Here is a 115,343-nt window from a genome sequence, read left to right as displayed (position 1 = left end):
AGCTGGATTATAAAAATCAGGAGATGAGAAAGGCCATGATTGATGCCATGAAGTTTTGGGTAAAGGAAACCAATATAGATGGTTTCAGATGTGATTTGGCATCCTGGGTTGAAGTAGATTTCTGGGAACAGGCAAGACCGGAAGTAGAAACCATAAAGCCTCTTTTCTGGTTAGGTGAATTTGATGAACTCGAAAACCCTGAATACGGAAAAGTCTTTGATGCAAGCTATTCCTGGAAATGGATGCATGCTTCGAATGATTACTACAACCAAAACCAGCCTTTGCAGAATCTTAAAGATTTACTGGCAAAATATACAGCAATAGGAGACGGTTCGATGAGAGCCTGGTTTACATCTAACCATGATGAAAACTCATGGAATGGAACAGAATATGAAAAATATGGGGTTATTACCAAGCCAATGGCAGTTTTTTCAGCAACCTGGAATGGTGTTCCGTTGTTGTATTCAGGACAGGAGCTGCCTAATAACAAAAGGTTGGAGTTTTTTGAAAAAGACCCTATAAAATGGACTAATAATTATCAAAATGCAGATTTCTATAAAACTTTACTCAATTTAAAGTCTTCCAATCCTGCTTTAAGAGGTGGTGATCCTGCAGCTTCTACCCAGCTTCTGAATACGACAGCAAATGATAAAATTTTAGCTTATCTCAGAAAAAATGGGGAAAATGAAGTTTTAGTGGTATTAAATATGTCAAAGGAAGCCGTTGACTTTACTATTGAAGACGATCGTTTATCAGGTGTTTTTACCAATGTTTTTGAAGGGACAAAGCGTGATTTTAATCAAGGAAAGAATTTTCACTTCCAAACTTCAGATTACACGGTCTTTGAGAAATAACTTTTATGACAAAATCTTTTAATATACTTAATTCAAGGTGGTTCAGTATCCTTCAGAAAATTACATTGGGAGAAAAAATACAGTTGTTTTTATTCGGAGGTACTTCCAATTGGAAACATGATTATGAAAGCTTGAGAGCTCGTTACTATATATTGTCTAACGAGCTATTGTCCTTAAAAGAAAAAAATGAATAAAGAACAGATATTAAATACAATAAAAATAAAGGTAGAAGAGAAAGTTCATGCTTTCGAAAAACTTATCGCGGAAACCAGGGCATCAAATAATGATACCAAAAGTTCCATGGGAGATAAGTACGAAACGGGAAGAGAAATGCTTCAGCAGGAAATTAATAATCTTCAGAGACAGCTCAACGAAACATTGAATCAGCAGACTGTACTTCAGAAAATCACTTCAGAACCCTCTTTGAAAGTACAGAACGGCGCATTGGTGAAAACTGATAAAGGTTTGTTCTACGTTTCGGTTTCAGTAGGTGAGATTACTTTCAATGATCAAAAAATCATGACCGTTTCAGTAGAATCTCCATTAATAAAAGCGATGTCCGGAAAAACAAAAGGCGATCAATTTATGATCAATACTATGCAACAGACTATTGAGAAAATCTGGTAATAGAATGTTATTTATTTTATTGTAATTAAAATGGTTGAAATACTGTTTTTTATTTTAATTCTTGGAAAAAATTATTGGGTTTTATAAAATAGTTTTAGAGAAATTAACGTAACTGTTGTAAAATTAAGAAAACTTTATTGTTAAAATTTTAAGACGTGTATGGTTTCTTCGTAACTTGTTAGTAGTTATTTAAAGAAGTATATAAAATTTTATCAATATGGGAATTTTAGAAAATAAAGTAGCTATTGTTACAGGTGCCGGTTCAGGAATTGGATTGGCTATTGCAGAAACGTATGCGAAAGAAGGGGCAAAAGTGATTGTCTCAGACATTAATGAAGAACACGGAAAACAGGTAGTGGAAAAAATAAAATCATCAGGAGGGGAGGCTTCATTTGTAAAAGCAGATACTTCGAAACCTGAAGAAGTGGAAGCTCTGGTAAAATCAACAGTTGAGATATACGGAAAATTGGATATTGCCTGTAACAATGCGGGAATTGGTGGAGAACAGGAACTGACGGGAGATTATAATCTGGATAGTTGGAGAAAAGTATTAAGTGTAAACTTAGATGGTGTTTTTTACGGCTGTAAATATGAACTGGAACACATGGATAAAAACGGAGGCGGAGTGATTGTGAATATTGCATCCATTCACGGTATGGTTGCAGCACCGCTTTCGTCCGCTTATACCTCAGCAAAACATGCGGTTGTAGGACTTACAAAAAATATCGGAGCCGAATACGGGCAAAAAAATATCCGTTGTAATGCAGTCGGTCCTGCGTATATTGAAACACCGCTTCTGGAAAGTGCAAGCGGAGATATGAAAGAGGCACTGATTGCAAAACATCCGATGGGAAGACTGGGAAAACCTCAGGAAGTAGCAGAACTTGTACTGTTCTTAAGCTCTGACAAATCATCGTTTATGACCGGAGGATATTATCTTGTTGATGGAGGATATACTGCAGTGTAACCTTGAGCTTCTTGTTCTTAATAGTGTAAGATAAAGAACATTACAAAAATAATAGAAAGCATTCATGTTCATGAATGCTTTTTTATAGCTTATGATAACAAAAAATCATTAAGTTTTTTCTAAATTTGGACTCTATAAATCGCTTTCAAAATGCAAAATTATTTAGACCTTTTACAGCATATTTTAGATAACGGAATAGACAAAACCGACAGAACGGGAACGGGAACGAGAAGTGTTTTCGGATACCAGCTGAGATATGACCTGTCAAAAGGATTTCCTTTGGTAACCACCAAAAAAGTGCATTTGAAATCTATTATTTATGAATTGTTGTGGTTTCTGAAAGGTGATACCAATATCAAATATTTAAAAGATAACGGGGTTTCTATCTGGGATGAGTGGGCGGATGAAAATGGAGATTTGGGACCTGTTTATGGAGCTCAGTGGAGAAGCTGGCATGGAGCAGACGGAAAAGTTGTGGATCAGATTACTGAAGTGATCGATCAGATCAAAAAAAATCCCGATTCCAGAAGGCTGATTGTTTCCGCTTGGAATGTTGCTGAAATTCCCAATATGGCTTTGGCACCTTGTCATGCTTTGTTCCAGTTCTATGTGGCGGATGGAAAATTATCGCTTCAGCTGTATCAGAGAAGTGCAGATGTTTTCCTGGGAGTTCCTTTTAATATTGCAAGCTATGCATTGTTATTGATGATGGTAGCACAGGTTTGTGATCTTGAAGTTGGGGATTATGTTCACAGCTTTGGAGATGTTCACATTTATAACAATCATTTTGAACAAGTTCAGAAGCAGCTTTCCAGAGATCCAAGACCGCTTCCTACCATGAAATTAAACCCTGAAGTTAAAGATATTTTCGGCTTCGATTTTGAAGATTTTACCTTGGAGAATTATGATCCGCATCCGGGAATTAAAGCTCCTGTTGCGATTTAAGATTCAAAGAAATTAGATTTTTATATTCATTTAGTTTGTCATTCCGTAGGAATCCAGACTAATTTTTAAATATTGTAGCCGAGATTCCTACGGAATGACAAATTGAAATTATTTTAATAGATATAAAAGTGAAGTGTAAACTTCACTTTTTTTGTAACATCTACGGAAGTTTTTCAACTTATTCATTAAATCTCAGAATATGTTAAAAAAGTTATTTTTTCTATCGGCAATCAGTATTTCTGGTCTTGCATTTTCCCAAAACAATGTCAAAGAAAAGCTGGGGAATTATTTTGATTCTCTTTTTGTACATCATAAAGTAATGGGGAGTTTTGCATTTGCAGAAAATGACCGCCCGACTTTTGTGAAAGTAATCGGATTTGCCGATGTTGAAAAAAAGCAAAAGGCGAATGTAAACACACAATATCGAATCGGATCGATCAGTAAGACTTTCACGGCCGTTTTGATTATGAAAGCAGTTGAGGAAAAAAAGATTTCTTTAAATCAAAAACTTTCTGACTTCTATCCCGAAATTCCCAATGCGGATAAAATCACCATAGAAAATTTACTCCAGCACAGAACGGGAATCCACAACTTAACCAACGAGGCCGAATATTGGCAATACAATACAAAACCTCAGACAGAGACTAGCTTGGTTAATATTATTAAAAAATATAAAAGTGATTTTGAACCGGGTGCAAAACACGAATACAGCAATTCAAATTATATACTGTTGGGTTTTATCCTTGAAAAAGTGTACAAAAAATCTTATGCGGAATTAATTAAAGCTAAAATTACCAAACCTTTAAAGCTGACCTTAACTGAAGTTGGAGGAAAAATTGATACTTCGAAAGACCAGGCAAAATCTTATCAGTTTACCAACGGGAAATATGAAGTTTCGAATGAAACCGACATGAGTATTCCGATCGGAGCGGGAAATATTATCTCGACTCCAAGAGATCTTTTGAGTTTTATTCTTGGGTTAGAGCAAGGAAAATTAATTAAGAAGGAAAGCCTTGAAAAAATGAAAAACTTTGTGGATAATTACGGATATGGATTGGTAAAAGTTCCGTTTGGCAAATATTCGGGATTTGGGCACACCGGCGGAATTGATAATTTCAGATCGGCATTGTTTTATTTTCCGGATGTAAAAACAGCGGTAAGCTTTACAACGAACCAGGCAGATATGGACACTAACGAAATCTCCATCAAAATGATGGAAACTGCAACGGGAAAAGATTTTGAAATGCCTAGCTTTAAAACTCTGGAAATCCCGGAAAGCGAATTACAGAAGTTTGTAGGAAATTATTCTAGCCCGGATGTTCCTCTAAAAATTAATATCTTTATCAAGGACAAAAAACTAATGGCGCAGGCAACAGGGCAAGGTGCATTTCCTTTGGAGGCAACTTCAGAGACGAGCTTTAAATTCGACATGGCAGGAATTGTCATCGATTTTTACCCTGCGAAAAAACAGTTTGTAATCATTCAGAGAGGAACAAAAAATACGTTTACGAAAGAATAAAACAAAAGAAAATTATTCAACATTTAAATAAAAATAACTCTAAATAATACTAATGAAAAAAGCCATTTTATCGATTGCTCTTTTGAGTGGGATTTTCTTTCCCACAACTATAGCAGCGCAAACCGAAACTTCAGGCAGAGAAAAGGTGTACAGAGCTACCCATACAAAAGTAACGGAACTAAAGCATACCAAGCTAAAAGTAAACTTCGATTATCAGAAAGAACAGATGAATGGTGAAGAATGGCTGACTGCTGCTCCGTTTTTTTATTCTACCAACGAATTGACGCTTGATGCAAAAGGAATGTTGATTCATGAAGTCGCTTTGGATACAAATGGTAAGAAGTCTCCTTTAAAATATGATTATAAGGATGATATTCTGAAGATTACTTTAGATAAAACCTACCAGAAAAATCAGGATTACACGGTTTATATTAAATATACAGCACGTCCGAATGAAGTAAAGCAACAGGGAAGTGCGGCAATTAATGATGCCAAAGGATTGTATTTCATTAATGCTCAGGGAAAAGATCCGGATACGCCGACTCAGATCTGGACACAGGGAGAAACGGAATCTTCTTCCGCATGGTTTCCTACCATTGATAAATCCAACCAAAAAACAACTCAGGAAATTTATATGACGGTTCCTGATAAGTATGTAACCCTTTCCAATGGACTTTTAAAAGATTCTCAGAAAGAAGCAAATGGATTGAGGACAGATCATTGGGTAATGGATAAGAGACATTCTACTTATCTTTTTTTCATGGGAGTGGGTGAGTATGCGATTGTGAAGGACAAGTGGAGAAATATTGCGGTTGACTACTATATCGAAAAAGAATATGAACCTTATGCAAAACAGATCTACGGAAATACTCCGGAAATGATCGAGTTTTTCTCTAAAAAACTGGGATATGATTATCCGTGGGCAAAATATGCGCAGATTTCCGGAAGAGATTATGTGAGTGGAGCGATGGAAAATACTACGGCAACACTTCATGGAAGCGATATTTTACAAAAGCCGGGACAATTGATTGATGAAAATACCTGGGAAGATACAATTGCTCATGAGTTGTTCCATCATTGGTTTGGAGATTTGGTAACTGCGGAAAGCTGGAGTAACCTTACTGTAAACGAATCTTTTGCAAACTATTCGGAATACCTTTGGAACGAATACAAATACGGAAAAGATCAGGCGGATTATCACCAGATGAAAGATGCTAATCTGTATCTTACAACACCCGGAAATTTTGATAAAAACTTAGTCAGATTCAATTATGATTCCCGTGAAGATGTTTTTGATTTGGTAACTTATCAGAAAGGAGGGGTGATTCTTCATATGTTGAGAAATTATTTGGGAGATGATGCTTTCTTTGCAGGGTTGAATGATTACCTGAAAACATACGAATATCAGAATGCAGAGGCTCATCAGTTGAGATTATCTTTTGAAAAAGTTTCGGGGAAAGATTTGAATTGGTTCTTTAATCAATGGTACTTTGGAAGCGGAAATCCGAAAATTAAATATTCTTACACTTTCGAACCTGTTAAAAAACAAGTGGCAGTTGTTATTGAGCAGACTCAGGAATTACCATTCCAGTTTCCTTTGGCAATTGATGTTTATGATAATGGGAAGCCAAAAAGATATAATGTTTGGGTGAATGCAGAGGCAAAAAATACATTCAATTTTGATGTTTCTAAAAACGCAGACTTGGTTAACATTAATGCAGATGGCGTGTTATTGGCAGATATAACTGATGTTAAGACTCCTGAACAAAACTTAATGCAGTTCTTGGGTTCTAAAGAATTCCTGAGCAAATTCAATGCATTGAACGGAATTAAAGATCAGGTGGGGAAAAACCCTGCCGCAACAAAATTATTGACAGCTGCAGTTAAAGACCCTTTTTTCAGAACAAGAATGAGGGCCTTAAAATTAATGGATTTATCCAATCCTGAGCAGTTCAAAGCAATGGGAGCTGAAGTTGAGAAACTGGCTTCAAGTGATCCGAAAACATTGGTTCAGGCGTCAGCAATTTCTGCCCTGGCAAAAACAAAAGATAAAAAATACCTTCCGATTTTTGAGAAAGGAGTGAATGCGGTTTCGAATGCGGTAAAGGCAAGTTCTGTAAGCGCAATTATTGATGTTGATCCGTCAAGAGCTAATGCTTTAGCTGATAAAATCGATTTGGAAGGTGCTCCGGATAACTTATTGGAAAAATTGTTGCCAATTATTGTTAAGAATAAAGTGACTCCTCAAATGTCAAATATTGCTCAGGTGGCCGCTTTTTATCCGTTTGTCAAATTCCAGAACCCGGAACTGGGAAAATCTGCGGAAGAAGGATATAACTGGATCATGAGTTCCGATAATTTGAAAGCAACAGAAAGTATCATAAAGATGTTGGGACATGCAAAAGGACAATTAGGGGATAACCCACAGGCGAAAATGATGATAAGCCAGATGTTAAAAGATGGTTTAAGTAAAAAAATGGAGCTTTTGAAACAGAATCCACAAAGTGCTTCGAGCATTAATAAGCAGATTGATGTAATTAATAAAACGATTGAAGATTTTAAATAAATATTCAAGATAAGATATTGTTTTAAATTATGATAACCACTATTTTTATAGTGGTTTTTTAATTAATTTTAATTTTTTATTGATGATTTGTTATTGATTTAATATTAAATATTTATTAATTATGGTATTTATTTAATTGTTAATTTGTAGATTTGTTGTGAATTTAATACTTAATAACTGAAAATGAAAACAAGTCTATTTTTTAGATTGATGATGAATCGTCAATTTTTTTCTTTTTTATTGATGCTTTTTGCAATTGGTTTTAATGCGCAGGTTTCTACATTTCCTTGGACAGAAACTTTTGAAGACAGTTCGCCAACCAGAGCAAGCTGGACGCAAATATATGAAACGAATAATATGAGCTGGACTTATACTTCTGCGGCAACTACGGGAAGTATAGGAGTTACAGCCTTTGCAGGAACTAAATTTGCCAACTTTCCGGCAAATACGACTTCTGCTGACAAAACCAAACTGGTAAGCCCGCCCTTAAATTCTGCAGGTCTTACTTCTCCGAAAATCAGTTTCTATCTTATCAATCCGCAACAGAATGGCAATGCAAACTGGGTAAGAATTTATTATAGAATGTCCGCTACAGATCCTTGGTCAACATTGATGGGATTTCAGCCTCCTTTTGCTTCCTGGTATCTTTTTGCCAATATCGGGATGCCTCCCAATATTTATCAGGTTGCTATAGAATGTGAAAATGCTCAGGGATATTCTACATTAATAGATAATGTTACCATAAGTAATGATGTTTTAAGCAGCAAAGAAATTTCAAAGCTGTCGAATACACAGATTAAATATTTCCCGAATCCGGTAAAGGATATTCTTAACTTTAAAGGAGATGAAAGAATCCAGGAAATCAGTATTTATGATGAATCAGGGAAAAAGATTCAAACCAATAACATTGAAGGTAATGAGGGAAGTATCAATGTTTCTGCCTTAAGTAACGGAATGTATATTGTTTCAGGTAAAACTAAGAATGGAGAAATAAAAACATTTAAAATGATAAAAAAATAAAGAATAAGGTTGCATAAAAACTAAATTTTTTATTAGTCGGAGCATCTCTCCCCAGAGGTGCTTTTTAAATAATTTATCAGATTCAGAATTTTACTTAAAAAAACAGATGAAAATTTTATGACTTTACTGTTTTACTTAAAAATTTTAAATATTTAGCAAAAACTATGACTCATTAAACGTTTACATTTTTTAAATTCGTATAAAATTAAAATAATATGACTTTTGGAATTGAGGCAGCAAGCTATTATGTACCTTCCTTATATTTGGAAATTAAGGATTTAGCAGAAAAAAGAGGAATTGAACCTGCAAAACTGGAAAAAGGATTAGGATTGCATAAAATGGGTTTTCCTGATGTTCATGAAGATGCAGCAACTTTTGCAGCCGAAGCTTTGCTGAAACTGATTAAAGATTACAATATCAATCCAAAAGAAATATCACGAATTTATCTGGGAACAGAAAGTGCTCTGGATGCGGCAAAACCAACAGCTTCTTACGCCATGCAGATGGTTGAAAAAGTTTTAGAAGGAGAATTTGGAGAAAGATGTTTCAAAAACTGTGATGTGGTAGATATGACTTTTGCTTGTATCGGAGCAGTAGACGCGCTTCACAATTCTTTAGATTTCGTAAGAGCAAATCCTGACAAAAAAGCGGTGGTCATTGCGAGTGATTATGCAAAATATGAACTGGCTTCCTCCGGTGAATATACGCAGGGAGGAGGTGCTGTTGCTGTTTTGGTATCTTCTAAGCCTGAGTTAATAGAAATTGAAAACAATTGGGGAGTAGCTACAGAATCTGTTTTTGACTTTTTTAAACCGAGACGTCATTTCAAAAAAGAAGAATTGAACAATGCTCCTGAAAATTTTCCGGAGAAAATTGAAGTTTTTACGGATGAACCTGTTTTTGACGGACAATATTCCAACCAATGTTATCAGAACAGAATCAGAGAAGCTTATAATCATTATAAAGAGATTACCGGAAAAAATAAGCCTTATGAGACCTGGAAATATCTTATTTTCCATCTTCCTTATGCTTTTCACGGAAAAAGAGTTTTCACGGAGATTTACAGCTTAGAAAACGGATTGTCTTATGAAACTCCTGACGAGCAAAAATCGGTTGCAAAATCTGAAGGCTATATTCAGTTTATTAATGATAAAATTGAAAAATCCCAAAGAGCTTCTTCAGAAATCGGAAATATGTATACTGCTTCTATTTTTATGGCTTTACTTTCTGCTTTACAGACCTCATTTAATGAAAATGAAGAATTAAAAGGTCAGGAAATTGGATTCTTAGGTTATGGAAGCGGTTCAAAATCTAAAGTCTTTGCAGGAAAAGTTTCCGAAAACTGGAAAAATGTTGTGGCAAAATGGGATTTATTTGAAGGGTTAAAAAACAGAAAAGCAATCGATTTTGAAACGTATGAAAAACTTCACAGAAAGCAATTGGAAAATTCTGTGAACAACAACTATAAAGGTTTCGGATTACAATCTGTAGAATTGGAAAGCCCTGTTTTGAAAGGAGCAAGATATTACGATTATCAAGGATAATTAAAATTATAAAAAGGCCTCAATGTCAATTTGAGGTCTTTTTTTATTCTAAAAATAAAACCTTATCCTGGTAGTTTTTAGGGGTAACTCCTACCAGTTGCTTGAATACTCTTGTGAAATAATTGGTATCCGAAAAACCGGTCTGGTAAGCCGTTTCTTTAATACTGTTCTGACTCGCCAACAATTCTTTTGCCTTATTAATTCTTTCCTGTAAAATAAAATCATTCGGAGAAGTACCCAATTCATCTTTAAACATTTTAAAGAAATTTGATTTGCTTACATAGGCCAGTTTGGCAATACTTTCAATCGATAATTTCTGGTGAAGATTTTTTCTGATATAATCTACAGCAAAGCCGATTCTGGATTTATTCTTTGCAATATTCTTTTCCACCATACTTCTTGCCTGAGTCTGCATCAGACGGATTAAAAGCTCTTTTAAGGCGAAATCAGCCATAATATCTTTTTGGGAATTATCGTCCATCGCGATTCTCATGATATTATTGGTAGCCGAAGCTAAAGACTGATTGTTAAACAAAAAATATTCATCCAGCTCAATATTCCATCGGGAAGTTTCATCTACTTTAGGAAGATGGTAGTTTAAATGATTCAGAGAATTTTCAATGAATTCAGGGTTCAGGCTCAAAGAAATGCATTGTGACGGCGTTTCATCAGCTTCAGGGAAATCAATCACCATTGTTTCTCCCGGTGAAACAAGCACACTTTCTCCCGGATAATAGTCAAAGTAATTCGTTTTATTATCCAGTTTCATATGTTTTTTTCCACGGAGCATTGCGGTGAATGCAATCGTTTCAAAATGCAGTTTTATGTCAAATGCAGCCCTATGGGTTTCATAAATGCTGAATTCACAATTGTTTAGATTGAATTTTGTCTGATTTTCAACCAGGTGTAACAGCTGGCTTTCCCTTTTTAATTCGGGAGTTTCTAATAAAATCTTGTTATTGTTCATTTCTAAACATTTTTTATAACCTGTTTACTCAAATATAGAAAATAATCAACTTAAATAAATGTTAATGAAATAATAAAATTATCACTCTGCACGATTTTGATATTTTTTTGTACGATTTTGCTATATGAATGTTGCTGGTAAGTGTAATTTGGCTTTACAGAAAAATTAAAACTATATAAATATGAGCACTACAGCACAACTACAATCAGGTACTTTATTACAGTGGCCTGAATTTAAAAGCAGATATGATAACTATATTAACGGAAAATTTACAGCACCTGTAAACGGGCAGTATTTTGACGTAGTTTCTCCTGTTGATGGCAGAAATTTCACACAGGCGGCTCACTCTTCAAAAGAAGATTTGGAATTGGCTGTAAATGCTGCAGAAAAAGCATTTCAGACCTGGAAAGATACTTCTTCTACAGAAAGGAGTATTATTTTAAACAAAATTGCAGACAGAATCGAGCAGAATTTAGAGTACATCGCAACGGTTGAAACAATAGACAACGGAAAAGCAGTAAGAGAAACTTTAGCAGCAGATATTCCTTTGGCAATTGACCATTTCAGATATTTTGCTTCGGTAATCAGGGCTGAAGAAGGCTCTCATAATGAACTGGATAAAGATACGGTTTCTCTTATTGTACATGAACCTCTTGGCGTTATTGCTCAAATCATTCCATGGAATTTTCCAATTTTAATGGCGGTTTGGAAGCTGGCTCCCGCTTTGGCAGCAGGAAACTGTGTGGTGTTAAAACCTGCCGAAAGCACACCGATCTCCATTATGGTTTTGATGGAACTGATTGGCGATTTGCTTCCTCCGGGAGTTGTAAATATTGTGAACGGCTTCGGAGCAGAATTAGGAAGGGCTTTAGTGACAAATCCAAAAGTGGCAAAAGCAGCATTTACGGGTTCTACAGCTACAGGTCGTTTGGTAATGCAGTACGCAACAGAAAATATTATCCCTGTAACATTGGAGTTGGGAGGAAAATCTCCGAACGTTTTCTTCAATTCGGTAATGGATGCCGATGATGAATTTTTAGATAAAGCGATTGAAGGAGCGGTTCTTTTTGCTCTAAATCAGGGGGAAATCTGTACCTGCCCGTCAAGATTATTGGTTCAGGAAGATATTGCAGATGCTTTCATTGCAAAAGTGATTGAAAGAGTCAAAGCGATTAAAGTAGGTAACCCACTGGATAAAACCGTAATGATGGGAGCTCAGGCTTCTAAGATTCAAAAAGATAAGATCCTTTCTTACATTCAGTTAGGAAAAGAAGAAGGAGCAGAAGTGCTTGTTGGTGGAGATGTGAACAATGTTGGTGAAGGTTTGGAAAACGGATACTATATCCAGCCGACTATTTTTAAAGGAAACAACAGGATGAGAATTTTCCAGGAAGAAATTTTCGGACCAGTATTAGCTTTTACCACGTTTAAAGATGAAGAGGAAGCATTACAAATTGCAAACGATACTATTTATGGTCTTGGTGCTGGAGTTTGGACAAGAGACGCACACCAGCTATACAATATCCCGCGCCAGATTCAGGCAGGCAGAGTTTGGGTAAATCAATATCATTCTTATCCGGCAGGGGCGCCTTTCGGAGGCTATAAGCAGTCGGGAATCGGCCGTGAAAACCATAAAATGATGTTGGATCACTACCGTCAGACCAAAAACATGTTGATTTCATACAACAAAAATAAATTAGGTTTCTTTTAATTTTTAAATATTAGGGCGTGCCCGTTTTCCCCGTCTCGGCAACGGGGAAAAACGGTCGGGCTATCCAGGGCTTCACTTCGTTTCGGTGCTTCGCACTCTCGTTTGAAAAAACGAGACCCTTCCTATCCCTCACGCAAACAATAGTACTCCCTGAAATTCAGGTGAGCCGGAGATCTTATAAAAATTCATAAGATAAAACCCGTAGTGATCCTAGCTAAGTGAAATCGAAGATTCGACGTAGTCAAACGCCTTTGCGGGCTTAAAAATACGCAGCCTAATTGGCAAAAAGAGTCTTTGATCCCTTTGCGTTAAAAAATCATCAAATTAAAAGATGAAAAATTAAACTAAAAACTAATCAAAAAATCAAGATATGATTCCAAAAACAATGAAAGCTGCCGTTGTTCAAGGCTATGGACAACCCTTAAAAATAGAAGAAGTTCCGGTAAGAGAGCCCGGAAGATATGAAATTTTGGTAAAAGTAATTGCATGTGGAGTTTGCCATACAGACTTACACGCTGTTGACGGAGATTGGCCTGCAAAGCCTAAAATGCCATTAATTCCCGGACATGAAGGAGTTGGAATTGTGGTCGCTTGCGGACCGGAAGCTTATGTAAAGGAGGGTGATGCGGTAGGAGTTCCATGGCTGTATTCCGCTTGCGGATGTTGTGATTACTGCATTACGGGTTGGGAAACCCTTTGTGAAGCCCAAAAAAACGGAGGTTATAGTGTTGACGGAGGTTTTGCAGAGTATGTTATTGCAGACTCACGATATGTTGGCCATTTGAAATCAAATGTCAACTTCCTTGAAATAGCGCCAATTCTGTGTGCGGGAGTTACCGTTTATAAAGGATTGAAAGAAACCGAAACAAAACCCGGAGAGTGGGTGGCTATTTCAGGTATTGGAGGATTGGGGCACGTTGCGGTACAATATGCAAAAGCCATGGGGATGCACGTTGCGGCGATTGATGTTGCAGATGACAAATTAGATTTAGCGAAAAAATTGGGAGCAGACTTAGTGGTCAATGCAAAAAACACAGATCCTGGAGAATATCTTCATAAAGAAGTCGGCGGAATGCACGGCGCATTGATTACGGCGGTCTCTCCCATTGCTTTTAAACAGGGGATTGATGTTCTTAGAAGAAAAGGAACTATTGCTTTGAATGGTCTTCCTCCGGGCTCCTTTGAATTACCGATTTTTGAAACGGTGCTGAAGAGAATAACTGTAAGAGGTTCAATTGTAGGAACCAGAAAAGATCTTCAGGAAGCCCTGGACTTTGCCAATGAAGGATTGGTAAAGGCAACGGTAACTCCTGCAAAATTAGAAGATATCAATGATGTTTTTGATAAAATGAAAAAAGGGCAGATTGATGGCAGAATCGTTCTCGATATTGCAGGCTCAAATTAAATTGTGATGTGTGGGTTCGGCGAAATGAAATTTCACCGAACTTTTTTAACTTTACTGTAGTCAAATGGTAAAAAAAAGCAATAGCTAAATTGTACGAAATTAAACTGTCTAAGGATTATCAAGAAGAATAAATGTAACAATACGTCAACTCACGCAGAGTTTTCCAATATTATATTAGGAGAAGTTTTATTTTTGAAGTTCTAATTAAAAGCACGATGGGAGATTTAATTTCAAAAGATTTAATCTTGAATTGGTTGAAAGCTTGGTGTATATCACGCGATTTGCCTTTGCCAGTCGAGTATAAATCAGGGTTTAAGGTAGATGTTGGATATCCGGATCAAAAACAGCGTTATGTTTTTCCAGAACTTAATGATGATTTTTTTCAATTATCGAATGAAATTGATGATACTTGGATTTATCTTAAATTCTGTGGTTCTCCGGAAGACATAAAAAAATAAGATTCCGGCAAAGTGGGAAATCCAGCCTCAGGGTTACATGATGTATTGCTTTGAACCAATGAAAGCTGTTCATCTTGAGTTAAGTGACGATTATAATCTAAAAGTTCAGGTTTTAAATTCAGTATTTATCGCTCAAATTCTGACGAATAAAAATAAAATTGCCACGGAAGGTCGTCTTATACTTGTTGATGATTTGGCAATTTATGATAGAATTGTAACACACGAGGAATATAGGGGGAAAGGACTTGCTACCATTCTAATGAAAGAACTGGAAAATATTGCAATATCCAATGGTATTCGAAAGAATTTTTTAGTAGCTACCCAGCAAGGGAAGTTTCTTTATGAAAAATTAGGCTGGAAACTTTACACACTTTATACTTCGATTGTTATCGTACCTTAAATTAGGAATAATATCGATATTAACTGATCACAAAAGAAAAAAATTATGCAAACCAAAATATCACGCCTCTCAGCTACAGAAAAAGCCTTAGAAGTGATCTGGGAATTAGAAAAAAAATATGGCGATTTGATGTTTTATCAAGCAGGAGGCTGTTGCGAAGGAACACAACCTCAATGTTTCGAGAAAGGAGGATTCTTCCCAAGAATGAATGATGCCATGATCGGCACCATCAACGGCCATGAGTTCTGGATCGACCGAGATCTCTTCGAATACTGGAAATATTCGCATTTTACATTAGATGCTGTAGATGGTTTCGGACCGGGAGGGTTTTCTTTGGAAACACCCTTAGGAAAAACATTTAAAGTTAATTATAGACTTTTCACGCCTGAAGAATTGGGAAACTTGGAACCTGTAAAGCGGAGTGAATAAAAATCTGCTCAATCAGCAAAATCTGTGAGATAAATATAAACTTAAATAATATTTTTAGAAACTCACGCAGATTTGCAGATAACACAGATGTTTGCTTTAAAATTATTCATAAAACTAGCAAAATTACTGGTGTAATTTGTGTTTAACAAAAAAATCAAACCTTCACAAACCTACTCACAAACATGGAAGCTACTAATTGACCGACTGCATTCAGAACTGTAGCTAAAGGATCGACGAGTGTTCCGATAATCATCACTGCCGGAATGGCTTCCTGCGGTAATTTATACACGGAAATCATCAACATTTCTCCAATATATCCGCCATTCGGAATTCCACCGGCTACAATACTTACAAAAACCGTAATTCCTAACGCTAAAAGTAGATTCATCGGATCAAAAAAATCCCTTCCGATAATTAAAAAAGCCACATAAATCTTAATAATTGAAGACATTGACGAGCCATTCTTATGCAAGGTTGTTCCAATCGGAATCACAATATTCGAAATTTGGCTTGGAATTCCAATTTTTGAAGCGGCCTGTAAATTAGCAGGCATTGTTGCAAAGCTACTGCAGGTACTCAAAGCGGTTAAAGTCGGATAAATAGCATTGGTCCAAAAACTTTTCACTCCATTCTGCCCTTTTGCCATAAAAGCATAAAGTGAGAAAAAGACTAAGAAATAAACAACTGCTGCAATATAGTATAAACCTAAAGGTTTTGCGTAAAATCCAAAAAGCTGAGGTCCTAAAGTTGCCACCTGATAGGCAAAATAAGCTCCGAGACCAATTGGAGCGATTTTCATTATTAATAAAAGCAATTCTTTCATCACTTCGTACCCCGAAGCAATAAATGATCTGAAAACTGAACCCTTTTCTCCTGCTTTTCTGGCTGAAAAACCTATCATGAAAGCAAAAACTAAAAGCGCTAACATATTTTGTCTTGAAAAAAGCTGTGTGAATTCCCCAACCGTAAAGAACCCTACAATTCTATTTCCCCAGCTGTCGTTATTCGCTGCTTCTTCAACAATTTCGTTGCTTCCGGAAACTCCGGATACAGGAAATATATAAACTGCACAAATGGTAAAAACAGCGGCTGTTAAAATAAAGAACAGAAAGGTAAAAGCCATCGTTACCATGATCTTTCCGAATTTGGATTGCTGCTCCAATGATGCAATAGAATTGGAAACAGCAAAAAATACCAATGGAACCACACTCACAAAAAGAAGGTTCAGGAAAATATCACCTAAAGGTTTGATATAATAAACAACATCGGGAGCAACAATTCCGATAATGCTTCCAATAGTGATTCCTAGCAGTAAAAGGATGATTCCTGAATAGTTTTTCAACACTTCTTTCATAGGGTGCTTTTTAATCAAAGATAGGTTTATTTTTAACATTCAATAGTATTAATTTCAGTCATAAATTCCTTAAATTTGAGTAAAAACGTTCCTATGGCGTATATAGATTACTATAAAATTTTAGGTGTAGATAAGAATGCGACGCAAGATGACATTAAAAAAGCCTACAGAAAATTAGCGAGGAAGCTGCATCCAGACTTAAATCCTGATGACAAAGAAGCCGAGCGAAAATTCAAAGAACTGAATGAAGCCAATGAAGTGCTCAGCAATCCTGAAAATCGTAAAAAATACGATAAATATGGGGAGCACTGGAAGCATGGGGAAGAATACGAGAAAGCTCAGCAACAGCAAAGACAATATCAAAGTCAAAGTCAAAGCGGAAATTTCGGAGGTGGATTTTCCGGTGCTGATTTTGGAGAAGGGGAAGATTTTTCAGATTTTTTCCAGAGCATGTTTGGCGGAGCTGGAGGCGGTTTTGGGAGAAGTTCGAGAGGTAGTGCTTCAGGAAAATTTAAAGGACAGGATGTACATGCAGAGTTGAATTTAAGTTTAAAAGATGCAGCCACAACACATCAGCAGACTTTTGATATTAATGGTAAGAAAGTAAGAATTACAATTCCTGCCGGAGTATATGACGGCCAGCAAATTAAATTAAAAGGTCATGGAAATCCAGGCTTTAATGGAGGGCCTCATGGGGATTTATATATCACTTTTACTATTCCTGCCGATCCGAATTTTGAAAGAATAGGTGATGATCTGAAAACGAAAGTTTCGATAGATTTATATACTGCTGTTTTAGGTGGTGATGTAAAAGTAAATACATTGACAGGAAGTGTTAATTTAAAAGTAAAACCTGAAACCCAAAACGGAACGACAGTAAGGCTGAAAGGAAAAGGTTTTCCGGTATATAAAAAAGAAGGCGAGTTTGGTGATCTGTTTGTGACTTACGAAGTGAAACTGCCGACAAATCTCACCGAAAAACAAAAAGAACTTTTTGAACAACTTAAAAATTCCTAAGTCATGAGTGAAAGAATATCTCGAGAAGAACTCGTAAAAATATATAATATTGAAGTCACTTTTTTTGATGAACTGGTAGATTCGGGTTTGCTGCATATTCAGACCGAAAATGAAATCAGGTATCTGAGGTATGAAGATCTACCTTCTTTTGAAAGGTTTGCCAATTGGCATTACGATCTGGAGATCAACCTTCCGGGCTTGGAAGTTATTCATGATATGCTGAAAAAAATGGAAGATTTAAAACAGAAAAACCGGGAATTGATGAATAAGCTTTCTGCAATTAGCGATAAATATGAAGATGGATAAGGAATAATGAAGTAGGGTGAAGATGTTGGTAAATTGAAAATCCTATCTTTGTACACAGAAATTAATAAGTATGAGTGAAGAAAGAGTAGTTGTTTTAAAACCTAAAAGGCAGGATTTCGAGGAAATATACTTTAGCGGAAACCAGGGAAGTCTGTTTTTCTCATCAACAACAAGAGGAAAAACAATTACAACAATGGTTGTAGGGTTGATTTTAATGATTATGTTTTTCTTTAAAGATGATTTCACCAAAGAAAAATTCGGGATTTTATATTTTGTAAGCTTTCTGTTTTTGCTTTGTGCCATTTTTCTTTCAGTAAGCATTAATAAAGTTTCAAGATGGAAAAAACAGGTAAATGCCTATTTAAACAAACTTGAAAACTGCAACATATATGAAATTCGGTTCGATCAAAATTTCTTCACGGTAAATATTGATAATGAAAAAGAAACCAGTGAATGGAAAGATTTTGAATATTTCGATAGCAATAATGAATTTATTACAGTTGAAGGGAAGTACAGTTACATGTTTCCCAGAAAATCGATGAGCGAGAAAGATTACAGTATTTTAAAACAGGTTTTAAAGCAAAATATTAAAGAATAAAACAAAAAACTCAGAGCAAAATACTCTGAGTTTTATTTTTATCATGAAAAGCTGATTAATCCAACCAGCCCATTTCTTTCATCCAATCATCATTGTAGATCTTTCCAACATATCTTGAACCGTGATCATGTAGTAAAACAACAATCACATCATCTTTTGTAAACTGATCTTTCATCTGTACCAGAGAAGCAATCGCACTTCCTGCAGAATATCCGCAGAAAATTCCTTCTTCTTTAGCCAGTTTTCTGGCGTACACAGCGCCGTCTTTATCCGTAACTTTTTCAAAATGATCGATGACAGACATATCATAGTTCTCAGGAAGAATATCTTCACCGATCCCTTCAGTGATATAGGTGTAAGCATGTCCTAAATTTACTTCTCCTGTTTCATGAATTTCCTTTAAGATGGAACCGTATGTATCAACACCAATTACTTTAATCTCAGGATTCTTCTCTTTGAAAAATTTTCCGCAGCCTGTAATGGTACCTCCTGTTCCGGCTCCCACTACAAAGTGAGTCAGTTTCCCTTCCGTTTGTTCCCAAATTTCAGGAGCGGTAGATTCATAATGAGCTGCTCTGTTGGATAAATTATCATATTGATTCACGTACCATCCGTTTTCCGTTTCTTTTGCCAGTCGTTTCGACACAGAATAATAAGAACGCGGATCTGTAGGTTTTACGTCTGTCGGACAAACGATCACTTCAGCTCCAACAGCACGAAGAATATCACATTTTTCTTTTGATTGTTTAGAATTGGTCACAAAAATACATTTGTATCCTTTGATGATTGCAGCAAGAGCCAGTCCCATTCCTGTATTTCCTGAAGTTCCTTCAATGATGGTTCCTCCGGGTTTTAATCTTCCATCCTTTTCTGCGTCTTCAATCATTTTAAGAGCCATTCTGTCCTTTACAGAATTTCCGGGATTGAAAGTTTCTACTTTTGCTAAAACTAATGCAGGAAAGTCTTCCCCTAAAACTTTATTAAGCTTTACTAATGGGGTATTTCCTATAGTTTCAAGAATATTTTCTGCGTATTTCATAAATGTTTTATAAGCCCTGCAAAGATAGGATTTTAAATTTTAAGGATAATTATAAGGAGAAAATGCTTAGTTGTATTTAATCGCTTTAACAGGTGATATTTTACTGATCAGATAACTGGGAATAATTAGCGCCAACCCCGAAATAATCAGGATTCCCACTGAAATGGATATAATTGCGATAGGATTCAGGTCTACGGGAACTGTACTTACATAATAGTTCTCAGGATTAAGTTTGATCACCCCGAAAAACTTCTGAATCAGGATCAATCCGAGACCGATTGCGTTTCCATACAAAAGTCCGGGAATCATAATAATTAAAGTGTAATTGATAAATGTTGCTCTGATCTGAGAATTGCTTGCTCCTAAAGTTTTAAGTAAACCAATTGAATTTGTTCTTTCAATGATAAGAATTAAAAGAACCATAATGATATTGATAATCACCACGATCAGCATGATGATAATGATAAGAGCAATATTGGTGTCATAAATGCTTATCCAGTCAGTAATCTGAGGAAACTTTTCGGTTGCTTTCTCGGCATAATTTTTATAGCCGATCAATTTTTCAATTTCAGGATAGTCCTTGTCAATATCATTCACATTTTTCAGGAAAATATCGATTCCGCCCACTTCATCAGGCTTCATATCCTGAATCTTTCTTACATGATTGATGCCTCCGATAACGAATTGTTCATCAATCATTTTAATATCAGTTTTGTAAATTCCAACCACTTCAAATTTTCTGTAAATTGGTTTTTGATCAACTTTAGAAAATACTGTAACGATGCTGTCTTTCAGTTTGAGATGAAGATCATTGGCGATTTTTTGGGAAATAGTTACTCCGTGATTGTAGCCTATTTCTGTAACAATGGGAGTACGTCCTTCAATTAAGAATTTTTTGAAACGCAGACTGTCAAAATCCTTTCCGATTCCTTTAAAGATAATTCCGGCAAAATTATGTTCATTACGCATAATCCCGGTTACGGTAGCATATTTCTGTACGCTTGCTACATCCGGAAGCTCCTTTATTTTCTGAAGCTGCAGTCCCTGATTATCCAGAACTGAAGTATTGTAAGATGAATTGGATTTGGTAGATTTTATGGTGATATGCCCACTGAAATCTGCCAGTCTTTCCTTGATGGCTTTCTTAGAACCAAAGCCCGTAGAAACCGTAATGAGGGAAACAATAATCCCTAAAGCTACGGAAAGTCTGCCGATGAAGATGATAACCCTTGAGAGATTATTTTTGTTATCTTTGGAAAACGCTATTTTTCTAGAGAAATATAAAGGAAATTTCAAGCTTATGAATTTAGATTTCAAAATTAAAAATTTACTTCTTATTTGCCTAATTTTTTTAGGAGTATTCAATCATTATTCTTCTCAGATTCAAACAGATTTCAAAACTGGGGCGGATCAGCCGGAGCTTTATCTTCCTTTATTGAAGAATAAGACAATCGGTGTTGTGACGAATCAGACGGGACTTATGAATGATCGGACGCATTTGGTGGATTTTTTAGTTAAAAACGGGATTAAGATTCAGACTATTTTTGCTCCTGAACACGGTTTCCGTGGAGATGCAGATGCAGGTGAAAAGGTGAAAAACGGGGTAGATGTAAAAACCGGGATTCCTATCATTTCTTTATATGGTAAAAATAAAAAGCCAACTGCGGAACAATTGAAGGGTATTGATATTGTTGTTTTTGATATTCAGGATGTAGGAGTAAGATTTTATACTTATATTTCAACATTGACCTATTTGATGGAAGCAGGAGCAGAAAATAATGTCGAAGTTATGATTTTGGACAGACCCAATCCGCATGATGGATATACAGACGGTCCCGTTTTAAAGAAAAAATGGGCAAGTTTTGTAGGAATGCATGAAGTTCCTGTTGTGTATGGTTTAACGATAGGAGAATATGGGAAAATGGTAAATGGAGAAAAATGGCTGAAAAATGGAGTCCAGGCAAAATATACTGTGATTCCAATGAAAGATTATCATAAAAAACAGCGTTACCCGATTTTAGATAAACCTTCACCGAATTTGCCGAATGATAAAGCCATTAATCTGTACCCAAGTTTATGTTTTTTTGAGGGAACACAGGTATCTGTAGGAAGAGGAACAGACTTACCGTTTCAAATTTACGGTTCACCATGGACGCCGAATTTGCCATATCAATTTACCCCGAAACCTAATTTTGGAGCAAAAGATCCTTTTCTAAACGGAAAATTATGTTATGGTGAAAACCTATCAAATTATCCGACTGATTTAAGAGAGATCAATTTAGAATGGTTAATTAAAGCATATAAAAATTATAAAAATCAGGAACTGGATTTTTTTCTGAAGAATTTATGGTTTGATACTTTGGCCGGAACGAATAAATTGAGAAAACAAATTATATCAGGAAAATCAATCCAAGAGATCAAGGAATCTTGGAAGTCTGATTTGGAAGATTTTGAAAAGATAAGAACTAAGTATATCCTTTACCAAAACTGATAAAAAGGTCACTTGTAAAATTTACAAGTGACCTTTTATTTAATCAAAATCCTGGGGCGGATTTTTATCATTTTTTCCTTTATTCATAATGAGAAGGCCTATCGTTAGTCCTATTACTCCTGCCGAAGCAGTCATTAAAGCCCGTTCTATTTTATCCGTTTCCTCATTTCCTAAATAATTCATTAAGAACAGAATCACGAAAGTGAACACGCAAACCAGGATATGATTTCTTCCAAATAATTTCATACAGAATTATTTTAATTTATAAGAGATCATTATACCACCACGGTAAGGAATAATTTCTCCACTTTTATTATAATTTTCAATACGGTCATACCTTTCTTTCTCGTCGGTTCCACGAACATAACCTTTATAAAAATCTTGAGAATGTCCTACAGTTGCATACAATTCCATATTCCATCTTTCTGAAAGGTTAAATTGGTAACCGGCAGTAATTCCTAAAAGAATTGAATATCCCTTTTGATAAAGTTGAGAACTTATGTATTTAGTAGGTAACATTGTTTCTTGGTCGTAATGTATGTCGTCATTCCAATAGCTCCATTTTTGTAAAACAAAAGAAGAGACTCCGATGTTTGCTCCTACAAACCAGTGTTTGAAAGCTTCATCGAAGTAATACCTACCTTCAAAAGAGGCAGAGTAATACTGGAGCTCATGTCCTGAAAATGATTTCCAAGGAGAAATAAAAACATCCCCTTGTAATGTTATTTTTTTGTTTAATTGATGTTCAACCCCCACATTTACAATACCAATAGGAATGAATAGTGCATTTCCTTTTATATATACTTTTGTTTTAGATTTTTCTTCAGGTACTTCAGTTGTTTGTGCACTTATTGTATATAAAGCAAATAATACAAATAAGGAGATTAGAATTTTATTTTTCAAGACTTTTATTATTTGATTTGTTTTAATAATTCTTCTGCAAGACTGGCATCTTTGTTATTTTGAACAGCCATATTTCTGGACATTTCAGCGAAGTTCTTAGCTATTTCCTTGTTTCCGGTTAAGAAATAAATTTTAGCTAGAATATATGTGTTTTCAGACGTTTCACCACGCATTACGGATTGTTCCGCCCATTCGGCTGCTTTTTTTAGTGAGGGCTTATTCTTTACATGTTCAGAAAAAATCCATGCTGCTTTTAAAAGTTCGTTAGGATCAAATGAATCTGTTTTTTTATAATATTCCAGTGCTGTTTTTTCATATTCCGCAAAGTTAGCCGCCTGTTCGTAATACGCTAATTTGGTCTGATTTAGTTTTGTTATTGCTTCTTCTTTACCAACTAAAGGCTCAGCAGTTTTCATGAAATAATCCTCATTAATCTTTTTGCTTTTTTCATCTATAGACTGTGCAACAATTTTAGATAAAATGAGTTGATGATCAAAATCTGAATAGGTTTTCTCAGGTAAGAATTTAATTACTTCCGCTTTTCTTGAAACAAATACTTTGTAATTGGGATCTTCTGTAGATTTTAAAAAGTACAATAAATAACCAATTTCGTCTTTAGTAAGTTCCTCTGTTTTCCTTTTATTTTCAAAATATCTCTCGGATGCTTTTTTAGCAAATTCAAAATCAGAAGTCGAGTTGAGTTTAATGATATTAACTAAAAATTCAGGGTCTTTTTCTCCTTTAGCAAATCGCTCTTTTAAGGAACCCTTAGCGTTGTTGGGAGAATTGATATCTTGTGCCATGAGCAGGAACATGCTTTCTTCCATGTATCCATAGTTTTGATAAACCAGTTCTCCGTCACCGTTTAAGAAAAGATAAGTAGGGTATGAATGGACACCAAATTTAGCGGCAACTTCTCTTCCTTCCCCTTTTTCCATATCGATTCGGGCATTTACAAAATTCTTGTTGAAAAAATCACCTACTGATTTTGTAACAAAAACATTTTTCTCCATCATTTTACAAGGTCCGCACCAAGAGGCATAAGCATCTATAAAAACCAATTTTTTTTCTTTTTTTGCTTTTGCCACTAAATCTTTAAAAGGAAGTTCCTGAAATTGAATTCCATCCTGAGCGAAGCTAAAAAGAGAAATAAATATAAATAGTCCGGTAACGATACTTTTCATTTTTAATTTGGAATTTAAAAAAGCGAAGATACTTATTTTAAATGAATGTAAATTGATGTTAAAAACAAAAAAACCATCTCAATTGAGACGGTTTTAAGTGGTTTCTCCAGGAATCGAACCAGGGACACATGGATTTTCAATCCATTGCTCTACCAACTGAGCTAAGAAACCATTAGGTTTACTTCTTTTTTGAAGTGGTGCAAAAGTATAATAATTTATAATATCACACAAGTTTTAAATGTTTTTTTTCAAGAAAAATCTTTTTTCTATACTGTTTTCAAATTATATAGTAATATAAAAGTTTTCAAAGATGAGTATAAGTAACTGATTTTTAGGATTTGTGTTGTCTAATAATTGTTAGTCGTAGAACTACGACATTTTTTAAAATTTAATGAGAAATTTCATTTTTAATCTATAATTACATCTATATTTGGTGATATAGAAAACACCTCACATTATTTATGAAAAAAAATACTTCGAATTCTGATAAGATTTCTGAGAATCATATTCCGGGAATCAATCGAGTGGTGAAACTGGATATTGTGATTGAAGGCAAGATTATCAAACACTTCAAGTATTTCCGTCTGCAACAAAGTGTAAGGCGACACCACAACTTCGAGCTTATTCTTGCTCATGATTCTTTGGGAGAATCTCAGAATCATACGTTGGAACAGGCAAAGCATTTTCTGGGAAAACGTATCACAATTGTTTTTAAATATAAAGATTATGAAAGCGAAAGTCCTGAAAGGAATTTTGTAGGTGTTATTACCAAAGTAGCTTTCAGTCAGGAAAAAATGAGCCTCGGAAATATAGTGCTCAAAGGCCAAAGCCCAACTATTCTTATGGATGCCGCTCCACATACGCAAAGTTTTGGAGGAGATCAGCCTGTTAATACAGGTATTATTGCCAATAAAATAATTAAAGATGCATTTGAGGCAGGCAAGTTTGATTTCAGGGTGGAAGCTCAGAACAAAAGCTACATTAACTATAGCTCGCAATATAACGAAACCCATTACAATTACCTTGCAAGAACTGCTGAAGCTTACGGAGAACAGTTTTACTATGATGGTGAAGTTCTTCATTTTGGAAAGCTTCCCCCTTCTGAAAAGCCGATTCGACTCGTATATGGGAGTAATGCAACTGATGTTCAGGTTGAATTGAATGCAGTACATATCAATCCTGAATTTTTTGGATACAACAGCAGTAGCCATACCAGAATGGAGGGTTCTAAAAATAATATTAGCCATATAGGAGGGATTCCCTCTGAAGCTTATGAGCTTAATAATAATATCTTTAAGACCCGTTCACTTTCTCCGGCTCCCATTAATCCCAATATGTTTGTTGATGTGGACGATTCCCAAAAAAGTGCCGCTGGAAGTGCCGCTGTAGAAGTTTTTACTGTTTCAGGGAATACTACAGTTCCTTTTTTATATCCAGGTTGTCTTGCTGATATCGAAATGAGAAAGCCTAATAGCAATCAGACTTCTTATTTTACAAAAATTACTGTTACGGAAGTTTATCATGAAGTCAAAGAGCGGGGAGATTACACCGGAAGTTTTGAAGCTATTGCCGATGGAACTGGTTTTATGCCTAAACCTGACTTTATACAGCCTAAAGCAGAGCCACAGGTAGCGACTGTGATTTCCAATACGGACCCACTTAATCAAGGACGTATTCAGGTGCAGTTTGACTGGCAGAAAAATCCTGATACGACTCATTTCATAAGAATGATGAGTCCGGATGCAGGAGGAACCGATATGATCACTCAAAACAGAGGTTTTGTAGCGGTTCCAGAAGTAGGGGATCAGGTAATGGTAGGCTTTGAGTATAATCATCCTGACTTTCCTTTCGCTATGGGAGGAATGTTCCATGGACAGGTAGCTTTAGGGGGGAGTATTAACAACCACATCAAATCAATACAGACAAGAAGCGGTAATAAAGTGATCTTTAACGATCAGGAGGGAAGTATTTTTATTGAAGATCCAAGCGGAAATACCTATCTCATGGACGGAAAGGGTAATATTACCGTTAATGCACCTAAAAATATAACCTTTACTGCCGGAGAAAATGTACAGATTAATGCCGGAAAAAATATTATTGCTTCCGCTCAGAGAAATATAAATATTATGGCAGGAGAAGATATTACAGAAACAGCTAATGATGATTATAATCTGACGGCAAGTAACATTATTGAAACTGCGGAAGTAGGAAGAAGCTCCAGAGCAAAAAACATTACGGAAAATATGGAAGCTGGTTCTTACATTAGTACAAAAGATGCCATCAATGTGGAAAGTGCCAAGGAAGTTCTTATCAATAGTGGGAAACAGGTAAAAATGCAATAATATGGCAGGTGAGGGTGGAAATATTGTACGAAATGTCTTCGGAAAGTCTTATAAAGAGGCTGAACACATCATGAAGGATGCTTCCAAAGGAACACTGGATTTCAAATCTCCTCAGGAAAATACCTTTTATGGGAAACAAGGAGGTAAGAAATTTGATGAATATCAGCCGAAAAAAGACAATATATTACTCGTAACAAAAGTTGAAGGGCCTTTAGATGATAATGGTGAAAAAATAGCAAAACCTAAAGAAGGAGAAAAATATTGGTTCAAAGCAACTTTTAACAGGCCTGCAACAAAAAGCGAGTATAAAAAACTTCAATGGCAGGAAAAGATAAACGGAATATCTATTCCCTTCTTTTTTGATTATTCTTCACTCACGGGAAATACAGCAACGATTCAGGTGAGACTTCGGTGTTATGATATGCGCGTATATGCTTATTTTAAAACTCCAATTGACAAAACCAGTGTTGAAGTTAAAATAGCCAATCCATTACCTCTTTATATTGACAGATTTAAAATTAAAGGAAAAGACAGGAAGGGAATTAATATGGCAGATGATATGTGCTATGGTCTGGGAATTTCCAATCAATATCCTTCGCGGTATACTTTGCAGGATGTGGAAAGTAAAGGGATTTGGATTAAGTCGGAGATAAGAGATAAGACAGATGAAGAATTGTGGACTGGCTTTAAACGCATGGTAGGTACACTTTTTTCAGTTGGTGAACTAGAAACTGTTGCCTTTGATATGATTGAGAAATTTAAACGAAGTGAAGGCGGTGAATACACCAGTCCTATCCTTACAAAACATGTGTTACAACATCCTTCAAACCAAAGATTCTGTTTAAGTATGGAAGATGAAATTGCCGACAGGATTAAGAAAAACCATGGAAGTATAGCATCCATTGAAGATAATGAAATACACTTCACAGATGACGAGATAGGAAAGTTTGGAAGAAGAGGATGGGGACATCCACAGTTTTCAACGATGAAAGATACTTTTATGGGAGGACTCACCATCTGTATGAACGATACCTGGGCATATGAGGTACAGCTGACAAAATTCAATAAATCGGGTAATGGTACTTATGATGCAACCTACAAAGTTGTTTTGTATGATCATTTTGGATTGGATATGCCGGATATAGAAAAGAAATATTACTATCTGCTTGGTTTCAGATATTGGTTTATTTTGCAGCATATAAGAGGGTATAAACCTTTCATCACGAAAGTGGAGTTTGAAAAAACTTTTAAAGAAAGTATTAATAACGGTAAAGCGGAACGTCAAAGTAAAAGGCGGACTGAAAAAGAAAGAGAAGATCGTCTTCGTAATATGGGCAGAAGGAGACCGGGAGAATATTAAATGATCAAATAGTAAACTTAATAGGAATTACACATAAAATGAAGTATTTACAATCTGTAAAAATGATCACGATAGTATGCCTTCTTTTAATAGCGATGAGCTGTGACAGGAAAAAAAATGACTTTATTCCACTTGAGCATATGACGTTTACCAATGCTTATTACAAGAATGCTGTCAAGATTTCATACTATATTCTTATAGACAATCCGGAACCTGCTGAAAGTATGCTGAAACAAGAAATTATAAAATATGTGGAAAACAGATTGAAAAACAATAAAGCATTAACAAAGCCGGAAATATCCTCACTCAACTTTGTTTTTTATAGAAAAACAGATGATACTTCATACTTTATAACACATAGAGACAGTGCTGGAGAACTATTGGGAGAAGAAATATCACATTACCAGCAGGATTTTATAGCCAATTATCTGATAAGCAAGTGTGGAAGCGGTACAGTAGAAAAAATATATCTCTACAATCTTCCCGAAGAGACTGTGGCAAGCAAAAATTGTGATAAATAGTATCGTTTGGTTTTCTAATAATCATAAAACATGGTAGCAACTAGAGTACAGCCTTTTCAGAAATATTCTTCAGGAATGCATTACTATCAGGTGGAAAATGCTCTTGAAATACAGTTTGGAGAAGCAAAAGGATTTTATTCATCTTATAGAATCACATTACAGGAGAAAGTAAATGAAAACCAGACGAAAAGCTGGTTGATAGACAAAGTGGAAGATTCTTCTTTTCCGTCTGAAAATAAATTCATGGAAATCCTTCATGTATTGGAGCAAAGTTCTTATCCATTAGAAATAAAAGTTGATGAAAAAGGCAATTTTTTAGGAGCTGTAGATCATCAGAAAAATATGGAAAGCTGGAAATCAAAAACTTCAGGTCTTCAGGAGAAATATAATAATGTAGATGTTTTCAGAAACCAATATCTGACGACTTTTGAAGATGAAGCGGTTTTTTATAAAAACAAACTAAAAGAACCTTTCTGGAATCTACTGTTGTTTGCACCGCATTACGTAGACAACGGTGAAAAAACTTACGAGTCCATTGTATGGAATATCAAAGGGATTGGTGATATAGAATGTAGAGGAACAATCAGTGCCGAACAGAGAGATTATGGCTTTGAAGCTTTTTTTACATCAGAAATCAAAGTTTCAGATGCCATAAAAGAAGAATTAGATAAAAAATACCAGTATCAGACAGAGCAGTATCAGGTAAAATTAATTATTAAAATGGAATACAACTCCCGAAAAAAGCAATATTTCACGAAGAAAGCTGAGTTTATATTGTCGGGCGGAGAAAAAACAGTATACCGGGAAACGGTTACAATGACTTAATTTTATGAACAAATGACATGGCAGATAAAGGATATATCATTATAGAAGGAGCCACTGCGTACTGTAGCAGCTCTGTAACCAATAATTCTAACGGAACGGCTGTTCCGATGGAAGTGAAAAGCCAGAAAAAAAAATTAGGTAAAAACAAATATTTTGCTCAGAGTAAACCTGTGGCTACTTATCTGGATGATAAAGCAGAAAGCTTCGGTGGCGGAAACGGCTTTGGAAACTGTAAAGGATCAGATGGAAAAACATATCCGTGTAAAGGTAAATGCAATATCAAGTATAAAGATTACTATGAAAATGTAGAATTCAATAAAAGCATGAAAATCCTGCTGGATGTTTCTACGGGCAACTGTCCAGGATATGGAGTTCCGGGAACCATAGCTTTTGCAACAACCGGGCAGGCGAATAACGTTTCACAGATTGATGTTAAAGAAGCGGACGAATTTTCGGTAGCCAACACTTCACCACAATGGTCTGTCTCATCTGCTTCTGCCTCTGCTATATCTGTAGCTTCCATTTCTATGACCTTGCCCTTTTCTGTAGCCAAGCCGTCGGGAACTTATTACTATATTCAGATGACAGGAGGGATCTTCAATTCATTTATGAACCCTATAGCAATTGATAATCTTTCTCTTACTGCACAGTTTAAAGGAGATGGTACAAAGATTATCTGGGCGCTTTTTAAAGGTGATGGGGCTAAAGATAAAATCAAAACCTTCATTGGATTGGGAAGTGTTTTTAATCAGTCTATGAGTAAGATCTTTAGCGGGCTTGAAGAAGGAAAATACCGCATCGAAGCGTACGGAAAGAAGCCCGGTGATAATAATTGCTCCATTATTATTGAGGTTGTTAAGGACTTTGTTAAAAAAATTGTGTCTCCCGGTACCTCAACTTTGGTTAATATTCCTTTTCCTTTATCTGTTGAGTTGAAGCTTAATACAAGTACTGATCAGTTGAAAATCTTAAATCGAAATGTTTTCAATCCTATTGTGACCTCGGCTCAATGGAGGGTAAAGCAAGGAACAACAGTATTGTATAACAGTTCCACGGGTGTTTCTGCTTCTCACCTTGTTGGTGTAAGTAATATAGCCGGAAAAGTATTGCTGACTTTTAAGAACGCCGGAACCTATACCGTAGAGGCATTTACAGATCCTTCCGATCCGAAACCTGAATCTATACAGGTTAAAATAGAAAACTCTTTAGGTGTAATGGGCGTTACGGGAGATGCAGGTTTGTTGAGGTTTAGCGATATGCTCAAAGTCAAAGCCTCAAGGTTTAATGTTAACTACATGCCTGCAGCAACTTCTGTGTATTGGTATCTAAAAAAAGAAGGGACTGGAAGGCTTACTACATTTGAAAGTTCATCATCATTTAAAACTGGGGCTATCAATAAGAAAGTTTCGGAATTGCTTTATAATGACGCTCATCTTGATAATAGTCAATATTTTGGTAAATATACACTCGAAGCTTATGCTAATCCATTAGGAAGTGGAAAACAGCCTGCTTTTTCAGGATCCGACTGTTTTAATTTTGAAGTCATTAAAAATGTTGTAGATAAATTTACTCTTCCGGCTGGAAACATTCCTAAAGGAACAAAAGTAAAATATACTGCCACTGCAAGAATTGCCACTCTTGCCGGAAATGAGGCTATAAAAGTAGAAGTTCCGCAGAATGTTACCGATAACGGAGATGGTACCCTTACCTTTAATGAACTCGGCGAGTATACCATTTCAGCTTATTTGACCGGAGATTATACCGACAATAAAAAGATTGAAGCTAAAATAAAAGTATCAGAACCGTCTGTAAAAAGAGCACTTTGGGCATACGGAACCGGTGTGAAACGTACCGAAACAGGATTTGCAGAAGAAACATATGGCTTCCTGGAAATTGATGGACTCCAGAATCAGACATTAAAAGTGAAAATTTGGGTGAAAGGAGAGGGAGACGATTTTTACAAAGAGAAAGATAAATACATGTTGGAGGAGAAAAATGTGACTCTTAATAATGAAGGAAAGGCGTCTTTTATGATCACTACCAATGATGATTATAAGAAAAAAATGGAGGCAGCTATTCCTAAGACAACTGAGAATCCTAATCCGTCTTATCATTTGATATTCACAGTGGAGCTTCAGCCTGGATCATCCACAGAAGTTATATTGCCATCTGCTATTTCTATTCAGGGAACACGTCCGGTAGTGGTAGACGGAACCACAACTTATCTGGAAGTTTTGGATTCTAATGAAGAACTGGTGATCACCTCCGAACAGAAAATTGTTTCCATAATGTTTTCTACGGAAGATGGTAAAGATATCCAGCGCATGCAGACTTTCTATGGGAAGACTCATAAACTTTGGGTGCATACTGTTAATATGACGGAAGAAACCCTTAAAATTGATGTGCTGAAAGAAATTCCTAAGGAAGGGATGAATGAAAATAATCACATCACTTATACTCACGAAAGCAAACAAAGTTATAACGAAGAAAAAACCGGAAAAGATGGTTTACTTGAAGTTTCTTTTACACCTAAAGAAGAATGGAAAAATCCACCGAAAAACTTTGATTATTATATAGCACAGGTTTCACGCCAGGTTCAGGATCCCACTGATCCGAAAAAGAAAGTCTGGAAAATAGAAAAAAGTCAGTTTACGATTAATAGTACACTTCCTGCAGATCTTGTTAGAACGGAAGATATGGAAAAGCTGGGAATTAAAGCTTATAAAAAAGATGGAACTCCCTTTACGAATGACGAGATGCTTGAACTACGGAAACAATTTATCTTTTACGAAAGTGGTTGTTTAAAAGTGTCTCAGAAAGAAACTCCAGAAGCTATTGAGAATGATGTGATGCCTGTGGTTGTGGAAATGGCGGAAGTGAAGAAAGAGGGCAATGGATGTCCGAGGTGTAATGCTCCCGTAACAGCTGAACAGTTAAAAGAAATATTTCCAGATGCTGATCCCAGTGTTTTAACACAGGTTGCGGCTGCCTATACAAAATATATGAAGGAAATAGGAATGAATACCTGTTGGAATAAAGCACATTTATTTGCCCAAGCCAGAGTAGAAACAGGAAAAACACTTCATTTGAAAGATGGTGAAAATTTCAATTGGTTTTGGGAAAAGCTGCCAGGAACTTTTGCTGCATTCAGAACTCAAGAAGGTAGAGATAATGCAAAGCTTTGGGGACGGGCTGTAGAAAAACCAAGCTCACCGGGAGTAAGTGTAGAGAACCAGAAAAATATTGCTAATTGGGCTTATTCTCCAACTAGTGATAAAGGGAAAGAGCTTGGAAATACACAAGCAGATGATGGATGGAATTTTAGAGGTAAAGGACTTATTCAGCTTACGGGAAGAACAGCATATACTTATGCAAATACTTATACAAAAAAAGAAGGAGCTGATATAATTGCAGATCCAGATTTGGTAATCACTAACATTTCTGTAGCAGTAATATCTTCAATGGCTTTTTTCAAATGGAAGGGTATTAATACAATTGTAAATGGTTCTAAGGACACTTTACCTGCAAGTAAAAAGGTTGGTAAAATGGTGGCTACAAAAGATGAAAACGGAAAAGCATCTGATAATTATACGGAGAAACAAGCGGCGTTTGATGAGCATACTTCCAAAACATTCAAAACATCTGAATGTGAATGGGGAAAAGCAACTGATTTAAATTTGGTGGGTAGAAGTCCTTGGATGGAAATTGCTGTAGCAGAGGCTAAAGTATATGGAGGAAAGCATGAGAGTACCATTGATAGTAGAATAAAAACCTATCATAAGGAAGGGGGAGGAACAGATGCTGGAAGTGGTACAGCATGGTGTGCATCATTTGTATGCTGGTGTATTGAGCAAAAAGGTTTGCCGAGTCCTCATTCTGCTGGCTCAAGAATGTTCATGGAAAGTTCTAAAGCAGAAAAATGTGAAGCATTTTTTGGAGCGGTTGCGGTATTCTCAGACTGTGATTCAACGGGGACAAAAATTGAAACTTCGGGCCATGCTACATTTGTATTTGGAAAACTGCCAGGAACTGAAATTTATGCCTGTCTTGGTGGAAATCAATCCGATAAGCTTAAGATGTCATCGTATAATTGTAGTGGTAATGTTTTTGTATCTTGGAAAGAGAAAAACGGAACAGAACATTATAAAATATTCAGAGGTTTTTATAAACCGAAAGGATATGTCATTAAAGACATAGATAAGTTAAATAATAATGATAATTATTCATCAGCAGATGAAGCAAGTAAAAAAGCGTTAAATTTAGATATTAAATCCGATGAAAATGGGGAAAGTTCAAGGTAAGCTAATTGTGACAAAAATTTTAATTGCCTCTAGTTTTTTTTGTCTCTTACAATGTCAGGAAAAAAAACAGGAATCTAGAAATCTATCTACAAAAAATAATACGATGCACAAAACGGAAATAAGTAGTATACTGGAAGAACAATTAAAAAAAGGAGCTGCTGAAGAATATGGAAGTTTTAGTAATTATTCAGAAAAGGATCTTAATGCCTTAATTGAGTTAGAGGATTCTATTCTACAATCTAATGGCTATAAGAATATAACCAATGATCAGTTTGCGGCAAAAATAGAACAAATATTTGGAAGAAAAATTGATTACACTACTTCAAATAACTTTTTGAAAGTTGATACATATAACAAATGTGATAAAGAATTGTCTTTTGTTCCCTTATCAGCTGAATATCAAAATATTTATATTTCCAAAAAATATAAATTGCTTTCATATTTTTATCCTCTTCCATTGCTTATTGATTATCAGAAGTCCTATCCAGGTCTTAGAAAAATAGAAGAGGTTCCCATTGAAGTAGAAACAAATGAGGGAAGATTGAAGGTAAATAGATGGAAAGATATCCCTAATCTAAAAGAGCAGCAAAAGAAAAATACCCAAATTGTAGTTGCCCGTAATATGTATTTATTCAATGATAATAAAACATATGTAACATGGTTGGTTACTCAAGATCCGACTTTTGTTAAAACTCTGGTTAAGCAATTTGGATACACTAAAGAGTCTAAATTCAATGATCTTACAATGAATGATTATCTGAATAATTATCAAACCTCTTCCGATATTGGTGATGTTATTTTTACAAAAAACTGTAATGGAAAATTAGAAATAAGAACCGAATTATTGAAATATATAAAAGAGCATACAAAGTCAGATGAAAATAGGCTTTTGACTGCCTTAGAGAATTTTGGATATGCTCTGAAAGACAACAATAGCTTTACGCCAGATGAAAAATATAAGATACTTGCTTACATTGGAAATACAGTTGATCCTTTTTATCTGAATTTTGCGGGAGTAAATTCAGGAAATGCTGTATGGAATGCTGAGAGCGTTCTTTACAATAGCATAGTAAAAGATAGAAATATTATTTCAGTATTTCAAAAGAATAATTATTATGACCTTCCCGATTTAAAAGATAGTTTAATGAGGATACAGGGAATTATTGAGCATTCTTCCGAGTAATAATCATTATTTCATAAAAAGTTAATCACAGTCCGATATGACTGTGATTAACTTTTTATAGAAATTTATAAACCTTTACTGTATTGATATAAACAAAAAAACCTCTAAATAAATTAGAGGTTTTAAAGTGGTTTCTCCAGGAATATCCCTTTATTCTGATTTTCAATGATTTAAAACTTTGTTTACTTTCGAGAGGGACAAAGTAGAGACAAAAAATAATAAATGAAATGTTTTTTGCCGATATTTGTTTAACTCTGTTTAGTAGACTATGAAAGCAAAGATAAACAATTTTTACAATCTTCTCAATGAATTTCGATACACCTTTCAACGAATTTTAAAGTCAAAACCTGAAAGCTATGATGATGAAATTTTATTATTAGAATCTATTTATTCAAATAATAAACAGCAATTTCCATTTGATATTAAGACAGCATTTGAGGACTTGTATACAGAAAATCCCGATAAAATGGAACTGATATTTTGGGATAAACTCAAAGAATCTTACTACAATTACGAACAGTTTATAGAATTAGATTATCAGTATTTCCGAAATTCTGAATTGCCTACAGAATTTCAAGACCTATTCTATTATAGCAAATTGCTGTCCTATAATTATTTTGCCTATGTTTCTCGTATCTACTATTGGTATTATGGTAGAAAAAATGAAAGTCGAGGTGAAAAAAAACAAATTATAGTAGGATTTTTAAATGATTATAGTGAAAAAATTCCTGATTTAGATAATGACAATGCTACATTAAAAATTAGAAATTATTTTTCGTTTCATTTTGATATGGTAGAGAATTACGTAAAATATATCTACGCAAAAAATGATTTCGTCCTTAAAATAACTAAATTTAAATCTTTGGAAAATGGGGATATAAATGGAAAAATTGAAAAGGTAGCAGATAAATATTATTCTAAATTAGAAGAACTTGTAAACTACAAAGAGAATATTACAAAATTAGCATTGAATCTGAGATTTGAATATCCTGATTATTTACGTAGTAAAGATACGTTTGTAAAGAAAGCTGTTAAAAGCCAAGAACCTATAAAATTTCTTCATCCAGAAAATGTTTTTGATTCACTTTCGCCATATATTCATGAAGAATTTATCGAACCCTTGAGAAAACTAATCTTTGGTGAAAAAAATAATGTAGATAAGGAAATTACTTTTAGGGGGAGTTCTAATATGCTTGTCTATTTTTTCAAACAACTTTATGACGGTGGTCATCTAATTGCTGATAGCAAAGAGCAGATATCGGAGTGGATAATTAAAAATTTTATGTTTTACGATGAAGAGGATTACAAAAAGTTTAAAAAAGATACTATTCAAAAAACTTTAATGAGAGATTGTAAGCCTCCCAAAAGAGAGGTTAAATATCTAATTTAATTTTTTTGAGTCCCTTTTTTGTCCCTATTTAAGTACAGGCATTGATTGAGGATAATCGTATGAAGTATTTTTGTAACATAATTTTAAACAACAATATCATGCAACAAAAAAAATTCTTAGAGATTATCACTCAATTAGTGAGTGCCTTTCCGTCAGAAAATGAAACAGACGAGAAATTAGACTTATTACTTTCAAAATTAGAAAGTAAAGAAAATGATTCTCACAAACCAGAGCAAGACGAACATATTTTGATTTCTGAGGTCTGTGAGCTTACCAAAAAAAAGAGAACAACTATTTGGCTTTGGAACAAAAAAGGTTTATTAAAGCCTATTGGTAAATCTGGTAAAAGCCCTATTTACAGAAGAAGTGATGTTTTGAATTATATTTATAATTCTTAAAAATAACAAACTGAATAACTTTTTCAAGTAAAATTACTTTCTAAACAGCGCTGTTTATCTTATATCAAAGTCTTATTTCCTAAAGACTTTTAAAAAACAAATTTTATCAAACAAGTATTAATCCGCAGTGGAAATTCCTTTGCATGGTTTTCCATTGCCTAAAAATTAAAAAAACTTATGTTTTCAATTATACAAAACGTAAAAAACCGAAATATTATCGGACAAATAAACTCTGTAGCTGGGTTTGTTGAACATCTTAAAGATGCAAAAAGGGTAGAAGTCTCCCAAATATTAAAATTACGAGAAATAGATAAAAAAAGTAAAGAATATCAGGCAATAAAAATAATATTACCCTCAATTTGTTTTAATTACACTTTTAAGAATAACTACGTTAATTCTGAAAATGCAGATGAATCAACGGGATTTTTGTATTTTGATATAGACGGAGAAAAAGACTTTAACTATGATACAACTTATATCACAGCATTATGGAAAAGTGTTGGAGGAAATGGTTTTGGGTTATTAGTAAAAGTAAGAAACCTTGTAAAGGAGAATTTCAAGGAAAGCTATGAGCATATAGTAGATATATTGGGTATCCCTTATGATAAATCATGCAATGATTGTAGTCGTGTGAACATTATCAGTTTTGATACAGAAGCACACTACAATGAAAATGCTGTTGAAATTGATTTATCAGAATTCAATACAACTATTATACATGCTGTTAAAAAACTCCCCCATTTTAATAGTAATAAAAATAAAAATTTAGGTTACTCTCTCAATGGGGGTAATATTAGATTTAATAATTTATCTGACATATTGGAAGAAAAAGATTTTGAATTTAATAAAGATGGATATTATGATTTTGGAAAAGAAAAAGTGGAATATTGTAAATGTTTTGTCCCACGTAAAATTGTTCCTGAAGGATTAAGGAATCAGCGAGTAAGTTCTTACGCTTATTGTCTTATTTCAATTAATCCTGATGCAAGGTTTACTAACTTTAAACGTTATTTACAAAAATATAACTCTAAATCTTGTAATCCACCTCTTGAATGGGAAGAAATAGACGAAATAGCTACTAAAATCTATAATCAGAGAGGAAATGTCGAACCGAGAAATAATGCTAAAAGAAGAGTTATATATAGTGATGAAATAAAAACTTTATCTGAAAAACAAAAGATTAACGGTAGGGTTTTAGGAAATAATAGGTCTGAAAAAACCGTCAAAGAACTAATAGATTGTGTAATGAATTGGGATTATGAAAAGCATCCAAAAATCACTCAAAAATCATTAATAGAGGTATCGGACAAAAATAAAAAAACAGTTGAAAAATACTACCGTAACGTCCTTAATACAGCCAAAAGATTAAAGGCTGATAGCTTAAAAAATAAAGTAGGAGAATAATATTCTTCTACTTTATTGTGTTTAATTTTTATAAATAATTAGATTTAAATAAGCTATTTATAAGAATTTTTTGCTGAGATATTTTAGAATATTAAGTACAGTGAAAATACTGAATGAATATTCATGTTTTTTATTTATTATTACAAAAAGATGTGAGGAGCAATTTATTTTAAGTAGATTTCTAACTATGATTCAAATGAAATTCTTTTTAAGAATTCACAAATGGAAATTTAAATCCTATTAAAAATATTTCAAATGGATGAATCTCAATATTTACTTACAAATAATTAATAAAAATTAGGGAACTTTATATCTTTGGAGAAAGAAATAATTAGTGTATGAATATTGATGATCTTTATAAAAAAATCTCAGATAAATTATTCAATATTTTTTATGTTGATTCTCATAAATATGGGATACAACAGGATAATGGTAGCTATAAGTTAATTAAGCAAAAAATTTCACCAGTAACGGTTGAAGATATGCTGAAACATCAGAAAAGCTTACTAACATATCAAGAATTACATATTGTTGATAATGCTTTTATTAAATGGATATGTATTGATCTTGACATTATTAAATCAGAAATTGATACAAATGAAGTTAATAGTGAAAATTTAAGAGCTGTAAAAAAAACCACAGATTTATTATCAGATTATCTTGATAGCATAAATATTCCACATTTGGTAGAATTTTCTGGAAGAAGAGGATTTCATATTTGGATTGTATTTGAACGAAATATTACTAAAGAAGAAGGCTATAATCTTATTAACTATATTTATAAAAATACAAGAGATAAATTTGAGAAAAATATCACAGCTGATCTATTTCCTAAAACTCCATATGTAAACAAAAGATCTAAAGGTATAGGTTACGGAGTTAAACTTCCATTATCTCAGAATAAGGTCAGTAATAAATTATCTTTTTTTCTTGAAAAAAATGAATCTTTTGAATTTGAACAAGATAAATGGCTGAAAAGTCCTAATATGGCCTTTCTTAAAAAACAGTTTGAAATATTATCAAATTTTAAACCAATCTCTTATAAGTTAGTTTCACAATATATTAATGAATATGCCGATACTTATAGGAATTCAATTTCATATATCAAAAATAGAAGAATAACTTCTCATTTAACAAATCAAATAGATTTAGATTCTGTAATGAATTCTCTAAAAAAATGTGATAACTTAAATGAAATCCTTGATAATTATGAACAAGGATTAAGTAATAAAGAAAGAAGTATTCTTGTTGGACTTTTAGGACAGCTTAAAACTAAAGATAATGATAATTTTGGAAGAGATCTATTGATAGAAATATTTTCTAAAATTAAAGATTTTAACGAAGAGATTACATTAAAAAAAATAGATACATTAAAGTATCTTAAGCCAATTAGTTGTAAAAGTTTAGGAAAATGTACGGTTTGTAAAGAATGTTCTATTGTTTCACCTATCGAATTAATAGAAGGGGTTAAGTTTGAAAAATTACCTGACTACCATATTCAAAATATTGATGAATATGTTTTTGATAAAATAAAAAAATCATTATATCAGTATTCTTTAAAAAATGATGAAGTACCCTTATTTAATCAATTAAAAATTATACAAAATATAAACTTTGAAAATATTAAGGAATTTGTTTCATGCATATATAATGGGAATTTTAGTTTTGAAAATAGAGAAAGTTTTAGTTTTGATAGAAATGAGACAACAAAAATAAGAAGACTTTATAATATTGATCCTCTTGATAATTTTGTATCAATTTATTTCACATTTATTTTAAATTCAATTTTTTTCAGTGAAATTTCAGGTAATTCATATGGATATGAATTTTCAAGTAGTTTCTATAAAAATAATATTTTTAATAATTGGTTTATAAACTGGGCAAAGTATACACGGAAAATTGAAACTATTCTTTTTAACTCTGAATATGAAGATTATTTCCTAATAAAACTTGATATAAAAAACTTTTATGATAAAATTAATCTTAATAGATTAAAGATTAGACTTTTCGAAGAAGCTCCTACATCAATTAAAGAAAAATTATCAGAATTATCAGAACAAGATATAATTAAGTATAAAAATATTTTAGATTACTTAATTGATTTGTCGAAGACTACAACAGGAGATGATTTAAAAGGATTGCCTCAAGGGCCAGCTTATGCGAGATACTTAGCTGAACTTTATTTAATTGGATTAGACGGACTAATTGAAAATAGATTTATTCAGGATCAAAAACGAGAATATTATAATCGATTTGTAGATGACATATTCATATTTGTAGAATCGGAGGAAAGAGCAAATAATCTTTTTTCAAAAATTAAAGACTGGTTAGTAATTAATGATTTAGAATTTAATACTCAAAAGACAAAAATTATTAATGTTAAAAAATATGCTGAATCGGGTGAGTACAATAAATTCAAAGACAATATTAAATATGATATAAACTTTGCTAACAAAAATAAATCTGTTTTACCAGAAAGTGATGTTCAAGAAGCATTATTTAAATTAGAAAACCTAACGGAAGAGTTTAAGTTTGGACTAAAAGATAATCTTCGATTTTTCTATAGTAATTTTAAAGATGATAAAAGATTAGATTTTCTAAAAAAAAGTTTAGCAAAAAAATTACCATTTACAAATGATGGTAGAGGTACTTTGTATTTTATTTTTTATAATAATCTTATTTCAAATTTTCCTAACGAATTTTGGAATTTAAAACAAGACGTAGACAAAATACAGGGACTGTCATTGACTCACTTTCTTAATACAATTTTATTAAACGAAGATATCATAAAGTATAATAAAGAAAATATTAATGATATTATCGAAAAGGTGCATTTAAGAAGTAATCTTTCAGATGCAGATCAATTATTAGTAATTTCATTAGCATTAAAAACAAATAACCAAGTCAAACTAAACTTTTCAGAGAAAATTATGTATTCAGCAATCAAAGTTCCAGATTTTGAATTGTCAATTGAGAATTGGGACTTACAAAACCGAGCATTACAAGATAAAACAGAATCAATTTCTTTTTTAAAAGAACTTAATAGAATTATAAATGAAAATACTTATACGAAGGAATTCTTAAATGAACTTGCAACATATTCATTTAGTCGTTTCTCTTTATGGGAGGAAAAACAAGAAACATCATTTTTAAAAGATGAAAGCACTTTAAAGTTATATTATCAAGCATTGTGCTTTTTAACTCTTTTTGAAATATCACCTAAAAATGCAGTCATTATCGAGTCTTGGAGATTATTATTGAATAAATCTCAAGAGTTTGGAGATATATCAAATAAACATCATCAATTTTTATGGATCAGTAAATTAGAAAATTTTAAATACGAGGATTTTTCTAATAATATGTATACTTTAATTCTATCTGATAAATCAGGGACTGATCTTAGTGAAATTAGTTGTAAAAATGAATTTTTGAAGCAGTATAGAAATTTAGTTATCATGTTATTGTTTTCAAAAGATGAAATAAACCATTATTCTAGATTTAATGACGATATATTAGTAAATATTAAAGAGGAATCTCTTTTCATAAAATGGATAAAAAAACCAGGAGCAAGTTTATATCCAGAGTTTGACGGTATTGGACTTAAAAATATAGGTCTTAATGGAATTATTGTTCTTAAAGACGCTGAAAAAGTATTCATTAAAGATATTAACTCTAGCATTAACTTTAAAAAGTATGGTTATCTTAATATAGAATTAGAGAATGGAAATACGGAAGAATTAGAATATTCTATACCCAATGAAAGGCTATCTTCAATATTGGAAGTTAAAGATTTGAAAGATTTTATAATTAAAATAAGTGATTTAATAGAAATCCACAAGTCTTTTTCCAAAGATCACTCTACAAAATTTCCTGTTTTTTACAAACCTTTTAATAGTTATAATTCATTACCTATTGTTCCTTATTATTCTGATCAGAATGAAGTTATAGATTATAATGGCAATGTGATTAAAATTGAAAAGTCAAGTTATTGGGAGACAATAAAAGAATTAATTAAAAATATCGATAATAATGAAAATATTAAATTATCATCAGAAGAATCAATATTTAACTTTAATATAACCGAACTTGATAAGAGATTTTTTCCTAAGTTAGGTTCTTCAATAATTTCAAGAGAAGAAGATAAATTAAATTTTATTGAAGAGTTTAGAGAAAATATTAATTTAGAAAATTTTTCAATTTTTGAATATCAATATTCTTGGTCAAAAACTGTTTTTAAGCAATGTGAAAAATTAGGCACAGATGTTAGTACTTTAATTAGTTATTTAGATGTTCATTTTAAACATTTTGAAGAAGATGATAGAATGGACTTGTTTTTCTCAATTGATGATAGCTTTAAAATTAATGACTCTAATCTGCAGGATTTTTATTTGACGATTACTACTTCAGTAAATATCTTTCAGAACCAAGTGCAAATTAAAGATATTAATTTTGAAGACGTTTTTGCTAATGATTATTTAAATGAGATAGAAATTGATGGGACTAATAAGAAGATAAATTTAGCAGATTTAAAAAAAATAAATATTACAGTAGATAATCCTCGTGATATTTTTACGAATGAACCTGTCTATAAATTAAATATAGAAGGTGAGATTAAAGAATTTAACGAGATTTATTTTTTTAATCATGTATCAAAAAAATTTCATTTAAGAGATATAAATGATTTGAAGGGGTTGATAAGAAGTAATGGGGGAAACTTTATCTTAATTGACAATGAAGATATTTTTATTTATACTTTAGAAAATGAGCTTTTAAAATGTTTTAATAGAATACAAAAGAGAAAAGATTTATACGATAAAATTTTCAACACAGTTGATGTTTCCAGTCAAACAATCAATATTGAGATTTTGAAACCCCTTTATCCTAATAATAAAAATTATAATTCTATAAAACACACATACGATAATTTCACTACAAGGATAAGTTTATTACAAAAACTTAAATCACATTACAAAATTACGACTGATATAGAAAGTAGAATTATCAACTGGCTGTCAAATCTAAATGAGCAAAGTATAGAAGGGAGTGATTTGCAGGTATTTATGCAGCAAAAAGGTTTTGGGGTCCCTGATCTCCATAAAAGTATCCTTATGGTCCTTGATAAACATCTATTTATTTCCGATGATAGGATTACTTTTATAAAAGAAAAGGTCGAAGAGCTCCTATCTGAAAATGAAAATGAGGATACAATTATCCTTTCTATTAAAAATCCTATAAATGATGAAAACGGGTTAAAAAGATTACTGGAAAAATGTAATTTACTAGATCGCAAAATTGACTGGGAGAAGAATTTTGACAAATTATGTTTAGAAAAAAAAGTGTATAAAAAAATCGTTTTTGTGACTGATATTGCTCTTTCTGGTACTCAAACTATCAAAGCTTTTAATTATTACAGGAAATCACATGATAGTAACGAATTATTAAGGGAATATAATAATGCTCAAATTAATTCAAAGTCTCCCAAAAAAGAAAGATATTTTTTATTTGATGATATTGATAAAATATCAATGTTTAATGATAATTTAAATAAGTGTGAACATATTGTTTTTGTTTCGTCAATTATGACCGAGCTATACAAAGAAAAAGTAAAAGTAAATTTAGCTGATACAAATGAAAAAATTGACTTCTTAACATATACTAATTTTATTGGTAATGAATTTATTTATGATGGAATAAATTATAGTAATAATCATAAAGAATTATTTGAAGTTTTGGTAAAAGACTTGGTTTTAATTAATAAATTATTTGTTTTAAATGAACAAGATAAAGTTTATTACGAAAAAAGTATTGAAGATTTGAAAGATAATAATATTGTTTTAAGAATTAACTCCTTACCAGCAAAACATATAAAATTATTTTCATTGCAACCAACAAAGGGTAAGCCGTTATTAGATTTTATACGTAATTGGGGATAATTAAAGTTCAGCATATCTAGTTATTTTTAAATATATGTTTCTTTTGAAAAGAGAATTTGATTAACTCCAAAACCTGTCTATTAAAACAGGTTTTGGAGTATTTAACATTTTTCTTTCTTGGAATACTTTTTCAATATATTAATTGTGAGTTTCAAACTTCGCATAAAGAAATAAGCACCCAAAATATACAAAATGAGGTATGCCGTGAGCATCAAAATAAGCGATACATCGTCCCAAATACTGTATGGTTTAAATTCAATTGCTGGAAAACAAGTTGTTTGCGCTTGTAATTGTAGTATCATTTTGCGTTATTAAAAGGATCTTTTCCTTCGCGCATAAACACAGTCCCTATTTTTTGATATTGGATTGGTTGCCCCTTCACACAGGCTGTATAAATCCCCCTTCCAAAGCCATTTTGCGCTCTGATTATGATTACCTCTTTTTCATCAACTCCATTGTCAATGGCAACAAATTTCCTTAATCTGTTATTTTTGATTGGCTCTTTAAAATCTTTTGGTAAATCACATTCTTTAGCGGTTTGTGATTCTTTTGCCTTTTCTTCCTGTGCGAAATAAAATGTTGGTAATGCGAACATTAAAGTAAAAATTAATTTTTTCATTGTAATTATTTTGAATTGTTAATAATGTATGTCTATTTGATAAATTCTTCTCTTTGTTTTGAGGCTTCAGCGTAACTGTCAAATACAAGTATTTTTCTTTTCCTGATATTCATTCCTGTGGGAACAGCACCGTCCTTATAGAGTGTTTTCTCGAACTCGTCCATTTTTTTGTACCTGGCATCTTCGCTTACGTCCGTCATTTCAATAACATCACTTCCGATACTCTGATAGCGAGACATATTCTCTTTAGTAAGTACAGAATCACTGTTGGGTGCTATTATAGCCCATATAATTGCGTATTTGGGTTTTTCAGGCAGAGTTACTGTGTCTTGAATAATGCTTGTAGAATCATTAAAAACAGGTATAGAAGCCTGATAAGTGGTGTCAGTACTAATAGAATCGGAGTTCAAATAAATATCATCCGATGTATCACGCTTTTTACAGCTAACAACTGCGCAAAAAGCTACTAATAAATAAATCTTTTTCATAATGACTTATTTTTCAGATAATAATGCGATAATTCCAATGATAATAAAATGTCCGATGTAGGAAAGAATCCCCCAAAGAATCATAAATCCGATTGCTCCGACAAAAGATTTCGGTTCAACCCAATTCCAAGAGAGAACCCCCGAACCAATAATAACGACTGCGTAAAGAATAAACGCGAATACAGGTAAACATCCGCTGTCATTTGTGTTGCTCATATCTTATAAATTTTATTTGATTTTGGGCAACAAAAAAAGCAAGTGGATTCTCACATGCTTTCAGTTCTGAAGGCTCGGCAAAGCCTGTACCACATAAAAACAGGATAACCACTTGCCATAGGTATGACAAGTGTGTTAAACTGTTTGCATTTTGTGGTTCTTATAAATTTTGCCGATTCACAGAACAAAAGACAAACGTTGTTACACTTTTCTTTTTTCGTTGAAATATTTGCACAAAACTACAAATTTTGTGCCTAATAATAAAGAAAGCTTAAGGAAGTCTCAAATGATTATTAGTAAGATGTTCATAAACATAACTTATTGTATCATTTTCAACTAATTTGGATAACGCAAGGTCTAATAGCTTTCCTTTCAAAACTTGTCCCCAATTTTTCTTACTTAATTTTGTATGAAGCGATTTTAGTTCTTCAATTTCTTCAAAAATTATTTCTTGACCATAGCCTAATTTTTTAAGATGCTCCAAAACTTCATTTATTTTTTCATTTATTTCTTGTTGATTTGAACTTATATTATCATAATTTTCAGTTGTAGCTTCCCTTTTTTCTTCTACATACATTTTACCATTTAAATTAATTTTGCCATCAGATTGATTTCTACTGTAAATAACATCAATCAATCCCATATTTTTCAAAGCTTTCGCCAATTCCATACCTTCTCCCTGATATTGTAGTATAATTCCATTAAGCTCTAAAATCAATTCAATAGGATAGTGCCTATTACCATTTAAATCATAAAGTTTCTCTAAAATTAAATCTAGTTTTTGCTTTGTAGTATAATTCACTCTTTCTTTTACTTTTGTTGATTCAGGAATTGTAACAGCATCTGAAATTTTAATGAGTTTATTAAAATACTTTAATATTGAAATCTTTTCTAATACTTCATTATACATTGACTTTTTAAGCTCTTCATTGCTGTCAACCTTTGTCAAATTTTGAATCATATAAGAAATAGGCTTGGCTTGTTTAAACCCTTTAGTAAACATGTTATTAGGCTCATTTAAAGTATTGTCTAAATAAGATATTACGACGGATTTCCACTCAGTGAAATTTTCACTTAATACATCATAACTAAGATCCCTATATGTGTTTTTTAGATTTTCTCCCTGACTTATAAAAGTTTCAACAGTTGATTGAAACTCACTAATTTCGATTTCTAATTTCATGTTTTTATTTTTAGCGGATTTTTTCAAAATTTCTTCTTGTTTTCAAATAATTATCATCATTATAATAAAGAGTAAACACTTCGCTTAAAAAGGGAATATCCCGATTCTTTTCAGAATGTGCTTTATTTTGTAATTCTGATAAAATTTCAACCCAATATCTAATAATTTGAGCCATATATAATTGTCTATAAATAGTATTTACTTCTGCCATTCCTGTTCTAAATGAGCTTATTCCAATATCTTCGAGTGGTGTTCCAGTTTCATCAATATAAAAAGTACTGCTGGAATTCCCTAAAAGTAGTTTGGCAAGGTCCGCATCTCTTTGGATTTTTTCTTTTTTCTTTTCTGAAACATTATTTTGAAAGATATAAACTTCGATCTCATTATACCAATCCGCAATTGGTGAACTTTGGTATCTATCATTTGTTAAGAAGTCAATATTTGTATATCTATCTCCCTTAGCAAATTTCGAAAGGATTTTTAAAATTTTCGGGTAAATACCTGTATCTAAATTTTCTAGATAGCTAAATTTAACATTATTCCTTGTTACAATTTCCTTGGAAAAATCATACAACTTTTCAATATCATGTCCGATATCGTTTCTCAATGTTCTAGAATCGGGGAATGTAAAGTCATGATTTAAATAAAAATCAATAAGATAACAGATTTTTCCGATTCTTTCGATACCTGTTGATAAAGTTGTTAATGCAGTAAAGTAGTAACCTCTTTTTGCATAATTAACTCTTCCTAAGTGTGTTAGCCCTGTTCCTAAAATATCACTAACAAACTGTGCTTCGGCTAAAAGAGCTTTAAAATTTTCACTATACATGTGTTTTTATATTGCAGTTATTTGTTTAATTGTTAAAGTTAAAGAATTTAAAAATCATTTATATATATCAATGTATAAGGTATCTAAACAAAAACACCCCGCCATAGGGCAAGTTTTTGATAGTACCCCCACCTGTTTAAAGTCGGGCAAAAGTTTTCGGACGTTCTAAAAACCTCAACACTTTTTTGAACATTTTTAGACTACAATCCAGATTTAGAACAGGTTTGAGAGAATTTTGTACAGGTTTAAAATATTTCTTCTGTTTCATTCAAAAGTACCCTAAAATTTGCACATTTGGCACAGTTTTCGGCTACTATAAACCAACGAAAAACCCCATCAATACTACTAATATTGAATGGGGCAGTGTAAAAAATTCTAACGCTAATTAAAACTTATCTACAATGACAAAGTTACAAAATTGTTTGGAGGACTTCCAAATCTATGTCGGTACTTATGGCAAGTACAATTCAGGAAGCATCTACGGTGCATGGCTTGAACTTTCAGATTATTCAAATTATGACGATCTTTTACAGGCTATGCAGGAACTTCACCAAGACGAAGACGACCCCGAATATATGTTTCAGGATTATGAATGTTCAGAGTTCTTTATCAAACAAAAGCTAATCAGCGAATGCCATCTTTCAGTAAACATTTATGAAATAGCCGAACAAATCAATAATTCAGATTATAATTTAGAGGTTATAGAAGCCTATGCAGAGTGTATGAGTTATTATCATGAGGACGTAAGTGACCTATTAGAGAGCCTTTCAGGTTCTTATTATGGCGAGTACAGTTCGGATGAAGATTTTGCGCAGTGTACTTTAGAGCAGGACGGCTCAATTCCTGAAAACCTACCTTCTTACATTTACATTGATTGGGAAGCAACCGCCAGACATTTAATGTATGATTATATGAGTTCTAACGGGTATTATTTCCGAAACTAACAACAATAACAATCTTTGCACCTTGCTTAAATGCAGGGTGCTTTATAACTATTTTAAAAATGAAAGCAAGATATATAAGAGTTTCAACAGGAGCGCAGAACACCGCAAGACAGGAAGAGAAACAGGCACGGGGAGAAAGAATATTTATTGACATTGTTAGCGGTTTTACTCCCTTTAAGGATAGAGAACAGGGAAAAGAACTGATAAAAGCAGTTAATAACAATGAAATCCATTATGTTTCTGTGAGCTCAATTGACAGGTTAGGGCGTAACCTCTACGACATTCTTACAACTTTAGAATTTTTCAAAGAAAAAGGTGTTATTCTTAAAGTTGATAATCTTGGAATAGAAAGCCTAATTAAAGGAAAAGAGAATCAAGCGTTCAAACTTATTATTTCTGTTATGGCTAACATAGCCGAGATGGAACGTGATGCCATTTTAGAGCGTCAACGGGAGGGCATTGCACTTGCAAAGGCTCGAGGAACTTACAAAGGGCGTGAGAAAGGTTCTACTGAAAGTATAGAAGATTTCCTATTCAAGTATAAAGAGGTTATTAAGAACTTAAAGAAAGGAAATTCGATCAGAGATACGGCAAAAATTTGTAACGTCAGTATTGGAACTGTTCAGAAAGTGAAAAATGCAATTTCTATGTAATTATTATTTTTGCAAAAAAAAAATCAAAGATGAAATTCCATGAACATTATAGTCGTTTTTTAGGAGAAGATAATATTTATAAGACCATAGGAGTTGGGCAAAGTAAGGTTATTAATAGTATTTTAATTGGGATATTTATTGTTGCATCTTTTAGCTTATTATGCTTTTCAACTACTGTTTCTAAGACTGAAAAGAGTTTTTTTAAAGTATTTGATACTTGGTCTTTTTACTTAATGATTACTTGTTTATTATCGGTTTATATACTCTTGATTATAGAAAGAACAAGACAGTATGAACATATTCGTGATAAAGCAGGTCATTTGAATCAAAATAGACTGAGTGTAATTTTATTTGGGATAAGCTGGAACTCAATTGTACTTAAGTATTTTTGGTTTGAAGAATTGGCTTCAAAATATAGGTTAATAACAAATAATGAATTGAAGTCTTATAAATTATTCATCAATAAAGAATTAGAGATATGCGTTGAGCCTAAGTTTTCAATTAATGTTCCATTATTAAGTTTTCTTGCTACAACCCTTGTACCTTTGATAGGATTTATTTTCGTTGCTTTTGGAATTAAAGGGCAGGAGCAAAGTAAAATCATTATTTTATCTATTATTTTGATGAGTCCTATTTTCTTGATAATTATATCTAGAGTAAGAGATAGTTTTAAAGATAAAAAAAGAAATTATACCAATATGCAAAACTACTCTTTAGCATTAGATTATATTTTGGAAGAGAGAGAAAGAAATTGTACTGTTCAGGATGAAGATACTTATTAAATGAAAAATAACGAGGGTAGACCACTCAACGAAAATAAAATTACCACTATCGACACGTCTGGAAGTAACTGAAAAGCTACTATTTTAAGCAAGATTTGAAATATATTCCTTTTAAAATTCTATATGGTTAAAATGGTACTTTATTTAGTTTTTTCAAAATAATAAAATTCCACAATTTTTAGCTATATGGATAATCTATGAAAAAGAGCCTGATTTACGGAATTGTAATAGTCAGGCTCTTAAAATATCTATATGAATATTCTTGTTATTCTATTTTTGAATAAATTAAGAATTTATCAATAAGATAGGATTTTATTTTTTCCACGCAGAATGTAAACTATCAGCTACCATTTCACGGGAAAACTGAACATATTTTTTGAAAGACTTGTAATCTTTATGACCTGCAATTTCTCGGATAAACTCTTCATTCATTCCATTAATCAATGAGTTAGTAATGAAAAACACCCTTCCATAATGCATTGTTAAATAATCGTGAGCATTTTTTTCTACTGTAATCTCATTTTTACCTGAATACTTTACAAACCTTATCTTATCATCAAACCAATTGTTTCAAAAAGTTTTTTAATTTCTCTATTGCAAAATTGGTTAGTGGGTACTTTTAACCTACCATAGCGTTCCGTGTGAGCTTTAATTATTTCTTTTGGTACATCTAATAAAGGTATATCAACCATTTCTTTAGCTTTTTTGATATGTAAACGTAAAAAGTCTTCTGTAACGTCCTCTGGTCTCATATTTTGTATGTCAACAAATCTCAAACCTGTATATGAGCTAAAAATGAAAATATCCCTCACGATATTACTGTAATCATCTTCAAAATCAGTTATTCTCAATCTTTCTACAATTTCAGGAGTAAGTTTTATTTTTTCAGAATCATCTTTGAAAACTAAGAATTTTTTAAATTCCATATTATTATGAAATCGTTTTTCTCCTGCCCAATTCATGAACGTTTTAAATATTGTTACATATTTTCCAATAGTAGAGTTGTAGTAATTCTTTTCAATGAAATATGCCAATAACTCATCATAGAAATTAAGCGTAATGTTTTGAAATGACATATCAAATTTCATTTCAGCTGAAAACGTTTGAAGATGGTTTTTACACGTTTTATAGGTCTTAATGGTATTTTCTGATACGTGTTGTTTTCTAACATCAATAAACTCATCAAAAACGCTTAATACGCCTTTTTTCCTAGCAGTTGCTGTGTTGACGGGTGTAATCTTGTGTTCAAACTCTTTTTCCAAAATTTCTTTAGATAAAGGTTGATCCTTTAATAAATACTCCCTTTCAATCTCTTTTAAGATTTTGACAGTGTTTTCGATTTTCAGATTTTTAGTGGCTGATTCGGGAGCAAGTTGTCTCACTTTTGTCCCCGCCCATTGTGAGGGTTTTACTTTTACCCCTGTGGAGCGTTTCAGTCTCTGACCTTTTACGGTTGCTGAAACATATACCATTGTTTCGGTTGCCTTTTTAGGCTCTTTTAAGAAAAATGCAATGTTCATTCTATTTTTTTGTTTCAAAATTAGTCTGTGATACAACTGAAAATCTTTTTAAATTGTCCTCAGGGACAGTATAGGGACAAAAAAGGACTAAATTTGATGAAACGCTATTAAACATCATTAAAACAAAAATCCCTTCTAAACATTGTTTAAAAGGGATTTTCTTGATTGAGTAAGTTAAGTTGTGTTTAACTTCTGTGGTTTCTCCAGGAATCGAACCAGGGACACATGGATTTTCAATCCATTGCTCTACCAACTGAGCTAAGAAACCATTATATTTTTATTTGACTTACTTCGTTGTTTTAAAGTGATGCAAAAGTAGTAAGTTTTGGTATACAAAGCAAGTATTAACCGGACTTTTTTTAACAAAACTTAAAAACCTATTGATTCTCAGATGAATTATTTTCCTGTTCTTTTCTTATCTGCTCGCTCATTTCCTCCAATACAGGCTTTATCGTGTTTTCGGGAAGATCACTTATTCTTATATACATCAACCCGTCAATTGCGTCATTGAAGTTAGGATCAACATTGAAAGCAATTACTTTTGCGTTTTGTTTGATGTATTTTTTTATCAAGACAGGAAGCCTTAGTTCCGGTTCCAGGTCATCAATAATCTTATCTAATTTATTTAAATCAGATTCCATTTCATCAAAGAACAGATTTTTATCTCTGTCTCTAAGCTTTACTTTATATTCATTTCTTGGAGTAATGTATTGAGCCACGGCAGAATCATAATAATTGGAACGCATAAACTCAATCATCAGGGATTTTGAAAACTCGGAAAACTTATTGGAAATACTTACTCCTCCCATTAAGAACTTATGATCCGGATTTCTCAGACAAACGTGCACGATTCCTCTCCATAAAAGGAAAAGCGGAAGTGGCTTTTGCTGGTATTCCTGACAGATGTAAGCACGTCCCATTTCAATAACCTTTTTAAAGAAAGGATGAATGTCCTGCTCAAATTCAAATAGAGAACTGGTATAGAATCCTTTGATACCGAATTTTTTCATCACTTCCTTTCCTAAAGCCATTCGGTAAGCTCCGACTAATTTTTCCTCCGCATTGTCCCAAAGGAAAAGGTGATGATAGTGCTTATCATATTCGTCCAAGTCGAAAGGAAGATTGCTTCCTTCGCCTACTGCACGGAAAGTGAGTTCTCTCTGACGTCCGATTTCTCTCATGATAGAAGGGATCTCCTCGTAAGAAGTGAAATATACCTCGTAATTTCCATTACTGAAAAACATTTTATCAGTGCCTTTCAGTTTATTGATGTCTTTAAGAATATCTTCTTTTGGAGTTTCGTCTATAATATTCTGAACGATATTTTCTTCTTTAAGTAAAGGAAATTTTACATACAGATTTTGAAGATTAATGCTTTGAGCCAACGATTTCCTTTTTTCATAGTAAGATTTCATCATATAAACCTTACGTTTCAGAAACTCACCCAATTCTTCAATGGTTTCCATATCATCCATTGCCTTCACGGTGATAGGTCTTCCTATCCTGATTCTGATAGGCTTTTCCCTGTCGTTCATCATTTCCGCAGGAAGCATCAGGGTTTGCAAATTCGGATGAAGTTTTGCTACCTGATAAAACAAACGGCTGTTTTTTGCATGAAAATACATAGGAACTACCGGTACTTTTGCCATTCTGATAAGCTTTAATGCCGGTTTTTCCCATTCCTTATCTAAAATTTCTCCGTATGGATTGTTTTTGTTGGAAACTTCTCCTGCCGGGAAAATACCTATACAGCCTCCGTTTTGTAAATGCTTCAATGATTCACGCATTCCGGAAGAGCTGCTGTAAGCGTCTTTTCTGTTCTCAAAAGGATTTACTGAAATCACATACGGCTCCATCGGTTTGATCTTTTCCAAAAGAAAATTCCCCATAACCTTAAAATCGGGACGGATTTCTGATAAGATTTTACACATTAAAATTCCGTCAATGGCACCAAGCGGATGGTTGGAAACCAGTATAAACGGTCCTGTTTTAGGAATTTTTGCCAAATCTTCTTCAAAAGCAATATAACTTAAGTTTCTTTCTCTCACAAATGAGTCGAAAAAGTCTTTATCTTCCTTGTCTTTTAGTTTATCGTATAATTTGTTGACTTCATTTATTTTTGCAATGCTCATTACAGCAGCTGCAATAGGATTCTTAAGGAACCCCATTTTATTTAAGCCGGAAGCTTTAATCAAATCGTTTTTCGATATTAAACTCATGTGTGTTTAGTCGCAATTTGCGTTATTTTGTTACCATTTGAAGTGTATTCTTCGAAATCTGCTCCAATAATACACTTTTTTCCTGGTAAAATTTATCAATGTTCTCCATCTTCGCATTCCTTACAGTAAATAAAGATACATTTTTTACAACTTCAGTTTCAAATACTTTTTGAAGTTCATTATTAAGCTCATCAATGGTATTGAATTTATCTTCCAGACATAAAGCTAATGAAATAGCTGAATTCTGCATCAAAGAAACCTTAATTTTGTATTTAGATAAATACCCGAAAATTAAACTCATATGATCTTCTGCAATGAAAGAGAAGTCTCTGGTAGAGATTTTCAGTAAAGTCTGATTTTCTTTTAAAATATATGATTCTTCGTTTTGGTTTTTGTCCGAAGCTCCTACTTTTGTACCTTCCTTGGTAGGATCTACAAAAGATTTTACATAGAATGGAATGTTTTTTTGCTGAAGTGGCTGCAATGTTTTCGGGTGTATAACACTTGCTCCGTAATATGCCATTTCTATAGCTTCTTCATAAGAGATATTTGACAGTAAGGAAACATCCTGGAATTTTCTCGGATCTCCGGTCATAACTCCCGGAACATCTTTCCATATCGTCATGGCCTCTGCATTAAGACAATACGCGAAGATGGCAGCAGAGTAGTCAGAACCTTCTCTCCCTAATGTTACTGTAAAGTTGTTGTCATCTGATCCGATAAAACCTTGTGTAACGTAGCAGTTCTCTTTATTCAGATGTGAAATTAACTCTTCGGTATTTATCCAGTTTACAACCCCTTCTCTGTAAGAGTTATCTGTTTTTACATAATCTCTTGCATCTAACCACTGATTGGTAAACTGAATTTCATTTAAATATTCACTTACGATTTTCGTAGAAATCATTTCTCCACAGCTCACTACCTGATCGTAAACAAAATTGTAGTTAGGAGATTTATTTCTTCTTAAAAAAGAGTCTATATCATCAAAAAACAGATTGATCTCTGCGAAAACCGCATGCTTCTCGGGGAACAAACCTTCAGCAATCTCTATATGCTTTTGCTTTATCTTCTCAATTTCAGTTTGATAGTTATCTTTCTTGAAATAAAGTTCTACCACTTTTTCCAATTCATTAGTTGTTTTGCCCATTGCTGAAATTACCAGCAGACATTTTGAAAATCCCTGGCTTTTTAATACCATAGAGACATTCTTTACACTTTCAGCATCTTTTACCGATGCTCCACCAAACTTGAAAATCTTCATTAAATTGTTAATAATAAAATTGTTAGATAAAAATTTATGAGAGTTTTTTACGGGTGACAAAATTATACATTTACGGCGAGATATGAAATAGTCTTGCTTTTGTACAGGCTTAAGATTTTATTAAAATTAAGAATTGGGTGAAATCATTCAGATTGCTTCAGGAAAAAGGGAGGCTTTTTTTATGATAAGGTGTTGTTATATCTATTAGATAAGGTCGTATTGGATTGATAAACAGATGGTAAGGTCTTTTGTTGATAATTTTTTTTAATTGTGATAAATTTTACGAAATTTGGAGAAAACGTAAAAAGAAAAATATGTCAGAGCAACCATTACAAACTTTAGGAGAGTTTCTTATTGATAGACAAGATGATTTTCAGTATTCTACAGGAGAGTTTTCTCGTCTCCTTAGTGCAATAAGATTGGCTTCAAAAGTTGTAAACAGAGAAGTAAACAAAGCAGGAATTGTAGACATTGCAGGTGCTGCCGGAAACCAAAATGTTCAGGGAGAGGAACAACAAAAACTGGATGTGATTGCTAATGAGATTTTTATTACAGCATTATCTCAAAGAGAGGTAGTTTGTGGGATTGCATCGGAAGAAAATGATGACTTTATTGATATTAAATGTGGCGAAAACGGGCATTTAAGTAAATATGTTGTTTTGATCGACCCTTTGGATGGTTCTTCAAATATTGACGTAAATGTTTCTGTAGGAACCATTTTCTCAATTTACAGAAGGGTTACCGAACCGGGAACTCCGGTTCAGCTGGAAGACTTTTTACAAAAAGGAATCAATCAGATTGCGGCAGGATATGTAATTTATGGTTCTTCAACAATGATTGTTTACACGACAGGAAATGGAGTGAACGGATTTACGCTTGATCCTTCTTTAGGAACTTATTATCTTTCTCATCCGAATATGACTTTCCCGAAAACAGGGAAAATTTATTCTATCAACGAAGGAAATTATATTAAATTCCCTCAAGGTGTTAAAAATTACCTTAAATATTGCCAGATGGAGGAGGGAGACAGACCATACACTTCAAGATATATTGGTTCATTGGTAGCAGATTTTCACAGAAATATGCTGAAAGGCGGAATTTATATTTATCCGTCTTACTCACAGGCTCCAAACGGAAAATTAAGATTACTATATGAATGTAATCCGATGGCTTTCTTAGCGGAACAGGCTGGAGGAAAAGCTACAGACGGTTTTAGAAGGATTCTGGAAATTGAACCAACAGAGCTTCATCAAAGAATCCCTTTCTTCTGCGGAAGCGTTGAAATGGTTGAGAAAGCAGAAGAGTTTATGCGAATCGATAGCGTAAAATAATGAAAGCAGAATATTCAAGATATTTATTACAATTCAAACGCCCGAGTGGAACATCTCGCGGCGTTTTGCATGAAAAGGAAACCTTTATCCTGGAAGTTTCTGAAAATGATAAAAAAGGAATAGGAGAGTGCGCGATTTTCAGGGGGCTAAGTTTTGATGACAGACCAGATTATGAGGAAAAACTGCAATGGCTTTGTGAAAATATTAATCAGGATCCAAAGCTTTTAAAAGAGAAACTAAAAGAGTTTCCGTCTATCTGGTTTGGATATGAGCAGGCCATTTTAAATTTAAAACATGGAGAAAACCTATATTTTCCAAGTGAATTTACAAAAGGAAAAACTCCGATTATCATCAATGGTTTGATCTGGATGGGAGATGTTGGCTATATGGAAGAACAGATTCAGGACAAGCTGGAGAAAGGTTTTCACTGCATTAAATTGAAAATAGGAGTCGACTGGAAATCCGAACATGAAGTTCTTCAGAAATTGAGACAAAAATTCTCAAAAGAAGTATTGGAACTTCGTGTTGACGCCAATGGCGGGTTCACAAAAGAAGAAGCGCAAATTGTTTTGCAGCAATTGGCGGATTTGAATATTCATTCTATTGAACAGCCTATTAAGGCAGGAAATTGGAAAGATATGGCAGATTTATGTGCAAAAACTCCGACCCCGATTGCTTTAGATGAAGAATTGATCGGGATTATTGATTTTGATAGAAAGAAAGAATTATTAGAAGCCATTAAGCCACAATATATTATTTTAAAACCGGCGTTGGTTGGTGGTTTTGAGGGCAGTAATGAATGGATTTCTCTTGCCGAAAAGCAAGGCATAGGTTGGTGGATTACGTCTGCTCTGGAAAGTAATATTGGCTTAAATGCAATTGCTCAGTACACATTTACCAAAAATAATAAAATGCCTCAAGGATTGGGAACTGGAGGGTTGTTCACAAATAACTTCGATACACAGCTAAAATTGAGCGGTGAAGAGCTTTATTTTAAAATTGAATAACCAAAAAGCCTAAAATCTTAAACTACGTTTTCTACAAAAATGACTTTTTTGATATAATCAACAAACTGTGAGAATTTAGATTTTATTTTTTTCATGTTATAGTGATATTTTTTTCAAAAACGGTACCACACTGTGCGTGTTATTCTTGAAGTACAAAAATAAGATTAAAAATCTTTACTTGAACAATTATTTAAGGTTTTTTATCTAAGGTTAAGAAAAAATAACAAATTGGTGAATTTTTTAAGTTCTATGTAATGAGATTCAATTTTTTTTACCCTTAAATTTTCTTAAATTTGCAAATTGTCGTAGTATTCGACATCTTAAAGCGAATTTTAATGGAAGAAGAAAAAAAATCACTCAATTTTATTGAGCAAATTATCGAAGATGATTTGGCAAACGGTCTGAAAAGAGATCAGATCCGTTTCCGTTTTCCGCCTGAACCAAACGGTTATCTGCATGTAGGTCATACCAAAGCAATCTGCATCAATTTTGGTTTGGGTGAAAAATACAATGCTCCCGTAAACCTTCGTTTCGACGATACGAACCCTGAAAAAGAAGAGCAGGAATTCGTAGATTCTATCATGAAAGACGTTGAATGGTTGGGTTTCAAATGGGATAAAGTTTTGTATGCATCCGATTACTTCCAGCAGCTTTACGATTGGGCAGTTCAGTTAATTAAAGACGGAAAAGCTTATGTAGATGAGCAACCGTCTGAAGTAATTACAGAACAAAGAAAAAATCCAGCAGAGCCGGGAATTGAATCTCCATACAGAAACCGCCCTGTCGAAGAGTCTTTAGACTTATTCGAAAGAATGAAAAATGGTGAATTCGAAAGTGGCTCCATGTCTCTTCGTGCGAAAATCGATATGACTTCGCCGAATATGAATATGCGTGACCCTGTTATGTATAGAATTTTGAATAAACCTCATCACAGAACCGGTACAGACTGGAAAATTTACCCGATGTACGACTGGGCACATGGTGAATCCGATTATATTGAACAAATTTCACACTCGCTTTGTTCCTTAGAGTTTGAAAACCACAGGCCGCTTTATGACTGGTATCTGGATCAGGTATATGATGAAACTAAAGTAAGAAATAAGCAGAGAGAATTTGCAAGAATGAACGTTTCTTATATGATCACTTCCAAAAGAAAGCTGCAAAGGCTGATCGCTGAAAATGTAGTGAACGGTTGGGATGATCCAAGAATGCCTACGATTTCCGGAATGAGAAGAAAAGGGTATACTGCTACTGCTATCAGGAATTTTATTGAAAAAGTAGGAGTTGCCAAAAGAGAAAACTTAATTGAACTTCAGTTATTGGAATTCTGCGTTCGTGAAGACTTGAATAAAGTAGCGAAGCGTGTGATGACAGTAGTGGATCCGGTTAAATTAATCATTGAAAATTATCCTGAAGGGCAGGAAGAGTGGCTGGAAACTGAAAATAATCCTGAGCAGGAAAATGCAGGGACCAGAGAAATTCCTTTTTCGAGAGAATTATATATTGAACGTGAAGACTTCAAGGAAGAAGCGAATAATAAGTTCTTCAGACTAAAATTGGGTGGTGAAGTTCGTTTGAAATCTGCTTACATTATTAAAGGTGAAAGAGTGGAGAAGGACGAAAACGGAGAAATCACGACAATTTATGCGACTTATGACGAAAAATCTAAGTCGGGGAGTGGAACTGAAGAAAGTTTAAGAAAAGTAAAAGGTACGATCCACTGGGTTTCGGCAAAACATGCAATTCCTGTGGAAGTAAGAAATTACGATAAATTATTCACTGTGGAACAGCCTGATGCCGAGAAAGATGTGGATTTCTTGAATTTCATCAATCCAAATTCTGTAACTACAGTTCAGGGATTTGCTGAGCCTAGCTTAAAAGATGTGGCGGTTGGAGAACCTCTTCAATTCCAGAGAATTGGCTATTTTACGAAGGATCAGGATTCTACGGATGATAGATTGGTATTTAACCGTACAGTTACTCTGAAAGATTCTTATAAACCTGAATAATTTCAGGAATTAAATAAAAAACAAAAGCAGGGCTTATTTCTAAGTCCTGCTTTTTTATGGTTTAAAATATGACTATCAAATTTATTTCAGGAAATCTTTGTCTTGATAGGAAGGATTAGGATATTTATAAAATCCTTCACCACTCAGAACACCTAATTTTCCCTTATCAATATAATCTTGTTTTAATTTTTCAACGGCCTTTATTTTTAAAGGGTCCTTTGTTTCTTCAGCTTCCATTTTGTTGATATTATAAGCTGTGTTAATTCCCACAACATCTAAAATTCCAAACGGACCTGTAGGAGCTCCGGTAGCTACCATCCATGTCTTATCAATTGTTTCAACATCTGCAACTCCATCCACCCAAAGATTGACAGCTGCACCAAGCAACGGAACAAGAAGTGAGTTGACGATATATCCCGGCTGTTCTTTATAAATAGGTAATGCTACCATACCAATAGCTTTGGCAAATCTGATCACAGAATCAAATACTTCCTGCGAAGTTTCAGGATGACGCATTACTTCTCCGGTATTATGCTTCCATATTTCATTGGCAAAATGAAGAGCTACAAATTGAGGAGGTCTTCCTGTAGCTTCGGCAAACTGGCTCGGAAGAAGAGTGGAAGAGTTTGTTGCAAATACTGTTTTTTCCGGAGCCACTTGGGAAAGTTTGTGATAAAAATCTATTTTAATATTGGGGTCTTCAGGAACTGCTTCTATCAGAAGATCTGCATCTTTTACCGCTTCCGCAAGATCAGAAGTATAGTTGAGGTTTTTGAAGGTTGTTTCCAATTGTTCAGGTGTCGCATGTAAATCCTTTTGATAGGCTTCACTTAAAGCCTTGAACTTACTTTTGGCTTTTTCCAATACGTCATCATTGATATCATAAACTGTAACCTTAAATCCGTGATAAGCGGTCTGAAAAGCAATTTGATATCCTAATACGCCACTTCCTGCTATTGTTATATTTTTAAAATCCATAAGTTTGGTCTTTGTGTTAAGAATGTTGTTTTAATTTTATAATGGTTAATTACCCTTTTATTCCTTTAATCCAATCCTGGAATTTACCAACCTGTTCCATAAAGAAAGATTCATGCTCTTCTTTTTCTTCAGGACGGTCAACCAGTATATGTTCAAAGTAAGTATTTTTCAGGATTTTTCTCAGAATCCCTTCTCCCAGGAATGGTTTATAATCATTCAACGCCTGGGTAGCCTTTAACAAATGTCTGATATCATACTGCAACGGATTGATATCCGGAACCTGCTTGTTGAGGTTAAGAAGATTATATACCGCTATTCTGGCTGTTCTTACTGAGCTTTCCATAGTAAAGACAACATCATTATTGGTTTCTACGAACTGCCCAACCAGACCTAAATTGGTACAGCCTTCAGGAACTACCCGCGGACGGTCTCCCTGGGCTCTCGGCATAAACATAGAAGTGATGTAAGGCATAAATGCGGTACGGATGATTGTATTTTCAATAACGTTATCTAATTGGTCTGTTATTCCAAGATGATAGCATAATTCTGCAAGGATCTCATTTCCGGTACATTCCGGCATTGTTTTTTTAATATGATTTCCCTGTTTGTCCATCAGTAATGCATATACCCATACTACAAGAATATCATCAGGCTGTGTAGGGAAATGTGGCTGTCTGTTGCAGGTGAAACTCATCACCCAATTAGAGTCTGTAATGGTGATGATACCTCCGGTAGCTGTTTTTCCGGAATAAGGATCATTCACACATAGTTCTTTTAATTTTTCTGTAAAGGCAGAAGGGCGGCATGTTAGGGTAGCAGATTCCCATGAAGATTTTTCAATATGGTCACAGAATTTTTCAGGTTTTCCGAAAACTTCAGATTTCGCGGCAAGGTTTTTCCACAATTTCCATCCGGCACTTTGTCCCGCACTGCTGTTGTCTATGGTTACTTCAGGAACCGTTGTGTTATCCCCGTAGAAAGTACTTTCCGTCATAGATCCTGTAGTTACAATCACATAATCATCTTTACCGATTGGGATTCTTACTTCTTCTCCATTTTGTTCAGTAATGATACCTTCCACTGTTTTTCCTTCAGTATTGATATGAACATCCAGGTCTTTTACCAACGTATCAAACTGTATCTGTACACCTTTTTCTACTAAGAAGTTTTTCAAAGGCGTAACAAAAGTATCGTATTGGTTATATTTAGGAAATACAAGGCATGAAAAATCTTTCATTCCATCTATAGCATGAAGGAATCTGTGCATATAAAGCTTTAGCTCCAGCAAACTGTGCCAGTTTTCAAAGGCAAACATAGAGCGCCAGAAGAACCAGAAATTACTATTCAGGAAGGATTCTGAGAAATAATCTTCAATGCTGAGGTCATCAAGTTCTTCTTTTTTCTTTAGTAAAAGCTTGATGATAGCCAGCTGATCTTTTTTCTCCAATCCGAATTTGCTGAAATCCTGGATCTGTCCCTGATTATGAATTAATCTTGCTTTGGAATAATTAGGGTCATTATCATTGATGAGACGGTATTCATCCAAAACGCTGTAAGGAGCAGGTAATTCCAGAGCAGGAATATCCTGGAACATATCCCATAGATTTTCGTAGGTCATATCCATTTCACGTCCGCCACGGATGATATATCCATCCTTTGCATTTCCGGCCCCATCCAGTGAACCTCCTTCTATGGAAAGCTGGTCAAGAAAAATAATATTCTTACCGGGAACATGCCCGTCACGAATAAAATAATAGGCAGCAGACATCCCTGCGATGCCGCTTCCGACAATATAGATTTTACTGTTTTCGTAGGATTGTAAAGGAATTCCTTTATTTCTTTGATAGTTTCCGATCTGGTCTGAAAAAGGCATTGTCTTTTCAGGAGTATTAATCTGAACTTCCTTGCTTGAATCCGGTTCGTGATTTACTTTTCCAAACTGGTCAGAGGTCTTTAAAACTTTGTCGAATTTTGAATTGATCGTACTCATTTTATCTTGTTTTTAATGAACATTATAAAGGTACTTCTATTCAAAATGCGGTATATATCCCTAATGTCAGAATTAGTATCCCGAAATTCCTAAGACTGGATATTTTCAGTTATTCTGTACTCAGAAGGAGAAACAGAAGTATGTTTTTTAAAAAAACGGCCAAAAGCAGAGGCAGAATTAAACTGAAGTTCAAAAGCAATTTCAGAAATAGTGAGTTCCGGATTTCCCAACATCACGTAAGCTTCCTTCAGTAACGCTTCATCTATAACTTCGTGAGGGGTCTTCCCGCTTGATTTTTTTATGATCTCAATAAGGTATTTGTTGGAGATACAGAGCTGTTCAGCATAAAACTGAACTGTTCTGTGTAGCCGGATATTATCACGGATCAGGCGGCTGAACTTCAGATAAAGATCTTTTTTACCTTCTTCTTTCTCAGGATCTGTAGAATGTTTAGCATCGAGGATTTCTGCAGTTTCCAAAAGAAGATTGAAAATAATGGTACGAACAATTTCTTCAGTAAATTTGCTCTGTTTTTTGGATTTTTTTTTGAGGTAAGCTAAAAGGTTTTGAAGTATCAGAGAGTTTTTAGGAGTGGTCTTTACAATACTGTATGAACCTTGGGAAAACAGGTTCATTTTCTCAATGATAAAAGGGTTCGATATATTTTTAATCAGGAAATTTTTGTCGAAGAACAATAGTTTCATCATGAAATCCTGACTGGTTTCCAGGAATTTTATAATAGTTGACGGAGCTGCAATCAGAATACTATGAGCACCTGCTTTATACTGATGGTGGTCTATTTCAACACTAACTTCTCCGGCGGTACAGACGCAGAGCGCATAGTAATCCATTCTGAAAGGAACTTTAGGGAATTCAAAAATGGGTTTGCCGGACGAGATATAGTAGGATTGTCGGCAATCGATATTGTAAAAGGAAAGAGTATCGTGTAAGTTCTCGTAGGTTACCATTTATGTTTGGTTGTTTTTTTAGATTGAGTACTGAAAAAGACTGCTAACACTGCAATTTACGAATTTTTATACATGTTTTTAAACTTTATTATATCTGAAATATTCGTTTTATAGGATGCAGTTCATTGTTTATTTTTATGAGCGTTATTTATAAAAAACTTTAAAAAAGGTGTTTGAGGCTATTTTTACCTAACTTTGAATTTTCAAAATTTCCCTCAAAATATTATTGTGAAACTAATAAACATATACACGAGTTCTTTCAAAGGACTCTCACAGGAGAGTTGGATGTTAGCGTTGGTAATGCTCATCAACAGGGCAGGTTCTATGGTACTTCCGTTTTTGGGAGTTTATATGACTGATCATTTGAAATTCAGTATAGAAAATACGGGAATCGTTCTCAGCTTTTTTGGTATAGGGTCTGTAATTGGATCGTGGCTGGGAGGCTATATTACTGATAAAATCGGAGAATATAAAGTTCAGTATATAAGTTTGCTGCTGAGCGTTCCTTTATTTTGCTTAATTCCTGTTTTTAAAACAGAAATTGGGGTAGCAACAATTATTTTGCTTCAGAGTATCATAAGTGATGCATTCCGCCCGGCAAACTCGGTAGCAATTACAAAATATGCAAAACCGGAAAATATAACCAGAGCATTTTCATTGAACAGAATGGCGGTCAACCTAGGATTTTCAATAGGTCCTGCTTTGGGTGGAATATTGTCAGCAATTTCTTATGAATTTTTATTTTTTTCCAATGCATTGGCGGCTTTATTAGCAGGAATACTCTATATTATATTTTTCAGAAAACGTAATAAAATTGCTAAATTAAAAGCTAAGAAGGTAAAAGAAGCGGTTGAAGTAAAGAAAGAGAACTCGCCGTACCGTGATGGTAAATTCCTGATATACTGTTTCTTTTGTATGCTGTTCTCTATTTGCTTCTTTCAGTTATTCAGTACATTAACGATTTTCTATAAAGATACAGCGAAACTGAGTCAGCAGAATATAGGATATATCTTAGGATATAGTGGTTTTCTGATTGTATTGCTCGAAATGGGGTTTGTACAGATTGCCGAAAAGTATTTTAACCTGGCCGTAACAATGTTACTGGGAACCTTTATTTGTGGGTTTTCCTATGCCATGATGGCGTTTGATTACAGCATGATTACTTTGGTTATTTCCATGACATTGCTTTGTATAGGAGAAATCTGGACCTTGCCTTTTATGTCGACCATTACAGCGTTGAGATCCGGCAAAAACAATAAAGGAGCTTATATGGGATTAAATGGAATTTCATTTTCCGTGGCATTTATTGTCACTCCGTATTTGGGAACTTTAATTGCTGAAAAATTCGGATTCAATGTGTTATGGGTTGGAACGGGAATATTGGCTACAATTATTGCCATTGCTTTTTATTTTATTGTTCCCTGGCTGATTAAGGATAAAAAAGAACTGGAAATTGAAGGATAAAAACTAAACTTTATACATAAGACAAGCTTTTTAAAGCTTGTCTTTTTGATGTTATCTAAACTTTATAAATAGGTTAGAATTTTGAAAGAATGTGTTTCATAATCATTTCGGCATGTACTCTTGAATTTTCAATAAACCAGAGATGGGTATCCTTTCCGCCACACACCACACCGGCAAGATATAAATTGGAAACATTGGTTTCCATGGTTTCAGGATTGTAAAGTGGATTTTGGGAGTCACCCTGTAGCTCGATTCCGGAGTTTTTCAGAAAATTAAAATCAGGAAGATAGCCAGTCATAGCCAATACAAAATCGTTTTCAATTTCATTGATTTTTCCTTTTTCATCTTTAAAAATGACAGAATGCTCCTTAATTTCCATCATTTCTGAATTAAAAAAAGCTTTAATGCTTCCTTCAGCAATCCGGTTTTCAATATCCGGTTTTACCCAATATTTTACACTTTTTGAAATCTCAGAATGACGGATAATCATGGTAACTTCCGCTCCTTTCCTATAAGTTTCCAATGCTGCATCTACTGCAGAATTACTAGATCCTATCACCACAATTTTCTGTTGGGCGTATGGATAAGGCTCCGTATAATAATGTTTTACTTTAGGCAAATTTTCTCCCGGGATATTCATCAGATTCGGAATATCATAAAATCCCGTTGAAATGATCACATTTTTAGAGAAATATTTTCCCTTGGATGTTTCAATTCTAAAAATTTCATTTTCTTTAGACACCTTTTCAACCTTTTCATACAAATTAATATTTAAATTTCGTTGTCTTGTAATTCCCTGATAGTACTCCAAAGCTTCCTGTCTGCCGGGTTTTGGTGCCGTTGATATAAAAGGAATATTATCAATTTCCAGTTTTTCTGCGGTTGAGAAGAATCTCATGTATAAAGGATAATTATATAAAGAATTTACAATGGTCCCTTTTTCAATAATTAAATAAGTAAGATTGTTTTTTTGAGCTTCTAATGCACAATTCAGTCCGATGGGACCTCCGCCGATAATAAGAATATCCAAAATTTCCATAGAACAAAAGTACAAAAAACCACTTTCAGTGATATATAAAAAAACTATAGAAGTAATCATCGATCTGTATCTTATCGTCCAGCGATCGGATATGGCATTGCTTTTGGTGAATTTTTTACATCAAACATTAAAAAATATGAAAAAACTATTTGCTTCATTACTTATTCTGGGCGTAATTGCCTGTAAGAAAAATCCCGAAAAGTTTATCAATGACAAAACAGATTCTACTGAGTCTGTAAAAATGGATACTACAAAAGTTACTCAGGTTGAGGTAAGTAAAGATGAGGCTTTAAAACAGCTTAATGAAGAGATTATTCAGGCTCTAAAGGATAAGGATTATAAAAGGTTTTCCGATTTTATTCATCCGGAAAAAGGAGTGCGTTTTTCGATGTATGCTTTTGTAAACCCTAAGGAAGATAAAAATTTTTCCAAATCCGATTTTATAAAATATCAACCGACTAAAACTCTCTTTACATGGGGAACATTGGATGGTTCTGGTGAGCTTTATAAAGCTACCATAGACAGTTACCTTACAAAATGGGTGTATTCAAAAGATTTTGCAACAGGGCAGGTTGCTTTTAATGAGTTCTTAGGGAAGGGGAATTCACTGAACAATCTGAAGGTAATCTATCCAAAAGCAGACTTTACGGAGAATTATATGAAAGGATCAGAAGCTAATGCTGAGATGGATTGGAAAAGTCTTCGTCTGGTTTTAGAAAAGCTTAACGGAAAATACTATCTGGTTGCGGTAGTAAATGATCAATGGACAATATAAAATACTGACGCAAAGATTTAATCTGATAAATCTTTGCGTTTTAAAATTTTTAACCCAGTATTTCAGCCAATTTTTTGGTCAGATTTTTTCTGGAGAACTGCTCAATATTCTGAGTGTTTTCAGCAAGGTTTCCGCTTTTCCACAGGTCAAACTTTTCTAAAATAAAGCTCTTAATACTTTCGGAATCATCATAACTGAAATGTTTTCCCGCTTTGGTTTCATTCAAAATTGTTGAAACATCGGCATCATCCGGTCCAAATGAAATAATCTGTTTTCCGGTTGCCAGATATTCGAAAATTTTCCCTGGAATAATTCCTTTGGATGATTCCTTTGGGAAATTGGTGATCAATAAAAGCGATGAATTCGCCATTTCCTCAATAGCTTTGTCATGAGACAGATAACCCAGGTTTGAAATATGCGTTTTTAAACCTGAATTTTCAATTTGATGTAAGATTTTATCATCGACCCTTCCTGCAAATTTTAAACTAAAGTTCTCGGCAAAATCTGAATTTGTCTTTACTAGATCATCAAGTGCTTTCCAAAGATTCTCGGGATTTCTTAATTGCTCTAAAACACCTATGTAGCTTAGTGTAAATTTCGTTGTAGATGTTGAGTTGTTGAGTTGTTGAGAGATTGAGTTTTCAACAGTCGCTTGAGCATCTTTACGATGTAACGACTTAACATTTAATTCAACATCAAATCCATTGGTAATACAAACTGCATTGGCTCCATTTTTTCTGAAATTTTCTGCATCGGTATAACTTGTTGCCAAAGTGATATCGGCATTTTTGAAAACTTGATTTTCTAATTGACGGTGTTTCTGATCTGAACTTTTGGTAAGTTTTAAATGCTTATAATAAGAAATTTCCGTCCATGGATCACGGAAATCAGCAATCCATTTTAAATGGGGGAGTTTCTTTTTTAAATTTAAACCGATCAAATGTAAAGAATGTGGTGGACCGGAAGTCACTACAACATCAATTTTGTTTTCTTTTAAATATTTCTCAAGAAATTGTACCGAAGGTTTTACCCAGAAAACACGCGCATCGGGAATGAAAAAATTACCTCTTACCCAGATCGAAAGCTTTGATTTCCAGCTTTGGTTTTTACCCACATCAAATTGCCCGGCTTTGAATTTTTTATTGCTTTTATTCAGCTTTTCTGCAAGCTGATAAGGTTCCCAGATTCTTTTTTTAACAATTTCAATATTTTCAGGAACGTCTTTTAATAGACTTTCATCCAGTAAAGGATAGCTTGGATTTTCCGGAGTATAGATGATAGGTTTCCATCCAAAATCAGGTAAATATTTTGCAAACTTCAGCCACCTTTGAACACCAGGACCTCCCGCAGGAGGCCAGTAATAGGTGATGATCAATATTTTTTTCTGTTCCATTAAGTTCTAAACAGTTTCAATAATTTCTTTCTTCTTGTTTTTATTCAAAAGGAAAATTCCGAGTCCGCTTAGTATGATGAACATACCGAAACACAGAAAAGAGATCCATTTTCCTTTTTCAATAACTTCCGGTTCAAAGATCATTCTTATGCTATGGTTTCCTGCAGGAACATGAACCGCACGAAGAAGATAATCTGCCTTGATGTATGGAACTTCTTTTTCGTCCACAAACATTTTCCATCCATGAGGATAATAGATCTCTGAGAATACGGCCAACTGAGGCGTTCTTGATTTGGATTTAAATTCAAGTTCATTCGGTTGATATTCCGTTAAGCTGATTGTTGCAGCAGAGTCTGCTTGAACAGGTTTATTGTTGAAATATTCTTTATCAGAAGAAGCGATTACCGCTGTTTTCTTGTTATCAATAATCCCAATAGATTTGATTTCTTCATTCGGACTGTTTACAAATTTTAAATCACTTACAAACCATGCATTTCCGTTGGCTGTAGGATTTGGAATCGCCTGAGGCTGTTCCGGTGATCCCACTACCCAATATTTTGCATTCAGAAGGTTCAGGATATTCGGAACTTTTACAGAATCCATTACCTGGAAATATTCGTTGATGACATCATCATATCTTCTTAGTTTTACGGCGTGATAGCCTCCGATTGAAGATTTGAAATAAGAAGTATTGGTCTCGCTGAATGTTCCTAAAATATTATTGAAAATTCTGTAATGCGTTTTGTCTTTTTCAGCAATAGTTTCAAGCGTTTTGTTGACATTTACATTGGCAATAATCGATTCCAAATTCGGGTTACCCTGAACTTTTTCAGCCAGAAGATCTGAACTTTCAGTTTGGAAAGGATTCTCTGCAAAAATCTTGTCTACATAGTTTTCGTCATTTAAATAACGTTTGTTAACTGACCATAGGTCAAATAAACTTACCACTCCAATAACAACTAAAGCAATATTCTGATTCAGTTTTTTCTTTAAGCTTAAGAATAAAACAATAACAGTAATTGCGACATAAATAAATGCTTTAATCGCATCTATTCTGAATAATTTAAATCGTTCTTCTGTAAGATAATCCAGCAGGAATGGAGGTAAATAAGCCTGTTCATTATCGGTATGGAATCCTAGCAGAGATTTACCAAAAACAAGCAGGATTAAGATCAATCCTAATATTCCTCCACCTACATATGTAAGAATTTTTTGTTTGTATTCTTCCGTCAGTTTTTCGTCCGTAAAGAATTTATACAGCCCTATAATTGCAATTAACGGGAACAATAATTCAACAACGACTAAAATAGAGGATGGGGCTCTAAATTTATTATAAAACGGTACAAAGTCTATAAAGAAATCTGAAAGTGCCATGAAGTTGCTTCCCCACGCCAAAAATATAGTCAGAATGGAAGCTCCTAAAATCCAGTAACGGTATTTTTTAGAGGCAAAAAAGAACCCTAAAACAGCTAAGAAACAAACAATAGCTCCCTGATATGCAGGTCCCGAAGTTCCCGGCTGATCTCCCCAATAGGTAAGGCTTCCGAATCCTTTGGAAATTCTGTCATATTCTGCCTGAGAATCTACATTTTGCTGAACCAGTTCCTGGATTTTGGCCATCATTTCCTTTCCTTCCGGCTCCTGACTTCCGCCACCCATTAATCTTGGGATAAAAAGATTTAAGGTCTCCAGTTTTCCGTAGCTCCACATCAGCATACTTTCTTTATCCATTCCTGAATTTCCTCCAGTATGGCTGTCGTTGGTTAAGATCTGTTTTCCACGAACCGTTTCTTTGATGTATTCAGAGTTGGCCATGATTCTTTGAGAGTTCATTCCTACTCCAATTAAGCATGATATTGAAACGATTCCTGAAGAGATCAGGAAGTGTTTAACTTCAGTTTTTTTCTGAATAACTCTTATTAATTCCGAAATAAATAAGAACCCTAATGCAATGAATAGGTAATAGGTCATCTGAGGATGGTTTGCCGCAATCTGAAGCCCCATGAAAAGCGTAGTGACAATGAATCCCCAAATGTATTGTTTCCGCATGTAAACCAGTAAAATCCCAGCTAAGAGTGGCGCAAAATACTCAAGTGTATTGATTTTACCATTGTGCCCTGCCGCAATGGCAATATAAAAATAGGTAGAAAGCCCGAAGAATGTTGCTCCCAGAAGGGCGTATTTCCAGTTTCTGACTACCACCATTCCTAAAAGAAAAAAACCTGAAAAAAGTAAGAAAATATAATTGACGGGTCTGGGAAGAATGTTCAGATAACTGTCAATTTTCTTAATGATATCACCATTAAATCTACTTCCCATCTGGTAAGTAGGCATTCCACCGAACATGGAGTCGCTCCAGTAGGTTTCATTGCCTGTATTTGCTCTGCAGTCCAAAAGCTCTTTTGCTCCTCCTCTGTATTGTACAATGTCATGCTGGAAAAGCTGTTTTCCTGTGAAAACAGGAGTGGAGTATAAAAATGCTAAAACTATAAAGACAGCTAATGAAATTGCAATATAAATTAAGTTTTTATTTTTCGCCATGCTGATGGTTATTATCTTTTATTTTCGGAATTATTACCTTTTATCTTTGCTCTCTTTTACTTCTTCAAAATCTACGGTTTCTGCATCCCAGTTAAGATTCTGTTTTCCTTTGTTTGAACTATGAATGTCCTGCTGTTTGTGGTTTGAGCCATTATTATTGTTAAATCTGTAACTGTAAAAAGTTTTAAAGAAAATTCTTTTCAGAATGTTCCAGACAAAGAAAATAATAATAGCAGAGAGTACTAACTCAAGAATGTACTTCATAATTTTTGATTTTTGTTCAAAGTTTAAAATTCATGATTTAAAAAATCACTTCCCTCAAACTCTTTCTTTTCTTATTTACCGGAAGGGTTTACCATTACAGAAGAGTTTGAAACGCTTTTCATCGACTGAGATTGTTTTCCATCTGAAATTGTTTCAATCTGTGATGTTTTTACATTGATGTTCTGGTTGGTAATCCATCCTGTATTTTGGTCAAACTTAATAGTCCCGTTTTGAACAAGCTCGCTGCTCATGCTGTGCGTAATAGGACCTTGAGCCTGTTTTTCTGTCTTTTTAGGAATTCCTCCTGAAATAGAAACCTCTACAATACCGTTTCCTGCACTTTTCAAAGTGTAGTTAGACGTTACTTTTATTTTACCATTAGGATCTGCGTTTTCACTGCTCGTCCATTTTTCTCCTATTTTTACCCCTTTTTTAGGAATAAGGGTTAGGTTTTTTGAAAGCTGGTCTTTTAATATTTTTTCGTTAAAGCTTTCTTTTAAATTGGCTGTTACACCCGCTTTCTGAGTTGGATCCTTCACTAAGGCTCCCACTGCATTAGCTACTTTTGTGTAGATAGGCTCGAAACCTGTAATTGAGATCACATTTCCTTTGGTGTCCATTTTTACATTCAGCTTATTGCTGGTAAGGGCTCTGTTAACAATCCAAAGCATCTTGAGTTCTTCCTCTTTAGGTTCCGGAAGTTTGGTATCTACCACCAATGTTTTCCCCTGAGCTGACTGTGAATTTCTTTTAGCGACAAGATTCAGAGTCATATCATATACATTTCCTTTAATGTCATTCACTACAAAATTCATCTCATCAGTAGACTCACTGGTTGCAGTGATCGACTTTCCTTGTGGATCCGTCATCGTCTTTACATCTCTTTGGTAAGTAGTAAGCGGATAGGTTTTCCCTTTTTCTAATTTAAAAGATTGTTTAAAGATTCCTAATGAGTCTTTAATAGCCGGATTTGCCTCTACATTTACTACAGAGTCTGCCGGAACTTCTACAGTAACGGTTTTGCCAGTTTTAGGATCTACTTTTGTGATGGTTGCGGTTTCTTTTTTGTTACAAGAAACCAATGCTATAGTTGAAATTAGCGCTAATGCTGCTATATTTTTCATTTCAGATTTTTTTAAGTGTTGTTGAATTAATTTGCTGCTGTGAATTTCTGTCTCACCGCTTCATATAAAATGGCTCCACATGCAACAGAAACATTCAGAGACTGGGTTTTTCCTTCAATCGGAAGTTTAATTTTATCATCTGCATGATGAAGCACTTCTTTAGAAATTCCTGTTTCCTCATTTCCCATGACAATGGCACAAGGTTCTTTGAAATCTACATCATAAATCAGCTTTTGGGCTTTTTCGCTTGCTGCATATACGGAAATTCCGCTCTGTTGAAGGAAATCTACCACGTGCGCTAAATTCGGCTCTTTACATATTTTTACATTATAAAGTGCTCCTGCAGAAGTTTTTATCGCGTCAGAATTAATTGGAGCAGCTCCTTTTTCCGGGATAATCACAGCATCAACTCCTACACATTCCGCCGTTCTGCAAATGGCTCCGAAATTTCTTACATCCGTTAGTCGGTCCAGAATCAATAAAAACGGAATTTTTCCCTCTTCAAAAAGTTGAGGAACAATATCTTCGATTTTATGGAACGGAACATCCGAAATAAAAGCAACAACACCCTGATGATTTTTTCTTGTAAAACGGTTCAGTTTTTCAACCGGCACATAGTTGGGACGGATTTTATTTTTAGCTAAAATGGCTTTTAATTCAGCATAAATAGGTCCTTGCAAAGCATTTTGCACGAAGACCTTGTCAATCGTTTTTCCCGCTTCAATAGCTTCAATCACGGGACGCAGCCCGAAAATAAAATCGTCTTTTTTATCTGTCATTTTGATAATTTAAATAATAAATGTCAATTGTCAATTTTACTTCGTAAGTCAAGTTGGTAGTGTTAAAATTCACATTTCACTATTGACTTTCGCAGCAGAATTGCCTTTTTAACTATCTTCCTTTTTCTCCTAAAATTGCTCTTTTCTGGGCCATTACATATCCGTAGTGTAAGGTTTCATGCATATTGTTAAAAATAATGGCATCCTGAATGCTTTTCAGATCCATCCCGAAACTTGTGGTGTAAGGTGTGTAATCCGAAAAGAAATCGCTGTCATAATCTTTCATTAAAATCTTTGAAGTTTCAGTCAGTAAAAATTCCAGATCTTCCACCTCCGATTTTTGTACATCCAGATTTGGTAATGTTCCTTTTTTGTAGGTTTCGATCCAGTATTTATCTATTCTGAAAGGATTTCCGCTCAGATAATAATGCAAAAGCTGTTGGGTAGCAACAGTATGCGCAATGTTCCAGTATATATTATTGTTGAAACCGTCAGGAATCAGCAAAAGGTCTTCGTGAGAAGTGTTTTGGAGGATTTCCAGAAGGTTTTTTCTTACTTGTCTGTGAGCTTGAAAATGATAATTCATTTTGCAAAAATTTTAATCACCAAAAATAGTTTAATAAACTGGAAATGACAATTTTTGTACGGTAGATTGAAGCAAAATTTATATATTTTTATGAAAAAATAGAATAATTATATTGAGTTTTAAGGTTTCAACTATTTTGAATCTCGCATCAGTGCTGGAATATTTAACAAACTTTAACTCAAAAATGGCATCTATTGTGTTGATTAATGCAAGTATTTATTAGAAATTTACCAATTATTTTAAATTAAGTTATGTCAGATACATATCAAGCAGAAGACATCCGTCAGCTGACGGAAAAAGTAAAAGAAAAAAACTACTTATTTTCTCTTCTGAGACAGGAAATCAATAAAGTGATTATCGGCCAGGAATATATGATAGACCGTCTATTAGTCGGACTTCTGGGGAATGGCCACGTTCTTTTGGAAGGTGTTCCGGGTTTGGCAAAAACATTGGCAATCAAAACATTGGCAGATGCTGTTCATGGTGATTTTTCAAGAATTCAGTTTACGCCGGATTTGTTGCCTGCAGACGTTGTTGGAACAATGATTTATAATGTTAAAGACAATGATTTTTCAATAAAAAAAGGACCTGTTTTTGCCAATTTTGTATTGGCGGATGAGATCAACCGTGCTCCGGCAAAGGTGCAGTCGGCTTTGCTGGAAGTAATGCAGGAAAAGCAGGTGACAATAGGTGATGAGACGATGAAGCTTCCAAAGCCTTTCCTTGTATTGGCAACGCAAAACCCGATCGATCAGGAAGGAACTTATCTTTTGCCGGAAGCTCAAAGTGACCGTTTCATGCTGAAATGTACCATTGATTATCCGAAATTTGAAGATGAAAGAACGGTGATGAGAATGGTTTCAACTGCGCATCAACCTACAGTAAAGCCTGTGATTTCTTTACAGGATATTGTAGATGCAAAAGAGCTTATCAATCAGATTTATCTTGACGAAAAGATTGAAAAATATATTCTGGATATGGTTTTTGCGACTCGTTTTCCTGAAAATTACGGTCTTTCGGAACTTAAAAATTATATCGGTTTCGGAGCTTCACCAAGAGCATCGATCAACCTTGCGATTGCTTCCAGAGCGTATGCATTCCTTAAAGGAAGAGCGTTTGTGATTCCTGAAGACGTAAAAGAATTGGCAAAAGATGTACTGAGACATAGAATCGGTTTGACCTTTGAGGCGGAAGCGGAAGAAATCTCAACAGAAGAAATCATCAATAGAATTTTAGCGAAAATTCAGGCTCCGTAATGAGTGAAGTGAAGATTAGAAAGGCAGTTCAGGAAGATTGTGCTCCCATGTTGGAGCTGATCAAAGAACTGGCTGATTATGAAAAGGCTTTGCATGAGGTTACTTTAACTTTAAAGCAATTTACTGAAGACGGATTTGGAAATTCTCCTGTTTGGGGAGCTTTTGTGGCTGAATATAATGGGGGAATCGTTGGGATTTCATTGTATTATGACAGATATTCAACATGGAAAGGAAGAAGATTATATCTGGAAGATTTGGTGGTGACGGAAAAACTGAGAGGCCAACAAATCGGAAAGAAATTATTTGAAGCAACTATGGAACATGGGAAATCCAATCAATACAGCGGAATGGTTTTCCAAGTGTTGAACTGGAATGAACCGGCGATTAATTTCTATAAAAAATACAGTCCGAAATTTGATGATGAATGGTTTAATGTTTCAATAGAATTTAAATAGGTTGAAATGAGCTGTAAGTTTCTCAAACTTAGCCTTAGTTTCAACCTTAAAAAATAATGTATGCAGATAAAAGATATTGTAAAAAAAGTCAAGCAAATAGAAATCCGTACCCGAAAGAAGACGGAAGCTACTTTGATGGGGCAATATCACAGTGCTTTTAAAGGACAGGGAATGACTTTCTCGGAAGTTCGTCCATATCAGTTTGGGGATGAGATCCGTAGAATTGACTGGAATAAAACAGCACGTTTCCGTGAACCATTCGTAAAAGTGATGGAGGAAGAAAGGGAATTGACGATGATGTTGCTGGTAGATATTTCTGCTTCGATGGATTATGGAACAAAAACTCAGCTAAAAAGAGAATATGTTGCCGAAATTGCGGCAAGCTTGGGTTTTTCGGCGGCAGGGAATAATGATAAAGTGGGATTGATTTTATTTGCAGATAAGGTATATAAAGTAATTCCTCCACAAAAAGGAAGAAAACATATTCTTTCCATTATCAGTAATATTCTGACAGCAGATTATGTTCCTGCGGTTTCAAGAATTGACAAAGCCATGGAATACATGATGGGAATTTTCAAAAGAAAATCCCTGGTATTTCTCTTCTCGGATTTTGAAGATGAGTATGATTCCAAAATGCTGAGAGTGGCTTCCAAAAAGCATCAGTTGCTGGGAATGAGGATTTTTGATGAAAAGGATAATGAAATTCCTGATGTTGGTTATACTTTATTATATGATGCAGAAACAGGAAAGCAGGTTTGGGCAAATACTTCGAGCGCAAGATGGAGGTATAATTTCGCAGAAGCTCAAAAACAGAAATTAAGAGCTTTAGAAGAAGATTTTGCTAATAGTTCTGCGAGTTTTATGAATATCAATACAGGTTCGGACTACTCAAAATTATTGTATAATTATTTTCAAAAGAAATAAAAAATAAACGTTCTATTGTCATTCTGAATGTAGCGTAAAAGAAAGATTCTTCCTTCGTCAGAACGACAGATGAAAGGTTAAAATTTAAAGATAAAATTGAAAAAACTACTATTCATATTGTGTTTTTTAATCTGTGCAAATGCTTTTTCACAGATACTTTCTTCCAGTGTTGAGAAGAAAACCATTGCTTTGGGAGAACTCAATCATATTGTTATCACCATTAATAATTTACATGATAAAAAAGTTTCTGCTGCTCCCGAGAATGAGCTTCTGCCTTTTCATTTTGAAGAAGTAAAAGACAGTATTGCCCAGACGAAGGATATTTATTACCGAAGAATTGAATTTGCAGTATTTGAAGAAGGGACTTTTAAAATTCCTGAACTGGAGTTCAAAGTGGATGGAAAGATTTTAAAAACGATTCCTTATGAAATAGATGTCATTAATACGGCGAAAAAAGGCGATCAGATTAATGATATTATGAACAACAAGGAGGTAAATCTGGAAGTAAAAGATTACTGGGAGTTGTATAAATGGTATATTTTAGCCGCTTTATCGGTTATTGCTTTAATCATTGCTATTATTATGTTCATTAAATGGGGCAGAAAGACGAAAGATTCTCCAGTAGTAGCGACCAACCAGACTTTGAAAGAGCTTGATTCTTTAAAAAAGAAAAAATATGTGGAAAGTGGAGATTACCGTTCATTCTATGTGGAGCTGATCGATATTTCCAGAAAATTTATTTCCAGACAATACCATTTGCCTGCAGATGTGTTATTGACGGATGATTTAATTGATTTGATGAAGAAAAACAATACCATTTCTCAGGAAAACGAAAAAGTCGTGGAGGAAGTCTTCTTGCGCGGAGATCTGGTGAAATTTGCCAAAACCTTTCCCGATCAGGAAGCAATGGAGAAAGATTTTGCAAATATCAGAGAATTTGTGAAAAGATCTTCAAAAGATCTGGAATTTGAAAACTTGAGAAAGGATGTTTGATTTTGAATTTTATAGTCCGTGGTTCTTACTTCTTTTCTTATTGTTTATTCCTCTTTTGTTTAAAGATATAAGAAAGCAGAAAAGAAAAGGAATTAAAGTTCCTACCGTAAAAAATATGAGCAGTAACAATGGTATTCTGCCGGTACTTTTTTTATTGAAAATATCGAAGTATATCATTCTTTCCGCTTTGATCATTGCTATGGCAAGACCTAGAACCTTTACCATTTCTCAGGACAGAGACGATACGAAAGGAGTCGATATTATGCTTTCCGTGGATGTTTCTTTAAGTATGTTGGCAAAGGATTTAACTCCGGACCGTTTAACGGCTTTAAAGGATATTGCAGTTAAGTTCGTTGAAAAACGACCGAATGACAGAATAGGGTTGGTTGCCTATTCCGGAGAAGCGTTTACCAAAGTACCTGTAACTTCCGATCATCAGGTTGTTATAGATGAGCTGAAAAATCTGAATCCAATGGAGCTTCAGCCGGGAACAGCAATCGGAGAAGGACTTTCCGTTGCGGTTAATCATCTTAAAAACAGTAAGGCAAAGAGTAAGATCATTATCTTAATGACAGATGGTGTCAATACGATTGAAAATGCGATGCCGCCACAAATTGCCGCTGAGCTTGCCAAAAATAATAATATCAAAGTGTATTCTATTGGGATCGGAACAAATGGATATGCTTTAATGCCTACACAGACTGATATATTTGGTGATTTGGTATTTACAGAAACTGAGGTTAAGATTGATGAGCCTGTTTTGAGAGAAGTTGCACAAATGACGGGAGGAAAATATTTCAGAGCAACTTCAAATTCTGGATTGGCAGAAGTATATGATGAGATTAATCAATTGGAAAAATCTGATATCAAGGTTTCCAAACTATACAATTACGAAGAATATTTTAAGTTTTTTCTCTGGATTGCATTGGGGATGTTGTTTTTTGATGCTTTGTTGAGATGGGTGTTTTATAAATTATTGAGCTGATGGATTGGTATTTAGGAAATTACTGGTATTTGTTGTTGCTTTTGCTATTGCCGTTTCTGGCCATACTGCTGATCCGTTTTTTTAAATGGAAAAAGAAAAGGAGAGAGGTATTTGCCGAGGCTCAGTTTCATGAACAATTATTTGAAAAAAGTTCCGGATTTACAAAATTTTTTCCCGCCTTATATCTTTTAGGAACTCTGTTTCTTATTTTTTCTATCATTGATCTGCTAAGTGGTTCCAATGAAGTTGAAACCAAGCAAAGGTTGAATAACATGATCTTTATGCTCGATGTTTCCAATTCTATGAATGCGGAAGATGTGGAACCCAACCGTTTAACAGAAGCTAAAAACGTGATAATAAACACGATGCAGAAAATGAAAAGCGATAAAGTTGGAGTAGTGATCTTTGCCGGGGAAGCAACTTCTATCATGCCTTTGACAACCGATTATTCTTCTGCGGAAACGTATATTAGCGGCATTGAGACCAATTCTATGCAGATTCAGGGAACAGATTTTCTGAAAGCGATGGAAGTGGCTGCAGAAAAGTTTAAAAATGTAAGTAAAGGAGCTCGAAAAGTGGTTTTACTAAGTGATGGAGAAGATAATGAAGGCAACGATGCAGCTGCCATACGATTGGCCAATAAAGAAGGAATTGTGGTAACCACTGTAGGAATCGGAACAGAAGAAGGAGCTCCTGTTCCTGAATATTCTTTTGGGCAGTTAATGGGGTATAAATCTAACATAAACGGAGAAACCGTAATCTCTAAAAGACAAACGGAAGCTCTCCACAAAATAGCTGAATCGACAGGTGGAGATTATATTGACGGAAATAATATCAATGAAACCCCCAATAAGATCCTTGATATTCTGAGTAAAAAATCATTCTCTTCGGAAACGGTTGTGAAATCGCAAAATGCTAATCATTATTATCAATATTTCTTGGGAGTTTCAATTTTATTCTTCTTTTTAATTTATATATTTAATCCTAAAAGAGATTTTAATGTTTAATTTTTTGTTTAGTATACAGGCTATTAAGTTGTACTTTAACCCAATTTTAACAAATTAGAATCTGTTTATTAACATATAAAGGAATAATTTTGCATTTGATGAATACTAAAATCATTTTTTTATCGTTTATTTTTGTCTTAAGCTTTTCAGGCTGTTTGTTCGGACAGGAGAGTTACAGAACTCTGGTGTATGAAGGCAATCAAAAATTTAATGATAAAAATTATGAGGGTGCATCTTCCAAATATATGGAAGCGGTAAAACAGAATAATAAAGATTTTACAGCTCATTATAACCTGGGAAATGCTTTATATAAGAGCAAGAAATATGAAGAAGCAAAGGCAGAATTTGAAAAGGCGAAAGCGCTTTCTCAGACTCTTCCTGATAAGGCAGCTGCTCTGCATAATTTAGGAAACACTTATATGCAAATGAATCAGCCCGAAAAAGCGGTCGATTATTATAAGCAATCCTTAAAACAAAATCCGAAAAGCGAGGCAACAAGAAAAAACTATGAAATTGCCAAACTGAAGGAAAAAGAAAACCAACAAAAGAAAAACCAGCAGAATAACTCAGGCAAAGGAGGCGGCGGTGACCAAAAACAAAATGATGATCAAAACGGAAATCCTAAAGATCAAAAACAGGATCAGGGAAAAGGCCAGCAAAATAAAGGGAAAAATCAGGAAGGAAATAATCCTGATCAGAACCAGAGTAATGAAGGCAAAATTCCAAAAGATCTTGAAAATGCCATATTAAACAAAGTAAGCGAAAAAGAAAAAGAAACCGCCAGAAGAATTTTAAATAAAAATTCTTATTCGATGCCGCAAAGCAACGAGAAAGATTGGTGATGAAGCAAAAGCTTATCTACATATTACTCCTATTTGTTTCCATAATTTCTTATGGACAGGTAAACCTTTCTCTGGAATCTGATAAAGCCGAGTATAATGGACGAGAAATTATTAATCTTACCATTGTGCTGGAATTAAATGGCGGAGATCTGGAACAGCAATCTGTATTTCAATTGCCGGATCTTTCCAAATTTACCATTATAGGTAGCGGATCTGTAACCAACAGCTTTATGGATCCTTTGACCAATACGGTCATTACGGAAAAAATTACCCGATTGGCGCTTGAACCCAAAAAGAAAGGAAAAATAAGAATTGGGTCGGTTCTCGTTACGGTAAGTAACAAAATATATAAGACAGAACCTTTTGATATTGTTATAAAGGATATTGATAAAAAATCTTCTGCTCATATTGCGGCACAGAATGAAGTGTTTCTGAATATGGAAATTGAGGATAGGGAAGTTTATCAGGATCAGCCTACTATTGCAGTGTTAAAAGTATATTCAAGAAATATAGACAACTTAAGAAAGGTTAGGAATATACAGCTTCCTCAACAGGACAATATCAACGTACATCCGGTACATTTTAGAAAGTCAGAGATCGATCCTTCTGATATGGGAGGGAGTATGGCTTCACAGGTAATTGCTGTTTTTATGGTTTTTCCTAATCATGCAGGTTATGTAGAAGTACCAGCTGTTTCTGCTTCTGTAAATACACTTTCAAGCAAGAATAAAATACTTTCCAATAAGGTAAAGCTCAATGTAAAGAAACTCCCTGAAGGAGCTCCCGGAAGTTTTAAAAATGCTGTCGGAAACTTTAAGGTAGATGTTTACTGTCCAACCGCAGGAAAAACGGAGGTGGAAAAACCGATGAATGTAGTGGTAAAAGTTTCAGGAGAAGGTAATATCATGGATATGAAATTGCCGGGTATTGAAGTTTCTCAGGACTATGAGTTTTTTAATCCGAAAATTACTTCAAAGGTTTACCCTGGAAAAGTGGGAATGAAAGGCGAAATTTTCGCAAATTATATTGTAATTCCTAAAAAACAGGGGGCAATTTCAATTAAAACCGAAGAGTTTTCGTTTTTTGATCCTGAAAAAAAAGAATATGTTGAAGTTCCTGTTGCACAATTAAGTATTCATTCATTTTCTCATGAGCAGATGATGGAATCCCGCTCTACGGTAGAAAAAGTTAATGAATATACCAATAACTTTTTAGAGACGGTAAATACTCCGGTTTTAAAAACAACTTCATTTAAAGTAAAAGAAAAAAATAAGTTTAACTGGAATGTCCTATTTGTAAATATTGCCATTCTGCTGAGTTTATTTATTGCTTATCTGGTATTTAGAAATTGGCAAAAAAAGCGTTCTTTGGTTAGCAAAACAACATCTACACAGTCTTTAGGTTCTGTGGCAGAAACGGAGGAAGAAATCCGGACTATGCTGAAAACAGATATTACGGATTATTTTAACTATTTGAAAAACCTGAAGGAAAACAACGATTATATTAAGTTTTTTGAAACGGTGGAAGAACTTGACTCAGAAGTCAGAAATCAATATTTTCAGAGTTCGACAAAGGATTTTACGATGTTTTTAGAGAACTATAAAGGAAATCATATTGCGGAGGAATACAGAACTCTTTCACAGAAGATTCAGATAGAAAAATATGCTCCGGTAAAATCTGAAGAAGGAATTGATGAGCTATATAATACAATTGTTAAATTATATTCCAGTATTAGCAAATAATTAATTATTTTTCATATTTTTGCGAAATTCTTAATTTAACGTCATGGGAGTATTTGAAGATTTTTCTATTAAAGAGATTATTACCTGTTTTATGGTACTTTTTGCCGTGATTGATATCATTGGTTCTATTCCTATTGTAGTAAGTTTACAGCAAAAATTCGGACAGATTGAAGCGAAAAAAGCATCCATTACAGCAGGTGGAATTATGCTTGTTTTTCTTTTTGTAGGAAACAAAATTCTGAAGTTTATCGGAGTGGATGTCAATTCGTTTGCCATTGCAGGTGCCTTTGTCATTTTTATTATTGCATTGGAAATGATCTTAGGAATTGAAATTAATAAAACATCTGAAGCAAAGTCGGCATCTATTGTTCCTATTGCTTTCCCACTGGTAGCAGGAGCGGGGACTTTAACGACCACCTTATCTTTAAAAGCTGAATTCCATGATATTAATATCATTTTTGGAATCATTCTCAATACAATTTTCGTATATTTGGTGCTGAAATCTGCTACTTGGCTGGAAAAGAAAATGGGGGAAGCAACATTAGCTATTTTACAGAAAGTTTTTGGAATTATTCTTCTGGCGATTTCAATCAAATTATTTACCGCAAACTTTGCCCAATTGGTGCAGAATTATATTAATTTTTAAAAATTATGCAGAAGTTTTATAAAGTATTTTTGATCGTTTTCGTTATCATTATCGGAATCAATGTATATGCAATAGATTTTAACACAGATCTTTTATCAGAAGATAATCTGAAGTTCGTTTTCTCTATTGGAGCAGGAGTTATAGGGTTAATATTACTTTTTGTAATGAATACCTGGAGTAAAATCGGAGTAAGAAAATAATTATTTTTTAATTATACCATCAAATATAAAACCTCTTTCAGTCTGAAAGAGGTTTTTGTTTATGATTATCACTAAATATAAGCTTGCCATTTTGAATGGAATGAAGAATCTCTCTCAATTTTATTATGTGAATCTTTAAAAAATGTGAATTTAAGAAACCACAAGATTTTTCAGCACAGCTTCCGATTTCAGTTCGGTTTCTATCCACTCTTTTTCCGGATTGCTTTGAGCGGTTATTCCACCTCCCACAAAAAGATGAACGGCATTTTTGTAAAGTTTGGAACAACGGAGATTAACAAAATACTGGATACTTTCTTCGGTTTCTATTTTGATATAACCTGCATACAATTCGCGTGGGTATTTTTCCAATTTCTGGATGTTTTCTTTACAGAAATCTTTCGGAATCCCACATACAGCCGGGGTAGGGTGCAATTCCTGAATGATAGTATCTAAGTCTTCTGGTTGTATTTTTATTTTAAAATCTGTTCTGAGATGTTTTATATTTCCTGAAATATGATCATAGGTTTCAGATTCATCAAGAGTTCCGGAATATTTTTTTAAAATATCTCTGATGTAGCTTGAAACAGGCTTTTGTTCATCAATTTCTTTCTCAGACCAGCTTTCTGAGACAGGAAGTGTTCCGGCAAGACTCATTGTTTCAAAAATATGGGTTTGTTTATTGAATTTTCCCAAAACTTCTGAAAAAGCGCCCATCCACGAATTTTCACCATTGATTAAGATATAGCTGAATGCATTTGGATAAGCATTACAAATGTTTTTAAAGCTTTCTTTAAGGGCAATCTGATTAAAATCGGTAAAGATTTTTCTTCTGGAATAAACCAGTTTGGGAAGTTGGTTGTCTTTGATAACTTCAATTACCTGATCCAGATTATTCAGATATTCATCTTTGGTTTCTGGCGTAAACTTATTATTATCTTCTTTTAAATCATTACTTGAAATTGTTATCTTATCGAAATTGCCTTGATTTATTTCAACAATTTTTCCGTTACAGTCGATTTGCCTTAATCCGTCAAAAGAATAAAAATTGATATGGTTTTCACTTGAATTTTCGTCTGTCGAATAGAATTTTTCGTCGAATGGAAATTTGAAATAGATCATTATGTACTACATTTTTAAAATCAGATCTTGGAGATGATGTAGGAAATTCCGAAGTTGATTTTACTTTCTGCAAAGGTATTATTAGTCTTAAAAATGTCAAAATCAAATGTGCTGTTTTTTAGCGAAATGTTTTTCATTTGGTAGTGTTGATATTCCACAAAAAAAAGAAAACGTTTTAAAGCCCTATATTGTAGTCCGAATGAAAATCCGATGTTGGTTTGCTGACTTTTAAAGTCTTCCAATGAATTCAAAACATTATTTTCAGGAACCAGAAATTGCATCTTATATACATTGTGATTGGCTAAAATACCGGCAAAAGGGCGAATATTTTTCCATTCATAGGTAATTTTTAACTGTAAAGCGTATTCAAAATGTTTATTGTTGAATCTTTGAAATAATAAAGGCTGTTGGTTTTTGGTAAAATAAAATCCATTGAGAATGGTATCTTCTTTATTGGCATCCAGATCAAAAGAGGAATTCCAATGATAAACATTTGCGGAAAGTATCAGAGATAAAGGAGAAGCAAATAAGTTCCTGGAAATCCAGAGTCCCAAATTTTCGCCGAACTGTTGCTTATTTTCGGATATAAATGCTGCCCAGTCGGAGTTTTTAAATCCTATCCCGGCTTCCACACCATATTGGAATGTATTGAAGACTTTACGTTTTATCTTTTTCTCGGACTCTTGTTTGCTGATATTTTCCTGGTATATGTCTTTTATTTCCTTTTGAGAAATCATTAACGGAGCTATAGCCAGATTGGCTGATTTTAGCCGCAAAGGTTTTTCCAGATAAACCGTATCGTGTACAATCACTTTTTCATAAATATATACCGTATCTATTTTTTTCTTTTTTTGCGCCCATGAAAAGTTGATTATGATGAGAGAAAAGAGGAAAATAATCTTTTTTAAAAACATGGCTCGATAAGTTTATCTTTCTACAAATATAGTATCTCTTTTGATGATTTTTTTTACAACAATCACTTTTTGGGAAGTTTCTTTTATGGTGTCTTTAAGAAGTATTTTTTGTGTTTTTCCTTTGTTTTTAATACTTTTTTCCTCGGTACTATCAAGGTTTTCTGATGCATCCTGATTCGTTTTTATGGAAGAGTTAATTATATTTATTGATACATTGCTTTCAGAAGCGGGTTTCACTTTTGAATATTGGCTTCTGGATATTTCGTTATTTTTTCTTTGTGTTGAATCCTGAGGAATTGATTGTTTCTGGAAAAAGAAATGACTTTTTGTATTAAATAAAAATAAAGAGGAAAGAATAATGATTATGCAAGTTGAAGCAATGACTACCTTCTTTTTCAGACTTGATTGATAAGGATGAAATGCGAAGGTTTTGATTGTAATATTTTCAGGAATTTCTAATTTTTTAGAGGTTGCAATTTGAAAATCTGAAAATTTACTCCTAAAGGTTTGTGCCCACAATAATCCTCCCAATCCTAAAATAACAAGCAGTTGTGCTGTTTTATTTTTAGGAGTATTGTGATTGATTATATTGTTGAGTAAATACGTTTGAATAGATTTCTTCGCCCGCAAAAGGTGAGACTTCGAAGTGTTTATCGTAATTCCTAATAAACCGGCAATTTCTGCATGAGAATGGTTTTCAATAAAGTATAAATTGAAAACAGATTTATGGTGAGGTGGAAGATTGTCTATAGATGACAATAATTCTTCATTCGAGAAATCATAAATGAAGATGTTTTTCTCTTCCCGGGAATGATGTTCCATTTCTGAGTATGTATCTGGAATTTCTAAAGCTTCGGTATTCACAAAATTATCTTTGCTGAATTTTCTTAGGTACTGTAAAGAATTGTTGATCACAATTTTTTTTAGCCAGCCAAAAAGAGCTTTTTCATCATGAAGCTGATGGTCTTTCTGCATGGCAGTAATGAAGCTATCCTGTATGATATCTTCCGCAATGTAAATATCCTGGATATATCTGCGACAAATCCCCAAAAGTTTTGGGGAATAGTCGAGATAGATTTTTTGCCAGTCAGTTTTTATTTTTGCCATTCATTTAATTTTCTACAACGTACACTGCATTGAAGGTTCCAGTGAAATTTTGAGAACTGTTTTGTGTACTCGTAATCGTTTGGGCTTCCACACCATTTACATATACTTTTCCGGTATAAGTGCCATTAGAAACACTATATTTAATCATATAAATATTATTATTGAGCACAAACATATTTTGAATATTAGTTAGAGATGAAAAATTGGTAGAAATTAAAGTATTGTTTTTGTAATAATTATTTCCTAATTCATAAGTGTAGAGATCGTTCGATGCTTTATCGGTTACTAAATGACCAAGAGCCCCTACTGGGTTTATATTATTTCCAATATATATATCTGAATTGGTGAAAATGTTTTTGGAGTAATATTGGACGCCGTTTTTAAGATATAAAAGATGAAGTCCGTTATTATTTTTTGCAAAATTATATACCTCATTGGATTGGCCCAGAGAACTGAAGGTTAAATTTTTAAAATATCCTCTGTCTGTATTTTGATTATTGTCGGTAATTCTAGCAGATACATAAACATCTGTACCTGTCGTTGAATTTACTGCAGCAATGCCTTTTACTGTAGGGATATACTGACTTTTCTGAAGAATGTTTTTAGCATCATTTTTCCAGTAGCAAAGTTCATATTTCTCTAGTGGGTTAACTGCGTTAGGGTTTTCCACATAACCTGCAAAATAGACATCACCTTCATATACTGTAAAGGCTGTAATATCGCTTAGTCCGGAAGCGGGAAGATGAAGGTATTGTTTAACCTCATATCTCGTTCCGTTTTTCCAGAAAAAATGGATAGGCATAATTGCTGTAGGGGTTGAACCTTTAGATCCTGTTACATATACATTGCTGTTTTGAACAATTATTTCCAAAGGTGTTATATCTTCTCCATTCGTAAGTTCTGTTTTTAAAGTGTTTTTCCAATAACTGGCTTTGTTGTTTTCTTTACCTGCGACATATACATCATAAGATGGTGTAAGTGTTTTGGCAACTTCGTCATTCATTATGCTTGCGTTATTGGTACAAGAATTAAAAATGCATAAAGCAAAGACAAGAAAAGGGGATAATAGTTTTTTCATATAAATAGATTTTTAATTTCTATATATAAGATGCAGAAAAATAAAAAGGTTGCAGCAAGTATATAAAAAAAGACTCAATATTTTGAGTCTTTATGTATTTTGTTTGAAATTTCTTATCTGCTGATAATATTATTCGTCATTGTAGTGTGGCTTATCAATTGGCCTTTTTCATCACGAATTTCAATTTCAGAAACATGCATTGTTCTTCCTTTTCGGATAAAGCGGGCAACAGCTGTTACGATACCGTCTTTTTTGCTTCTTAAATGATTGGTATTAATATTTGTGCCTACGCCATAATATTTTTCTCCGTCAATGAAGATATTCGACAGGCTAGAACCCATTGTTTCAGCCAGCACGCAGCTTGCTCCACCGTGCATAATTCCGAAAGGCTGATGTATTCTTGGCAAAACGGGCATGATTGCCGTTAATGTTTCATTTTCAAGATCAATATCGGTGAATTTTATTTCGAGTGTTTTGGCAAATGTTTCGCCTCCCCAGTTATTGATGAATGCTAGTATTTCTTCTTTAGTTTTATCTTTTATGTACATTTTTCTGAGTATTTTTTTAGTAAAAAGTAAAAAGTAAAAAGTAAAAAGTAAAAAGTAAAAAGTAAAAAGTAATTTTGCTTCTAACTTCTAACTTCTAACTTCTAACTTCTAACTTCTAACTTCTAACTTCTAACTTCTAACTTCTAACTTCTAACTTCTAACTTCTGATTCATTTCCCATAATATTCGGATTCCAGTTGGCAGGAATTTTCGGCACTATATCATTTTTAATATAATAATTCTGGATTTCTTCCATAATATCAGTAAAAGGAGTTGAAGCAATTCTCTCATAAGGAATCGTGTAACCCAGATAAATTATTTTTCTTTTAAAATCTCCTGCTGCTAAAACGATAGGGACTTTTGCCGCCAAAGCCATATGGTAGAAGCCTTTTCTCCATTTTGGAACCCAGCTTCTTGTACCTTCCGGGGTGATTACCAGACTGAAATCTTCTTCTGCAAATTGTTTGGCCACGAAATTTATCAGATCATTCTTTTGACTTCTGTCAATACCAATTCCTCCCAGCCCCTTTACCAATCCGCCATACCATGCTTTTGTATGAGCATCTTTAATGATTACTTTTAAAGGCTTTTCCAATGACCAATAGGCAAGATTTCCCAGGATATATTCCATATTGTGGGTATGGGGTGCAACCACCAGAATACATCTGTTCAGGCTGTTTACATCACCTTGTAAGACAACTTTCCAACCCATTAGTTTTAACATCAGTTTGCCAATCAGCTTTCTCATATCGTTTGAATTAAAAACAAAAAAGTATAACCAAAGTGGTTATACTTTACAAATATATTGAAATATTATCGCTCTTAAAATAAACTGCTGATTAAATCAACGATTTTCATTACAATTTCTAGTGCCAGTTGTACCATGATTATTGATATTTTATTGAGTGTTTTGGTTATGATTTTTTGTTATACAAATGTAAAGATTTTTATTTACATAGAAAACTAAATATTTATATTTTTTATTTGCTGTGAGAGAAGAAGAGTGTGAATTTCAAACGGTTGTGTTATTCATTCACACCTTCTGCCACTCTCTGCAGTTAATTATTTAGTTTGTATGGAAATTTCGTTTTTACCTTCGTTTACTTTGATGTCCAGATTACCTCCTTTCATCTTCTTGATGCTGTTTTTCATAGAATCAATTACTTTGTCAGCCTGGTTGCTCGGTACTTTTTTACCGTTTACAATGATGCTGTCTTCATCATCAGAATTATATTCAATGGTAGAGCCGTTTACAGTAATCTTGTTTTTTTCAATCTTGATGTTTCCGTCTTCGTCTTTTTCCTGATCGTTATCATTGATTCCGTCTGCATTTAAGTCTCCATCAAAGTTGATAAGATCATGTTTTGCAGGAAGTACAATGGTTTTCAAAGGAACTACCAATTCATAATCGATGCTGTAATCTCTGAATCTGTGTTCATAAGGATATTTTACAAAGTTGGGAAGAACGATTCTGTTATTAATCACCTCTACCGGAACACTTACATTTAATGGAAGATTATATCCTTTAGCTTCTTTTTTAATAATCAAATATGGAGTTTTGATATCTGCTTTTCTTGTTACATCCACATGAATCCAGTCTTTTTTGAATACAGAGATTTTATCGGAATAAAGATCGTTATCGTATCCTTTGAAATTTTGAGGAATAGTCACTTGCTTTACATCTACATAAATGCTGTCTGATTGTGTGTTGATAGCAACTTCTTCAGTGTCTTCCTTATGACCTTTCAGGAACATTTCCTGTCTTGCCATGCTAACTCCGAAATAAGTTCCTAAGGATATCAATGCAAGGAATAATGCTCCGATTACCCATCCTGTGTTTCTTAATTTCGTTTTAGGAGAAATTAATTTGATACTTAATAACCCGAAGATCATTGCAGGAATCAAGCTTCCTAAGGTGATCAATGCCATGATGATGTATTTCATACTGTCATTGTCAAAATAGAAATTCATTTCGCTGACAGGAGGGAAGTCGCTGTCTGCTCCCATGAAACCGAATACTACAAATACCCCGATCAAGCAAGATAAAGACATGAATGCGAAGATTCCACCTAAGATATAACGGAATACATTCCAAAGTCCGCTTCCGGCGTTATTGATATAAGGTTTGTTCTCGTTATAGATTTCTCCGACCCTCTGAGTAGATTCGTTGGCAAACTGTACCAATTTATTAGACTCATTCTTAAGATTGTCGAAGTTCATAGGCTTTCCCTTCATTTTCAGGAAATCTGCTGCTGTCTCAGCTTTTGGTAATACCGCCCAAAGGATTACGTAAAGTAAGAAAACAAGGGTTGAAGAAACGGCCGCTGTGAAAATTCCTAAGATGAAAATTCCTAACCAGATCGCTCTCATTGCTGTAATGTCCATTCCTACATAATGAGCCAAACCTGCACAAACACCTGCTATTTTTTGTCTTTCAGGGTCACGGAACAATTGTTTTTTATCCGTATATTCAGTTCCTGATGAGTATGCTTTTTTTGTGTTTTTTTCAGAATAATAAGCTTCTTCCTGTTCTTCGATTTTTTCTGGAGATCCGATCTGAGCAATTACTTTTTCTACATCAGTATCATTAATTACTTCACGTTTTCCTAAAGAATCTCTGAAGATTTCTACCATTCTGATTTCTATGTCATGCATTACCTCATCAGCTTCCGAAGCATCCAGCGAGCTTCTCAGTGCATTCAGGTAATCGCTAAGCTTTATATATGCGTGTTCTTCTATGGTAAAAGAAAAACCTGCGAGTCCTATTGAGAGTGTCTTGTTCATAGCTTTGTTTTTTAATTTTTTTGAGTGATTTGGTTTACGGAATCTGTTAGTTCATTCCAGGTATTTTGAAGTTCATCTAAAAATAATTTACCTTTTTCGGTGATTTGGTAATATTTTCTCGGAGGTCCTCCTGTAGATTCTTCCCATCTGTATGAAAGGAACTCGCCGTTTTTTAATCTTGTTAAAAGAGGATAGAGTGTTCCTTCTACTACATCCAGTTTTCCTTTTTTCAGTTCATCTATTAGGTCGGAAACATACATTTCACGATGATTGATGAGACTTAAAATACAGAATTCCAGAATTCCTTTTCGCATTTGCGCTTTGGTATTTTCAGTATTCATCTTTAATAAGTTTTGTTAATTAGTTATATAATTTTCGAAGTTCGGAACCTAGCTAGCTGATCCTATTTCGATTTTACATTACAAAGATATGTAAATAAAATGGTATTATGCAATACAAAGTAGTGTAATTTTTTAATTTAATCATTTAATATATTGATAATCAATAAAATAAATTTTTATTGATTTTTGTCTTAACTTTATTTAAGCCTTGAAATTTTCCAAAAATTTTAAATTTTCGTATTTTTAGGTCAGAAATTTTGATCGACATTTTATAAATGAATTCAAAATATGATCATGTAAATAACAATAAAGAATGAAAATACAGAAGGAGATTGATTTTATCCTGGCAGTAGATGCCTTGAAAAATGTACAAAGAAGAAATTATAACGCAGATGATACCAGAAGAGAAAATACGGCGGAACATTCATGGCAAATTATTATTTTAGCTCAGATTCTTTTTCCTTATGCGAAAAACAGAGCGGATATTGATTTGTTAAGAGTCATAAGAATGCTTTCCATCCACGATCTGGTGGAAATTGAAGCAGGAGATACCTTTTTATTTGATGAAGCTGCAATGGTAGGGAAATTTGAAAGAGAGAAAATTTCTGCTCAAAAGATTTTTGGGATTTTAGATGAACCTTTGCGTACGGAATTCTTTAATTTGTGGCTCGAATTTGAGGAAGAAAAAACTCCGGATGCCATTTTTGCCTGTGCCATCGATAGAATCATGCCTTTCATCCTGAATTCCCATACTTCAGGAAAAAGCTGGACGGAAGCCGGAGTAACGGAAAAACAAATCAGAAATATGTTGGAGAATGCCATTGTAAGAGCTTCCGATGAAATGGGAGAGGCTTTCCATCATTTATTGAACCTTAGCCTTGAATCTGAGAAGGTGTTGAGGTGATTTGTAAAATGGATGTTTAAAAACTTTCGAAGAATAAAAAGTTTCGGCGGGCAAAGCCCGCCGAAACTCATAATAAACATGCTGAAAATATAGGGTTGCGGCGACCGCAGGTCGCCGCAACCTTTTTTATAATATTGAGATTGGTTTCTTAAATTCATCTATAGCTACAAAAGTAAAATCCCCTACAATAGCTCTTTCTCTTTCATAGGAATACATCTGTTCCGTATAGATTTCAACATTGACCTTCATACTTGTTTTTCCGACATGAGAAACTTTTCCGATCAGTTCTACAATCGTTCCTGCAGGAATAGACCTTTTAAAATCAATTTTATCACTGCTTACCGTTACCACACGTTTTCTTGCAAATCGTGTAGCTGCAATAAAAGCCACTTCATCCATCAGCTGCATCGCTGTACCTCCGAAAAGCGTATCGTAATGATTGGTTGTGTTGGGGAAAACTGCTTTGAAAATTCGTGTTTCTGATGCTTCAATTCTTTCTTCTGTAGTCATATTTCATTATTAAATTAAGGCGAAATGAAATAGATTAAAATAACAGAAGAATAGCAGGGACATAAAATATACCTGTTAAAATCCATCAGATCAATAAACTTCAGATCGCGAAAGTTTTTTGTTTAAAGAAAAAGGCAGGTCTCCTGACTTGTAACATCTCTATTTCCTTCCCATGCGGTAGCACAGTGGAATATTTTATAAAGACTTCAGTTACTTACAGTTGCGCGACAGTTCGTGATTTTCACACGATTCCCTTTTAATCAGCAGCTAAGCAGAACCAATTTCTATGATGAATAAAGTCGTTAAACTTTTTCGAAGGCAAAAATAAGAATAATTAAGAGATTATTCCGGGTTTTTGTAAATAATCTGACTAATTGCCGCTCCCTGTTTGATAGACCAGAAGGTGACATAACGGTTTTCTCCGGAACCATTAATCATATATAAGAAGATATGATCCTGATCTAAAGCGGTGACTCCTACATTATCAAAATCCATCGTAGGTTGAAACAGATTTTTGATGGCATCCCTTACAAAAACGGAGCCTCTTCCCGGTTGCTGTACACGGATAGACTTTATTTCAGTCATCCCTTCAGGAAGTTCTTTACCGATTCCCCAGGTTTTCTGTTTATCAATTTTAATGATATTTCCTTCAGCATCTTTTTCCTGTTTCTTAATGTGAGCATAAGAAGGATAAATGTCAATAATAACTTTGGTTCTTTGGTTTCCGGGTATTTTAGGATTGGTATCGTCCGTGAAAATTAAAGATTTCCCGTTTTTAGATTTAGAAGGAGTGAATTTAGGTAACTGGTCTACAAAAACAATACGGTTTTTATTTACCATTCCTTCCTTGGTAATGCTGTCGTATCTTACGAAAGGTTTGTCTGTATCATCTTTTTCTGGATATTTGATCCAGATCCATTCTGTTTCACCCGGAGCAGGTTTTACATAGACAAATACATCACCGGTTTTCATACGGATTTTATCAACGATTTTCCGATAATCATCTTTATGAACTCGCACCATTGCATAGCCTTCTTCTGCTTTTACCACTCCGAAAGGAACTTTATTCTGAGCCCTTACAGAAGCCAAAGAAAAAAGACTGAAAATAGATATATAAAATGCTTTGTTCAGAGAAATCATCTTGAAAATTTTTTGATAGTTCAAATATATAAATTAAATGTTTTTCGGAAGATAATTATAGCGTTGCAATTCTTTTAAATCTTTAATAGGTTTTAAATGAGAATCTGAAAGCAGATAAATTTCATCCGAAATATCCAATACTTCCTGATATCGGTGATCTGAAATGATTATTCCTTTCTCTTTGGATTGCTCTTTGATGAGTTTTTGCACTTCGCTTGTCATTTTCGGAGAAAGTCCGTTGAAGGGCTCATCCAGTAAAATGAATTTTGACTCGGAGAAAATAATCAGTAAGGCTTCAACAATTTTCTTCTCACCTCCGGAAAGATTTCTTGAAGTCTCATTCAATAAGGGTTTTATTAAATCCAACTCAGTTAGCTTTTCTGAGTTTTCTTTATTGCAGAAAATTGGAATCAAATTTTTAATCTTGATACCTTTTGGAAGGAAAAAATGTTGTGGCAAATAGGCAATCTTATTTTTTCTGCCCCACTGATTTTGGAGAACTTTATCATCAACTCTTATATATTGATGATCCCCTTTTATTGTTCCAAAGATTATATTGAGTAAAGTAGATTTCCCGGAGCCATTTCTTCCTAAAATTCCAACTATTTTTCCTGTTTCACAAGCAAGATAAATGTCTCTTAAGATTATATTTCCGTTAAAAGATTTTGTGAGACTGTCTATATGTAGTTTACTCATAAAATTGGCAACCTATATTTATAATTAGACTTGCTATAACTGTAATCCCCCAAAGAAATAATCTTGAAAATCCGAAATTAGCATAAAAGTAATATTCATCTTTTAACCTTAATTCATATATCAAAAAATGGAATGCCGGTAAAAAGAGCAGAAAGCATAATCCAAAATTACCGAGCGTGAAACCAAGCTGTGTATTTATGAGCAAAGAAAATAGGACAGCAGGAATTAATAATTTAAAATAGAAAATCCATAAAATCTTTAGACTTTTGACCATTTTTGATTTTTATCATTCAAATATATAAATTAGATATTTCATAGAAACAACACTTTTTGCTTTGAAAACCATTACTTAAATTTTTCAAACTCTGATTCTGATCCGTTTCAAATTATTTATTTTGTTGTAAAAAACTTATTTTTGACCACAATTAATCATGAAGAAAGTAAGTTCAACATTACTTTTCATAACTCATTAACAATGAAAAATATATTTTCACTTTTGACATTTTTGCTTTCACTTGTAATAACGGCACAAACGGCTCCTGCTATTCAATGGCAGAAGACCCTTGGAGGAAGCAATTGGGATCAGGGAGCTTCAGTATGTCAAACTACAGATGGAGGTTCTGTTGTAGCGGGCTATTCTCCTTCAACGGACGGTAATGTGACAGGAAATCACGGCGGAGGTGATTATTGGGTAGTGAAATTGGATAACAGTGGAAATATCCAGTGGCAGAAATCATTAGGAGGAAGTGGTTATGATTATCCTTATTCTATACAGCAGTCTTCAGATGGAGGGTATATTGTCGCCGGAAGGACTGATTCAAATGACGGTGATGTAACCGGATATCATGGAAGTGTTTATTCTGATTTTTGGATTGTTAAACTAGATATTAACGGAAATATTCAATGGCAAAAAGCAATTGGAGGAAATGGTGAGGATGTAGCATATTCAATCAAGCAAACTTCAGACGGAGGCTATATCGTAGCAGGTGAGTCATCTTCTATGGATGGGGATGCTGTTGGTCATTTGCCTTATAATAATACAGATCTCTGGATTGTAAAAATTAACAGTACAGGTAACATCCAGTGGCAAAAATCATTTGGTGGTTATAATTCAGAACTGGCTTTTGATGCCAAACAAACTTCTGATGGCGGATATATTGTTGCAGGAGCTACAGATTCTAACAGTGGTGATGTAACGCAGCTCTATGGTGAATATGACTATTGGGTGCTAAAACTGGATAGTACAGGGAATTTACAATGGCAGAAAACATTCGGGGGAAGTGGTACTGATAATGCACAATCTGTAATACAAACATCAGACGGGGGATATATGGTTGCAGGACTTTCAAGGTCGGGGAATGGCCTTGTACATGATCACTACGGAAATTTATTTACTAATGATGCCTGGATCATCAAGCTGGACGGAAACGGCAATATTATATGGAAGAAATCTAAGGGAGGAACAGGTAATGATGTTGCTACTTTTATTAAAGAAATGCCGGATGGAGGATATGTATTTGCCGGATATTCTTCATCGGATGATGGAGATGCAGCAGGAAATCCTGCAGGTTCAGCAAACTTTTGGATTGTAAAAATTAATAATAACGGAAATGTAATCTGGCAAAAATCAATGGGTGGCAGTTTAGGTGATTTCGGACAGTCAATGAGCCAGACATCCGATGGAGGCTTTATCATGACGGGATATTCATATTCTAACGACGGTGATGTCTCTCTTCATTACGGAATTCCAACCTATCCGGATTTCTGGGTGGTTAAATTAGGACCTGAAGTTTTATCAACAAATGAAACCAAATTCGAAAGCTTTAGTATTTTCCCCAATCCTGTTGCTGACATTCTAAATATTTCAGGAATTACCTCCGATTCAGGTTTTGAAATTTACAATGCAGCCGGGCAAAAATTAACTGAAGGAAAAATTAAAAATAAAACAATAAATGTAAGCCATTTGCTAAAAGGAGTTTATTTTATTCAGATAAAAGAAAATGAAAACGCAGTGAAACTAAAATTCATTAAAAAATAACAAAGAGAGCGCCGGTTATGACGCTCTCTTTATATATTGAATTGATTTTTTAATCGTTTCTAAGCTTTGCTTTCACATGATTATTTCGGATGGTGTTTCTAAGTTCTGAAATCTGATCATTTGTGAAATATTTCTTTGGAACCATATTCATCACATGAGCACTTTGGTAAATTAAAAACCATTCTTTGTTTTCCTTAACCTTATAAACCGTATCCCAGCCGAATTCTCCCTCAAAAGTTTCTCCTTTATTCAGAATATTCTCATCAGTAAATGTATAAGAAATATTTTCCTGAATTTTCTTATTGGAATAAAAAGCATTTTTTAAACGGAAATACGAACGGATAATAATAAAAATAAATACAAAAAGAAACCATATTGAAGCGGATCTTAACATATCTCTTTCATTGCTTTCTTCCATGAATAGCCTTACAACAAGAAAGATCAAAGCTAATAATGGAAAAACAAGAATCCTTGTCAATGAATTTTTCACATTGAACATCAGGAAATCTTTAAAAGTGATATGCGTATTTACCGTTATCATTTCTCATTAGATCCTTTCCAGTTCATCGGCATCAATTGTGGTCTTGAAAGTTCCGTAATTCACAATCACCTTGTTTCTGGAGATCTTTTCAATCGTTCCTACACTTGTGCTTCCCGAAATACGAACACGCTGCCCGACTTTCATCCAAAGAGCACGGTCGGTTTTACGTTTTTCTTCAAGCTTTTCGTTAGTTTCAGTGATTTTTTCTATAACTTCTTCTTTCTTCAATTGTTGCGTGATTTTCCTTTTCACTACCTGAAGTCTCTTACTTTCATCTTTATCTGCCCCAATTTTCCTGAACTTTTCCTGTTCCAGAATCTTCACAAAATCCTTCACCACATCTTTCCTCGATTTTCCTTTTACATAGCTGTCGATAAAGGCCTCAATCTTGTTTCCGAATTGCAATTTACGGTGTTCTTCCTCATATAATTTCTGGAAATTGTACAACTTCTGCTGAAGCTGTTCATTCAGTTTTTGCAGGTTGTCACGTTTGTCTTCTACAGATTCTTTTCTTTCCGCAAGATCAGATTTCAATTTTTCAACTTCAAACTTTTCCTGCTGAAGCTTAACAATCGTTTTGTCCAGATTTACGATGTCATGTTCTACTTTTTTCTTCGCAGAATGAATGATGAATCTTGGAATTTTATTCTTTTCCGCAACCTCAAAAGTAAATGAACTTCCGGCTTGTCCCACTTCCAGTTTGTACATCGGTTCCAGTGTTTCCTCATTAAACAGCATCGCTGCATTCTGAGCATTCGGAAGCTGTTCCACAACCAGCTTGATGTTGGTATAATGGGTTGTAATGATCGCAAAACTTTTTTTATCGTAGAAGAATTCCAGGAAACTTTCCGCCAAAGCGCCACCCAATTCAGGATCGGAACCCGTTCCAAACTCGTCAATCAATAAAAGAGTATTGGCATCCGCTTCACGAATGATCCCCGACATTTTCTTCAGTCTTGATGAATACGTCGAAAGATGATTTTCAATGGATTGATTATCACCAATATCGGTCATTATTTTATCGAAGAAAAACATTTCGGACTTCGGGTGTGTCGGAACCAGAATTCCACTCTGGATCATCAATTGAAGCAAACCAACGGTTTTCAACGTAATCGATTTTCCTCCCGCATTCGGTCCGGAAATACAGATTATTCTGTTATGATCCGTTAAAGTCAGGGTTTGAGGAAAAATAGTTTTGTTCTCTGCTTTGTTTCTTAAAAACAGCAAAGGATGAAAAGCTTCTCTTAATCGTAAGGTTTTATGACGGTTGATTTTCGGTAAAACTCCGTTGATGAGTTCAGCAAATTTAGCTTTAGCCCTTGTTAAATCAAGATCGAAAATATACTTCTGATATCTCCAAAGCTGAGGTTGGAATTCCGCCAGCTCGGCTGTTAATTTCCTAAGGATTTTGTCGATTTCCTTTTTCTCTTCTTCTTTGCTTTCTTTAAGCTTAAAATGATGTTTTACTACAGAATCCGGCTGCATATAGGTGATAGAACCCGTTTTTGAAAGTCCTAAAACTCTTCCCGCAACTCTTTTCTTATAGGCAGATTTTACTGCCAAAACTCTCTGGTCATCAATGATCGTCTCGCGGATGTCATCCAAAAAGTCACTCTGTCCATAGTTGAACAAAGCTTTGTTGAAATTTTCCTGAATTGCTTTTTTGGCAACCTGTATTTCAGCTCTCAAAGCTTTTAAAATGGGCGAAGCTTCACTTTTTACTTCACCAAAACGGTTAAAAACTTTATCAACTTTATCAATAATTTCTTTTTTGAATTCCAACACAGAAACATCCTGAATCAAAGTAGGAAAGGTTTCGGGCATGGTTGGGAAGAACTTCTGCAGTTTCCCGATCTGTTCCGTGATGGTTTTGATTTTGATGAAAGCGCTGTTTTCCAAACGGTAATTTTCGATCAGCATGAGTTTCAGCTCACTTTCAATATCTTCATATTCATCAAAAGGAATTGCATTTGAACTTTCAAAACTCGATAAATATTCGGAAGTTTTTTTCAAAGAAAGTTCTGCCTCGTCTATTTCCATTGGACGAAGTTGAAGAATTTTTTCTCTTGTTTTCGGAGAATACGCAAAGGGAGAAATTTCCGCGAGCAATTGCGGAAACTCTAATTCGTTTAAATCTTCTTTATTTATATACACACTGCAAATTTAGTGAGAAAATGTGATTATTATGTATATTTGAGATATTTACAAAATTTATGATTGAAACAGAGCGATTACAGTTAAAAGAAATCAACGAAAATCACGTTGAAGATATTTTTAAAATACGAAGTAATGAAGTCATCAATCAATATGTGCAGAGAAATTCTCCGAAAAATAATTACGATGCGCTTCAGTTTATTTTAACCATTAAAGAAAGAACTAAGGATGATCAATCCTTTTATTGGGGTATTTCGCTTAAAAATGAATCGAGTTTAATCGGAACAATTTGCCTGTATAATTTTTCTGAAGATCGGAAAGTAGCTGAAGTTGGCTACGAACTATTGCCCGATTATCACAGACAGGGAATAATGTCCGAAGCGTTGAAAGCAGTTTTAGATTTTGCTTTTGATGATTTATATTTGCAGGAGATGGTTGCTATGACCAATAAATTCAATGAAAATTCTAAAGGCCTTCTTTTAAAATATGATTTTGTGTTAGAAGAAGGAAGGGAAGATGAGGGTTTTCCTGATAATTTGGTGTTTAGCTTGAAGAAATAAGACCCTTCTGTCATTCTGACGAAGGAAGAATCTAAATTTTTATTGTTAAATTTGGTATCTGATGAGAGATTCTTCATTCCACTTTGTTTCATTCAGAATGACAAGCGGATAGATTTGAATTTTCTATTAGTTCATTCTCAAATTTTCAAATTAAAAAATGACCTGGACAGAAATATTAGCCCCAATAAAAAGCACACCGTACTTTACCAATCTTTGGGAAAAAGTAAAACAAGAATATGCTACTACAAAAGTTTTTCCGCCAAAAAATCAAATTTTCAGAGCGTTGGAAATTACACCTTTTGACGATATTGAAGTGGTAATTATTGGGCAGGATCCCTATCATAACGATTATCAGGCAAATGGTTTGTGCTTTTCTGTTTCCGAGCAGGTTGCTGCACCACCGTCCCTTAAAAATATTTTCATTGAGCTAAAAAATGATCTGGGAGTGGTAAGAACTTCAAAAGAACTTGACGATTGGGGAAAACAGGGCGTTTTATTGTTGAATGCTACATTGACGGTTCGTGCCCATTCTCCGAATTCTCATAAAGATTTAGGCTGGGAAAAGTTTACAGATTTTATCATTAAGGAAATTTCAGATAAAAAAGAAAATGTGGTTTTCGTGTTGTGGGGCGCTTTTGCACAAAAAAAAGCCGAACTCATCGATCCGGCTAAACATTTTATTTTAAAGTCTGCGCATCCGTCTCCGTTTTCCGTTCACAGAGGATTTTTCGGAAGCAAACCTTTTTCAAAAATTAACGAATATCTGGTTTCAAAAGGAAAGAAACCTATTTCGTGGTAGGATTTTCTCCTGCTTTTTTGATGGTAATTCCGATTTTGTATTTTCCGTTGAGCGCTTTTGTTCCTTCTGCTGCTCCGGGATAAGGCTGAACATCGATTAATGAAATCGTATACCCATTGAATTCTGCTGATGTACTGTAATTTCTACCTTTGTTATCAATACTTGCAAGATTCAGAGTCATAGGACGCGTTGCAGTTCCCATTACTTCAACCTGCGCTACGGCAACTCCTTCCCAAACACAATTTATATCTTTTGGGCAACGGCTGTCTTCGGAAATTCCTTTGAAGGTAACGTTCATTTGGTATTCTTTCAGGAATTTGTTTTCGCCTTCGCTGAAATAGATGACCTCACCGTCTTTATTGATTACTTTAGTTGTTCCGTTTTCGTCAGTGTTCACTTTTGTTGAGGTTTTGGTTCTTTTTTGGGTATTGCAGTTGATTAAAAACAATAATCCTAAACAGAGTATGATGGTTTTATTAAGCATAATTTTATTTTTAAATGATATTGAGCATATCCAAAACTACAACCAAAAACATTGCCACACCTACTACGAAGCTAAAACCAGTTCCGTAAATAAATCCAACGAAAGCTCCTTTTGTGGATTTTAGGGCTTTATTCATGTCTTTACTGTCATGCAATAATTCTCCTATGAACACTCCGGCAAACATTCCGATTAAAAAGCCTAAAGGAATGGGCAAAAACATTCCCACAATGGTTCCTATCACAGATCCGATGCTTCCCCAACGTGTTCCGCCGTATTTTTTTGTGGTTTTTGCAGGAATTACATAACTCAGAACTACTGAAATGGCTGTTAAGATGCCAAAAGCCCAGATGTAGATCATCGGTAAGTCGGAATCTGTTCCGAATTTGTAAATTAATAATCCGCAGATACTCAGTAGCAATCCCGGTAAAACAGGCAGAAAGGTTCCTAAAATTCCTATGATCAATAAAATTAGACAAAGAATATTGATTAATGCTGTATCCATCTTTTTTAATTGTCTATGCAAGATATAAAAAAAAGTGGCTTTAAAGAAAAAGCCACTTCGCATGTTTACACTACGTTTATGATGAGACTAAAGATTTAAGATTACATATTGTAAAATAACACCTGCGTTTCCAATGTTTCCTGAAGCATGATTATGGAAAGCCGTATAATAGATATATCCACTTGTTGAAGATCCTGAGCAAGGTCCTACTGTTGCTCCTAACGCAACTAAATAAGGAACCAAAGCTTGAGGAACCGAAAGGCTGATCTGGATGTTTCCCGGAAGCGTAATGCAAACGGTCACAAATGTTGTTGTTGGAGCATTTCCAATCGGTATAGTTGTTGTACTTGTCGCTGTAAAATGGTTGGTTCTGATCATTAAAGCATCATTTGTAGAGGTTTCTTTCACTAAAACCTCCCAATAAGCCGGATCGTAATTGATTATTTTTTGCCAAGCCGTTAAGTCAAAATCAATATTAAGGGTATTGAATCCTAAAGCAGTAGTAAGTCCCGCATTATTTACCGTAGCACCTACCATTCCCACTGTTCCGATGTTTTTAGAACAAAGTTTTGTGTCAGGCACAAATCCTCCGGCAAGTGAGCAATTGTTAGTGTTGGTTGTTCCGCCGACTAAGTAAGCAACATCCCAGTCTGAAGCGTAAATACTTCCTCCGTTAGCAACGAAAGTGGCCAGATTGGTGTCGATTGTTGCAAAAAGTGCTGGGTTTGAAGAATAGTTACTTCTTGAGCCGCAGTTTAGAAAAATAATATCATATTGTGCAATTGTTGCCAGATTAGCAAGATCGTTATTGGTTATTTCGGTAGCTGTATAGCCTAAAGTCTGTATAATATCTTCAATCTTGTCGTAAGTTCCTTTTACGTAGGCAATTTTTGCCACCTGATTCAGCTTGGTTTGGCTTACATCAAGATTTAAAGTTTCATTATTTTTTACCGTTGCAGAAATTTCCGTACGGAAGTTACTTCCATTTCCGGTCTGTATGTAAATAGTGTGGTTTCCAACAGGGGCATCCAATGTGAATTTTCCATCTGAATCCGATGTGGTGTAGTAGATTTTATACTTGTCATCAAATGTAAAAACCGATGCCCCTCCAATAGGCTTTGTTCCGTTTTGTGACATTACTTTTCCTGAAAGTTTTCCAGTTTCTACAGTTGCAGGAGTTGTACTTTCTGAAGTTAATGGCGAATCGTCGTTTCCTGAACAATTGGTTAAAAGTGTGAATACACACAGCATAATAAGTAAGTAGTGTTTTCTCATATGTATTTGATTTTGATTTGTTTAGTTTTATTCAAATGTAAATAAATAATTAATATAAAATTGTTAAATGTTTAAATATTTTTACAATAATTAATTTATATTGCTTATTTTTAGTTAAGTTTCTATTTGTTTGTCGTTGATGTAGTGAATTTGATATTTTTAAATTATCTGAAATAAATAGTATATAATAATCAGTTTTGGGACGAAAATTGATAGAAAAATTGTAATAGAACTCAGTCTTAATTTTCCTAAATTTGCTGTGATGAATGATCAACTACAAGAAACAAGAAACTTTATACAGGATCTTAGCTATCAGCTTTATATTTATATAAGCAAGATTTCCCCTGCCGGTTTTGACTGGGTTGTTCATTTAATTGTAAAACTGGCATTACTTGTAACCTTGTTTCTGTTGGTAGATTTTATTTTAAAGCCGGTAATTAATTTTATTTTCCGCTTTTTTCAGAATGAAAAAAAATACCCGATAATTAAGTCCATTTATGAGTCCAAAGTAAGTAATTCCGTAGCACATTTTGTTGCCTTAGGAGTTGTGGCAAGTATACAGGCTTTTATATTTCCTCCAAGAGCAATCCCTATAACTAATACATTTATCATCAGATCTATTAATTTAGGGGTAGTCTTGATTTTTGCAGGAATGTTGTATCGGGGATTAACTGCGTTTAGAAATTATTTCAGCATCAAACAGGATTTTTACAAGATCATGGCACTGAATGCCATTTCAGAAACTATGAAGATTCTCGGGATTTTCATTTTTTCAATCGTAGGGATTTGTGTTATTTTTGGAATAAAAGGAACTACAATTGTAGGGAGTTTAGGGGCAATTACTGCGGTTTTGGTCTTGGTTTTCCGGGATACGATCTTGGGATTTGTGACAGGTATTCACGTAGCGACTTCTAAAAATATGAAAGTGGGTGACTGGATCGGAATTCCCAAATATAATCTGGAGGGAACCATCGAAGATATCACTCTGCTTACAACCAGAATCCAGAGCTTTGATAAAACGGTTTCCACTATTCCGACGTATGATTTGATGAGTACGGAAGTGAAAAACCTGCAGGTAATGTCTGAAAGCAATACCCGGAGAATAAAAAAGTCTATTATTTTCAATATAAAATCATTTAAGTTCTTAGATGATGAGATGTTTAATAAGCTGGTGGAAATTAATTTACTGAAAGATTATCTTCTGCAAAAGAAAGAAGAAATCAATAAACAAAGAAGTAGCCTCAGTCATGCAGAAAAACTGATTAACGGACAGCAGCTCACCAATATTGGGACTTTTAGAAAATACGCATACGAATATCTCAGACATAACAAAAATATAGATCAGGATGGAACTGTCTTGGTAAGGCAGATGGAAATTACATCGCAGGGATTACCTCTGGAAATTTACTGTTTTACCAACGATTCCAAATGGGAAAACTTTGAACAGATTCAGTCAGATATTTTTGACCATCTGCTGGTAGCTTCCAGAGAATTTGATCTGGAAGTGATGCAGGTTAATATTAAAATTTAAAATAGTAAAAATGACAAAATTAAGTGTCAATATCAATAAAATAGCGACATTAAGAAATGCCAGAGGAGGCGTAACGCCAAGTGTGACGGAAGCAGCCGTTAAAATTCAGGAATTCGGTGGGCAGGGAATTACCATTCACCCACGTCCTGATGAAAGACATATTACAAGGAAAGATGTGTATGATCTGAAGCCTCTGGTGACTACAGAGTTCAATATTGAAGGAAATCCTCATCGCCCGTTTATTGATATGGTTTTAGAGGTAAAACCGGAGCAGGTAACTTTGGTTCCGGATGCGGATGATGCAATTACGTCAAACGCAGGTTGGGATACCATAAAACATTTAGATTTTCTTACTGAAATCATTTCAGAATTTAAAAATGCCGGGATCCGTACTTCTATTTTCCTGGATCCGAATCCTAAGTTGGTAGAATATGCTGCAAAAACTGGTGCGGACAGAATAGAACTGTATACAGAAGCTTACGCAAAAAATTATACGTTAAATAAAGAACAGGCTATTAAACCTTATTACGAAACCGCAGTAGTTGCAGCTGATTATGGATTGGGTTTAAATGCGGGTCATGATTTAAGTTTAGACAATTTAAAATATTTTGCAGATCATATTCCAAATCTGTTGGAGGTTTCTATTGGCCACGCTTTGGTTTCTGAGGCATTGTATATGGGATTGGAAAATACGATTCAGGCGTATCTGAAGAGATTGGCGAAATGGACTCAGTAGATTATTGAGAGTAGAATATTTGCTAGCTTCTAACTTGATAGATAAAATTATGGAAATTTTAAATTCAAAAATATTTGGCGAAAACCTTTCGTCTACACCGCTTTTAGTGTTTCACGGGTTGTTTGGAATGCTTGATAATTGGGGGAGTTTCGGGAAAGATTTGGGAGAGTTTTTGCCAGTGCATCTTATCGATTTGAGAAATCATGGCAGGAGCTTTCACTGTGAGAATATGTCTCATGATGATCTGGCAGATGATATTGCGAATTATATGGATCACTATGGGATGGGAAAAGCTTTTGTTTTAGGTCATTCATTAGGAGGAAAGGCTGTAATGCAGTTTGCGATAAAATATCCTGAAAAAGTAGAAAAGCTTATTGTGGTTGATATTTCTCCAAAAGCGTATCCTCCACATCATCAGGGAATTATTAAAGCCTTGGAAACCGTTGATTTTAATACGGTTGGTTCAAGAAGTGAAGTAGAGGCAGTTTTAAGTCAGTATATTCCTGAAAGATCTACCATTCAGTTTCTTACCAAAAACCTGTATTGGGATGAAAATAAAAAATTGAACTGGAGGTTTAATCTTAAAACGCTTTCAGAAAAGTACAATGAGTTTGTCTCTAATGCTATAAAATATGGTGTATTTGATGGAGAAACACTTTTTATTGCAGGTGAAAAGTCTAACTATATCCTTCCTCAGGACCATTTTGCGATAAAACAACAGTTTCCTAAAGCACAGTTTGTAATCATTAAAAATGCAGCTCATTGGGTTCAGGCAGATAATCCTGTTGATTTTATGACTGTGGTTAAAGATTTTTTACAAATCCACTAATGCCTTCAAGAATTAATATTTGTTAAAATTTTCTTAAAAATTTAATTTATTCTTTAATGTGGGAAAAAAGAACTAAATTAGTTTTATTAAAAGTTTAAAAATAATCTTTTATTGTGATAAAAAATAAAATGAATTTTAAGACTTATTGATAAAAAACAAATAAATGTATAGTAGCTGTAAAATTTCTAGGAAAACATATTAACAAATTATATTTATAGGGAACTTAGCAATAAGTTTCCTTTTTTATTTTAATAATATGGGGAAAATTTCTATTATATGTTTTAAAAGTCGCAAATTTGCAATACATAATTTTTCTTCATTTTTTTATTAGAAATGAAGAATTACAATTGAAAATATTATCATAATTTAGCCAGCAATCAAGTAAAAATAACTGATGGTTTTTGTAACGGGGGCAACCGGAATTTTAGGCAGAATAATCGTTTTGGAACTTCTTAAAAAAGGAAAAAATATACGTGCTTCTAAAAGACCGGCAAGCAATTTAAATGAAGTAAAACATTCGTATAGCTATTATACGGAAAATCCTGATGATTTCTTTAACAGGATTGAATGGGTAGATGTAGATTTTGATGACATCCATTCGCTTCAGAATGCATTGAAAGATGTGGAGGAAGTATATCACTGCGCTGCAAAGGTAAGCTTTCATCCCAGAGATGAAAAAGAAATGTATCATACGAATGTAAAAGGTACGGAAAACCTGTTATATGCTTGTGACGGTTCGGACGTGAAAAAGTTTCTTCATGTAAGTTCCATTGCAGTACTGGATAATTTTAACGAAAAAGGAGAGTTAGACGAAACATCAGACTTTAATCCTAAAGAAGAACATTCTGCCTATGCAATTTCAAAGCACCTTTCCGAAATGGAAGTCTGGAGAGCTTCGGCAGAAGGATTAAACACAATCATCATCAATCCCGGGATGATTATAGGAAGTGGAAACTGGGGAAACAGCAGTGGAGATATTTTCCCAACTTTTGAGAAAAACAGCTTTACTTTTTCCGGTGGAACAAGTTATGTAGACGTAAGAGATGTTGCTGAAATTTCTGTAGAACTGATGGAGAAGAATATTTTCGGGGAAAGGTTTGTTATTATTTCTGAAAATAGAAAATACGCTGAACTGGGCTGTCAGATCAGATCAAAACTAGGGTTGAAGGAAGCCAAAATCCTTTCGAAATTTCAATTAAACATAGGCTGGTTAGCCAATATATTTTTCGGATGGCTGATTCCTTCGCTGAGAATTATTACCAGATCCAATATCGAATCTATATCAGCATTGAATGTGATTTCAAACCAGAAAATTAAAGACAGGCTTGACTATCAATTTATTCCTTTATCGGAAAGTGTTGATTTTCATTTGAACAATTATATTAACGACAAAACGCTGAAGAATAAATGAATCTTGCAGAAGCAATTATCCATAAAAATATAGAGAAACATGCTATAAAAGCTGCTATTGGCTTCAAAAAGAAGGAAGCCGCATGGAAAGAATTAAGCTGGAAAAAATTTAGTGAAATTATCTATAAAACGGCAAATGCACTTAAAGAAGCGGGAATTCAGGAGCATGATAAAGTAGCGATCTATTCTGATAATTCTTCTGAATGGATGATTTTTGATCTTGCAGCAATGTCAATAGGTGCCATTACGGTTCCGATTTATTCAACCAATAATGCAGAACAGGCAGAGTATATCATTAAAGATTCCGATTCAAAAGTCATTTTGGTCGGCAACCAGGCTCAGTATGATGCTTGCTTAGAGCTTTTGCAAAAGGACGACAACCGGCTTCAAACCATTATTATTTCTAAAAAAGCAGTCTGGATCAAAAAAGAACTCAGCAGTTTTTATCTGGAGGACTTTATTGCTAAATCTTCTCCAAAATTTGAATTTTGTAAAAAAGAGGAAGGAGATGTTGCCACTTTAATTTATACTTCAGGAACAACAGGAACTCCAAAAGGCGTAATGTTAACACACGGAAACTTCATTAAAGCCTTCGATGCTCATTTTGAATTTTTTAAATTTAAAAACTTTGAAGAAGAACTTTCGCTGGCATTTTTACCGTTAAGTCACGTTTTCGAAAGAAGCTGGAGCTTATTATGTTTATACGGAGGAGCTCGTGTCTATTTCCTTGAAGATCCGAAAAATATAGCCAAAGCTCTTGAAGAAGTAAAACCTACGATGATGTGTGCTGTTCCTAGATTCTTTCAAAAGATTTATGCAGGAGTACTGGAAAAGGCAGAAGAAGGTTCATCATTAAAGAAAAAAATCTTTCACTGGGCAAGAGAAATAGGATGGCAGACGGCGGAATTAAGAAGAAACGAAAAGGAAATTCCTTTCGGATTAAAAATAAAAGAAACCTTTGCGGATCTGCTTGTTTTTAGTAAAATAAAAGAAAGAATGGGAGGAAGGCTTTGGTTTTTGCCTTGTGGTGGTGCATCTTTATCACCGGAGGTAACCAAATTCTTTGAATCTGTAGGAATTCATGTTACGGTAGGGTATGGATTGACCGAAACTACGGCAACTTTAACGTTGTTTCCTTTAACTCATTTCGAGCACGGAACAAGCGGAAAAGCTTTACCGGGAGTAGAAATCCGTATTGGTCAGGATGATGAAATCCAGGCCCGAGGAAACGGAATCATGAAAGGGTATTACAACAAACCAGAGGAAACTCAAAAGGTCTTTACCGAAGACGGATGGTTTAAAACCGGTGATGCAGGAAAAATTGATGGGAATGGAAACCTTACCATTACAGACCGATTGAAAGATCTGATGAAGACTTCCAATGGAAAATATATCGCCACACAACAGATTGAAAATTTACTAACGAATAATAATTTCGTGCAGCAAATTGTTTTAATTGCAGAAGCAAGACAGTTTGTTTCGGCATTAATTGTTCCCAACTTTGAATTTTTACAGGATTTTATTAAGAAAAATAATATTCCGTTTACGAGCTGGGAAGATGTGGTGAAGAATGAAAAAGTACTTCATTTTTACAAAGAGAAAATACAAGAATTACAGTCACATTTATCAGATTTTGAAAAAGTGAAAAAATTCACTTTAATGCCTGCAGAATTTGAAATTAACTCCGGAGAGATCACTCCTACATTGAAAATAAAAAGAAATGTAGTGTTAAAGAAATATGCGGATGTGATTGAGAAAATGTATTAAAAGAACCTCAAAAATCACAAGGATTTGAGGTGGGATTAAAAATAAAGTTTATTATTTTAAACTCATGGTAACGACACAAGAATTTTTAGGAAAAAAAGATTTTATAATAAATAATCAGACGGTTTCGGAAAGTTGTCCGTCAAATATTGCCCTGATCAAATATTGGGGGAAATATGACAATCAGATTCCTGCAAACCCAAGTATAAGTTATACATTAAATCATTGTAAAACGAATACCACTCTTGAGTTTTTCGCGAATGAGCCATTTTCTGTGCAGACTTTTTTAGCAGGGAATGAAGAAATTAAGTTTGCTGAAAAAATAGAAAAATATTTCAAGAATATAGAACAGTATCTTCCTTGGATTTTGCAGGGGAAATATATCATTAGAACTGAAAATACCTTTCCTCACAGTTCTGGAATTGCAAGTTCAGCTTCAGGATTTGGAGCGATTGCTAAATGTCTGATGAAATTGGATGAAACTTTTTCAGGAAAAGATTCAGAAGAAGAATCATTAAGAAAGGCATCTTTTCTGGCAAGATTAGGAAGCGGAAGTGCTTGTAGAAGCTTATACAACGGGCTGGTCGTTTGGGGAGAATCTCAGGTAAAAGGAAGTTCTGATTTATTTGCGGTACAATATCCGAATGATGAAATTCACGATATTTTCAAAAACTTTAATGACTGGGTTTTACTGATTCATGAAGGGCAGAAAAGCGTTTCTTCTACCGTAGGACATGGTTTAATGAATACCAATCCTTATGCGGAAAGAAGATTTCAGGAGGCGAGAGAGAATTTCGTACCTATGAAAGAAATTCTGGCCAACGGAGATATGGAGAGTTTTATCAAATTGGTAGAACACGAAGCATTGACACTTCACGCGATGATGATGATGAGTGATCCTGCATTTATTCTAATGAAAACGGGAACGCTGGAAGTAATCAACAGAGTCTGGGATTTCAGAAGAATTACAGGTTTACCATTGTTTTTTACGCTTGATGCCGGTGCAAACGTACATTTACTGTTCCCAAATGATCTGGAACAAAACAAAATTGAGGATTTTATCAATCAGGAACTTTTACCATTTACCCAGAAAAATGGGGTGGTGAAGGATGTGATGAGGTTTTAAGGATAATTCAAATATAAAAAAAACGGACTTTTTAGTCCGTTTTTTTTATATAATAGGTTAATTAATCTTCTGTTACGATGGCATCACGTTGTCCGTCTTCTTTTTTACCTTCCTCGATCATTTCTTTAGCTTCAGCTTTTTCTTCCTGTGTGGCATAATCTATTCTTTCTTCCTGTTTTTTTTCCTGCTCATGATCAATAAAAAATTCACAATATACCGGAAGGTGATCTGATCCAAAATTATCTAGTGTTTTCAGGTTTTCAATAAAAATGTCTTCACTATGAAACATCAAATCAATTGGAAACCTTAGCAAACGATATTTTGCATGAAAAGTGGATACAAATGACCTTCCGATTCGGGGGTCAATGAGGTGGCTTGTTTTTCTGAAAAGAATAGATGATTTTGACCATGCCACATTGTTGAAATCTCCAACAACGATAACCGGTTTTTTTATTTCTGTCACTTTTTTTGCGGTACTTAAAAGATCCCCGTCCCTTTCTTTAGAAGTTTTTTCTTCAGTAGGACTTGGAGGGGGAGGGTGGACGCCAAAAAAAACAAAAGAAAACCCGTCTTTAGTTTTAAGATGCGCTTCAATACTGGGAATATCGTCTGCTACAAAATAATGGGTGTGTGAACTTTCTATCTTTATTTTCGAATAGAAATGCATTCCATAAGTGTTTTCTAAAGTTACCTTATGCTGATAAGGATAATTTTTTTCCAATGTTTTGAGTGCTTGTTCCCAATCTCCGTTACTTTCCATGGTAAGGAACATTTCAGGTTGATATTCTTTTACAAGCTGAATAAAACGATCATAATCTTTATTAAACTGATAAACATTTGCCGAGATAAAATGCAGTTTTTCAGATGAATGGTGTTTCCGGGAATATTTTTTAACAGGATATAGAGGTGTATATTTTACAAGAGTGGCACTATGGTGAATAAACATCACAAAAAGAAGGCATTGATAGTACCAGAATTTTTCGGATGAATGAATCGTAAATCCTAATCCTATGGTAAAAAGTATAAGAAAAGTGATTTGAATTTTCCCAAACTCAGGAACACGAAAAACCCAATGAGAATGCTGAATTTTAGGCAATAAGGTTAAGATAAGTAACAAAACAGTTAGACTCAGGTAGAATATCCACATATTTTTTAATAAGCAGATAAATGTAATTAATTTTTATAAGTTTTCAAATGGATTGTGCTTTAAAGTTTATTCATTAAATTTGAGTTTAAAAGGTAGTTTTCGTCATTTTTATTATTCACTTAGCAAATATATAGTATGAATAAAATAGCTGTTATTGCTTTGCTATTTGGAAGTTTTTACTTCGGACAGCAAAATCAGAATCAGGAAATTGAAAAGCCGATTCGAAACTTATTTTTAGGAATGAAAAATGCTGATCCGGAATTATTGAATTCAGCTTTTTCCGATACGGCAATTCTTCAGACGATTACAAAAACAGGAGTAAAAACTGAAGAGATAAAAGATTTTGTAGCTTCAGTTTCTAAAATGGAGAAAAATGATCTGGATGAAAGGATCACCATTGAAGCTATTCATATAGATGGAAACCTGGCGAGTGTTTTTACTCCGTATTCGTTTTATTTTAAAGGAAAATTTTCACATTGTGGAGCTAACAGTTTCCAATTGATAAAACAAAACGGAGAATGGAAAATCCAATATATAATTGATACAAGAAGAAAAGATAACTGTAAAGAAATTAAATAATGAGAAATAGTCATCTGGTTCTTAATTACCTTTTTTTAGGTTGTCTGACGGTTTTATTTTTTAATGATCACTTCTTTAAATTTCAGTATACAAGCTGGTTTACGGGAAAATTATCTGACATTGTGGGGATTATTTTATTTCCGATGCTTCTAACGTATTTATTTCCTAAACTTAAACAAAATTCTGTTTTTGTAGCAGGATTGTTTTTTGCTTTTTGGAAATCACCTTTTTCTGAAAACTTTATTAGTATTTATAATGAGGTTTCTCCTATTTCAATTCATAGAGTTGTTGATTATACAGATTTACTGGTTTTTCTATTCTTACCTGTTCCTTATTTTTTGATTAAAAACGATACGGTTTTAAAGCAATTTAGTTTAAAAAAAATACATGCTTTCGCAGTTCTATTGCCAACGCTTTTCGTTTTAATGTCGACTTCACAGTCAAGAACTTATATTTATTCTCCGGAAACAGGAACGCTAACGTTCATGGATGTTCAGTTTGAAATTAAAAAAACAAAAGCTGATCTGTTAAAAGAAATTCAAGATCAAAATCTTGTACTGGAGAAAGATACAGCCTATATTCTTGAATCTTCGAGATACGAAATTTCGAGAATGGGGAAATTTGATCAGAATGCCATTAAAAACGGAGGTGATATTTTTAAAATTGATAATGCTGATTTAAAAGAAACTCTGGTTAAAGAAATTGAAAACAGTTCAGACTATAAGATTCGGGAAATAAAAATCGGAGACAGAACGGTCAGGAATCTTCGTTTTTCGATTAAGCCGGCTTTCATGGCCATGAACCCTAAAAAGAACAGTCAGATTGTTGTCCATGGGGTTCAAATTGATAAAAATCTGGATGAAAATAAAGTGGGGGACAGGCTCAGAGAGATTTATAAAAGTGTAATTACCAGTAAATTTAAAAATTTTTAAAAATGAAAATCCATCATATTGCCATCATTGGCTCTGACTACGAAGTGTCCAAAAAATTTTATACTGAGATTTTAGGACTGGATATCATTCGTGAAGTATATCGTGAAGAAAGGCAGTCTTACAAGCTGGATCTGGCTATCGGAGATCATTATGCGATTGAACTTTTTTCTTTTCCAGATCCTCCGGCAAGACCTTCACGTCCGGAAGCCTGCGGTTTGAGGCATCTGGCTTTCTCTGTTGAAAATGTAGATGAAAAACGTCAGGAATTAATTGAAAAAGGATTAAACTGTGAGGAGATTAGAATAGACGAATTTACAGGTAAGGAATTCTTCTTTACCCAAGATCCGGATCAACTCCCGTTAGAGTTTTATGAAATGTGAATTAATGCGCGTACCCTGTAAAGAAGCTGATGGCCATAATTGCTAAAACAATAGAAGAAATAATTACATATACGTAGTCTTTTTCTTTCATATAGCCTATTAAAGCAAAAATAATCCTCATTAAAGGGGTGAAGATTAATAGTAAAATTCCCAGCTGAATAATGGCCATTCCTTCCCCTTTACAAAGCGAGTCCCAAAAGTGTCCCCATACCTTTTCGGAAGAGTTTCCTATATCGAGAAGTTTGTATTTTTTAGGCATTTGGAAGCCCTCTGAGAAAAGCTTGATAAAGCCTATCAGTGAAGTGGCAACCGATAAAATAACACCCAATCGGAGAAGATTTCCAACAGAACGGTTAAGATCAGCATCTGTAAAATTCTTTCTCATGAGAAATTGCTTCTAATACCGTTATACATCATATAAATCGAAAGAATTGTGATAACAATTGCAAAAAAGGTCTTCAGCTTTTTAGTTTTTGAAACCATTAAAGTTTTTGATCCGATAAAACTTCCAACCACAACACCAATCAGAACAGGAGCAACAATAACCGGAATAATTTCACCTCTCTGAAAATAGATCAGCGAGCTCGCAACCGCCGTTACTCCAATCATAAAGTTACTTGTAGTAGTAGAAACTTTGAAAGGAAGCTTCATCATGTTATCCATCGCTAAAACCTTCAGAGCTCCGGATCCAATTCCTAAAAGACCAGACATGGCACCTGCGAACATCATCATTAAAAATCCGGGTACTGTATTTCTTGCGGAGTAGCTTTTTAAAACCCCTTTATCAGGAAAAGTTCCGTATAGCTTTAATTTATCTTCAAGACTACCTTTTATCACAGGTTCCTGGTGATCCGGCTTACCTTTTAAATTCAGAATAACAGTCAGAAGAAGGATGCTGGCGAAAATAATCCCGATGGTATTCGGATTCAGCATACCGGAAACTAAGGCTCCGATAATTGCTCCGGCTGTAGTGGCAATTTCTAAGAACATTCCGATTCTCATATTGGTAAAACCTTCTTTTACAAAAGCAACGGCAGCTCCCGAAGAAGTCCCGATAACTGAGATTAATGAAGCACCAATTGCATAATGCATAGGAACGCCGAAACCCAGCGTTAATAAAGGAATAATAATGACTCCTCCTCCTAAACCGGTCAGTGAACCTAATAGTCCTGCCGAAATTGCTCCAAGGAAGAGAATAATGATTTCTGACATGTTACAAATATAAAACTATTGCGTTAGTCTGCCAAACGTTTAAAAAAGATAAATTTAACGTATTTTTGCAGCATGGAAAATGATCTGAAATTATTCTATATTATTCTTGGTGCAACGCCTAAAGGCAGAAATATTGAGCAACACGACGTGTTTTTCGGAATTGCGGAAAATTTAAAAGATCTGATTCCGGATATGAAAGAGTTCTGGAAAGAGGCAGATGGTAAAATTCACATAGACTGTTATCAGGAAGTAAGATTTGCTGACGGATACGAGGTGAAAATTGTTGAGAAGAATGAAAAGACTTCTGGAGAACAGCTGTATTTTATAAATCTTGGAGGATATAAAAAAGGTTACTTTGAAGAATTTCATGAGCAGCATTTAATGGTTGGAAATTCGATGGGGGACATTGTGAAAAAAGCAAAAGCAACCGAATTTTATGAGACGATGGGATTTGAAGGTGCGGTAAGTCATATTGATGATAAACACGGGGTTGATATCGATGATATTTTTAATGTAACGGATATTCTTCCTCAAAAAATGAAGGAAAAATATTCTATTATATTGAAGAAATCTAATGCGGAAAACCAGGAAAATCCGATGGGTTTAGGATATTTAAATATTAATAAAATATAAAGTTTCATGTCTTCTGAATGAAATAAAATGAAGTGAAGAATCTCAACAATAAACTTCTAGAGATTCCTCCTGCGTCGGAATGACAATCGTAAGCTTAAATTAAAATAAATTTAATAGAAAAATAAAAGTAAAAAAATGAAAATAGGAATTTTAGGAGGAGGGCAGTTAGGTAGAATGTTGATTCAGGAAGCATTAAAATATGATGATGAATTTTATACATTGGATCCGGCTTCAGATGCGCCCTGCCATAATATTTCTTACTTTACGCAAGGAAATTTCAATGATTATGAAACCGTTTTGAATTTCGGAAAAGATAAAGATGTCGTAACAATCGAAATTGAACACGTCAACGCAGATGCTTTGGCCGAACTGGAAAGCCAGGGAATAAAAGTGGTTCCGAATTCTACAATCATTAAAACCATCCAACAAAAAATTCTTCAAAAGCAATTTTATAAAGCTCACGATATTCCAAGTCCGGAATTTGAAGTAATGGATGGGAGCTCCGACGAGATTAAAATGTCGCTTCCTTTTGTCCAGAAAATGAATACAGGCGGGTACGACGGAAAAGGAGTACAGGTAATCCGTACTGCTGAAGACATGAAAAATCTTTGGGTACAGGATTCTGTTATTGAAAAACTGGTTGATATCGATAAAGAACTTTCCGTAATTGTTGCCAGAAACGAAAACGGAGAAACCAAAACATTCCCTGTAACGGAAATGGTTGCCGATCCTAAATTAAACTTATTGGATTTTAATGTTTGTCCGGTTTTTTTAGAAGAGGATATTGAGGAGCAAATTAATTCTATCACGGAAAAATTCTTAAACGCCATCAATTCTCCGGGGCTTTTTGCGATCGAATTATTCCTGGATAAAGAAGGTAAAGTCTGGGTAAATGAAACGGCTCCAAGATTGCACAATTCAGGACATCAAAGTCAGGAAGGAAATGCCAATTCTCAGTTCGAGCAAATGTACAGAGTCGTGAAAAATTTACCTCTAGCAGATACCGATGCGATTATTTATAGTGGAATGCTAAATTTAGTAGGTGCAGAAGGGTTTTCAGGGAAAGTGGTTTATGAAGGAATGGAAGATGTATTGAGATTGCCAGAAACCTACGTTCACCTTTACGGAAAAACAGAAACGAAGCCGGGAAGAAAAATGGGGCACATCAATGTATTGGCAGATTCCAGAGAAGAGTTGATGGAAAAGCTGATACAGGTAAAAGGTATGGTGAGAGTGATTGCGGAGTAATTATAACTTATGATATTGAAAAAGACTGCCGAAAAGCAGTCTTTTTTACGTATAAATTTTTGGTGATCAATTGAATAAAATTTTTCTCTTATTTTTATATTGCATCACCAATCCTCTGTTTCTTAAACATTTCCCTGTTATAATTCGTCACAAATACTCCAACAATAATCAGAACAGCTGCGATAATAAATTGAGCGGAAATTTTTTCACCCAAAATCAGCCAGCTTAAAAATATGGAGATAATGGTGTTGATATAAGCTAAAATTGAAACCTGAACAGGAGAAACTTTTGTGAGCGCATAATGATAGGCAAAAAAAGCAGCTACAGAACCAAATATAGCCAGATACAGC

General features: G+C 34.1%; 107 protein-coding genes, 2 tRNA genes and 1 riboswitch (2 of these 110 only partly in view). Of the genes, 61 read left to right on the top strand and 48 right to left on the bottom strand.

Annotated features, from left to right (window positions below; genetic code table 11):
• The 9 genes from MKS83_RS08130 to MKS83_RS08090 all read left to right on the top strand — a co-directional run.
• On the top strand, window positions 1-854 hold the 3' portion of the coding sequence (locus tag MKS83_RS08130) for an alpha-amylase family glycosyl hydrolase (protein WP_240582739.1). The gene continues 496 nt to the left of window position 1, outside the view; only the last 854 of its 1,350 coding nucleotides appear in the window; the start codon falls outside the window, past its left edge; it ends in the stop codon at window positions 852-854.
• A gap of 5 nt (window positions 855-859) precedes the next feature.
• Complete coding sequence (locus MKS83_RS08125; protein ID WP_240582738.1) at window positions 860-1,048, top strand: hypothetical protein; 189 nt, start codon at window positions 860-862, stop codon at window positions 1,046-1,048.
• Window positions 1,041-1,481: a hypothetical protein gene (locus MKS83_RS08120; protein ID WP_240582737.1), complete on the top strand. Its 441-nt coding sequence runs from the start codon at window positions 1,041-1,043 to the stop codon at window positions 1,479-1,481. The genes MKS83_RS08125 and MKS83_RS08120 overlap by 8 nt, the downstream gene beginning before the upstream one ends.
• Window positions 1,482-1,698: 217 nt before the next feature.
• Window positions 1,699-2,448 (top strand): SDR family NAD(P)-dependent oxidoreductase, encoded by a 750-nt coding sequence (locus tag MKS83_RS08115; RefSeq protein WP_240582736.1) that lies wholly within the window; start codon window positions 1,699-1,701, stop codon window positions 2,446-2,448.
• Window positions 2,449-2,598: 150 nt separating this feature from the next.
• Window positions 2,599-3,393 (top strand): thymidylate synthase, encoded by a 795-nt coding sequence (locus tag MKS83_RS08110; protein ID WP_240582735.1) that lies wholly within the window; start codon window positions 2,599-2,601, stop codon window positions 3,391-3,393.
• Window positions 3,394-3,592: 199 nt separating this feature from the next.
• Window positions 3,593-4,912 (top strand): serine hydrolase domain-containing protein, encoded by a 1,320-nt coding sequence (locus tag MKS83_RS08105; RefSeq protein WP_240582734.1) that lies wholly within the window; start codon window positions 3,593-3,595, stop codon window positions 4,910-4,912.
• Window positions 4,913-4,964: 52 nt separating this feature from the next.
• Window positions 4,965-7,478, top strand: a complete 2,514-nt coding sequence (locus MKS83_RS08100; protein ID WP_240582733.1) for a M1 family metallopeptidase — start codon at window positions 4,965-4,967, stop codon at window positions 7,476-7,478.
• 183 nt (window positions 7,479-7,661) lie between these two features.
• Window positions 7,662-8,498, top strand: a complete 837-nt coding sequence (locus MKS83_RS08095; protein ID WP_240582732.1) for a T9SS type A sorting domain-containing protein — start codon at window positions 7,662-7,664, stop codon at window positions 8,496-8,498.
• 215 nt (window positions 8,499-8,713) lie between these two features.
• Window positions 8,714-10,042 (top strand): hydroxymethylglutaryl-CoA synthase family protein, encoded by a 1,329-nt coding sequence (locus MKS83_RS08090; protein ID WP_240582731.1) that lies wholly within the window; start codon window positions 8,714-8,716, stop codon window positions 10,040-10,042.
• A gap of 43 nt (window positions 10,043-10,085) precedes the next feature.
• Here the strand turns inward: MKS83_RS08090 and MKS83_RS08085 are convergent, their stop codons facing one another.
• Window positions 10,086-11,009: a helix-turn-helix domain-containing protein gene (locus tag MKS83_RS08085; protein ID WP_240582730.1), complete on the bottom strand. Its 924-nt coding sequence runs from the start codon at window positions 11,007-11,009 to the stop codon at window positions 10,086-10,088.
• Window positions 11,010-11,190: 181 nt separating this feature from the next.
• On the opposite strand from MKS83_RS08085, the gene MKS83_RS08080 reads away from it, so the two are divergent.
• The 5 genes from MKS83_RS08080 (at window position 11,191) to MKS83_RS08060 (ending at window position 15,412) form a co-directional block, all read left to right on the top strand.
• Entirely contained in the window at window positions 11,191-12,720 is a 1,530-nt protein-coding gene (locus MKS83_RS08080; RefSeq protein ID WP_240582729.1) for an aldehyde dehydrogenase family protein, read from the top strand.
• Window positions 12,721-13,090: 370 nt separating this feature from the next.
• Window positions 13,091-14,125 carry an alcohol dehydrogenase AdhP gene (gene adhP / locus MKS83_RS08075; protein ID WP_240582728.1) on the top strand — a complete coding sequence of 345 codons (1,035 nt, stop codon included), beginning with the start codon at window positions 13,091-13,093 and terminating at the stop codon, window positions 14,123-14,125.
• Window positions 14,126-14,340: 215 nt separating this feature from the next.
• Entirely contained in the window at window positions 14,341-14,583 is a 243-nt protein-coding gene (locus tag MKS83_RS08070) for a hypothetical protein (protein WP_240582727.1), read from the top strand.
• Between the two features lie 58 nt (window positions 14,584-14,641).
• Window positions 14,642-14,983 carry a GNAT family N-acetyltransferase gene (locus MKS83_RS08065; protein ID WP_240582726.1) on the top strand — a complete coding sequence of 114 codons (342 nt, stop codon included), beginning with the start codon at window positions 14,642-14,644 and terminating at the stop codon, window positions 14,981-14,983.
• Between the two features lie 45 nt (window positions 14,984-15,028).
• Complete coding sequence (locus tag MKS83_RS08060) at window positions 15,029-15,412, top strand: DUF779 domain-containing protein (protein ID WP_240582725.1); 384 nt, start codon at window positions 15,029-15,031, stop codon at window positions 15,410-15,412.
• Between the two features lie 154 nt (window positions 15,413-15,566).
• On the opposite strand, the gene MKS83_RS08055 is transcribed toward MKS83_RS08060, so the two are convergent.
• A complete protein-coding gene (locus tag MKS83_RS08055; RefSeq protein WP_240582724.1) occupies window positions 15,567-16,766 on the bottom strand; it encodes a dicarboxylate/amino acid:cation symporter in 1,200 nt (399 codons plus the stop codon).
• Between the two features lie 93 nt (window positions 16,767-16,859).
• Between MKS83_RS08055 and MKS83_RS08050 the strand changes: the two genes are divergently transcribed.
• The 3 genes from MKS83_RS08050 (at window position 16,860) to MKS83_RS08040 (ending at window position 18,687) form a co-directional block, all read left to right on the top strand.
• Entirely contained in the window at window positions 16,860-17,783 is a 924-nt protein-coding gene (locus MKS83_RS08050) for a DnaJ C-terminal domain-containing protein (protein ID WP_240582723.1), read from the top strand.
• A 3-nt stretch (window positions 17,784-17,786) separates the two neighbouring features.
• Window positions 17,787-18,089, top strand: coding sequence for a chaperone modulator CbpM (locus MKS83_RS08045; RefSeq protein ID WP_100376343.1), 303 nt, complete (start codon window positions 17,787-17,789; stop codon window positions 18,087-18,089).
• A gap of 70 nt (window positions 18,090-18,159) precedes the next feature.
• Window positions 18,160-18,687, top strand: a complete 528-nt coding sequence (locus tag MKS83_RS08040; RefSeq protein ID WP_240582722.1) for a hypothetical protein — start codon at window positions 18,160-18,162, stop codon at window positions 18,685-18,687.
• Between the two features lie 55 nt (window positions 18,688-18,742).
• Here the strand turns inward: MKS83_RS08040 and MKS83_RS08035 are convergent, their stop codons facing one another.
• Together MKS83_RS08035 and MKS83_RS08030 are read right to left on the bottom strand one after the other, a co-directional pair.
• Window positions 18,743-19,726, bottom strand: a complete 984-nt coding sequence (locus MKS83_RS08035; RefSeq protein ID WP_100376341.1) for a PLP-dependent cysteine synthase family protein — start codon at window positions 19,724-19,726, stop codon at window positions 18,743-18,745.
• Window positions 19,727-19,792: 66 nt separating this feature from the next.
• A complete protein-coding gene (locus MKS83_RS08030; protein ID WP_240582721.1) occupies window positions 19,793-21,022 on the bottom strand; it encodes an ABC transporter permease in 1,230 nt (409 codons plus the stop codon).
• Window positions 21,023-21,026: 4 nt separating this feature from the next.
• Between MKS83_RS08030 and MKS83_RS08025 the strand changes: the two genes are divergently transcribed.
• A complete protein-coding gene (locus tag MKS83_RS08025) occupies window positions 21,027-22,217 on the top strand; it encodes an exo-beta-N-acetylmuramidase NamZ domain-containing protein (protein ID WP_240582720.1) in 1,191 nt (396 codons plus the stop codon).
• A gap of 39 nt (window positions 22,218-22,256) precedes the next feature.
• On the opposite strand, the gene MKS83_RS08020 is transcribed toward MKS83_RS08025, so the two are convergent.
• The 4 genes from MKS83_RS08020 to MKS83_RS08005 form a co-directional block, all read right to left on the bottom strand.
• Window positions 22,257-22,463, bottom strand: coding sequence for a hypothetical protein (locus tag MKS83_RS08020; RefSeq protein WP_240582719.1), 207 nt, complete (start codon window positions 22,461-22,463; stop codon window positions 22,257-22,259).
• 6 nt (window positions 22,464-22,469) lie between these two features.
• On the bottom strand, window positions 22,470-23,120 hold the full coding sequence (locus MKS83_RS08015; protein ID WP_240582718.1) for a DUF3575 domain-containing protein: 651 nt from the start codon (window positions 23,118-23,120) through the stop codon (window positions 22,470-22,472).
• An 8-nt stretch (window positions 23,121-23,128) separates the two neighbouring features.
• Window positions 23,129-24,304 carry a thioredoxin family protein gene (locus MKS83_RS08010; protein ID WP_240582717.1) on the bottom strand — a complete coding sequence of 392 codons (1,176 nt, stop codon included), beginning with the start codon at window positions 24,302-24,304 and terminating at the stop codon, window positions 23,129-23,131.
• Window positions 24,305-24,402: 98 nt separating this feature from the next.
• Window positions 24,403-24,475 (bottom strand) — tRNA-Phe (locus MKS83_RS08005).
• Between the two features lie 290 nt (window positions 24,476-24,765).
• Between MKS83_RS08005 and MKS83_RS08000 the strand changes: the two genes are divergently transcribed.
• The 10 genes from MKS83_RS08000 to MKS83_RS07955 all read left to right on the top strand — a co-directional run bounded on the left by MKS83_RS08000 (window position 24,766) and on the right by MKS83_RS07955 (window position 43,961).
• Complete coding sequence (locus tag MKS83_RS08000; RefSeq protein ID WP_240582716.1) at window positions 24,766-26,646, top strand: type VI secretion system Vgr family protein; 1,881 nt, start codon at window positions 24,766-24,768, stop codon at window positions 26,644-26,646.
• A gap of 1 nt (window position 26,647) precedes the next feature.
• Window positions 26,648-28,006 carry a DUF3289 family protein gene (locus MKS83_RS07995; RefSeq protein ID WP_240582715.1) on the top strand — a complete coding sequence of 453 codons (1,359 nt, stop codon included), beginning with the start codon at window positions 26,648-26,650 and terminating at the stop codon, window positions 28,004-28,006.
• Between the two features lie 38 nt (window positions 28,007-28,044).
• Window positions 28,045-28,527, top strand: coding sequence for a hypothetical protein (locus MKS83_RS07990; protein ID WP_240582714.1), 483 nt, complete (start codon window positions 28,045-28,047; stop codon window positions 28,525-28,527).
• 30 nt (window positions 28,528-28,557) lie between these two features.
• Window positions 28,558-29,352 (top strand): hypothetical protein, encoded by a 795-nt coding sequence (locus MKS83_RS07985; RefSeq protein ID WP_240582713.1) that lies wholly within the window; start codon window positions 28,558-28,560, stop codon window positions 29,350-29,352.
• 17 nt (window positions 29,353-29,369) lie between these two features.
• Window positions 29,370-33,653, top strand: coding sequence for a hypothetical protein (locus MKS83_RS07980; protein ID WP_240582712.1), 4,284 nt, complete (start codon window positions 29,370-29,372; stop codon window positions 33,651-33,653).
• The gene (locus tag MKS83_RS07975; protein ID WP_240582711.1) at window positions 33,634-34,836 is read left to right on the top strand and encodes a hypothetical protein; all 1,203 of its coding nucleotides are present in this window, start codon (window positions 33,634-33,636) and stop codon (window positions 34,834-34,836) included. Before MKS83_RS07980 ends, MKS83_RS07975 begins: the two co-directional genes overlap by 20 nt.
• A 268-nt stretch (window positions 34,837-35,104) precedes the next feature.
• A complete protein-coding gene (locus MKS83_RS07970) occupies window positions 35,105-36,226 on the top strand; it encodes a hypothetical protein (RefSeq protein WP_240582710.1) in 1,122 nt (373 codons plus the stop codon).
• Window positions 36,227-36,324: 98 nt separating this feature from the next.
• A complete protein-coding gene (locus tag MKS83_RS07965) occupies window positions 36,325-36,624 on the top strand; it encodes a helix-turn-helix transcriptional regulator (protein WP_129039269.1) in 300 nt (99 codons plus the stop codon).
• A 177-nt stretch (window positions 36,625-36,801) separates the two neighbouring features.
• A complete protein-coding gene (locus MKS83_RS07960; RefSeq protein ID WP_240582709.1) occupies window positions 36,802-38,028 on the top strand; it encodes a hypothetical protein in 1,227 nt (408 codons plus the stop codon).
• A 338-nt stretch (window positions 38,029-38,366) separates the two neighbouring features.
• Window positions 38,367-43,961 carry a TOTE conflict system archaeo-eukaryotic primase domain-containing protein gene (locus tag MKS83_RS07955; RefSeq protein WP_240582708.1) on the top strand — a complete coding sequence of 1,865 codons (5,595 nt, stop codon included), beginning with the start codon at window positions 38,367-38,369 and terminating at the stop codon, window positions 43,959-43,961.
• Window positions 43,962-44,259: 298 nt separating this feature from the next.
• On the opposite strand, the gene MKS83_RS07950 is transcribed toward MKS83_RS07955, so the two are convergent.
• From MKS83_RS07950 to MKS83_RS07930, 5 genes are all read right to left on the bottom strand, one after another.
• Entirely contained in the window at window positions 44,260-44,580 is a 321-nt protein-coding gene (locus tag MKS83_RS07950) for a hypothetical protein (protein ID WP_129039280.1), read from the bottom strand.
• A 32-nt stretch (window positions 44,581-44,612) separates the two neighbouring features.
• Window positions 44,613-44,990 carry a hypothetical protein gene (locus MKS83_RS07945; protein ID WP_240582707.1) on the bottom strand — a complete coding sequence of 126 codons (378 nt, stop codon included), beginning with the start codon at window positions 44,988-44,990 and terminating at the stop codon, window positions 44,613-44,615.
• 84 nt (window positions 44,991-45,074) lie between these two features.
• Complete coding sequence (locus tag MKS83_RS07940; protein ID WP_240582706.1) at window positions 45,075-45,284, bottom strand: hypothetical protein; 210 nt, start codon at window positions 45,282-45,284, stop codon at window positions 45,075-45,077.
• A 271-nt stretch (window positions 45,285-45,555) separates the two neighbouring features.
• Window positions 45,556-46,467 carry a hypothetical protein gene (locus MKS83_RS07935; RefSeq protein WP_240582705.1) on the bottom strand — a complete coding sequence of 304 codons (912 nt, stop codon included), beginning with the start codon at window positions 46,465-46,467 and terminating at the stop codon, window positions 45,556-45,558.
• Between the two features lie 10 nt (window positions 46,468-46,477).
• Window positions 46,478-47,296 (bottom strand): hypothetical protein, encoded by an 819-nt coding sequence (locus MKS83_RS07930; protein WP_129039290.1) that lies wholly within the window; start codon window positions 47,294-47,296, stop codon window positions 46,478-46,480.
• Window positions 47,297-47,697: 401 nt separating this feature from the next.
• Between MKS83_RS07930 and MKS83_RS07925 the strand changes: the two genes are divergently transcribed.
• The 3 genes from MKS83_RS07925 to MKS83_RS07915 are packed head-to-tail and all read left to right on the top strand — an operon-like array spanning window position 47,698 to window position 49,675.
• Window positions 47,698-48,240, top strand: a complete 543-nt coding sequence (locus MKS83_RS07925; protein ID WP_240582704.1) for an antirestriction protein ArdA — start codon at window positions 47,698-47,700, stop codon at window positions 48,238-48,240.
• A 59-nt stretch (window positions 48,241-48,299) separates the two neighbouring features.
• On the top strand, window positions 48,300-48,893 hold the full coding sequence (locus MKS83_RS07920) for a recombinase family protein (RefSeq protein WP_129039294.1): 594 nt from the start codon (window positions 48,300-48,302) through the stop codon (window positions 48,891-48,893).
• Window positions 48,894-48,922: 29 nt separating this feature from the next.
• Window positions 48,923-49,675 carry a hypothetical protein gene (locus MKS83_RS07915; protein ID WP_129039296.1) on the top strand — a complete coding sequence of 251 codons (753 nt, stop codon included), beginning with the start codon at window positions 48,923-48,925 and terminating at the stop codon, window positions 49,673-49,675.
• A gap of 312 nt (window positions 49,676-49,987) precedes the next feature.
• On the opposite strand, the gene MKS83_RS07910 is transcribed toward MKS83_RS07915, so the two are convergent.
• From MKS83_RS07910 to MKS83_RS07890, 5 genes are all read right to left on the bottom strand, one after another.
• A complete protein-coding gene (locus MKS83_RS07910; RefSeq protein ID WP_240582703.1) occupies window positions 49,988-50,155 on the bottom strand; it encodes a hypothetical protein in 168 nt (55 codons plus the stop codon).
• Window positions 50,156-50,220: 65 nt separating this feature from the next.
• A complete protein-coding gene (locus MKS83_RS07905) occupies window positions 50,221-51,213 on the bottom strand; it encodes a tyrosine-type recombinase/integrase (protein ID WP_240582702.1) in 993 nt (330 codons plus the stop codon).
• A 177-nt stretch (window positions 51,214-51,390) separates the two neighbouring features.
• Window positions 51,391-51,463 (bottom strand) — tRNA-Phe (locus tag MKS83_RS07900).
• Window positions 51,464-51,572: 109 nt separating this feature from the next.
• On the bottom strand, window positions 51,573-53,414 hold the full coding sequence (locus MKS83_RS07895; RefSeq protein WP_240582701.1) for a lysophospholipid acyltransferase family protein: 1,842 nt from the start codon (window positions 53,412-53,414) through the stop codon (window positions 51,573-51,575).
• 22 nt (window positions 53,415-53,436) lie between these two features.
• Window positions 53,437-54,675, bottom strand: a complete 1,239-nt coding sequence (locus MKS83_RS07890; RefSeq protein WP_240582700.1) for an aspartate kinase — start codon at window positions 54,673-54,675, stop codon at window positions 53,437-53,439.
• A 314-nt stretch (window positions 54,676-54,989) separates the two neighbouring features.
• Between MKS83_RS07890 and fbp the strand changes: the two genes are divergently transcribed.
• The 3 genes from fbp (at window position 54,990) to MKS83_RS07875 (ending at window position 59,022) form a co-directional block, all read left to right on the top strand.
• Window positions 54,990-56,006: a class 1 fructose-bisphosphatase gene (gene fbp / locus MKS83_RS07885; RefSeq protein WP_100376325.1), complete on the top strand. Its 1,017-nt coding sequence runs from the start codon at window positions 54,990-54,992 to the stop codon at window positions 56,004-56,006.
• A complete protein-coding gene (gene menC, locus MKS83_RS07880; RefSeq protein ID WP_240582699.1) occupies window positions 56,006-57,013 on the top strand; it encodes an o-succinylbenzoate synthase in 1,008 nt (335 codons plus the stop codon). Before fbp ends, menC begins: the two co-directional genes overlap by 1 nt.
• Before the next feature lie 335 nt (window positions 57,014-57,348).
• Window positions 57,349-59,022 carry a glutamine--tRNA ligase/YqeY domain fusion protein gene (locus MKS83_RS07875; protein WP_240582698.1) on the top strand — a complete coding sequence of 558 codons (1,674 nt, stop codon included), beginning with the start codon at window positions 57,349-57,351 and terminating at the stop codon, window positions 59,020-59,022.
• A gap of 81 nt (window positions 59,023-59,103) precedes the next feature.
• Here MKS83_RS07875 and MKS83_RS07870 read toward each other — a convergent pair whose 3' ends face one another.
• From MKS83_RS07870 to MKS83_RS07860, 3 genes are all read right to left on the bottom strand, one after another.
• Window positions 59,104-60,000: a 3-hydroxyacyl-CoA dehydrogenase gene (locus tag MKS83_RS07870; RefSeq protein ID WP_240582697.1), complete on the bottom strand. Its 897-nt coding sequence runs from the start codon at window positions 59,998-60,000 to the stop codon at window positions 59,104-59,106.
• A 49-nt stretch (window positions 60,001-60,049) separates the two neighbouring features.
• Window positions 60,050-61,990 (bottom strand): oleate hydratase, encoded by a 1,941-nt coding sequence (locus MKS83_RS07865; RefSeq protein WP_240582696.1) that lies wholly within the window; start codon window positions 61,988-61,990, stop codon window positions 60,050-60,052.
• Window positions 61,991-62,079: 89 nt separating this feature from the next.
• A complete protein-coding gene (locus MKS83_RS07860) occupies window positions 62,080-62,958 on the bottom strand; it encodes a helix-turn-helix domain-containing protein (protein WP_240582695.1) in 879 nt (292 codons plus the stop codon).
• 285 nt (window positions 62,959-63,243) lie between these two features.
• Between MKS83_RS07860 and MKS83_RS07855 the strand changes: the two genes are divergently transcribed.
• Window positions 63,244-64,422 carry an MFS transporter gene (locus tag MKS83_RS07855; protein WP_410679598.1) on the top strand — a complete coding sequence of 393 codons (1,179 nt, stop codon included), beginning with the start codon at window positions 63,244-63,246 and terminating at the stop codon, window positions 64,420-64,422.
• Window positions 64,423-64,495: 73 nt separating this feature from the next.
• On the opposite strand, the gene MKS83_RS07850 is transcribed toward MKS83_RS07855, so the two are convergent.
• Window positions 64,496-65,461 carry a YpdA family putative bacillithiol disulfide reductase gene (locus MKS83_RS07850; protein ID WP_240582693.1) on the bottom strand — a complete coding sequence of 322 codons (966 nt, stop codon included), beginning with the start codon at window positions 65,459-65,461 and terminating at the stop codon, window positions 64,496-64,498.
• A gap of 136 nt (window positions 65,462-65,597) precedes the next feature.
• On the opposite strand from MKS83_RS07850, the gene MKS83_RS07845 reads away from it, so the two are divergent.
• Window positions 65,598-66,236 (top strand): hypothetical protein, encoded by a 639-nt coding sequence (locus MKS83_RS07845; RefSeq protein ID WP_240582692.1) that lies wholly within the window; start codon window positions 65,598-65,600, stop codon window positions 66,234-66,236.
• A gap of 49 nt (window positions 66,237-66,285) precedes the next feature.
• Here MKS83_RS07845 and MKS83_RS07840 read toward each other — a convergent pair whose 3' ends face one another.
• The 6 genes from MKS83_RS07840 to MKS83_RS07815 all read right to left on the bottom strand — a co-directional run bounded on the left by MKS83_RS07840 (window position 66,286) and on the right by MKS83_RS07815 (window position 72,923).
• Complete coding sequence (locus MKS83_RS07840) at window positions 66,286-67,629, bottom strand: glycosyltransferase (protein WP_240582691.1); 1,344 nt, start codon at window positions 67,627-67,629, stop codon at window positions 66,286-66,288.
• 6 nt (window positions 67,630-67,635) lie between these two features.
• On the bottom strand, window positions 67,636-70,170 hold the full coding sequence (locus MKS83_RS07835) for a hypothetical protein (protein WP_240582690.1): 2,535 nt from the start codon (window positions 70,168-70,170) through the stop codon (window positions 67,636-67,638).
• A 33-nt stretch (window positions 70,171-70,203) separates the two neighbouring features.
• Entirely contained in the window at window positions 70,204-70,434 is a 231-nt protein-coding gene (locus MKS83_RS07830) for a hypothetical protein (protein ID WP_100376319.1), read from the bottom strand.
• A 71-nt stretch (window positions 70,435-70,505) separates the two neighbouring features.
• Window positions 70,506-71,558: a DUF6263 family protein gene (locus tag MKS83_RS07825; protein WP_240582689.1), complete on the bottom strand. Its 1,053-nt coding sequence runs from the start codon at window positions 71,556-71,558 to the stop codon at window positions 70,506-70,508.
• Between the two features lie 26 nt (window positions 71,559-71,584).
• Window positions 71,585-72,337 carry a 23S rRNA (guanosine(2251)-2'-O)-methyltransferase RlmB gene (rlmB, locus tag MKS83_RS07820; RefSeq protein WP_240582688.1) on the bottom strand — a complete coding sequence of 251 codons (753 nt, stop codon included), beginning with the start codon at window positions 72,335-72,337 and terminating at the stop codon, window positions 71,585-71,587.
• A gap of 112 nt (window positions 72,338-72,449) precedes the next feature.
• The gene (locus tag MKS83_RS07815) at window positions 72,450-72,923 is read right to left on the bottom strand and encodes a DinB family protein (RefSeq protein WP_233111608.1); all 474 of its coding nucleotides are present in this window, start codon (window positions 72,921-72,923) and stop codon (window positions 72,450-72,452) included.
• Between the two features lie 251 nt (window positions 72,924-73,174).
• Here MKS83_RS07815 and MKS83_RS07810 point away from each other — a divergent pair, with 251 nt between their 5' ends.
• The 10 genes from MKS83_RS07810 (at window position 73,175) to MKS83_RS07765 (ending at window position 81,973) form a co-directional block, all read left to right on the top strand.
• Entirely contained in the window at window positions 73,175-74,179 is a 1,005-nt protein-coding gene (locus MKS83_RS07810) for an AAA family ATPase (protein WP_100376314.1), read from the top strand.
• Window positions 74,179-74,634: a GNAT family N-acetyltransferase gene (locus tag MKS83_RS07805; RefSeq protein ID WP_240582687.1), complete on the top strand. Its 456-nt coding sequence runs from the start codon at window positions 74,179-74,181 to the stop codon at window positions 74,632-74,634. Before MKS83_RS07810 ends, MKS83_RS07805 begins: the two co-directional genes overlap by 1 nt.
• A gap of 60 nt (window positions 74,635-74,694) precedes the next feature.
• Window positions 74,695-75,558, top strand: coding sequence for a DUF58 domain-containing protein (locus tag MKS83_RS07800; RefSeq protein WP_039367278.1), 864 nt, complete (start codon window positions 74,695-74,697; stop codon window positions 75,556-75,558).
• A gap of 96 nt (window positions 75,559-75,654) precedes the next feature.
• Window positions 75,655-76,551 carry a BatD family protein gene (locus MKS83_RS07795; protein ID WP_240582686.1) on the top strand — a complete coding sequence of 299 codons (897 nt, stop codon included), beginning with the start codon at window positions 75,655-75,657 and terminating at the stop codon, window positions 76,549-76,551.
• Window positions 76,544-77,536 (top strand): VWA domain-containing protein, encoded by a 993-nt coding sequence (locus MKS83_RS07790; protein WP_240582685.1) that lies wholly within the window; start codon window positions 76,544-76,546, stop codon window positions 77,534-77,536. The genes MKS83_RS07795 and MKS83_RS07790 overlap by 8 nt, the downstream gene beginning before the upstream one ends.
• Window positions 77,536-78,543 (top strand): vWA domain-containing protein, encoded by a 1,008-nt coding sequence (locus MKS83_RS07785; RefSeq protein ID WP_240582684.1) that lies wholly within the window; start codon window positions 77,536-77,538, stop codon window positions 78,541-78,543. Before MKS83_RS07790 ends, MKS83_RS07785 begins: the two co-directional genes overlap by 1 nt.
• 98 nt (window positions 78,544-78,641) lie before the next feature.
• Complete coding sequence (locus tag MKS83_RS07780; RefSeq protein WP_240582683.1) at window positions 78,642-79,385, top strand: tetratricopeptide repeat protein; 744 nt, start codon at window positions 78,642-78,644, stop codon at window positions 79,383-79,385.
• Complete coding sequence (locus tag MKS83_RS07775) at window positions 79,385-81,127, top strand: BatD family protein (protein WP_240582682.1); 1,743 nt, start codon at window positions 79,385-79,387, stop codon at window positions 81,125-81,127. The genes MKS83_RS07780 and MKS83_RS07775 overlap by 1 nt, the downstream gene beginning before the upstream one ends.
• A gap of 43 nt (window positions 81,128-81,170) precedes the next feature.
• Window positions 81,171-81,773: a MarC family protein gene (locus MKS83_RS07770; RefSeq protein ID WP_240582681.1), complete on the top strand. Its 603-nt coding sequence runs from the start codon at window positions 81,171-81,173 to the stop codon at window positions 81,771-81,773.
• Between the two features lie 5 nt (window positions 81,774-81,778).
• Window positions 81,779-81,973: a hypothetical protein gene (locus MKS83_RS07765; RefSeq protein WP_100376305.1), complete on the top strand. Its 195-nt coding sequence runs from the start codon at window positions 81,779-81,781 to the stop codon at window positions 81,971-81,973.
• A gap of 150 nt (window positions 81,974-82,123) precedes the next feature.
• Here the strand turns inward: MKS83_RS07765 and MKS83_RS07760 are convergent, their stop codons facing one another.
• The 8 genes from MKS83_RS07760 to MKS83_RS07725 all read right to left on the bottom strand — a co-directional run bounded on the left by MKS83_RS07760 (window position 82,124) and on the right by MKS83_RS07725 (window position 89,863).
• Complete coding sequence (locus MKS83_RS07760) at window positions 82,124-83,092, bottom strand: chorismate-binding protein (protein ID WP_240582680.1); 969 nt, start codon at window positions 83,090-83,092, stop codon at window positions 82,124-82,126.
• A gap of 20 nt (window positions 83,093-83,112) precedes the next feature.
• Window positions 83,113-84,006 (bottom strand): hypothetical protein, encoded by an 894-nt coding sequence (locus MKS83_RS07755; RefSeq protein ID WP_240582679.1) that lies wholly within the window; start codon window positions 84,004-84,006, stop codon window positions 83,113-83,115.
• Window positions 84,007-84,018: 12 nt separating this feature from the next.
• Window positions 84,019-85,113: an RNA polymerase sigma factor gene (locus tag MKS83_RS07750; protein ID WP_240582678.1), complete on the bottom strand. Its 1,095-nt coding sequence runs from the start codon at window positions 85,111-85,113 to the stop codon at window positions 84,019-84,021.
• 4 nt (window positions 85,114-85,117) lie between these two features.
• Entirely contained in the window at window positions 85,118-86,191 is a 1,074-nt protein-coding gene (locus MKS83_RS07745; RefSeq protein ID WP_240582677.1) for a hypothetical protein, read from the bottom strand.
• A gap of 113 nt (window positions 86,192-86,304) precedes the next feature.
• The gene (locus MKS83_RS07740; RefSeq protein ID WP_410679453.1) at window positions 86,305-86,739 is read right to left on the bottom strand and encodes a PaaI family thioesterase; all 435 of its coding nucleotides are present in this window, start codon (window positions 86,737-86,739) and stop codon (window positions 86,305-86,307) included.
• Between the two features lie 150 nt (window positions 86,740-86,889).
• Window positions 86,890-87,486: a 1-acyl-sn-glycerol-3-phosphate acyltransferase gene (locus tag MKS83_RS07735; protein WP_240582676.1), complete on the bottom strand. Its 597-nt coding sequence runs from the start codon at window positions 87,484-87,486 to the stop codon at window positions 86,890-86,892.
• Window positions 87,487-87,800: 314 nt separating this feature from the next.
• A complete protein-coding gene (locus MKS83_RS07730) occupies window positions 87,801-89,522 on the bottom strand; it encodes a PspC domain-containing protein (protein WP_240582675.1) in 1,722 nt (573 codons plus the stop codon).
• An 11-nt stretch (window positions 89,523-89,533) separates the two neighbouring features.
• Window positions 89,534-89,863 (bottom strand): PadR family transcriptional regulator, encoded by a 330-nt coding sequence (locus tag MKS83_RS07725; protein ID WP_029295092.1) that lies wholly within the window; start codon window positions 89,861-89,863, stop codon window positions 89,534-89,536.
• A 313-nt stretch (window positions 89,864-90,176) separates the two neighbouring features.
• Here MKS83_RS07725 and MKS83_RS07720 point away from each other — a divergent pair, with 313 nt between their 5' ends.
• The gene (locus MKS83_RS07720) at window positions 90,177-90,767 is read left to right on the top strand and encodes an HD domain-containing protein (RefSeq protein WP_240582674.1); all 591 of its coding nucleotides are present in this window, start codon (window positions 90,177-90,179) and stop codon (window positions 90,765-90,767) included.
• A gap of 126 nt (window positions 90,768-90,893) precedes the next feature.
• Here MKS83_RS07720 and MKS83_RS07715 read toward each other — a convergent pair whose 3' ends face one another.
• The 3 genes from MKS83_RS07715 to MKS83_RS07705 all read right to left on the bottom strand — a co-directional run bounded on the left by MKS83_RS07715 (window position 90,894) and on the right by MKS83_RS07705 (window position 93,113).
• Window positions 90,894-91,277, bottom strand: a complete 384-nt coding sequence (locus tag MKS83_RS07715) for an acyl-CoA thioesterase (RefSeq protein ID WP_072952759.1) — start codon at window positions 91,275-91,277, stop codon at window positions 90,894-90,896.
• 115 nt (window positions 91,278-91,392) lie between these two features.
• Window positions 91,393-91,574: riboswitch (cobalamin riboswitch) on the bottom strand.
• Between the two features lie 45 nt (window positions 91,575-91,619).
• Window positions 91,620-92,417, bottom strand: a complete 798-nt coding sequence (locus MKS83_RS07710; protein ID WP_240582673.1) for a hypothetical protein — start codon at window positions 92,415-92,417, stop codon at window positions 91,620-91,622.
• A gap of 33 nt (window positions 92,418-92,450) precedes the next feature.
• Window positions 92,451-93,113, bottom strand: coding sequence for an ATP-binding cassette domain-containing protein (locus MKS83_RS07705; protein ID WP_240582672.1), 663 nt, complete (start codon window positions 93,111-93,113; stop codon window positions 92,451-92,453).
• Window positions 93,114-93,588: 475 nt separating this feature from the next.
• Between MKS83_RS07705 and MKS83_RS07700 the strand changes: the two genes are divergently transcribed.
• On the top strand, window positions 93,589-95,151 hold the full coding sequence (locus tag MKS83_RS07700; RefSeq protein ID WP_240582671.1) for a T9SS type A sorting domain-containing protein: 1,563 nt from the start codon (window positions 93,589-93,591) through the stop codon (window positions 95,149-95,151).
• A gap of 49 nt (window positions 95,152-95,200) precedes the next feature.
• On the opposite strand, the gene MKS83_RS07695 is transcribed toward MKS83_RS07700, so the two are convergent.
• Both MKS83_RS07695 and MKS83_RS07690 read right to left on the bottom strand, forming a co-directional pair.
• Complete coding sequence (locus MKS83_RS07695; protein WP_240582670.1) at window positions 95,201-95,692, bottom strand: YcxB family protein; 492 nt, start codon at window positions 95,690-95,692, stop codon at window positions 95,201-95,203.
• Between the two features lie 6 nt (window positions 95,693-95,698).
• Window positions 95,699-97,846, bottom strand: coding sequence for an endonuclease MutS2 (locus MKS83_RS07690; protein WP_240582669.1), 2,148 nt, complete (start codon window positions 97,844-97,846; stop codon window positions 95,699-95,701).
• A 59-nt stretch (window positions 97,847-97,905) separates the two neighbouring features.
• On the opposite strand from MKS83_RS07690, the gene MKS83_RS07685 reads away from it, so the two are divergent.
• Window positions 97,906-98,406: a GNAT family N-acetyltransferase gene (locus MKS83_RS07685; protein ID WP_240582668.1), complete on the top strand. Its 501-nt coding sequence runs from the start codon at window positions 97,906-97,908 to the stop codon at window positions 98,404-98,406.
• 157 nt (window positions 98,407-98,563) lie between these two features.
• The gene (locus MKS83_RS07680) at window positions 98,564-99,205 is read left to right on the top strand and encodes a uracil-DNA glycosylase (RefSeq protein WP_240582667.1); all 642 of its coding nucleotides are present in this window, start codon (window positions 98,564-98,566) and stop codon (window positions 99,203-99,205) included.
• Here MKS83_RS07680 and MKS83_RS07675 read toward each other — a convergent pair.
• From MKS83_RS07675 to MKS83_RS07665, 3 genes are all read right to left on the bottom strand, one after another.
• The gene (locus MKS83_RS07675; protein ID WP_240582666.1) at window positions 99,192-99,689 is read right to left on the bottom strand and encodes a hypothetical protein; all 498 of its coding nucleotides are present in this window, start codon (window positions 99,687-99,689) and stop codon (window positions 99,192-99,194) included. The two genes, MKS83_RS07680 and MKS83_RS07675, sit on opposite strands and share 14 nt — an antisense overlap.
• A gap of 10 nt (window positions 99,690-99,699) precedes the next feature.
• A complete protein-coding gene (locus MKS83_RS07670; RefSeq protein WP_240582665.1) occupies window positions 99,700-100,191 on the bottom strand; it encodes a DUF456 domain-containing protein in 492 nt (163 codons plus the stop codon).
• An 87-nt stretch (window positions 100,192-100,278) separates the two neighbouring features.
• Window positions 100,279-101,466, bottom strand: coding sequence for a carboxypeptidase regulatory-like domain-containing protein (locus MKS83_RS07665; protein WP_240582664.1), 1,188 nt, complete (start codon window positions 101,464-101,466; stop codon window positions 100,279-100,281).
• 262 nt (window positions 101,467-101,728) lie between these two features.
• Between MKS83_RS07665 and MKS83_RS07660 the strand changes: the two genes are divergently transcribed.
• From MKS83_RS07660 to MKS83_RS07635, 6 genes are all read left to right on the top strand, one after another.
• Window positions 101,729-102,997: a mechanosensitive ion channel family protein gene (locus MKS83_RS07660; protein ID WP_240582663.1), complete on the top strand. Its 1,269-nt coding sequence runs from the start codon at window positions 101,729-101,731 to the stop codon at window positions 102,995-102,997.
• Window positions 102,998-103,007: 10 nt separating this feature from the next.
• The gene (locus tag MKS83_RS07655) at window positions 103,008-103,733 is read left to right on the top strand and encodes a pyridoxine 5'-phosphate synthase (protein WP_240582662.1); all 726 of its coding nucleotides are present in this window, start codon (window positions 103,008-103,010) and stop codon (window positions 103,731-103,733) included.
• 49 nt (window positions 103,734-103,782) lie between these two features.
• Window positions 103,783-104,562, top strand: a complete 780-nt coding sequence (locus tag MKS83_RS07650) for an alpha/beta fold hydrolase (RefSeq protein ID WP_240582661.1) — start codon at window positions 103,783-103,785, stop codon at window positions 104,560-104,562.
• A 394-nt stretch (window positions 104,563-104,956) separates the two neighbouring features.
• Window positions 104,957-105,973, top strand: a complete 1,017-nt coding sequence (locus MKS83_RS07645; RefSeq protein ID WP_240582660.1) for an NAD-dependent epimerase/dehydratase family protein — start codon at window positions 104,957-104,959, stop codon at window positions 105,971-105,973.
• Window positions 105,970-107,739: an AMP-dependent synthetase/ligase gene (locus tag MKS83_RS07640; protein ID WP_240582659.1), complete on the top strand. Its 1,770-nt coding sequence runs from the start codon at window positions 105,970-105,972 to the stop codon at window positions 107,737-107,739. Before MKS83_RS07645 ends, MKS83_RS07640 begins: the two co-directional genes overlap by 4 nt.
• Before the next feature lie 64 nt (window positions 107,740-107,803).
• Window positions 107,804-108,862 carry a diphosphomevalonate/mevalonate 3,5-bisphosphate decarboxylase family protein gene (locus MKS83_RS07635; RefSeq protein WP_240582658.1) on the top strand — a complete coding sequence of 353 codons (1,059 nt, stop codon included), beginning with the start codon at window positions 107,804-107,806 and terminating at the stop codon, window positions 108,860-108,862.
• A gap of 61 nt (window positions 108,863-108,923) precedes the next feature.
• Here MKS83_RS07635 and MKS83_RS07630 read toward each other — a convergent pair whose 3' ends face one another.
• On the bottom strand, window positions 108,924-110,009 hold the full coding sequence (locus MKS83_RS07630; protein WP_240582657.1) for an endonuclease/exonuclease/phosphatase family protein: 1,086 nt from the start codon (window positions 110,007-110,009) through the stop codon (window positions 108,924-108,926).
• Window positions 110,010-110,144: 135 nt separating this feature from the next.
• Between MKS83_RS07630 and MKS83_RS07625 the strand changes: the two genes are divergently transcribed.
• The 3 genes from MKS83_RS07625 to MKS83_RS07615 are packed head-to-tail and all read left to right on the top strand — an operon-like array spanning window position 110,145 to window position 111,900.
• Entirely contained in the window at window positions 110,145-110,588 is a 444-nt protein-coding gene (locus MKS83_RS07625) for a nuclear transport factor 2 family protein (RefSeq protein WP_240582656.1), read from the top strand.
• Window positions 110,588-111,520, top strand: a complete 933-nt coding sequence (locus tag MKS83_RS07620) for a hypothetical protein (RefSeq protein WP_240582655.1) — start codon at window positions 110,588-110,590, stop codon at window positions 111,518-111,520. The genes MKS83_RS07625 and MKS83_RS07620 overlap by 1 nt, the downstream gene beginning before the upstream one ends.
• 2 nt (window positions 111,521-111,522) lie before the next feature.
• Entirely contained in the window at window positions 111,523-111,900 is a 378-nt protein-coding gene (locus MKS83_RS07615) for a VOC family protein (RefSeq protein ID WP_240582654.1), read from the top strand.
• A 1-nt stretch (window position 111,901) separates the two neighbouring features.
• Here MKS83_RS07615 and MKS83_RS07610 read toward each other — a convergent pair whose 3' ends face one another.
• Together MKS83_RS07610 and MKS83_RS07605 are read right to left on the bottom strand one after the other, a co-directional pair.
• Window positions 111,902-112,285, bottom strand: a complete 384-nt coding sequence (locus MKS83_RS07610) for a DUF1634 domain-containing protein (RefSeq protein WP_240582653.1) — start codon at window positions 112,283-112,285, stop codon at window positions 111,902-111,904.
• Entirely contained in the window at window positions 112,282-113,112 is an 831-nt protein-coding gene (locus tag MKS83_RS07605; protein WP_240582652.1) for a sulfite exporter TauE/SafE family protein, read from the bottom strand. The genes MKS83_RS07610 and MKS83_RS07605 overlap by 4 nt, the downstream gene beginning before the upstream one ends.
• A gap of 72 nt (window positions 113,113-113,184) precedes the next feature.
• Between MKS83_RS07605 and MKS83_RS07600 the strand changes: the two genes are divergently transcribed.
• Window positions 113,185-113,745 (top strand): DUF1543 domain-containing protein, encoded by a 561-nt coding sequence (locus tag MKS83_RS07600; RefSeq protein WP_240582651.1) that lies wholly within the window; start codon window positions 113,185-113,187, stop codon window positions 113,743-113,745.
• A gap of 135 nt (window positions 113,746-113,880) precedes the next feature.
• Complete coding sequence (locus MKS83_RS07595) at window positions 113,881-114,993, top strand: 5-(carboxyamino)imidazole ribonucleotide synthase (protein ID WP_240582650.1); 1,113 nt, start codon at window positions 113,881-113,883, stop codon at window positions 114,991-114,993.
• A 94-nt stretch (window positions 114,994-115,087) separates the two neighbouring features.
• Here MKS83_RS07595 and MKS83_RS07590 read toward each other — a convergent pair whose 3' ends face one another.
• On the bottom strand, window positions 115,088-115,343 hold the end of the coding sequence (locus MKS83_RS07590; RefSeq protein WP_240582649.1) for a DMT family transporter. 659 nt of this gene lie beyond the right edge of the window; 256 of the gene's 915 nt are visible here — the last part of the coding sequence; the start codon falls outside the window, past its right edge; its stop codon occupies window positions 115,088-115,090.

The sequence above is a fragment of the Chryseobacterium sp. Y16C genome, assembly GCF_022488405.1.
In the GTDB taxonomy this organism is placed as follows: Bacteria; Bacteroidota; Bacteroidia; order Flavobacteriales; family Weeksellaceae; genus Chryseobacterium; species Chryseobacterium geocarposphaerae.
This window is presented reverse-complemented; position numbering and strand designations above follow the sequence as displayed.

Excerpts from the sequence above, each read along its gene's own strand:
- MKS83_RS07800 (WP_039367278.1), top strand. The coding sequence starts at position 74,695 with ATGCAGATAAAAGATATTGTAAAAAAAGTCAAGCAAATAGAAATCCGT.
- MKS83_RS07735 (WP_240582676.1), bottom strand. The coding sequence starts at position 87,486 with ATGAGAAAGCTGATTGGCAAACTGATGTTAAAACTAATGGGTTGGAAA.
- MKS83_RS07965 (WP_129039269.1), top strand. The coding sequence starts at position 36,325 with ATGCAACAAAAAAAATTCTTAGAGATTATCACTCAATTAGTGAGTGCC.
- MKS83_RS07595 (WP_240582650.1), top strand. The coding sequence starts at position 113,881 with ATGAAAATAGGAATTTTAGGAGGAGGGCAGTTAGGTAGAATGTTGATT.
- MKS83_RS08065 (WP_240582726.1), top strand. The coding sequence starts at position 14,642 with ATGAAAGCTGTTCATCTTGAGTTAAGTGACGATTATAATCTAAAAGTT.
- MKS83_RS08020 (WP_240582719.1), bottom strand. The coding sequence starts at position 22,463 with ATGAAATTATTTGGAAGAAATCATATCCTGGTTTGCGTGTTCACTTTC.
- MKS83_RS07725 (WP_029295092.1), bottom strand. The coding sequence starts at position 89,863 with ATGAATACTGAAAATACCAAAGCGCAAATGCGAAAAGGAATTCTGGAA.
- MKS83_RS07855 (WP_410679598.1), top strand. The coding sequence starts at position 63,244 with ATGTTAGCGTTGGTAATGCTCATCAACAGGGCAGGTTCTATGGTACTT.
- MKS83_RS08055 (WP_240582724.1), bottom strand. The coding sequence starts at position 16,766 with ATGAAAGAAGTGTTGAAAAACTATTCAGGAATCATCCTTTTACTGCTA.
- MKS83_RS07670 (WP_240582665.1), bottom strand. The coding sequence starts at position 100,191 with ATGGATACAGCATTAATCAATATTCTTTGTCTAATTTTATTGATCATA.
- MKS83_RS07925 (WP_240582704.1), top strand. The coding sequence starts at position 47,698 with ATGACAAAGTTACAAAATTGTTTGGAGGACTTCCAAATCTATGTCGGT.
- adhP (WP_240582728.1), top strand. The coding sequence starts at position 13,091 with ATGATTCCAAAAACAATGAAAGCTGCCGTTGTTCAAGGCTATGGACAA.
- MKS83_RS07620 (WP_240582655.1), top strand. The coding sequence starts at position 110,588 with ATGAGAAATAGTCATCTGGTTCTTAATTACCTTTTTTTAGGTTGTCTG.
- MKS83_RS08000 (WP_240582716.1), top strand. The coding sequence starts at position 24,766 with ATGAAAAAAAATACTTCGAATTCTGATAAGATTTCTGAGAATCATATT.
- MKS83_RS07650 (WP_240582661.1), top strand. The coding sequence starts at position 103,783 with ATGGAAATTTTAAATTCAAAAATATTTGGCGAAAACCTTTCGTCTACA.
- MKS83_RS07875 (WP_240582698.1), top strand. The coding sequence starts at position 57,349 with ATGGAAGAAGAAAAAAAATCACTCAATTTTATTGAGCAAATTATCGAA.
- MKS83_RS07895 (WP_240582701.1), bottom strand. The coding sequence starts at position 53,414 with ATGAGTTTAATATCGAAAAACGATTTGATTAAAGCTTCCGGCTTAAAT.
- MKS83_RS07845 (WP_240582692.1), top strand. The coding sequence starts at position 65,598 with ATGAAAAAACTATTTGCTTCATTACTTATTCTGGGCGTAATTGCCTGT.
- MKS83_RS07810 (WP_100376314.1), top strand. The coding sequence starts at position 73,175 with ATGTCAGATACATATCAAGCAGAAGACATCCGTCAGCTGACGGAAAAA.
- MKS83_RS07980 (WP_240582712.1), top strand. The coding sequence starts at position 29,370 with ATGGCAGATAAAGGATATATCATTATAGAAGGAGCCACTGCGTACTGT.
- fbp (WP_100376325.1), top strand. The coding sequence starts at position 54,990 with ATGTCAGAGCAACCATTACAAACTTTAGGAGAGTTTCTTATTGATAGA.
- MKS83_RS07775 (WP_240582682.1), top strand. The coding sequence starts at position 79,385 with ATGAAGCAAAAGCTTATCTACATATTACTCCTATTTGTTTCCATAATT.
- MKS83_RS08050 (WP_240582723.1), top strand. The coding sequence starts at position 16,860 with ATGGCGTATATAGATTACTATAAAATTTTAGGTGTAGATAAGAATGCG.
- MKS83_RS07950 (WP_129039280.1), bottom strand. The coding sequence starts at position 44,580 with ATGAAAAAATTAATTTTTACTTTAATGTTCGCATTACCAACATTTTAT.
- MKS83_RS07975 (WP_240582711.1), top strand. The coding sequence starts at position 33,634 with ATGGGGAAAGTTCAAGGTAAGCTAATTGTGACAAAAATTTTAATTGCC.
- MKS83_RS07995 (WP_240582715.1), top strand. The coding sequence starts at position 26,648 with ATGGCAGGTGAGGGTGGAAATATTGTACGAAATGTCTTCGGAAAGTCT.
- MKS83_RS08090 (WP_240582731.1), top strand. The coding sequence starts at position 8,714 with ATGACTTTTGGAATTGAGGCAGCAAGCTATTATGTACCTTCCTTATAT.
- MKS83_RS07740 (WP_410679453.1), bottom strand. The coding sequence starts at position 86,739 with ATGTACATAAAAGATAAAACTAAAGAAGAAATACTAGCATTCATCAAT.
- MKS83_RS07610 (WP_240582653.1), bottom strand. The coding sequence starts at position 112,285 with ATGAGAAAGAATTTTACAGATGCTGATCTTAACCGTTCTGTTGGAAAT.
- MKS83_RS07785 (WP_240582684.1), top strand. The coding sequence starts at position 77,536 with ATGGATTGGTATTTAGGAAATTACTGGTATTTGTTGTTGCTTTTGCTA.
- rlmB (WP_240582688.1), bottom strand. The coding sequence starts at position 72,337 with ATGACAGATAAAAAAGACGATTTTATTTTCGGGCTGCGTCCCGTGATT.
- MKS83_RS07625 (WP_240582656.1), top strand. The coding sequence starts at position 110,145 with ATGAATAAAATAGCTGTTATTGCTTTGCTATTTGGAAGTTTTTACTTC.
- menC (WP_240582699.1), top strand. The coding sequence starts at position 56,006 with ATGAAAGCAGAATATTCAAGATATTTATTACAATTCAAACGCCCGAGT.
- MKS83_RS08100 (WP_240582733.1), top strand. The coding sequence starts at position 4,965 with ATGAAAAAAGCCATTTTATCGATTGCTCTTTTGAGTGGGATTTTCTTT.
- MKS83_RS07765 (WP_100376305.1), top strand. The coding sequence starts at position 81,779 with ATGCAGAAGTTTTATAAAGTATTTTTGATCGTTTTCGTTATCATTATC.
- MKS83_RS07915 (WP_129039296.1), top strand. The coding sequence starts at position 48,923 with ATGAAATTCCATGAACATTATAGTCGTTTTTTAGGAGAAGATAATATT.
- MKS83_RS08105 (WP_240582734.1), top strand. The coding sequence starts at position 3,593 with ATGTTAAAAAAGTTATTTTTTCTATCGGCAATCAGTATTTCTGGTCTT.
- MKS83_RS07710 (WP_240582673.1), bottom strand. The coding sequence starts at position 92,417 with ATGATTTCTCTGAACAAAGCATTTTATATATCTATTTTCAGTCTTTTT.
- MKS83_RS07695 (WP_240582670.1), bottom strand. The coding sequence starts at position 95,692 with ATGATAACGGTAAATACGCATATCACTTTTAAAGATTTCCTGATGTTC.
- MKS83_RS07840 (WP_240582691.1), bottom strand. The coding sequence starts at position 67,629 with ATGGAACAGAAAAAAATATTGATCATCACCTATTACTGGCCTCCTGCG.
- MKS83_RS07630 (WP_240582657.1), bottom strand. The coding sequence starts at position 110,009 with ATGTGGATATTCTACCTGAGTCTAACTGTTTTGTTACTTATCTTAACC.
- MKS83_RS08060 (WP_240582725.1), top strand. The coding sequence starts at position 15,029 with ATGCAAACCAAAATATCACGCCTCTCAGCTACAGAAAAAGCCTTAGAA.
- MKS83_RS07985 (WP_240582713.1), top strand. The coding sequence starts at position 28,558 with ATGGTAGCAACTAGAGTACAGCCTTTTCAGAAATATTCTTCAGGAATG.
- MKS83_RS07805 (WP_240582687.1), top strand. The coding sequence starts at position 74,179 with ATGAGTGAAGTGAAGATTAGAAAGGCAGTTCAGGAAGATTGTGCTCCC.
- MKS83_RS08080 (WP_240582729.1), top strand. The coding sequence starts at position 11,191 with ATGAGCACTACAGCACAACTACAATCAGGTACTTTATTACAGTGGCCT.
- MKS83_RS07640 (WP_240582659.1), top strand. The coding sequence starts at position 105,970 with ATGAATCTTGCAGAAGCAATTATCCATAAAAATATAGAGAAACATGCT.
- MKS83_RS07755 (WP_240582679.1), bottom strand. The coding sequence starts at position 84,006 with ATGTTTTTAAAAAAGATTATTTTCCTCTTTTCTCTCATCATAATCAAC.
- MKS83_RS08045 (WP_100376343.1), top strand. The coding sequence starts at position 17,787 with ATGAGTGAAAGAATATCTCGAGAAGAACTCGTAAAAATATATAATATT.
- MKS83_RS08110 (WP_240582735.1), top strand. The coding sequence starts at position 2,599 with ATGCAAAATTATTTAGACCTTTTACAGCATATTTTAGATAACGGAATA.
- MKS83_RS07705 (WP_240582672.1), bottom strand. The coding sequence starts at position 93,113 with ATGAGTAAACTACATATAGACAGTCTCACAAAATCTTTTAACGGAAAT.
- MKS83_RS07850 (WP_240582693.1), bottom strand. The coding sequence starts at position 65,461 with ATGGAAATTTTGGATATTCTTATTATCGGCGGAGGTCCCATCGGACTG.
- MKS83_RS07660 (WP_240582663.1), top strand. The coding sequence starts at position 101,729 with ATGAATGATCAACTACAAGAAACAAGAAACTTTATACAGGATCTTAGC.
- MKS83_RS07960 (WP_240582709.1), top strand. The coding sequence starts at position 36,802 with ATGTTTTCAATTATACAAAACGTAAAAAACCGAAATATTATCGGACAA.
- MKS83_RS07605 (WP_240582652.1), bottom strand. The coding sequence starts at position 113,112 with ATGTCAGAAATCATTATTCTCTTCCTTGGAGCAATTTCGGCAGGACTA.
- MKS83_RS07665 (WP_240582664.1), bottom strand. The coding sequence starts at position 101,466 with ATGAGAAAACACTACTTACTTATTATGCTGTGTGTATTCACACTTTTA.
- MKS83_RS08115 (WP_240582736.1), top strand. The coding sequence starts at position 1,699 with ATGGGAATTTTAGAAAATAAAGTAGCTATTGTTACAGGTGCCGGTTCA.
- MKS83_RS07910 (WP_240582703.1), bottom strand. The coding sequence starts at position 50,155 with ATGCATTATGGAAGGGTGTTTTTCATTACTAACTCATTGATTAATGGA.
- MKS83_RS07830 (WP_100376319.1), bottom strand. The coding sequence starts at position 70,434 with ATGAAGTACATTCTTGAGTTAGTACTCTCTGCTATTATTATTTTCTTT.
- MKS83_RS07890 (WP_240582700.1), bottom strand. The coding sequence starts at position 54,675 with ATGAAGATTTTCAAGTTTGGTGGAGCATCGGTAAAAGATGCTGAAAGT.
- MKS83_RS07750 (WP_240582678.1), bottom strand. The coding sequence starts at position 85,113 with ATGGCAAAAATAAAAACTGACTGGCAAAAAATCTATCTCGACTATTCC.
- MKS83_RS07700 (WP_240582671.1), top strand. The coding sequence starts at position 93,589 with ATGAAAAATATATTTTCACTTTTGACATTTTTGCTTTCACTTGTAATA.
- MKS83_RS08035 (WP_100376341.1), bottom strand. The coding sequence starts at position 19,726 with ATGAAATACGCAGAAAATATTCTTGAAACTATAGGAAATACCCCATTA.
- MKS83_RS07970 (WP_240582710.1), top strand. The coding sequence starts at position 35,105 with ATGAAAGCAAAGATAAACAATTTTTACAATCTTCTCAATGAATTTCGA.
- MKS83_RS07825 (WP_240582689.1), bottom strand. The coding sequence starts at position 71,558 with ATGAAAAATATAGCAGCATTAGCGCTAATTTCAACTATAGCATTGGTT.
- MKS83_RS07635 (WP_240582658.1), top strand. The coding sequence starts at position 107,804 with ATGGTAACGACACAAGAATTTTTAGGAAAAAAAGATTTTATAATAAAT.
- MKS83_RS07940 (WP_240582706.1), bottom strand. The coding sequence starts at position 45,284 with ATGAGCAACACAAATGACAGCGGATGTTTACCTGTATTCGCGTTTATT.
- MKS83_RS07870 (WP_240582697.1), bottom strand. The coding sequence starts at position 60,000 with ATGGATTTTAAAAATATAACAATAGCAGGAAGTGGCGTATTAGGATAT.
- MKS83_RS07600 (WP_240582651.1), top strand. The coding sequence starts at position 113,185 with ATGGAAAATGATCTGAAATTATTCTATATTATTCTTGGTGCAACGCCT.
- MKS83_RS07780 (WP_240582683.1), top strand. The coding sequence starts at position 78,642 with ATGAATACTAAAATCATTTTTTTATCGTTTATTTTTGTCTTAAGCTTT.
- MKS83_RS07990 (WP_240582714.1), top strand. The coding sequence starts at position 28,045 with ATGAAGTATTTACAATCTGTAAAAATGATCACGATAGTATGCCTTCTT.
- MKS83_RS07865 (WP_240582696.1), bottom strand. The coding sequence starts at position 61,990 with ATGAGTACGATCAATTCAAAATTCGACAAAGTTTTAAAGACCTCTGAC.
- MKS83_RS07615 (WP_240582654.1), top strand. The coding sequence starts at position 111,523 with ATGAAAATCCATCATATTGCCATCATTGGCTCTGACTACGAAGTGTCC.
- MKS83_RS07645 (WP_240582660.1), top strand. The coding sequence starts at position 104,957 with ATGGTTTTTGTAACGGGGGCAACCGGAATTTTAGGCAGAATAATCGTT.
- MKS83_RS07930 (WP_129039290.1), bottom strand. The coding sequence starts at position 47,296 with ATGTATAGTGAAAATTTTAAAGCTCTTTTAGCCGAAGCACAGTTTGTT.
- MKS83_RS07770 (WP_240582681.1), top strand. The coding sequence starts at position 81,171 with ATGGGAGTATTTGAAGATTTTTCTATTAAAGAGATTATTACCTGTTTT.
- MKS83_RS07955 (WP_240582708.1), top strand. The coding sequence starts at position 38,367 with ATGAATATTGATGATCTTTATAAAAAAATCTCAGATAAATTATTCAAT.
- MKS83_RS07730 (WP_240582675.1), bottom strand. The coding sequence starts at position 89,522 with ATGAACAAGACACTCTCAATAGGACTCGCAGGTTTTTCTTTTACCATA.
- MKS83_RS07720 (WP_240582674.1), top strand. The coding sequence starts at position 90,177 with ATGAAAATACAGAAGGAGATTGATTTTATCCTGGCAGTAGATGCCTTG.
- MKS83_RS08125 (WP_240582738.1), top strand. The coding sequence starts at position 860 with ATGACAAAATCTTTTAATATACTTAATTCAAGGTGGTTCAGTATCCTT.
- MKS83_RS07935 (WP_240582705.1), bottom strand. The coding sequence starts at position 46,467 with ATGAAATTAGAAATCGAAATTAGTGAGTTTCAATCAACTGTTGAAACT.
- MKS83_RS07790 (WP_240582685.1), top strand. The coding sequence starts at position 76,544 with ATGTTTGATTTTGAATTTTATAGTCCGTGGTTCTTACTTCTTTTCTTA.
- MKS83_RS08085 (WP_240582730.1), bottom strand. The coding sequence starts at position 11,009 with ATGAACAATAACAAGATTTTATTAGAAACTCCCGAATTAAAAAGGGAA.
- MKS83_RS07760 (WP_240582680.1), bottom strand. The coding sequence starts at position 83,092 with ATGATCTATTTCAAATTTCCATTCGACGAAAAATTCTATTCGACAGAC.
- MKS83_RS07835 (WP_240582690.1), bottom strand. The coding sequence starts at position 70,170 with ATGGCGAAAAATAAAAACTTAATTTATATTGCAATTTCATTAGCTGTC.
- MKS83_RS08120 (WP_240582737.1), top strand. The coding sequence starts at position 1,041 with ATGAATAAAGAACAGATATTAAATACAATAAAAATAAAGGTAGAAGAG.
- MKS83_RS07680 (WP_240582667.1), top strand. The coding sequence starts at position 98,564 with ATGACCTGGACAGAAATATTAGCCCCAATAAAAAGCACACCGTACTTT.
- MKS83_RS07815 (WP_233111608.1), bottom strand. The coding sequence starts at position 72,923 with ATGAATTATCATTTTCAAGCTCACAGACAAGTAAGAAAAAACCTTCTG.
- MKS83_RS07920 (WP_129039294.1), top strand. The coding sequence starts at position 48,300 with ATGAAAGCAAGATATATAAGAGTTTCAACAGGAGCGCAGAACACCGCA.
- MKS83_RS07685 (WP_240582668.1), top strand. The coding sequence starts at position 97,906 with ATGATTGAAACAGAGCGATTACAGTTAAAAGAAATCAACGAAAATCAC.
- MKS83_RS07715 (WP_072952759.1), bottom strand. The coding sequence starts at position 91,277 with ATGACTACAGAAGAAAGAATTGAAGCATCAGAAACACGAATTTTCAAA.
- MKS83_RS08070 (WP_240582727.1), top strand. The coding sequence starts at position 14,341 with ATGGGAGATTTAATTTCAAAAGATTTAATCTTGAATTGGTTGAAAGCT.
- MKS83_RS08095 (WP_240582732.1), top strand. The coding sequence starts at position 7,662 with ATGAAAACAAGTCTATTTTTTAGATTGATGATGAATCGTCAATTTTTT.
- MKS83_RS07675 (WP_240582666.1), bottom strand. The coding sequence starts at position 99,689 with ATGCTTAATAAAACCATCATACTCTGTTTAGGATTATTGTTTTTAATC.
- MKS83_RS07860 (WP_240582695.1), bottom strand. The coding sequence starts at position 62,958 with ATGGTAACCTACGAGAACTTACACGATACTCTTTCCTTTTACAATATC.
- MKS83_RS08040 (WP_240582722.1), top strand. The coding sequence starts at position 18,160 with ATGAGTGAAGAAAGAGTAGTTGTTTTAAAACCTAAAAGGCAGGATTTC.
- MKS83_RS07745 (WP_240582677.1), bottom strand. The coding sequence starts at position 86,191 with ATGAAAAAACTATTATCCCCTTTTCTTGTCTTTGCTTTATGCATTTTT.
- MKS83_RS08010 (WP_240582717.1), bottom strand. The coding sequence starts at position 24,304 with ATGAAAAGTATCGTTACCGGACTATTTATATTTATTTCTCTTTTTAGC.
- MKS83_RS07655 (WP_240582662.1), top strand. The coding sequence starts at position 103,008 with ATGACAAAATTAAGTGTCAATATCAATAAAATAGCGACATTAAGAAAT.
- MKS83_RS08025 (WP_240582720.1), top strand. The coding sequence starts at position 21,027 with ATGAATTTAGATTTCAAAATTAAAAATTTACTTCTTATTTGCCTAATT.